General features: G+C 66.0%; 101 protein-coding genes, 2 tRNA genes and 1 pseudogene (2 of these 104 running past the window's edge). 42 read left to right on the plus strand and 62 right to left on the minus strand.

Annotation, left to right across the window (positions count from 1 at the left end; translation table 11 throughout):
- A protein-coding gene (locus U4Z31_RS00265) for an ATP-NAD kinase family protein (RefSeq protein ID WP_257771347.1) crosses the window boundary here: on the minus strand, positions 1 to 744 show its 5' portion. The gene continues 315 nt to the left of window position 1, outside the view; the window shows 744 of its 1,059 coding nt (coding positions 1–744); its start codon is at positions 742 to 744; its stop codon lies off the left edge, out of view.
- A gap of 523 nt (positions 745 to 1,267) precedes the next feature.
- Here U4Z31_RS00265 and U4Z31_RS00270 point away from each other — a divergent pair.
- Positions 1,268 to 3,184, plus strand: a complete 1,917-nt coding sequence (locus U4Z31_RS00270; RefSeq protein WP_321809158.1) for a sigma-54-dependent Fis family transcriptional regulator — start codon at positions 1,268 to 1,270, stop codon at positions 3,182 to 3,184.
- Between the two features lie 46 nt (positions 3,185 to 3,230).
- On the opposite strand, the gene U4Z31_RS00275 is transcribed toward U4Z31_RS00270, so the two are convergent.
- Complete coding sequence (locus U4Z31_RS00275; RefSeq protein WP_321809159.1) at positions 3,231 to 3,665, minus strand: carboxymuconolactone decarboxylase family protein; 435 nt, start codon at positions 3,663 to 3,665, stop codon at positions 3,231 to 3,233.
- The gene (locus U4Z31_RS00280) at positions 3,649 to 4,110 is read right to left on the minus strand and encodes a MerR family transcriptional regulator (RefSeq protein ID WP_321809160.1); all 462 of its coding nucleotides are present in this window, start codon (positions 4,108 to 4,110) and stop codon (positions 3,649 to 3,651) included. The genes U4Z31_RS00275 and U4Z31_RS00280 overlap by 17 nt, the downstream gene beginning before the upstream one ends.
- A 286-nt stretch (positions 4,111 to 4,396) precedes the next feature.
- On the opposite strand from U4Z31_RS00280, the gene U4Z31_RS00285 reads away from it, so the two are divergent.
- Together U4Z31_RS00285 and U4Z31_RS00290 are read left to right on the plus strand one after the other, a co-directional pair.
- A complete protein-coding gene (locus tag U4Z31_RS00285; protein ID WP_321809161.1) occupies positions 4,397 to 5,020 on the plus strand; it encodes a ComEA family DNA-binding protein in 624 nt (207 codons plus the stop codon).
- 88 nt (positions 5,021 to 5,108) lie between these two features.
- Positions 5,109 to 5,540, plus strand: coding sequence for a YidB family protein (locus U4Z31_RS00290; protein ID WP_044847252.1), 432 nt, complete (start codon positions 5,109 to 5,111; stop codon positions 5,538 to 5,540).
- Between the two features lie 122 nt (positions 5,541 to 5,662).
- Here the strand turns inward: U4Z31_RS00290 and clpB are convergent, their stop codons facing one another.
- Together clpB and U4Z31_RS00300 are read right to left on the minus strand one after the other, a co-directional pair.
- Entirely contained in the window at positions 5,663 to 8,260 is a 2,598-nt protein-coding gene (clpB, locus tag U4Z31_RS00295) for an ATP-dependent chaperone ClpB (RefSeq protein WP_321809162.1), read from the minus strand.
- A 156-nt stretch (positions 8,261 to 8,416) separates the two neighbouring features.
- Entirely contained in the window at positions 8,417 to 8,935 is a 519-nt protein-coding gene (locus tag U4Z31_RS00300) for an Rrf2 family transcriptional regulator (protein WP_321809163.1), read from the minus strand.
- A gap of 265 nt (positions 8,936 to 9,200) precedes the next feature.
- Here U4Z31_RS00300 and U4Z31_RS00305 point away from each other — a divergent pair, with 265 nt between their 5' ends.
- Positions 9,201 to 9,761 (plus strand): group III truncated hemoglobin, encoded by a 561-nt coding sequence (locus tag U4Z31_RS00305; protein WP_321809164.1) that lies wholly within the window; start codon positions 9,201 to 9,203, stop codon positions 9,759 to 9,761.
- A 69-nt stretch (positions 9,762 to 9,830) separates the two neighbouring features.
- Here U4Z31_RS00305 and U4Z31_RS00310 read toward each other — a convergent pair whose 3' ends face one another.
- The 6 genes from U4Z31_RS00310 to U4Z31_RS00335 all read right to left on the minus strand — a co-directional run bounded on the left by U4Z31_RS00310 (position 9,831) and on the right by U4Z31_RS00335 (position 16,271).
- Positions 9,831 to 10,307: a molybdenum cofactor biosynthesis protein MoaE gene (locus U4Z31_RS00310; RefSeq protein WP_321809165.1), complete on the minus strand. Its 477-nt coding sequence runs from the start codon at positions 10,305 to 10,307 to the stop codon at positions 9,831 to 9,833.
- Positions 10,308 to 10,366: 59 nt separating this feature from the next.
- Positions 10,367 to 10,624: a molybdopterin converting factor subunit 1 gene (moaD, locus tag U4Z31_RS00315; RefSeq protein ID WP_006758354.1), complete on the minus strand. Its 258-nt coding sequence runs from the start codon at positions 10,622 to 10,624 to the stop codon at positions 10,367 to 10,369.
- Between the two features lie 19 nt (positions 10,625 to 10,643).
- Positions 10,644 to 11,891, minus strand: coding sequence for a gephyrin-like molybdotransferase Glp (gene glp, locus U4Z31_RS00320; RefSeq protein WP_044847247.1), 1,248 nt, complete (start codon positions 11,889 to 11,891; stop codon positions 10,644 to 10,646).
- A 292-nt stretch (positions 11,892 to 12,183) separates the two neighbouring features.
- Positions 12,184 to 13,635, minus strand: coding sequence for a threonine synthase (gene thrC, locus U4Z31_RS00325; protein WP_044847246.1), 1,452 nt, complete (start codon positions 13,633 to 13,635; stop codon positions 12,184 to 12,186).
- A gap of 14 nt (positions 13,636 to 13,649) precedes the next feature.
- Positions 13,650 to 14,978, minus strand: coding sequence for a homoserine dehydrogenase (locus U4Z31_RS00330; protein ID WP_044847245.1), 1,329 nt, complete (start codon positions 14,976 to 14,978; stop codon positions 13,650 to 13,652).
- Between the two features lie 54 nt (positions 14,979 to 15,032).
- Positions 15,033 to 16,271 carry a pyridoxal phosphate-dependent aminotransferase gene (locus tag U4Z31_RS00335; RefSeq protein ID WP_124486277.1) on the minus strand — a complete coding sequence of 413 codons (1,239 nt, stop codon included), beginning with the start codon at positions 16,269 to 16,271 and terminating at the stop codon, positions 15,033 to 15,035.
- A 315-nt stretch (positions 16,272 to 16,586) separates the two neighbouring features.
- On the opposite strand from U4Z31_RS00335, the gene U4Z31_RS00340 reads away from it, so the two are divergent.
- The 9 genes from U4Z31_RS00340 (at position 16,587) to U4Z31_RS00380 (ending at position 24,963) form a co-directional block, all read left to right on the plus strand.
- Positions 16,587 to 16,961, plus strand: a complete 375-nt coding sequence (locus U4Z31_RS00340) for an Mth938-like domain-containing protein (protein ID WP_006754746.1) — start codon at positions 16,587 to 16,589, stop codon at positions 16,959 to 16,961.
- Positions 16,962 to 17,096: 135 nt separating this feature from the next.
- Positions 17,097 to 18,773 carry a glycosyltransferase family 39 protein gene (locus U4Z31_RS00345; protein ID WP_321809166.1) on the plus strand — a complete coding sequence of 559 codons (1,677 nt, stop codon included), beginning with the start codon at positions 17,097 to 17,099 and terminating at the stop codon, positions 18,771 to 18,773.
- A gap of 13 nt (positions 18,774 to 18,786) precedes the next feature.
- Positions 18,787 to 19,158 (plus strand): EamA family transporter, encoded by a 372-nt coding sequence (locus U4Z31_RS00350; RefSeq protein WP_044847242.1) that lies wholly within the window; start codon positions 18,787 to 18,789, stop codon positions 19,156 to 19,158.
- Between the two features lie 139 nt (positions 19,159 to 19,297).
- A complete protein-coding gene (locus tag U4Z31_RS00355) occupies positions 19,298 to 20,449 on the plus strand; it encodes a DegT/DnrJ/EryC1/StrS family aminotransferase (RefSeq protein WP_044847241.1) in 1,152 nt (383 codons plus the stop codon).
- Positions 20,450 to 20,455: 6 nt separating this feature from the next.
- Positions 20,456 to 21,493, plus strand: a complete 1,038-nt coding sequence (locus tag U4Z31_RS00360; RefSeq protein ID WP_321809167.1) for a glycosyltransferase — start codon at positions 20,456 to 20,458, stop codon at positions 21,491 to 21,493.
- Positions 21,490 to 22,437 (plus strand): formyltransferase, encoded by a 948-nt coding sequence (locus U4Z31_RS00365; RefSeq protein ID WP_321809168.1) that lies wholly within the window; start codon positions 21,490 to 21,492, stop codon positions 22,435 to 22,437. Before U4Z31_RS00360 ends, U4Z31_RS00365 begins: the two co-directional genes overlap by 4 nt.
- Positions 22,434 to 23,489 carry a bifunctional UDP-4-keto-pentose/UDP-xylose synthase gene (locus U4Z31_RS00370; RefSeq protein WP_124486274.1) on the plus strand — a complete coding sequence of 352 codons (1,056 nt, stop codon included), beginning with the start codon at positions 22,434 to 22,436 and terminating at the stop codon, positions 23,487 to 23,489. The genes U4Z31_RS00365 and U4Z31_RS00370 overlap by 4 nt, the downstream gene beginning before the upstream one ends.
- A 12-nt stretch (positions 23,490 to 23,501) precedes the next feature.
- On the plus strand, positions 23,502 to 24,398 hold the full coding sequence (locus U4Z31_RS00375; protein ID WP_124486273.1) for a polysaccharide deacetylase family protein: 897 nt from the start codon (positions 23,502 to 23,504) through the stop codon (positions 24,396 to 24,398).
- A 103-nt stretch (positions 24,399 to 24,501) separates the two neighbouring features.
- Positions 24,502 to 24,963, plus strand: coding sequence for a peroxiredoxin (locus tag U4Z31_RS00380; protein ID WP_321809169.1), 462 nt, complete (start codon positions 24,502 to 24,504; stop codon positions 24,961 to 24,963).
- Between the two features lie 193 nt (positions 24,964 to 25,156).
- On the opposite strand, the pseudogene U4Z31_RS00385 reads toward U4Z31_RS00380, so the two are convergent.
- Positions 25,157 to 25,350: pseudogene (locus U4Z31_RS00385) on the minus strand (hypothetical protein).
- Between U4Z31_RS00385 and U4Z31_RS00390 the strand changes: the two are divergent.
- Both U4Z31_RS00390 and U4Z31_RS00395 read left to right on the plus strand, forming a co-directional pair.
- The gene (locus U4Z31_RS00390; RefSeq protein ID WP_044847237.1) at positions 25,300 to 27,120 is read left to right on the plus strand and encodes a PhoH family protein; all 1,821 of its coding nucleotides are present in this window, start codon (positions 25,300 to 25,302) and stop codon (positions 27,118 to 27,120) included. The pseudogene U4Z31_RS00385 and the gene U4Z31_RS00390 sit on opposite strands and share 51 nt — an antisense overlap.
- 239 nt (positions 27,121 to 27,359) lie before the next feature.
- Positions 27,360 to 28,415, plus strand: coding sequence for a C40 family peptidase (locus tag U4Z31_RS00395; RefSeq protein ID WP_321809170.1), 1,056 nt, complete (start codon positions 27,360 to 27,362; stop codon positions 28,413 to 28,415).
- 121 nt (positions 28,416 to 28,536) lie between these two features.
- On the opposite strand, the gene U4Z31_RS00400 is transcribed toward U4Z31_RS00395, so the two are convergent.
- The 10 genes from U4Z31_RS00400 to U4Z31_RS00445 all read right to left on the minus strand — a co-directional run bounded on the left by U4Z31_RS00400 (position 28,537) and on the right by U4Z31_RS00445 (position 36,106).
- Positions 28,537 to 29,547, minus strand: coding sequence for an inorganic phosphate transporter (locus tag U4Z31_RS00400; protein WP_044847235.1), 1,011 nt, complete (start codon positions 29,545 to 29,547; stop codon positions 28,537 to 28,539).
- Positions 29,548 to 29,557: 10 nt separating this feature from the next.
- A complete protein-coding gene (locus U4Z31_RS00405; RefSeq protein ID WP_044847234.1) occupies positions 29,558 to 30,184 on the minus strand; it encodes a DUF47 domain-containing protein in 627 nt (208 codons plus the stop codon).
- Positions 30,185 to 30,330: 146 nt separating this feature from the next.
- Entirely contained in the window at positions 30,331 to 31,713 is a 1,383-nt protein-coding gene (locus U4Z31_RS00410) for a replicative DNA helicase (protein ID WP_044847233.1), read from the minus strand.
- A 135-nt stretch (positions 31,714 to 31,848) separates the two neighbouring features.
- Positions 31,849 to 32,301 carry a 50S ribosomal protein L9 gene (gene rplI / locus U4Z31_RS00415; protein ID WP_059449913.1) on the minus strand — a complete coding sequence of 151 codons (453 nt, stop codon included), beginning with the start codon at positions 32,299 to 32,301 and terminating at the stop codon, positions 31,849 to 31,851.
- Positions 32,302 to 32,328: 27 nt separating this feature from the next.
- Positions 32,329 to 32,604, minus strand: coding sequence for a 30S ribosomal protein S18 (gene rpsR / locus U4Z31_RS00420; RefSeq protein ID WP_004193360.1), 276 nt, complete (start codon positions 32,602 to 32,604; stop codon positions 32,329 to 32,331).
- Between the two features lie 4 nt (positions 32,605 to 32,608).
- A complete protein-coding gene (gene priB, locus U4Z31_RS00425; RefSeq protein WP_031399239.1) occupies positions 32,609 to 32,908 on the minus strand; it encodes a primosomal replication protein N in 300 nt (99 codons plus the stop codon).
- Between the two features lie 40 nt (positions 32,909 to 32,948).
- Positions 32,949 to 33,323 (minus strand): 30S ribosomal protein S6, encoded by a 375-nt coding sequence (rpsF, locus tag U4Z31_RS00430; RefSeq protein ID WP_006755436.1) that lies wholly within the window; start codon positions 33,321 to 33,323, stop codon positions 32,949 to 32,951.
- A gap of 241 nt (positions 33,324 to 33,564) precedes the next feature.
- Positions 33,565 to 34,401: an anti-sigma factor gene (locus tag U4Z31_RS00435; protein WP_321809171.1), complete on the minus strand. Its 837-nt coding sequence runs from the start codon at positions 34,399 to 34,401 to the stop codon at positions 33,565 to 33,567.
- Positions 34,391 to 35,032, minus strand: coding sequence for an RNA polymerase sigma factor (locus U4Z31_RS00440; RefSeq protein WP_044843634.1), 642 nt, complete (start codon positions 35,030 to 35,032; stop codon positions 34,391 to 34,393). Before U4Z31_RS00440 ends, U4Z31_RS00435 begins: the two co-directional genes overlap by 11 nt.
- 162 nt (positions 35,033 to 35,194) lie before the next feature.
- Positions 35,195 to 36,106 (minus strand): LysR substrate-binding domain-containing protein, encoded by a 912-nt coding sequence (locus U4Z31_RS00445; RefSeq protein WP_321809172.1) that lies wholly within the window; start codon positions 36,104 to 36,106, stop codon positions 35,195 to 35,197.
- A gap of 171 nt (positions 36,107 to 36,277) precedes the next feature.
- Between U4Z31_RS00445 and gcl the strand changes: the two genes are divergently transcribed.
- The 4 genes from gcl (at position 36,278) to lysM (ending at position 40,773) form a co-directional block, all read left to right on the plus strand.
- Positions 36,278 to 38,053 (plus strand): glyoxylate carboligase, encoded by a 1,776-nt coding sequence (gene gcl / locus U4Z31_RS00450; RefSeq protein ID WP_044843636.1) that lies wholly within the window; start codon positions 36,278 to 36,280, stop codon positions 38,051 to 38,053.
- A 44-nt stretch (positions 38,054 to 38,097) separates the two neighbouring features.
- Positions 38,098 to 38,907 carry a hydroxypyruvate isomerase gene (gene hyi, locus U4Z31_RS00455; protein ID WP_124520198.1) on the plus strand — a complete coding sequence of 270 codons (810 nt, stop codon included), beginning with the start codon at positions 38,098 to 38,100 and terminating at the stop codon, positions 38,905 to 38,907.
- A gap of 41 nt (positions 38,908 to 38,948) precedes the next feature.
- A complete protein-coding gene (locus tag U4Z31_RS00460; RefSeq protein WP_044843638.1) occupies positions 38,949 to 39,842 on the plus strand; it encodes a 2-hydroxy-3-oxopropionate reductase in 894 nt (297 codons plus the stop codon).
- 460 nt (positions 39,843 to 40,302) lie between these two features.
- Positions 40,303 to 40,773 carry a peptidoglycan-binding protein LysM gene (gene lysM, locus U4Z31_RS00465; protein WP_044843639.1) on the plus strand — a complete coding sequence of 157 codons (471 nt, stop codon included), beginning with the start codon at positions 40,303 to 40,305 and terminating at the stop codon, positions 40,771 to 40,773.
- Between the two features lie 210 nt (positions 40,774 to 40,983).
- Here lysM and U4Z31_RS00470 read toward each other — a convergent pair whose 3' ends face one another.
- A complete protein-coding gene (locus U4Z31_RS00470) occupies positions 40,984 to 42,006 on the minus strand; it encodes an asparaginase (protein WP_321809173.1) in 1,023 nt (340 codons plus the stop codon).
- A 263-nt stretch (positions 42,007 to 42,269) separates the two neighbouring features.
- Here U4Z31_RS00470 and U4Z31_RS00475 point away from each other — a divergent pair, with 263 nt between their 5' ends.
- The 3 genes from U4Z31_RS00475 (at position 42,270) to U4Z31_RS00485 (ending at position 44,157) form a co-directional block, all read left to right on the plus strand.
- A complete protein-coding gene (locus U4Z31_RS00475) occupies positions 42,270 to 42,560 on the plus strand; it encodes a PsiF family protein (RefSeq protein WP_044843641.1) in 291 nt (96 codons plus the stop codon).
- A 320-nt stretch (positions 42,561 to 42,880) separates the two neighbouring features.
- Positions 42,881 to 43,339 (plus strand): membrane protein, encoded by a 459-nt coding sequence (locus U4Z31_RS00480; protein ID WP_044843642.1) that lies wholly within the window; start codon positions 42,881 to 42,883, stop codon positions 43,337 to 43,339.
- Between the two features lie 230 nt (positions 43,340 to 43,569).
- On the plus strand, positions 43,570 to 44,157 hold the full coding sequence (locus tag U4Z31_RS00485) for a YSC84-related protein (RefSeq protein ID WP_044843643.1): 588 nt from the start codon (positions 43,570 to 43,572) through the stop codon (positions 44,155 to 44,157).
- A 99-nt stretch (positions 44,158 to 44,256) separates the two neighbouring features.
- On the opposite strand, the gene U4Z31_RS00490 is transcribed toward U4Z31_RS00485, so the two are convergent.
- From U4Z31_RS00490 to mltG, 9 genes are all read right to left on the minus strand, one after another.
- Complete coding sequence (locus U4Z31_RS00490; RefSeq protein WP_044843644.1) at positions 44,257 to 45,321, minus strand: glycosyltransferase family 4 protein; 1,065 nt, start codon at positions 45,319 to 45,321, stop codon at positions 44,257 to 44,259.
- A gap of 139 nt (positions 45,322 to 45,460) precedes the next feature.
- Entirely contained in the window at positions 45,461 to 46,681 is a 1,221-nt protein-coding gene (locus tag U4Z31_RS00495) for an AAA family ATPase (protein WP_321809174.1), read from the minus strand.
- A 31-nt stretch (positions 46,682 to 46,712) separates the two neighbouring features.
- Positions 46,713 to 47,885 (minus strand): mechanosensitive ion channel family protein, encoded by a 1,173-nt coding sequence (locus U4Z31_RS00500; protein WP_044843646.1) that lies wholly within the window; start codon positions 47,883 to 47,885, stop codon positions 46,713 to 46,715.
- A gap of 94 nt (positions 47,886 to 47,979) precedes the next feature.
- Positions 47,980 to 48,336 (minus strand): Rap1a/Tai family immunity protein, encoded by a 357-nt coding sequence (locus U4Z31_RS00505; protein WP_044843647.1) that lies wholly within the window; start codon positions 48,334 to 48,336, stop codon positions 47,980 to 47,982.
- 119 nt (positions 48,337 to 48,455) lie between these two features.
- Positions 48,456 to 49,166, minus strand: a complete 711-nt coding sequence (locus U4Z31_RS00510) for an ankyrin repeat domain-containing protein (protein ID WP_321809175.1) — start codon at positions 49,164 to 49,166, stop codon at positions 48,456 to 48,458.
- A gap of 43 nt (positions 49,167 to 49,209) precedes the next feature.
- Positions 49,210 to 49,989, minus strand: a complete 780-nt coding sequence (locus U4Z31_RS00515) for a TatD family hydrolase (protein WP_044843649.1) — start codon at positions 49,987 to 49,989, stop codon at positions 49,210 to 49,212.
- A gap of 79 nt (positions 49,990 to 50,068) precedes the next feature.
- Positions 50,069 to 51,097, minus strand: a complete 1,029-nt coding sequence (locus tag U4Z31_RS00520; protein WP_044843650.1) for a DNA polymerase III subunit delta' — start codon at positions 51,095 to 51,097, stop codon at positions 50,069 to 50,071.
- Positions 51,098 to 51,116: 19 nt separating this feature from the next.
- A complete protein-coding gene (gene tmk, locus U4Z31_RS00525; protein ID WP_044843651.1) occupies positions 51,117 to 51,737 on the minus strand; it encodes a dTMP kinase in 621 nt (206 codons plus the stop codon).
- On the minus strand, positions 51,737 to 52,756 hold the full coding sequence (gene mltG, locus U4Z31_RS00530; protein ID WP_044843652.1) for an endolytic transglycosylase MltG: 1,020 nt from the start codon (positions 52,754 to 52,756) through the stop codon (positions 51,737 to 51,739). The genes tmk and mltG overlap by 1 nt, the downstream gene beginning before the upstream one ends.
- A 77-nt stretch (positions 52,757 to 52,833) precedes the next feature.
- Between mltG and U4Z31_RS00535 the strand changes: the two genes are divergently transcribed.
- Entirely contained in the window at positions 52,834 to 53,868 is a 1,035-nt protein-coding gene (locus U4Z31_RS00535; RefSeq protein ID WP_321809176.1) for a folate-binding protein, read from the plus strand.
- A gap of 76 nt (positions 53,869 to 53,944) precedes the next feature.
- Complete coding sequence (locus U4Z31_RS00540; protein WP_124520189.1) at positions 53,945 to 54,790, plus strand: NRDE family protein; 846 nt, start codon at positions 53,945 to 53,947, stop codon at positions 54,788 to 54,790.
- Between the two features lie 28 nt (positions 54,791 to 54,818).
- Here U4Z31_RS00540 and U4Z31_RS00545 read toward each other — a convergent pair whose 3' ends face one another.
- From U4Z31_RS00545 to U4Z31_RS00560, 4 genes are all read right to left on the minus strand, one after another.
- Entirely contained in the window at positions 54,819 to 55,259 is a 441-nt protein-coding gene (locus tag U4Z31_RS00545; RefSeq protein ID WP_044843655.1) for a GNAT family N-acetyltransferase, read from the minus strand.
- A gap of 34 nt (positions 55,260 to 55,293) precedes the next feature.
- Positions 55,294 to 56,253, minus strand: a complete 960-nt coding sequence (locus U4Z31_RS00550) for an alpha/beta hydrolase (RefSeq protein WP_044843656.1) — start codon at positions 56,251 to 56,253, stop codon at positions 55,294 to 55,296.
- 125 nt (positions 56,254 to 56,378) lie between these two features.
- Positions 56,379 to 56,858 carry a PaaI family thioesterase gene (locus U4Z31_RS00555; RefSeq protein WP_124570151.1) on the minus strand — a complete coding sequence of 160 codons (480 nt, stop codon included), beginning with the start codon at positions 56,856 to 56,858 and terminating at the stop codon, positions 56,379 to 56,381.
- Positions 56,855 to 57,169: a Dabb family protein gene (locus tag U4Z31_RS00560; protein ID WP_121858954.1), complete on the minus strand. Its 315-nt coding sequence runs from the start codon at positions 57,167 to 57,169 to the stop codon at positions 56,855 to 56,857. The genes U4Z31_RS00555 and U4Z31_RS00560 overlap by 4 nt, the downstream gene beginning before the upstream one ends.
- A gap of 178 nt (positions 57,170 to 57,347) precedes the next feature.
- Here U4Z31_RS00560 and U4Z31_RS00565 point away from each other — a divergent pair, with 178 nt between their 5' ends.
- Together U4Z31_RS00565 and U4Z31_RS00570 are read left to right on the plus strand one after the other, a co-directional pair.
- A complete protein-coding gene (locus U4Z31_RS00565) occupies positions 57,348 to 58,577 on the plus strand; it encodes a tyrosine-type recombinase/integrase (protein WP_321809177.1) in 1,230 nt (409 codons plus the stop codon).
- Between the two features lie 36 nt (positions 58,578 to 58,613).
- A complete protein-coding gene (locus U4Z31_RS00570) occupies positions 58,614 to 59,312 on the plus strand; it encodes a hypothetical protein (RefSeq protein WP_321809178.1) in 699 nt (232 codons plus the stop codon).
- 662 nt (positions 59,313 to 59,974) lie between these two features.
- Here U4Z31_RS00570 and U4Z31_RS00575 read toward each other — a convergent pair.
- From U4Z31_RS00575 to U4Z31_RS00610, 8 genes are all read right to left on the minus strand, one after another.
- A complete protein-coding gene (locus U4Z31_RS00575) occupies positions 59,975 to 60,682 on the minus strand; it encodes a hypothetical protein (RefSeq protein WP_321809179.1) in 708 nt (235 codons plus the stop codon).
- A gap of 6 nt (positions 60,683 to 60,688) precedes the next feature.
- Positions 60,689 to 61,189 carry a hypothetical protein gene (locus U4Z31_RS00580; protein WP_321809180.1) on the minus strand — a complete coding sequence of 167 codons (501 nt, stop codon included), beginning with the start codon at positions 61,187 to 61,189 and terminating at the stop codon, positions 60,689 to 60,691.
- The gene (locus tag U4Z31_RS00585; RefSeq protein ID WP_321809181.1) at positions 61,186 to 62,061 is read right to left on the minus strand and encodes a ParA family protein; all 876 of its coding nucleotides are present in this window, start codon (positions 62,059 to 62,061) and stop codon (positions 61,186 to 61,188) included. Before U4Z31_RS00585 ends, U4Z31_RS00580 begins: the two co-directional genes overlap by 4 nt.
- Positions 62,062 to 62,453: 392 nt before the next feature.
- Positions 62,454 to 64,550: a helix-turn-helix transcriptional regulator gene (locus tag U4Z31_RS00590; RefSeq protein ID WP_321809182.1), complete on the minus strand. Its 2,097-nt coding sequence runs from the start codon at positions 64,548 to 64,550 to the stop codon at positions 62,454 to 62,456.
- 165 nt (positions 64,551 to 64,715) lie between these two features.
- On the minus strand, positions 64,716 to 65,363 hold the full coding sequence (locus U4Z31_RS00595; protein WP_321809183.1) for a hypothetical protein: 648 nt from the start codon (positions 65,361 to 65,363) through the stop codon (positions 64,716 to 64,718).
- Between the two features lie 209 nt (positions 65,364 to 65,572).
- Positions 65,573 to 67,339: a GmrSD restriction endonuclease domain-containing protein gene (locus tag U4Z31_RS00600; RefSeq protein ID WP_321809184.1), complete on the minus strand. Its 1,767-nt coding sequence runs from the start codon at positions 67,337 to 67,339 to the stop codon at positions 65,573 to 65,575.
- Positions 67,340 to 68,883: 1,544 nt separating this feature from the next.
- Positions 68,884 to 69,216, minus strand: a complete 333-nt coding sequence (locus U4Z31_RS00605; RefSeq protein ID WP_321809185.1) for a hypothetical protein — start codon at positions 69,214 to 69,216, stop codon at positions 68,884 to 68,886.
- Positions 69,213 to 70,334 carry a sensor histidine kinase gene (locus tag U4Z31_RS00610; protein ID WP_321809186.1) on the minus strand — a complete coding sequence of 374 codons (1,122 nt, stop codon included), beginning with the start codon at positions 70,332 to 70,334 and terminating at the stop codon, positions 69,213 to 69,215. The genes U4Z31_RS00605 and U4Z31_RS00610 overlap by 4 nt, the downstream gene beginning before the upstream one ends.
- A gap of 213 nt (positions 70,335 to 70,547) precedes the next feature.
- On the opposite strand from U4Z31_RS00610, the gene U4Z31_RS00615 reads away from it, so the two are divergent.
- Positions 70,548 to 70,862 carry a hypothetical protein gene (locus U4Z31_RS00615; protein WP_321809187.1) on the plus strand — a complete coding sequence of 105 codons (315 nt, stop codon included), beginning with the start codon at positions 70,548 to 70,550 and terminating at the stop codon, positions 70,860 to 70,862.
- A 329-nt stretch (positions 70,863 to 71,191) separates the two neighbouring features.
- A complete protein-coding gene (locus U4Z31_RS00620) occupies positions 71,192 to 73,351 on the plus strand; it encodes a hypothetical protein (protein WP_321809291.1) in 2,160 nt (719 codons plus the stop codon).
- Positions 73,352 to 73,484: 133 nt separating this feature from the next.
- Here U4Z31_RS00620 and U4Z31_RS00625 read toward each other — a convergent pair whose 3' ends face one another.
- From U4Z31_RS00625 to U4Z31_RS00645, 5 genes are all read right to left on the minus strand, one after another.
- Positions 73,485 to 74,885, minus strand: a complete 1,401-nt coding sequence (locus U4Z31_RS00625; protein ID WP_321809188.1) for a sensor domain-containing diguanylate cyclase — start codon at positions 74,883 to 74,885, stop codon at positions 73,485 to 73,487.
- A 318-nt stretch (positions 74,886 to 75,203) separates the two neighbouring features.
- Entirely contained in the window at positions 75,204 to 76,382 is a 1,179-nt protein-coding gene (locus U4Z31_RS00630; RefSeq protein WP_257771443.1) for an acetyl-CoA C-acyltransferase, read from the minus strand.
- A 49-nt stretch (positions 76,383 to 76,431) separates the two neighbouring features.
- Positions 76,432 to 77,064 (minus strand): bifunctional nicotinamidase/pyrazinamidase, encoded by a 633-nt coding sequence (gene pncA, locus U4Z31_RS00635; protein ID WP_044843660.1) that lies wholly within the window; start codon positions 77,062 to 77,064, stop codon positions 76,432 to 76,434.
- A gap of 43 nt (positions 77,065 to 77,107) precedes the next feature.
- Positions 77,108 to 79,192, minus strand: a complete 2,085-nt coding sequence (locus U4Z31_RS00640) for a 3-hydroxyacyl-CoA dehydrogenase NAD-binding domain-containing protein (protein WP_321809189.1) — start codon at positions 79,190 to 79,192, stop codon at positions 77,108 to 77,110.
- A gap of 183 nt (positions 79,193 to 79,375) precedes the next feature.
- On the minus strand, positions 79,376 to 81,019 hold the full coding sequence (locus U4Z31_RS00645) for a 3-(methylthio)propionyl-CoA ligase (RefSeq protein WP_044843662.1): 1,644 nt from the start codon (positions 81,017 to 81,019) through the stop codon (positions 79,376 to 79,378).
- A gap of 164 nt (positions 81,020 to 81,183) precedes the next feature.
- Between U4Z31_RS00645 and U4Z31_RS00650 the strand changes: the two genes are divergently transcribed.
- From U4Z31_RS00650 to U4Z31_RS00670, 5 genes are all read left to right on the plus strand, one after another.
- Positions 81,184 to 82,752 carry a protein adenylyltransferase SelO gene (locus U4Z31_RS00650; RefSeq protein WP_044843663.1) on the plus strand — a complete coding sequence of 523 codons (1,569 nt, stop codon included), beginning with the start codon at positions 81,184 to 81,186 and terminating at the stop codon, positions 82,750 to 82,752.
- A 38-nt stretch (positions 82,753 to 82,790) separates the two neighbouring features.
- The gene (msrB, locus tag U4Z31_RS00655) at positions 82,791 to 83,222 is read left to right on the plus strand and encodes a peptide-methionine (R)-S-oxide reductase MsrB (RefSeq protein WP_059529717.1); all 432 of its coding nucleotides are present in this window, start codon (positions 82,791 to 82,793) and stop codon (positions 83,220 to 83,222) included.
- Between the two features lie 124 nt (positions 83,223 to 83,346).
- Positions 83,347 to 83,877: a septation protein A gene (locus tag U4Z31_RS00660; protein ID WP_006753406.1), complete on the plus strand. Its 531-nt coding sequence runs from the start codon at positions 83,347 to 83,349 to the stop codon at positions 83,875 to 83,877.
- A 1-nt stretch (position 83,878) separates the two neighbouring features.
- Positions 83,879 to 84,187 (plus strand): BolA family protein, encoded by a 309-nt coding sequence (locus tag U4Z31_RS00665; RefSeq protein ID WP_124486242.1) that lies wholly within the window; start codon positions 83,879 to 83,881, stop codon positions 84,185 to 84,187.
- 18 nt (positions 84,188 to 84,205) lie between these two features.
- Positions 84,206 to 84,988, plus strand: coding sequence for a peptidylprolyl isomerase (locus U4Z31_RS00670; protein WP_044843666.1), 783 nt, complete (start codon positions 84,206 to 84,208; stop codon positions 84,986 to 84,988).
- Positions 84,989 to 85,170: 182 nt separating this feature from the next.
- Here the strand turns inward: U4Z31_RS00670 and U4Z31_RS00675 are convergent, their stop codons facing one another.
- The 3 genes from U4Z31_RS00675 to purL form a co-directional block, all read right to left on the minus strand.
- Entirely contained in the window at positions 85,171 to 86,340 is a 1,170-nt protein-coding gene (locus U4Z31_RS00675) for an acyltransferase (RefSeq protein WP_321809190.1), read from the minus strand.
- A 227-nt stretch (positions 86,341 to 86,567) separates the two neighbouring features.
- Entirely contained in the window at positions 86,568 to 87,110 is a 543-nt protein-coding gene (locus U4Z31_RS00680) for a GNAT family N-acetyltransferase (RefSeq protein WP_044843780.1), read from the minus strand.
- Positions 87,110 to 91,174: a phosphoribosylformylglycinamidine synthase gene (gene purL, locus U4Z31_RS00685; protein ID WP_321809191.1), complete on the minus strand. Its 4,065-nt coding sequence runs from the start codon at positions 91,172 to 91,174 to the stop codon at positions 87,110 to 87,112. The genes U4Z31_RS00680 and purL overlap by 1 nt, the downstream gene beginning before the upstream one ends.
- Before the next feature lie 342 nt (positions 91,175 to 91,516).
- Here purL and U4Z31_RS00690 point away from each other — a divergent pair, with 342 nt between their 5' ends.
- The 3 genes from U4Z31_RS00690 (at position 91,517) to pgi (ending at position 96,148) form a co-directional block, all read left to right on the plus strand.
- The gene (locus U4Z31_RS00690; protein ID WP_321809192.1) at positions 91,517 to 92,818 is read left to right on the plus strand and encodes an FAD-dependent oxidoreductase; all 1,302 of its coding nucleotides are present in this window, start codon (positions 91,517 to 91,519) and stop codon (positions 92,816 to 92,818) included.
- A 50-nt stretch (positions 92,819 to 92,868) separates the two neighbouring features.
- A complete protein-coding gene (locus U4Z31_RS00695; RefSeq protein WP_321809193.1) occupies positions 92,869 to 94,413 on the plus strand; it encodes an NAD(P)H-hydrate dehydratase in 1,545 nt (514 codons plus the stop codon).
- A 112-nt stretch (positions 94,414 to 94,525) separates the two neighbouring features.
- Positions 94,526 to 96,148 (plus strand): glucose-6-phosphate isomerase, encoded by a 1,623-nt coding sequence (pgi, locus tag U4Z31_RS00700; RefSeq protein WP_321809194.1) that lies wholly within the window; start codon positions 94,526 to 94,528, stop codon positions 96,146 to 96,148.
- Positions 96,149 to 96,222: 74 nt separating this feature from the next.
- On the opposite strand, the gene U4Z31_RS00705 is transcribed toward pgi, so the two are convergent.
- Entirely contained in the window at positions 96,223 to 96,924 is a 702-nt protein-coding gene (locus U4Z31_RS00705) for an ABC transporter ATP-binding protein (RefSeq protein WP_044843672.1), read from the minus strand.
- Here U4Z31_RS00705 and U4Z31_RS00710 point away from each other — a divergent pair.
- Positions 96,923 to 97,597 (plus strand): arylesterase, encoded by a 675-nt coding sequence (locus tag U4Z31_RS00710; protein WP_321800873.1) that lies wholly within the window; start codon positions 96,923 to 96,925, stop codon positions 97,595 to 97,597. The two genes, U4Z31_RS00705 and U4Z31_RS00710, sit on opposite strands and share 2 nt — an antisense overlap.
- A 112-nt stretch (positions 97,598 to 97,709) precedes the next feature.
- Here the strand turns inward: U4Z31_RS00710 and U4Z31_RS00715 are convergent, their stop codons facing one another.
- From U4Z31_RS00715 to tig, 7 genes are all read right to left on the minus strand, one after another.
- Positions 97,710 to 99,644, minus strand: a complete 1,935-nt coding sequence (locus U4Z31_RS00715; RefSeq protein WP_321809195.1) for a SurA N-terminal domain-containing protein — start codon at positions 99,642 to 99,644, stop codon at positions 97,710 to 97,712.
- A gap of 320 nt (positions 99,645 to 99,964) precedes the next feature.
- Positions 99,965 to 100,041 (minus strand) — tRNA-Asp (locus U4Z31_RS00720).
- Between the two features lie 23 nt (positions 100,042 to 100,064).
- Positions 100,065 to 100,140 (minus strand) — tRNA-Val (locus U4Z31_RS00725).
- Positions 100,141 to 100,345: 205 nt separating this feature from the next.
- Positions 100,346 to 102,769, minus strand: coding sequence for an endopeptidase La (gene lon, locus U4Z31_RS00730; RefSeq protein WP_044843675.1), 2,424 nt, complete (start codon positions 102,767 to 102,769; stop codon positions 100,346 to 100,348).
- Positions 102,770 to 102,966: 197 nt separating this feature from the next.
- Entirely contained in the window at positions 102,967 to 104,238 is a 1,272-nt protein-coding gene (gene clpX / locus U4Z31_RS00735) for an ATP-dependent Clp protease ATP-binding subunit ClpX (RefSeq protein WP_006754177.1), read from the minus strand.
- 164 nt (positions 104,239 to 104,402) lie between these two features.
- The gene (gene clpP / locus U4Z31_RS00740; protein ID WP_006496351.1) at positions 104,403 to 105,056 is read right to left on the minus strand and encodes an ATP-dependent Clp endopeptidase proteolytic subunit ClpP; all 654 of its coding nucleotides are present in this window, start codon (positions 105,054 to 105,056) and stop codon (positions 104,403 to 104,405) included.
- 140 nt (positions 105,057 to 105,196) lie between these two features.
- The gene (tig, locus tag U4Z31_RS00745; protein ID WP_044843676.1) at positions 105,197 to 106,543 is read right to left on the minus strand and encodes a trigger factor; all 1,347 of its coding nucleotides are present in this window, start codon (positions 106,541 to 106,543) and stop codon (positions 105,197 to 105,199) included.
- Between the two features lie 387 nt (positions 106,544 to 106,930).
- Here tig and U4Z31_RS00750 point away from each other — a divergent pair, with 387 nt between their 5' ends.
- The gene (locus U4Z31_RS00750; protein ID WP_124570165.1) at positions 106,931 to 108,076 is read left to right on the plus strand and encodes a glycerate kinase; all 1,146 of its coding nucleotides are present in this window, start codon (positions 106,931 to 106,933) and stop codon (positions 108,074 to 108,076) included.
- Positions 108,077 to 108,138: 62 nt separating this feature from the next.
- Entirely contained in the window at positions 108,139 to 108,588 is a 450-nt protein-coding gene (locus tag U4Z31_RS00755; protein ID WP_044843678.1) for a MarR family winged helix-turn-helix transcriptional regulator, read from the plus strand.
- Positions 108,589 to 108,817: 229 nt separating this feature from the next.
- Here the strand turns inward: U4Z31_RS00755 and U4Z31_RS00760 are convergent, their stop codons facing one another.
- Together U4Z31_RS00760 and U4Z31_RS00765 are read right to left on the minus strand one after the other, a co-directional pair.
- Positions 108,818 to 109,816: a 2-dehydropantoate 2-reductase gene (locus U4Z31_RS00760; RefSeq protein WP_321809196.1), complete on the minus strand. Its 999-nt coding sequence runs from the start codon at positions 109,814 to 109,816 to the stop codon at positions 108,818 to 108,820.
- Positions 109,817 to 109,917: 101 nt separating this feature from the next.
- Positions 109,918 to 111,063 (minus strand): helix-turn-helix transcriptional regulator, encoded by a 1,146-nt coding sequence (locus tag U4Z31_RS00765; protein ID WP_321809197.1) that lies wholly within the window; start codon positions 111,061 to 111,063, stop codon positions 109,918 to 109,920.
- Positions 111,064 to 111,365: 302 nt separating this feature from the next.
- On the opposite strand from U4Z31_RS00765, the gene U4Z31_RS00770 reads away from it, so the two are divergent.
- The 3 genes in view from U4Z31_RS00770 to U4Z31_RS00780 are tightly spaced (at most 22 nt apart) and all read left to right on the plus strand, a layout consistent with a single transcriptional unit that may run on beyond the window.
- Positions 111,366 to 112,412 (plus strand): porin, encoded by a 1,047-nt coding sequence (locus U4Z31_RS00770; RefSeq protein WP_321809198.1) that lies wholly within the window; start codon positions 111,366 to 111,368, stop codon positions 112,410 to 112,412.
- Positions 112,413 to 112,434: 22 nt separating this feature from the next.
- Complete coding sequence (locus U4Z31_RS00775) at positions 112,435 to 113,655, plus strand: MFS transporter (RefSeq protein WP_321809199.1); 1,221 nt, start codon at positions 112,435 to 112,437, stop codon at positions 113,653 to 113,655.
- A 16-nt stretch (positions 113,656 to 113,671) separates the two neighbouring features.
- A protein-coding gene (locus U4Z31_RS00780; RefSeq protein WP_044843683.1) for a class II histone deacetylase crosses the window boundary here: on the plus strand, positions 113,672 to 114,534 show its 5' portion. Its footprint extends 247 nt past the window's final position; the window shows 863 of its 1,110 coding nt (coding positions 1–863); the start codon lies at positions 113,672 to 113,674; the stop codon falls past the right edge of the window.

Consider the following 114,534-nt stretch of genomic DNA (forward strand, 5'->3'; position numbering starts at 1 on the left):
CGGCGCGCTGCGCTCGAGCGGTGCCCACGCGCCGCCGAGCGCGGACAGGCCGATGCCGTCCGGCTCCGCAAACGTCAGGTAGAGCGTGTCGATGTCGTCGGGCCCCGAGATCGCGCGCGCACCGATGAAGCGCTGGCGGGCCGCGCACACGTCGACGAGCGCGATCTCCTCGCGGCCCGCGTTCGCGCCCGCCGCGCAGCGCACGACGAGCCGCTTGTTGCGCGTGAACGCGACCTCCGCCGGCACGGCGCCGGTCGCGGCGAGTCCTGCCGCGACGCCCGCGACGGTCGCTTCGCGATGTTCGGGAAACGCATTGTTGGTGCCGGTGGACAGCGCGACGAGCGGCGTCGCGCCGCAATGCGCGGCGACCGCGCGATGCGTGCCGTCGCCGCCGAGCACGACGATCAGCGCGACTTCCATCCGGCGCATGTAGGCGGCACCGGCCTGCGTGTCGGCGACGGTGTCCGAGATCGGCAGGTCGACGAATTCGACGTCGGGCCAGCGCTCGTGCGGCGCGACCGCGCGATGCGTATCGAGCGCACGCATCAGCAGCGTCGCGATGCCCGTCTTGTCGCGCAAGGTCAGCACGCGCTCGACGCCCATCGCACCGAGGCCGGCGAGCAGGCGCACGACCATGTTGGCCTTTTCCGCCGTCGGGAATACGGATGCATGCGTCGTCAGGCGGCGAATGTCGCGCCCCGATGCGGGGTTCGCGATCACGCCGACGGTCACGGGCGTCGTCACGGGCTTGTCTCCATCCAGTGGACCGGCGCTCGCGCGCCGGCCCTGCATGTGTCGTCCGCCGTCATCGAGGGCAGCGGATCGTCGTCGCCGACGCGATTGCGCCGGCTTGCCCGTGACATCTGCAAGCGGCGTGCCACCGTGTGTGCAATGACCGCGAAACCCGCGTGCGGACTGGCTCGGCCGGTACGCCAGGCATCGGCATCTGCTGCCGCGAGCGCCCGACGCCCTGCGAAACCGCCCGTGCGTCTCACGCGGTCGATCTCCTGGCGCGCCGGTTTCGGCGCCTTCATCCGGACCGCAATTTCGCCGGCAAGCCACGCGGCTCGCGGCGCGGCGCGCACCGCCGTGCGCCGGCCCACCGTTGCGCGCGGCCTGCCCGCGCGTCTCAGCCGCGCGAGACCGGCTGAGATACCGCTGAGACGAACGTCTCACGCCGCGCGCGTGCTGCGATGCAATGTGATCCGCGCAAGCGGATGTGCTACAAGAACATCGAATTCCCCGCCGTACGGAACCGGAGCCGATCATGCCCTACGCAGTCCCCCAGGCCCAGCACGCCGACCGTGTGCTCGGCGCGCTCGCCGGACGCCTGCCCGCGCCGGCCGATTCCGCGCGTCTCGTGTCGTCGTGGCAGCGCTCGCTCGAGCGCTACGCGCTTGACCCGGCGTCGTCGATCGGCCCGCGCGTGCTGACCGCGGCCGAGCTGCGCGAGGTGCGCGACAAGGAGGAGGCCTTCCTGCGCGCATCAGGCCAGTGCCTGACGCGCCTGCACGACATGATTCGCGTCGCCGACTACTGCGTGATGCTGACCGACGCGCACGGCGTGACGATCGATTACCGGATCGACCGCGAACGCCGCAACGACTTCCGTCATGCGGGGCTGCACATCGGCTCGTGCTGGTCGGAAAGCGAGGAAGGCACCTGCGGCGTCGCGAGCGTGCTGACCGATCTCGCGCCGATCACCGTGCACAAGACCGACCACTTCCGCGCGGCCTTCACCACGCTCACCTGCAGCGCGGCCCCGATCTTCGCGCCGGGCGGCGAACTGATCGGCGTGCTCGATGCGTCGGCCGTCCAGTCGCCGGACGGCCGCGACAGCCAGCGTCTCGTGTACCAGCTCGTGCGGCAGAGCGCGGCGCTGATCGAGGATGGCTACTTCGTGCACAGCACCGCGCAGCACTGGATATTGTTCGGGCATCCGAATCGTCACTACGTCGAGGCGCAGCCCGAATGGCTGATCGCATTCGACGAATGCGGCAATATCGTCGCCGCGAACCGGACGGCGCGCGACGCGCTGCCGGCGCTGCGCGAGCCGCGCCATATCGACGAGATCTTCGATGCGACCGAGATGCCGCTGCGCGACGCCGCGCGGCTCGACGCGATCGTCGCGCTGCGGCTGCGCGCGACCGGCGCCCCGCTCTATGCACGGCTGCGCGCGCCGCTACGGCGCGCCGGCCGCGAAACCGCCCCGGCATCGCGCCGCCCCGGCACCGCGCAGCGCCACGTCGGCGCGCTGACGCCGTTCCTGCACAGCAGCGACGCGCGCGTCGCGCAGCAGGCCGAACTCGCGCTGCGTGTCGCGAGCAAGCGGCTGCCGATTCTCGTGCTCGGCGAAACCGGCGCGGGCAAGGAAGTGTTCGCCCGCGCGATCCACGACGCCGGTGCGCGACGCGCACGGCCGTTCGTCGCGGTCAACTGCGGCGCGCTGCCCGAGGCGCTGATCGAAAGCGAGCTGTTCGGCTATGCGGCCGGCGCGTTCACCGGTGCGCGCAAGCACGGCGCGCGCGGCAAGATCGCGCTCGCCGACGGCGGCACGCTGTTCCTCGACGAAATCGGCGACATGCCGCTCACGCTGCAGACGCGCCTGCTGCGCGTGCTCGCCGACGGCGAGGTCGTCCCGCTCGGCAGCGATACGCCGGTGCGCGTCGATCTCGACGTGATCTGCGCGACGCACCGCGATCTCGCGCGGATGGTGGCCGACGGCACGTTCCGCGAGGATCTGTATTACCGGCTGAGCGGCGCGACGTTCGAACTGCCGCCGCTGCGCGAGCGCGCGGACGTGAGCGACGTGATCGCCGCGGTGTTCGCCGAGGAAGCGCAGGCGACCGGCCATGTGCTCACGCTCGACGCGACGCTCGCCGAGCAGCTCGCCGCGTATCCGTGGCCCGGCAACGTGCGGCAGCTGCGCAACGTGCTGCGCTATGCGTGCGCGGTGTGCGACGCCGCGCGCGTGACGCGGCGCGACTTGCCGGCCGATCTCGCCGCGCAGCTCGGCGCCGGGCCGCCCGGCGCGCTGCCGGACGACGAACGCGGCCGCATCGTCGCGGCGCTCACCGCGCATCGCTGGCGGCCGGACGCGGCCGCGCAGGCACTCGGCATCTCGCGCGCGACGTTGTACCGGCGGATCGCGAAACACCGGATCGTCGCGCCGCACCGCCTCTGAAACATCTGATGCATCCGGTTCATCCGACGCACCGGCACGCGTCGCATCACGCGGCGTGCGCGACCGCTTCGGTCGTGCCGCCGTCCCGGCCGGCCGCTTCATCGCGCCGCGTGAACACCTCGTGCGCGGCGAACAACGCGTTGAGGGCGGCCGGGAAACCCGCGTAGACGGCCATCTGCATGAACACCTCGACGATCTCGTCGCGCGTGCATCCGACGTTCAGCGCCGCCTCGACATGCACCTTCAGTTGCGGCTGCGCGTTGCCGAGCGCGGCCAGCGCGGCGATCGTCGCGATCTCGCGCGCTTTCAGGTCGAGCTGCGGCCGGCTGTAGATGTCGCCGAAACCGAATTCGACGATCAGCCGCCCGAAGTCCGGCGCGATCGGCGCAAGCGACGCGATCACGCGTTCGCCCACTTCGCCGTCGATTTCCTTCAGCTTGTTCCAGCCGCGCGTGTAGCGATCTTCAACGAGTCGTTCCATGGTGTCCGTCCTGTTCCGAGAATGAGTGAGTAGGGTTCGCCCGTCGTTCCGTCTCGCGTTCCTGCGTCTCGTAGTACATGATCTTGTCGCCGATCGCGTCGAGGCTCGCCTGCAGCTCCGCGATATGCGCGCGCACCGCGTCGCGATGCGCGACCAGCAAGTGCCGCCGCGCACCGAACGTCGACTCGCCTTGCGCACGCAGCGCCGCGAACTGCTGCATCTGCGCGATCGGCATGCCGGTCGCCTTCAGGCGCATCACGAAGTCCAGCCAGTCAAGATCGGCCGGCGCGTAGAGCCGGTGCCCGGCCGCCGTGCGCGAAATCGCGCGCAGCAGGCCGGCCTGCTCGTAATACCGCAGCGTATGCGTCGACACGCCGGTCAGTTCGGCGACTTGCCCGATCGTGAGCGGACCGGCGGCGGAAGGTCTGGATACGGTTTTCGACATGGCAGGAACAAGGTTAGGAGTTAGAGTTCACTCTAAGTCAAGCGTTGTCGCACGGCCAAGTACAACAATTTGGAATCCCCGCCGCGGACACCGTAAAGAATGGTCAAAACCGCCGCCCGACGCGGCTTTCCGTCTTTACAGCGACGCAAGCCTTCAGCAAGATTCGGTCAGCCTGTCTCAAAAAGGGCACGCATTTGTCCTATGCTTAACGGCGACGCCCGGCCAGGTCTCGCCCCGCCGTCCGTTGCAACAGCCATTCATCCGTCAGAACCAGGGAGCCTTTGCCATGCTGAAAAAGCTGCTGATGCTGTTCGTCGCGCTATCGCTGTCGCTTGCCGCCGGCCTCGCCGCGGCCGTCGAAGTCAACACGGCCGACCAGGCCGCGCTCGAATCGGTGAAGGGCCTCGGCCCCGTGAAGTCGAAGGCGATCATCGACGAACGCACCAAGAACGGCCCGTTCAAGGACGCGGACGATCTCGCGAACCGCGTGAAGGGTCTCGGCACGAAGTCGGTCGGGCATCTCGAGGAAAACGGCCTGACGATCGGCGGTTCGTCGACGCCGCCGAAGGGCGTGAAGCTGTCGAAGCCGGCCGCGACGACGCCGGCGACGACCCCGTCGACCACGCCGGCCACGACGCCGGCAGGCACCGCTCCGACGTCGACGACCGCGACGGCCGGCACGACGGCGACGGCACCTGCACCGGCCGCGAGCGCGCCGGAAGCGGCGACCAAGCCGGCCAAGGGCAAGCGTGCATCGAAGAAGGAGAAGGCGGCCGCAGCCGCGGCGGCCTCCGCAGACGCGGGCGCGAGCGCGCCGGCCGCAGCGTCGTCCACGAAGGCGACGAAGGGTTCGAAGAAGAAGAGCAAGAAGGACAAGGCAGCCTCCGCCGCCGCGGCGTCGGGCGCCTGATGTGCGCCGCGTGCGCGATGGCGTGCGCGCGGCATTCGATCAACGGGCGCCGTCGTCACGGCGCCCTTTTCAGTAAAGGTGAAGAACCATGGGTCTCCTCGATATCGTTGGCGGTCTGCTCGGCGGCCAGGCCGGCGGCAACTCGCAAAGCGCGCTGATCGCGACCGCGCTCGAATTCATCAACAACCAGCCGGGCGGGCTGAACGGCCTGATCGAGAAGTTCCAGAAAGGCGGCGCCGGCGACGTGATCGGCTCGTGGGTCGGCACCGGCGAAAACCAGCCGATCTCGCCCGACACGTTGCAGAACGTGCTCGGCTCGGACGTCGTCGGTTCGCTCGCCAGCAAGATCGGCATCGATCCGGGCCAGGCCTCGTCGATCCTCGCGCAGGTGCTGCCGCACGTCGTCAACAGCGCGACGCCGAACGGCGAAGTGCCGGCCGGCGGCCAGATCGACACGTCGAACGTGCTCGGCACGCTCACGCAGCTCGCCGGCATGTTCGGCGGCAACAAGCAAGGCTGAGCCGCGCCGGCTGACGGCCTCGGCAGCGGTTTCGGCCGCCCCATATGCAAACACCCCGCCTGAGCGGGGTGTTTGTTTTTGCGTGCCCGGCGCGAACCGGACACGCGGCCGATGGCCGGCGATCAGTGCACGACGCGGTCGAACACGAACTGGCCGTCGTTGACGTCGACCGGGATCACGTCCTTCGGACCGAAGCGGCCCGCGAGGATCAGCTTCGCGACCGGGTTCTCGATCTCCTGCTGGATCGTGCGCTTCAGCGGCCGCGCGCCGAACACCGGATCGTAGCCGACCTTCGCGATCTGTTCGAGCGCCGCCGGCGACACGTCGAGCGCCATGTCGAGCTTCGCGAGCCGGTCGTGCAGGCGCGCGAGCTGGATCTTCGCGATCGACTCGATGTTGCTGCGATCGAGCGCGTGGAACACGACGACGTCGTCGATCCGGTTCAGGAACTCCGGACGGAAGTGCTGCTTCACTTCGAGCCACACGGCGTCCTTGATCTCTTCCTGCGGCGAACCCGTCATCGCCTGGATCACCTGCGAGCCGAGGTTCGACGTCATCACGATCACCGTGTTCTTGAAGTCGACCGTACGCCCCTGCCCGTCGGTCATGCGGCCGTCGTCGAGCACCTGCAGCAGCACGTTGAACACGTCCGGATGCGCCTTCTCGATCTCGTCGAGCAGGATCACGCTGTACGGCTTGCGGCGCACGGCTTCCGTCAGGTAGCCGCCTTCCTCGTAGCCGACGTAGCCCGGCGGCGCGCCGATCAGCCGCGCGACGCTGTGCTTCTCCATGAACTCGCTCATGTCGATGCGGATCAGGTGCTCTTCGGAATCGAACAGGAACGACGCCAGCGCCTTGCACAGCTCGGTCTTGCCGACCCCCGTCGGGCCGAGGAACAGGAACGAGCCGTACGGACGGTTCGGATCGGCGAGACCCGCGCGCGAACGACGGATCGCATCCGCGACCGCGCTGATCGCCTCGTCCTGGCCGACCACGCGCTCGTGCAGCTTTTCCTCGATGTGCAGCAGCTTCTCGCGTTCGCCCTGCATCATCCGCGACACCGGAATCCCGGTTGCGCGCGACACGACTTCCGCGATTTCTTCGGCGCCGACCTGCGTGCGGAGCAGCCGCGGACGCGTCGGGTTGTGCTGCTCCTGCTCTTCGGCCTGCGTGACCTGCTTCAGTCGCGACTCGAGTTGCGGCAGCTTGCCGTACTGCAGCTCGGCGACCTTCTCCAGCTTGCCTTCCCGCTGCAGACGCGCGATGTCGGCGCGCACCTTCTCGATCTCTTCCTTGAGCTGCGCGCTGCCCTGCACCGCGGCCTTCTCGGCGGTCCAGATCTCTTCCAGGTCCGCATATTCGCGGCCGAGGCGCTCGATCTCTTCCTCGATCAGCTGCAGGCGCTTCTGCGACGCTTCGTCCTGCTCCTTCTTCACGGCCTCGCGCTCGATCTTCAGCTGGATCAGCCGGCGATCGAGCTTGTCCATCTCTTCGGGCTTCGAATCGATTTCCATCTTGATCTTCGACGCAGCCTCGTCGATCAGGTCGATCGCCTTGTCCGGCAGGAAACGATCGGTGATGTAGCGATGCGACAGCTCGGCCGCGGCGACGATCGCCGGGTCGGTGATGTCGACGCCGTGGTGCAGTTCGTACTTCTCCTGCAGCCCGCGCAGGATCGCGATCGTCGCCTCGACGCTCGGCTCGTCGACGAGCACCTTCTGGAAGCGACGCTCGAGCGCGGCATCCTTCTCGATGTACTTGCGGTATTCGTCGAGCGTGGTCGCGCCGATGCAGTGCAGCTCGCCGCGCGACAGCGCCGGCTTCAGCATGTTGCCCGCGTCCATCGCGCCTTCGGCCTTGCCGGCACCGACCATCGTGTGGATCTCGTCGATGAACACGATCGTCTGGCCTTCGTCCTTCGCGATGTCGTTGAGCACGGCCTTCAGGCGCTCCTCGAACTCGCCGCGGTACTTCGCGCCGGCGAGCAGCGCGGCCATGTCGAGCGACAGCACGCGCTTGCCCTTCAGCGTCTCGGGCACTTCGCCGTTGACGATCCGCTGCGCGAGCCCTTCGACGATCGCGGTCTTGCCGACGCCCGGCTCGCCGATCAGCACCGGGTTGTTCTTGGTGCGGCGCTGCAGGATCTGGATCGAACGGCGGATTTCGTCGTCGCGGCCGATCACCGGATCGAGCTTGCCCGCGCGGGCGCGCTCGGTCAGGTCGACCGTGTATTTCTTCAGCGCCTCGCGCTGGCTTTCCGCGTCCTGGCTGTGCACCTGCGAGCCGCCGCGCACCGCGGCGATCGCAGCTTCGAGCGCCTTGCGCGTGAGGCCGTGCTGGCGGGCCAGCTTGCCGGCTTCGCCCTTGTCGTCGGACACGGCGAGCAGGAACATCTCGCTCGCGATGAACGTGTCGTTGAGCTTCTGCGCTTCCTTGTCGGCCTGGTTCAACAGCCCGGTCAGCTCCCGGCCGATCTGGATGTCGCCGCCCGTGCCCGTCACTTGCGGCAGGCGCGAAATGGCTTCGTTCAGCGCGCCTTGCAGCGCCTGCACGTGAACGCCCGCGCGCGACATCAGCGAGCGGGCGGAGCCGTCCTGCTGCGCGACCAGCGCCGCCAGCACGTGAACGGGTTCGATGTATTGATTGTCGCGGCCTGCCGCGAGGCTTTGCGCGTCAGAGAGTGCTTCCTGGAACTTGGTGGTGAGCTTGTCGATTCTCATTTGGTGAGACCTCCAATTTTCGATTAACACCAAGATGAGGATGGTTATACGGGTTTCAAGCGAAATTCGGGTTGATTCAACGCAAAAATCGCCGGGCGGCGACGCGGCGGCCTGTGGGCGGGCCGCAGCGCGGACGGCGGGGATGGCGCCGGCGTATCAGTCGCCCCTCGACGACGATTCGGCGGCCGCCGGCGCGTCATCCCCGGACGGTTCGGCGCGCACCAGCGCGATCGGACGAATGCCCAGCAGCGCGGCGAGCGGCGACGCGGGCACGCTCAGCTCGCCGAGCGTGTGGCGGTCGAGCTCGGCGAAGAATGCGTCGCGCGCGGCCGCCAGCACACCCTTCAGGCGGCATTGCGGCTCGATCACGCAGCCGCGCGCCTCGTCGCCGTCGGCCACGAAGCAGCCGACCAGCGCGAAATCGTTCTCGGTCGCGCGCACCACCTGGCCGACCGTCAGCTTCAGCGATTCGGGGAACAGCCGCAGCCCGCCGTTGCGGCCGCGCACGGTGTCGACCCAGCCGAGCTCGCCGAGCTGCTGCACGACTTTCATCAGATGGTTCTTCGAGATGCCATAGGCGTCCGAGATCTCCTGGATCGTCGCGAGCCCCTCGCCGCGCACGGCGAGATACAGCATGACGCGCAGCGAGTAGTCGGTGTAGTCGGTGAGTCTCATGAGCAGGTACGGAAAATCGTCGATCGTGCCCCGCTCGGGCGAAGCGGGTCGATCGGAACGCGCGCCGGGGCGGCTGTCGAGGCCACCGACGACGCCGGGTTGCCGGGACGGCCTGCGCGCAATAAGATGCATGACATCTGCGCATTTTTCAGGCAGGGGTGGACGCTATTTTGCGTCAAAATTCCGTCGGCGTCCTGCGCGTTGCCCACGCCGCCGTTCCGCCGACACGTCACCGATGCCCTGAATTTCCCGGCCCTTTTTTGCCATGACCGCCCTGCCCGCCACGCCCGATACCGCTCCGGCCCGCCTGCGCGACGCCGAACCGACCGAAAACAACATCCGCGACCTCGTGTACGCGTTCTACGACCGCGTGCGCGCCGATCCGCTGCTCGGCCCCGTGTTCGACGCGAAGCTGGACGGCCGCTGGGACGACCATCTGCCGAAGATGGTGAGCTTCTGGTCGAGCCTCGTGCTCGGCACCAAGGGCTATCGCGGCAACGTGCAGCAGGCGCACCAGCCGCTCGACGGGATCGAGCCCGCGCATTTCAGCCGCTGGCTGTCGCTGTTCCTGAAGACCGTCGAGGGGCGCTACACACCGCCCGCGGCCATCCGCTTCATGGAGCCCGCGCTGCGGATCGCGCAGAGCCTGCAGTTGAGCCGCTTCGGCTGGGATTACCCGATTCCGCCCGAGCAGCAGGCGCTGCTCGACGCGATCGCGCCGCGCCGCCGCGACACGGGCGACGATCCGCATGCGCTGCCGTCACGCGCCCGCGGCGAGCCGTTTCCGACGAGGATCATCGGACGCGGCACGGATCCGGACGCCTGACACGACGATTCGCGGCGCTCGAACCCTCGAGCGCCTGCGGCACATCGCCGCACAATGCGAACGCCGCGCTCAACGCGGCGTGTTGCCCGATTCGACGCCCCAGCGTGCGAGCGCCGCATCGTCGGTACTGCGGGCATCGACCCAGCGCTCGCCGTCCGGCGTCGTTTCCTTCTTCCAGAACGGCGCCTCGGTCTTCAGGTAGTCCATCACGAATTCGCACGACGCGAACGCGTCGCCGCGATGCGACGCGACCGTCGCGACCATCACGATCTGGTCGAGCGGCAGCAACCGGCCGACGCGATGCACGATCGCGACGTCGATCCCGGGCCAGCGCCGGCCGGCCTCGGCGGCGATCTTCTCGAGCGCCTTCTCGGTCATCCCCGGATAGTGCTCGAGCTCCATCGCGGCGACCGAATCGCCTTCGTTCAGGTCGCGCACGGTGCCGACGAAGCATGCGACCGCGCCGATCTTCGGGTTGCGCGCGCGCAGTGCCGCGACTTCGGTGTTCAGGTCGAAGTCGTTGGTCTGGATTCGTATCGTTGCCATCATCTGCCTCTGTCGACCAGAGTTAGCGCTTTAGCACCTACTCCGGTCCCATCCCAAGCTCAACCGCCCGTCACCGGCGGAAAGAACGCGACCTCGCAACCGTCGGTGAGCCGCGTATCGGGATCGGTCATCTCGTGATTGCATGCCATGCGCAACGCGCGCCCTTCGGCGAGCGTTTCGGCCCACGCGCCGCCGCGCAGGCGCAGCCAGGCGCGCACGTCGCCGACGGTCGTCACGCCGTCCGGCACGTCGGCCTGCTCGTCGGACACGCCCAGCGCCTCGCGCACGCTTGCAAAGAATTTCAGCTGAATCTTCATAAGTCGGGAAGCCGTCGTATTACGACAGCAGTTCGGAAAACGGAATGAAACGCACGGTCTCGCCCGCGCTGATCGCGTGCTGCGGCGGATTGTCGATCAGTCCGTCGCCCCAGACCGTCGACGTCAGCACCGCCGAGCTCTGGTTCGGGAACAGGTCGAGGCCGCCGGCCGCGTTGACGCGCGCGCGCAGGAATTCGTTGCGCCGGTCGCCCTTGCCTTGCGAGAAGTCCGCGCGCAGCGACAGCGCGCGCGGCGCGACGTCGCGCACGCCGGACAGGCGCAGCAGGAACGGCCGCACGAACAGCAGGAACGTGACGAAGCTCGACACGGGGTTGCCCGGCAGCCCGATGAAATGCGCGTCGGGACGCGCGTCGCCGCGACGCACCGCGCCGAACGCGAGCGGCTTGCCCGGCTTCATCGCGATCTGCCACAGCGCGAGCCGCCCTTCGGCCTCGACGGCCGGCTTCACGTGATCCTCGTCGCCGACCGATACGCCGCCGCTCGTCAGGATCACGTCGTGATCGCGCGCGGCCTCGCGCAGCGTGTCGCGGGTCGCGGCGAGCGAGTCGGGCACGATCCCGTAATCGGTCACGTGGCAACCGAGCCGCTCGAGCAGCCCGCGCAGCGTGAAGCGGTTCGAATTGTAGATCGCGCCGGGCTTCAGCGGCTCGCCCGGCATCGTCAGTTCGTCGCCGGTGAAGAACACCGCGACGCGAATCCGCCGCGCGACCGACAGCTGCGCGCAGCCGACCGACGCGGCCAGCCCGAGCGCCTGCGGCGTGAGCCGCGTGCCGGACGGCAGGATCACCGAACCCTGGCGGATGTCCGCGCCCTGCGCGGTGATCCATTCGCCGGCTTTCGGCGTGTGCAGGATCTCGACCGCATCACCGTCAGCCGACGTCTGTTCCTGCATCACGACGGCGTCGGCGCCGGCCGGCACCGTCGCGCCGGTGAAGATCCGCGCGGCCGTGCCCGCCGCGAGCGGCGCGGCCGGATGGCCGGCCGGAATCCGCTGCGACACCGGCAGGCGCCGCTCGCCGTGCAGCAGGTCGGCGACGCGCACCGCGTAGCCGTCCATCGCGCTCGTATGCATCGGCGGCACGTCGAGCGGCGAACTCACGTCGGCCGCCAGCACGCGGCCGAGCGCGTCGAGCGTGGCGACGGTTTCGGCGCCGGGCAACGGCTTCGCGGCTTCGAGCAGCGCGGCCAGCGCCTCGGCGGTCGACAGCATCGGCGCGCGCGGCGCCGCGGGATTCGGATTCGACATCGATGGAATCGGGGAAACGTTGGAGTCAATACGTCATTGTAGCGACGCCGTCGCGCCCACGCGCGATATGCCGGACATGCGGCAACTGTGATCGGCGCGAACACGCGGCACTGGCACTCGTTTCGATTTACTTGTTTCGATTCGCGCGCCGTCGGACGGCGCGCCCGTGCGCGGCCGCGGCCCAACCCAAACAAAACGGCCGGAACCCCGATCCGTGCGACGAATCGGCATTCCGGCCGTGCTGCGCCGCCGGGCTTGCGACCCCGCGGCACGGTGCTGCCCCAGTGCTACGTCATGCGCCCGTATGCGCGACGATGAAGTCCTTCACCTGCTGCGCGTCGGCCTTCACGACCTCGAAACGCTGCGGCAGCGCCTCGAGCCCGTCGAATGCGGCCGGCCGCTCGGCCTCGCGATCGAGCGCTTCGCGGATCGTCTCGCCGAACTTGATCGGCTGGGCCGTCTCGAGCACGACCATCGGTACGCCCGCGTCGAGATGCTCGCGCGCGACCTTCACGCCGTCGGCCGTGTGCGTATCAATCATCGTGTCGTAGCGCGAGAACACGTCGCGGATCGTCGCGATACGGTCCGTGTGGCTGCTGCGGCCCGACACGAAGCCGAACTCGGCGACGCGCGCGAAATCGCCGCTCGCCGCGAGATCGAAACCGCCCTTCTCCTCGACGTCGCGGAACAGCTGCATCACGCGGGCCGGATCGCGGCCGAGCAGGTCGAACACGAAGCGCTCGAAGTTCGACGCCTTCGAGATATCCATGCTCGGGCTGCTCGTGTGATAGGTGTTTTCCGCGCTGCGCACACGGTATGCGCCGGTGCGGAAGAACTCGTCGAGCACGTCGTTCTCGTTGGTGGCGACCACGAGCTTCGCGATCGGCAGGCCCATCATCCGCGCGATGTGACCCGCGCAGACGTTGCCGAAGTTGCCCGACGGCACCGTAAACGACACGCGCTCGTCGTTCGACGTCGTCGCCGCGAAATAGCCCTTGAAGTAGTACACGACCTGCGCGACGACGCGCGCCCAGTTGATCGAGTTGACCGTGCCGATCTTCTGCTGCGCCTTGAACGCGTGATCGTTCGAGACGGCCTTCACGATGTCCTGGCAGTCGTCGAACACGCCTTCGACCGCGAGGTTGAAGATGTTCGGATCCTGCAGGCTGAACATCTGGGCGGTCTGGAACGCGCTCATCTTCTTGTGCGGCGACAGCATGAACACGCGCACACCTGCCTTGCCGCGCATCGCGTACTCGGCCGCGCTGCCGGTGTCGCCCGACGTCGCGCCGAGGATGTTCAACGCTTCGCCGTGCTTCGCGAGCGTGTACTCGAACAGGTTGCCGAGCAGCTGCATCGCCATGTCCTTGAACGCGAGCGTCGGGCCGTTCGACAGTTCGAGCAGCGACAGCGCCGCGCCGTTCTCGGTGCCGAGCGTCTTCAGCGGCGTGATGTCGGACGCGTTCTCGCCGTGGCGCGTGTTGCTGTATACGGCGGCCGTATAGGTGCGGCGCGTGATCGCGCGCAGGTCGTCGGCCGGCACGTCGTCGCAGAACTTCGACAGGATCTCGAACGCGAGATCCGCGTACGGCAGCGTGCGCCAGCGCGCGAGTTCGTCGGCCGACACCTGCGGGTACTCGGCCGGCAGGTACAGCCCGCCGTCCTTCGCAAGGCCGCCGAGCAGGATGTCGGAGAACGTGTGGCGCTCGCCGATGCCGGCACCGCGCGTGGAGATGTAGTTCATGTCGTTCCTGGTCCTCAGTTCAGCGCTTCCATGCGCAGCTTCGTCACCTTCGAGACCACTGTCGCGAGGCTCTCGATCTGCGCGATCGCCGCGTTCACGTGCTTCTCGAGCGTCTCGTGCGTGATCAGGATGATGTCGGTTTCGCCGTTCGCGTCGTCGACCTGCTCCGATTCCTTCTGCAGCAGCGCGTCGATCGAGATGCCCGTGGCGGCGAGGATGCGCGTGATGTCCGCGAGCACGCCGGTCTGGTCGGCCACGCGCAGGCGCAGGTAGTAGCCGCTCGTCACTTCCTCGATCGGCAGGATCGGCGTGTTCGACAGGCTGTCCGGCTGGAACGCGAGATGCGGCACGCGATGCTCGGGGTCGGCCGTGTGCAGGCGCGTGACGTCGACGAGATCCGCGACGACCGCCGACGCGGTCGGTTCCGCGCCCGCGCCCTTGCCGTAGTACAGCGTCGTGCCGACCGCGTCGCCGTGCACGACGACCGCGTTCATCGCGCCCTCGACGTTCGCGAGCAGGCGCTTCTCCGGAATCAGCGTCGGGTGCACGCGCAGCTCGATGCCCTTTTCGGCGCGGCGCGCGATGCCGAGCAGCTTGATCCGGTAGCCGAGCTCTTCCGCGTAGCGGATGTCGGTCGCGTCGAGCTTGCTGATGCCTTCGACGTAGGCGCGGTCGAACTGGACCGGCACGCCGAACGCGATCGCGCTCATGATGGTCGCCTTGTGCGCGGCGTCGACGCCTTCGATGTCGAAGGTCGGATCGGCTTCCGCATAGCCGAGCTCCTGCGCGGCCTTCAGCGCGGTCGCGAAGTCGAGGCCGCGGTCGCGCATTTCCGACAGGATGTAGTTCGTCGTGCCGTTGATGATGCCGGCGATGTACTGGATGCGGTTCGCGGTCAGGCCTTCGCGCAGCGCCTTGATGATCGGGATGCCGCCGGCGACGGCCGCCTCGAACGCGACCATCACGCCCTTCTCGCGCGCGGCCTCGAAGATCTCGGTGCCGTGCACCGCGAGCAGCGCCTTGTTCGCCGTCACGACGTGCTTGCCGTTCGCGATCGCGCGCAGCACGAGCTCGCGTGCGATGCCCGTACCGCCGATCATCTCGGCGATGATCGAGATCGACGGATCGTCGACGACCGCGTTGAAATCGTCGGTGATCTGCGCGGCGCCGGCGTTACCGCCGAGTGCGGCCTGCGCCTTGGCCGGATTGCGCACGGCAATGCGCGCGATCTCGATGCCGCGCCCCGCGCGTCGCTTGATTTCTTCCTGGTTGCGGTGCAGCACCGTGAAGGTGCCGCTGCCGACGGTGCCGAAGCCCAACAGGCCAACTTTGATCGGTTCCATGCTGCGTGTGATCGATGAGTAAGAATTGAATGAATGCCGGGGGACGCTGTCCGCTCAGACCGAATGACGCTTGCGGTAGCCGTCGAGGAAGCGCGCGATCCGGTTGATCGAATCGGTCAGGTCGTCGAGGTTCGGCAGGAAGACCACGCGGAAGTGATCCGGCGCCGCCCAGTTGAAGCCCGTCCCCTGCACGAGCAGCACGCGTTCCTCGAGCAACAGGTCGAGGATGAACTGCTGGTCGTTCTGGATCGGATAAAGCTTCGGATCGAGGCGCGGGAACATGTACAGCGCGGCCTGCGGCTTCACGCAGGTCACGCCGGGAATCGACGTGAGCATGTCGTATGCGAGTTCGCGCTGCTTGAAGAGGCGGCCGCTCGGCACGATCAGCTCGTTGATGCTCTGGTAGCCGCCGAGCGCGGTCTGAATCGCGAACTGCCCGGGCACGTTCGCGCACAGGCGCATCGACGACAGGATCCCGAGGCCTTCCAGGTAATCCTTCGCGCGCCGGCGGTTGTCGCCGCCGAGGCCCGACACGGCCATCCAGCCCGCGCGGTAGCCGCACGAGCGATAGCTTTTCGACAGGCTGTTGAACGTGACGGTGATCACGTCTTCCGACAGCGAGCCCAGCGCCGTGTGCTCGAGCCCGTCGTAGACGATCTTGTCGTAGACCTCGTCGGCGAACACGATCAGCCCGTGCTGACGCGCGATCTCGAGCAGCTCGAGCAGCAATTCGTCGGAATAAAGCGCGCCGGTCGGGTTGTTCGGGTTGATCACGACGATCGCCTTGGTGTTCGGCGTGATCTTGCGGCGGATGTCGTCGAGGTCGGGCATCCACGCGTTCTGCTCGTCGCACACGTAGTGCACGGGCGTGCCGCCCGACAGGCTCACGGCGGCCGTCCACAGCGGGTAGTCGGGCGCCGGCAGCAGCACTTCGTCGCCGTCGTTCAGCAGCGCCTGGGTCGCCATCACGATCAGCTCGGACGCGCCGTTGCCGATGTAGATGTCGTCGAGGCCGACACCGACGACGCCCTTTTGCTGCGTGTAGTGCATCACGGCCTTGCGCGCCGAGAACACGCCCTTCGAATCCGAATAGCCGGACGACGCCGGCAGGTTGCGGATCATGTCCTGGATGATTTCGTCCGGCGCGTCGAAACCGAACGGCGCGAGGTTGCCGATGTTCAGCTTGATGATGCGGTGGCCTTCTTCCTCGAGGCGCTTCGCGTGCTCGAGCACCGGGCCACGGATGTCGTAGCAGACGTTGAGCAGCTTGTTCGACTTCTGAATCGGTTTCACGACGACACGGTTCCTGGGTTGGCCTTGCGGCCGGGGGACGGGATCAAAACTGGAGAGCGGCTGGTCTATGCGCGCTGTCTAGACTGGGGAAAATGCGGGCAGTCGGACGCGGCTTGTGGCGACGCACGATGCAAGTGGCGCCCGGGGGCGACCAAAAAGTTATAATTTAGCGGATTTTGGCCAACTTTCGCAATGCACCATGGCCGCTCCGGGCCCGCGCCGTCAGGCGTCCCGCGTGCGCCGGTCGCGAAACGGCCGCCCGGGCCCGTGCGGCCCTTGCCAGACCTTCCCTCCACGGAACCGCGGAATACCGATTTGAAACTGCACCAGGACACGAGCGGCGCGCTCAACACCGTCACCGGCTACGGCCCCGATTATGTCGACGTCAACCTCCAACGCCACGAAGGGAGCGTCATCGTGCTGCCCGGCGCACCGGTGCGGGACTGGCCCGTGTCGTCGTTCGACGCGCTCGCGCCCGAGCATTTCGCGATGCTGCTCGACCCGGCCCCCGAACTCGTGATCTTCGGCAGCGGCGCGCGGCTGCGCTTCCCGCATCCGCGCCTCGTGGCCGCGCTGACGGCCAAGCGGATCGGCGTCGAGACGATGGATTTCCAGGCCGCCTGCCGGACCTACAACATCCTGATGGCCGAGGGCCGCAAAGTGGCCGCCGCGCTCTTAATTGAACGTTAATCCCCGATGCGGTAAAACTCGGGCCGGCACACCGGGTCGATCCCCGGATCATCACGCGGATCGGCAACCGGCAAGCCGGCCGCCGCCGGCGCGACCCGCCGGCGGCGCTTACAACAACCAACAGGCTGAAAATTCATGAACGATACGCCGTCGAGGCTACCGCTCAATCGCATCACGCTCGTCCTCCTGCTCGTCGCGCTCGCGATCGTCTGGTTCGCGCCGCTCGGGCTGCGCCACCTGATCCCGAGCGACGAAGGCCGCTACGCGGAAATGGCGCGGGAAATGTTCGTCACCGGCGACTGGATCACGCCGCGCTACAACGGCTACAAGTATTTCGAGAAGCCGCCGCTGCAGACCTGGCTGAACGCGCTGACGTTCGCCTGGTTCGGCATCGGCGAATGGCAGGCGCGCCTGTACACGGGCCTCGCCAGCTTCGCCGGCGTGCTGCTGGTCGGCTTCACGGGCGCGCGCCTGTTCAACCCGCTGTCCGGCTTGCTCGCGGCCGTCGTGCTCGCGTGCTCGCCGTACTGGAACCTGATGGGCCATTTCAACGCGCTCGACATGGGGCTCGCGTTCTGGATGGCGCTGTCGCTCTGCTCGCTGCTGCTCGCGCAGCGGCCCGGGCTGCCGGCGGGCGCGGTGCGCGGCTGGATGTGGGCGTGCTGGGCCGCGATGGCGTTCGCCGTGCTGTCCAAGGGCCTCGTCGGCCTGATCCTGCCCGGCGCCGTACTGGTGCTCTATACGCTGATCGCCCGCGACTGGGCACTGTGGAAGCGGCTCTACCTGGTCAGCGGCCTCGTGATCTTCTTCGCGATCGTCACGCCGTGGTTCGTGCTCGTCCAGCAGCGCAACCCCGAGTTCTTCAACTTCTTCTTCATCGTCCAGCAGTTCCGCCGCTACCTGACCCCGGAGCAGAACCGCCCGGGCCCGTTCTACTATTTCGTGCCGGTGCTGCTGGTCGGCTTCCTGCCGTGGCTGTCGGTCGCGTGGCAGAGCATCCGCCATGCGCTGCGGATGCCGCGCCAGCCGAACGGCTTCTCGCCGATGCTCGTGCTGCTGATCTGGAGCGCGTTCATCTTCCTGTTCTTCAGCACGTCGCACTCGAAGCTGATCTCGTACGTGCTGCCGGTCGCGCCGGCGCTCGCGCTGATCATCGGCGCGTACCTGCCGCTGATGAGCGCCGACCGGTTCCGCCGCCACCTGCTCGGCTACCTCGTGTTCTTCGTCGTCGCGGCGTTCGGGATCATCTTCCTCGCGTATCAGGGCGACGCCCGCACGCCGAACGCGCTGTACCGCGCGTTCCAGGTGTGGCTGTACGCGGGCCTCGCGGTCGCGGGCGCGCTGACGCTCGCGGCCGCCTGGCTGAACCGCCGCGTGGGCGTCGCGGCCGCGATCACCGCGTTCGGCGCCGCGTGGCTCGCGTTCGGCACGATCGGCGGCACCGGTCACGACGAATTCGGCCGCTACAGCTCGGGCGCGCTGCTCGCGCCCGCCGTGCGCGCCGAACTGGCGAAGCTGCCGCCCGACACGCCGTTCTACTCGATCGAGATGCTCGATCACACGTTCCCGTTCTATATGGGCCACACGACGATCATGGTCCAGCGCCAGGACGAGCTCGCATTCGGCATCTCGGTCGAGCCGGACAAGTGGATCCCGACCGTCGACCAATGGATGGAACGCTGGAAGCAGGACACCCATGCGCTCGCGATCATGCCGCCCGGCCAGTACGACACGCTGGTCAGGCAAGGCGTGCCGATGCGCGTGATCGCGCGCGACAACCGCCGCGTGATCGTCGAGAAACCGCAATCGTAAGGACGCCCGCCGCATGAATCCCGTTTCGTTCGTCTGCATCATCACCGGCGTGATGCTCAACGCCTGTGCGCAACTTCTGCTGAAAGCCGGCGTCAACGCCGTTGGACACTTCGAATTCAGCCGTGCGAACATCCTGCCGGTCGGCCTGAAGATCGCGACCCAGCTGCCGATCATCGGCGGCCTCGGCTGCTACGTGCTGAGCGTCGTCGTCTGGATTGTCGGGCTGTCGCGGGTCGACGTGTCGATCGCCTACCCGATGCTGTCGCTCGGCTACGTGGTCAACGCGTTCGCCGCCTGGTACCTGTTCGGCGAGGTGCTGTCGGTCCAGCGGCTGGTCGGCATCGGCATCATCCTGATCGGCGTGCTCGTGCTCGCGCGCAGTTGAGCGCGCCCGGCCGGCCCGGCGGGCATTAAGCGTCCGCCTACAAAAAATCACGGTACGAATCCGGCAACCGGTGTTTAATGCCGGTTTCGGGCCGGATCGCCCGACCCCTTTATTACACGCCATTACAGGCAAAGTGTTCATGAGCCAGACTACCGCTCCGTTCCTGCCGTTCACCCGCCCCGAAATCGACGAGGAAACCATCCAGGGCGTCGTCGACGTGCTGCGCTCGGGCTGGATCACCACCGGCCCGCAGAGCCAGAAGTTCGAAGCCGCGCTGTCCGAGTACTGCGGCGGCCGTCCGGTACGCGCGTTCAATTCGGGCACCTGCACGCTCGAGATCGGCCTGCGCATCGCGGGCGTCGGCCCCGGCGACGAGGTGATCACGACGCCGGCGTCGTGGGTATCGACCAGCAACGTGATCCTCGAGACGGGCGCGACGCCCGTGTTCGCCGACATCGACCCCGTCACGCGCAACATCGACCTCGACAAGCTCGAGCAGGCGATCACGCCGCGCACGAAGGCGCTCATCCCGGTCTACCTGGCCGGCCTGCCGGTCGACATGGACCGCCTGTACGCGATTGCGCGCGCACACAACCTGCGCGTGATCGAGGACGCCGCGCAGGCGCTCGGCTCGACGTGGCAAGGCAAGCGCATCGGCGCGATCGGCGACATCGTGTCGTTCAGCTTCCACGCGAACAAGAACCTGACGACGATCGAAGGCGGCGCGCTCGTGCTGAACAACGAGGACGAGGCAACGCTCGCGCAGAAGTACCGGCTGCAGGGCATCACGCGCACCGGCTTCGACGGGATGGACTGCGACGTGCTCGGCGGCAAGTACAACCTGACCGACGTCGCCGCGCGCGTCGGCCTCGGCCAGCTGCCGCACCTCGAGCGCTTCACCGCGCAGCGCCGCGCACTCGCGCGCGCGTATTTCGCCGCGCTCGACGGCGGTGCGGCCGTGCAGCTCGGGCTCGGCCTGCCCGTCGCCGATTTCGAGAACAGCAACTGGCACATGTTCCAGGTCACGCTGCCGCTCGACCGGCTGTCGATCTCGCGCGCCGATTTCATGGCGCAGATGAAGGAGCGCGGCATCGGCACGGGCGTCCACTACCCGGCCATCCATCTTTTCACGCTGTATCGTGCGCGCGGCTTCAAGGAGGGCATGTTCCCCCACGCCGAACGATACGGCGCATCGACCGTCACGCTGCCGCTCTTCACGCAGATGACGGAAGACGACGTGCGTCGCGTGGCCGACGCCATCAACCAGATTTGCGAACAATACGGAAAATAAGCGTACATGAATCACCTTGAAGCACGCGCCGGGCATCCGGGGGCCGGCCATCCGGGCGCCGCGAACCCGGAGGTATCGGTCATCATCCCCGTGTACAACGAGGAAGACGGCCTGGCCGCGCTGTTCGCGCGGCTCTACCCGGCACTCGACGCACTCGGCACGTCGTACGAAGTGATCCTGATCAACGACGGCAGCCGCGACCGCTCGGCCGCGATGCTGGCGGACCAGTTCCACGTGCGCCCCGACACGACGCGTGTCGTGCTGCTCAACGGCAACTACGGCCAGCACATGGCGATCCTCGCCGGCTTCGCGCAGTCGCGCGGCGAAATCGTCATCACGCTCGACGCCGACCTGCAGAACCCGCCCGAGGAAATCGGCAAGCTGATCGCGAAGATGCGCGAAGGCTACGACTACGTCGGCTCGATCCGCAAGCAGCGCCAGGACAGCCTATGGCGCCGCAAGGCGTCGCAGATGATGAACCGGCTGCGCGAGCGCATCACCCGGATCAAGATGACCGACCAGGGCTGCATGCTGCGCGCGTACAGCCGCCGCATCATCGACACGATCAACGTGTGCGGCGAAGTCAACACGTTCATCCCCGCGCTGGCCTACACGTTCGCGCAAAAACCGACCGAAATCGAGGTCGCGCACGAGGAACGCTTCGCGGGCGAGTCGAAGTACTCGCTGTACAGCCTGATCCGGCTGAACTTCGACCTCGTGACGGGCTTCTCGGTCGTGCCGCTGCAGTGGCTGTCGTTCATCGGCGTGATCCTGTCGCTCGGCTCCGCCGCGCTGTTCGTGCTGCTGCTCGTGCGCCGCTTCATCGTCGGCGCGGAAGTGCAAGGCGTGTTCACGCTGTTCGCGATCACGTTCTTCCTGCTCGGCGTGATCATCTTCGCGCTCGGCCTGCTCGGCGAATACGTCGGCCGCATCTACCAGCAAGTGCGTGCACGGCCGCGCTACCTGATCCAGGCCGTGCTCGAACAGCACGACGGGATGCCGGCGGTGCCGGCCCCCGCGAGCCGCACGGGGACGTCGCAATGAAGCCGCGCGCCGTCGTCTTCGCGTATCACAACGTCGGCGTGCGCTGCCTGCAGGTGCTGCTGGCACGCGGCGTCGACGTCGCGCTCGTCGTCACGCACGAGGACAACCCGAACGAGAACATCTGGTTCGGCAGCGTCGCATCGGTGGCCGCCGAGCACGGGATCCCGGTCGTCACGCCGACCGACCTCGCCGATCCGGCACTGCGCCGCGCCGTATCCGACGCGCGGCCCGAGTTCATCTTCTCGTTCTACTACCGCCACATGCTGCCGGTGGACCTGCTCGCGATCGCGCCGCGCGGCGCGTACAACATGCACGGTTCGCTGCTGCCGAAATACCGGGGTCGGGTTCCGACCAACTGGGCCGTGCTGAACGGCGAAACGGAAACCGGCGCGACGCTGCACGAGATGGCCGCGAAGCCCGATGCGGGCGCGATCATCGGCCAGACCGCCGTGCCGATCCTGCCGGACGACACGGCCGCGCAGGTGTTCGACAAGGTGACGGTCGCCGCCGAGCAGACGCTCTGGCGCGTGCTGCCCGCGCTGCTCGCGGGCGAGGCGCCGCACCTGCCGAACGATCTCGCGAACGGCAGCTACTACGGCGGGCGCAAGCCGGAGGACGGCCGCGTCGACTGGTCGAAGCCGGCCGCGCAGGTCTACAACCTGGTACGCGCGGTCGCGCCCCCGTATCCGGGCGCGTTCACCGACGTCGCCGGCACGCGTTTCGTGATCGCCCGCGCGCGCCTCGGGGCGCCCGGCAGCGCCGCCGCCGCGGCCGCAGCGGATTTGCCGCCCGGCCTGCACGTAAGCGATAATGCGCTATTCGGCGTCTGCGGCGACAGCCGCGCCCTATCCATTCTCGAGCTGTGGCAGCAGCGCGACGGCAGCGAAACCGTCGTGACGCCCGCGGAATTCGCGCAGTTCATTCATTCTTCCCGTCATTCATGAAAGCAAAAAAAGTCCTGATCCTGGGTGTGAACGGCTTCATCGGCCATCACCTGTCGAAGCGCATTCTTGAAACCACCGATTGGGAAGTGTTCGGCATGGACATGCAGACCGATCGGCTGGGCGACCTCGTCAACCACGAGCGGATGCACTTCTTCGAAGGCGACATCACGATCAACAAGGAGTGGGTCGAGTATCACGTGAAGAAGTGCGACGTGATCCTGCCGCTCGTCGCGATCGCGACGCCCGCGACCTACGTCCAGCAGCCGCTGCGCGTGTTCGAGCTCGACTTCGAGGCGAACCTGCCGATCGTGCGTTCGGCCGTCAAGTACGGCAAGCACCTCGTGTTCCCGTCGACCTCCGAGGTCTACGGCATGTGCTCGGACGAGCAGTTCGACCCGGATGCATCGGCGCTCACCTACGGCCCGATCAACAAGCCGCGCTGGATCTACGCCTGCTCGAAGCAGCTGATGGACCGCGTGATCTGGGGCTACGGGATGGAAGGCCTGAACTTCACGCTGTTCCGTCCGTTCAACTGGATCGGCCCGGGCCTCGACTCGATCTACACGCCGAAGGAAGGCAGCTCGCGCGTCGTCACGCAGTTCCTCGGCCACATCGTGCGCGGCGAGAACATCAGCCTCGTCGACGGCGGCTCGCAGAAGCGCGCGTTCACCGACATCGACGACGGCATCAGCGCGCTGATGAAGATCATCGACAACAAGAACGGCGTCGCGTCGGGCAAGATCTACAACATCGGGAATCCGAAGAATAATTTCTCGGTTCGCGAACTCGCGCACAAGATGCTCGAACTGGCCGCCGAATACCCGGAATACGCCGGCTCCGCGAAGCAGGTGCAACTCGTCGAAACGACGTCGGGCGCCTACTACGGCAATGGCTACCAGGACGTGCAGAACCGCGTGCCGAAGATCGACAACACGATGCAGGAGCTCGCCTGGGCGCCGCAATCGACGTTCGACGACGCGCTGCGCAAGATCTTCGAAGCGTATCGCGGCCATGTCGCCGATGCGCGCGCGCTGGTCGAGCAGCAGAACTGACGGGACGCTCGCTTGGCTCGTATCGTCCTCAAGATCGACGTCGACACGCTGCGCGGCACGCGCGAAGGCGTGCCGAACCTCGCGCGCATCTTCGACCGCTTCAGCGCGCGCGCGACCTTCCTCTTCAGCCTCGGGCCCGATCACACGGGCTGGGCGCTGCGGCGCGTGTTCCGCCCCGGCTTCCTGAAGAAGGTGTCGCGCACGTCGGTGGTCGAGCACTACGGCGTGAAGCAGCTGATGTACGGCGTGCTGCTGCCGGGCCCCGACATCGGCCGCCGCGCGATCGCCGACATGCGCGCGATCCACGAGGCCGGCTTCGAATGCGGGATCCATACGTGGGATCACGTGTACTGGCAGGACAACGTGCGCGTGCGCGATCGCGACTGGACCGCGCGTGAAATGCAGAAGAGCCACGCGCGCTTCGTCGACGTCTTCGGCGCGCCGCCCGCAACGCACGGCGCGGCCGGCTGGCAGATGAACGACGCGGCGTTCGAGCAGATCGACGCATGGGGGATGCGCTACGCATCCGACGGCCGCGGCCATTCGCCGTATCTGCCCGTGGTCGGCGGCCGCACGCTGTCGCACGTGCAGATGCCGACCACGTTGCCGACCCTCGACGAAGTGCTCGGCATCGACGGCATCGACACGCACAACGTCGCCGCGCACATCCTGAAGTTCACGGAAACCAATCCGCACGACCAGGTGTTCACGCTGCATGCGGAACTGGAAGGCCAGAAGCTCGCACCGGTATTCGAGCAGCTGCTCGCCGGCTGGCGCGCACAGGGCCATACGTTTGCGACGATGGGCGACTACCACGCGACGCTGGACCGCGACTCGCTGCCATCGTACCCTGTCACGTGGGGCGAGATTCCCGGCCGCTCCGGCGAGCTGATCGTCCAGCCCGACTGAGTTCGCGCGCGCCCGCGCCGCCTGCCCTTGCGGCGTGCCGCCGCGACGCCCCGCAGAACCGCGCCGCCCGAGCGGCGCCTTTCCATAACAACAGGAGAAACACGTGTCCGTCGAAGTTGACCGTCAAGTTCCCGATTTCACCGCACCGGCGACGGGCGGCGACATTTCGCTGTCCAACCTCAAGGGCAAGAAGCTCGTCCTGTATTTCTATCCGAAGGACAACACGCCGGGCTGCACCACCGAAGGCCTGCAGTTCCGCGATCTCTATCCGAAGTTCAAGAAGGCCGGCGCCGAAGTGATCGGCGTGTCGCGCGACAGCCTGCGCTCGCATGACAATTTCAAGGCGAAGCTCGAACTGCCGTTCCCGCTGATTTCCGATGCCGACGAGGCGCTGTGCGCGCTGTTCGATGTCATCAAGATGAAGAAAATGTATGGCAAGGAAGTGCGCGGAATCGAGCGTTCGACGTTCCTGATCGACGCCGACGGCGTGCTTCGCCAGGCATGGCGCGGCATCAAGGTACCCGGTCACGTGGACGACGTGCTAAGTGCTGTACAAGCGCTTTGAGGCGCGTTATATTGGGCCGCAATGAATGCCAGTTCGCTCCATATTTCTCGTAGCTGCGCCGGTGCCCGTTGCGATGCTTTCCGGCACCTGACGCGCATCACGACGGTATCAGCCGAGCCGCATGTCCCGGTCCACGGGGCAGCGGCTTTTTTTATGGACTGCGCGCCGGCTCTCGGTCCGGCCCCTCACCCCGTCAAGGAGCTGATCGACACTTAGGCGAACCGGCTAGACGAAATTCCTGTGCGCCACCGCGCGCAAACTGCATGCACCTTCCACGTCACGCAGGATGCGATCAGCGGCGCACGCCATGCGACACGATTCCTCCCGAGGGACACCATGCCTTTGCCTACTGCCCCCAGCAAGCTCGGCAGCCTGCTGCCGCCCGATGAATACAAGGCGAAAGCGCGGCCCGCGAAAGCCGCGAAGAAATCCGCCGAAGGGGACGCCTCCACAGCCGGAGAATATGGCCCGGCCAGCGTGGCCCAACCGATGACCGAAGCCGCGAACACGGCCGCGCCGCTGCGCGCCGTCGCGGCGTCGACGCAAGAAGCCGCGGGCACGCCCGCCCGCGGTCGCAAGACCAGACAGACGGCCGCGCTGCTGCAGCCGATGCCGGCACCGGTCGAACCGGCGGCCCCCGCCGCCCCCGCCGCGCCGGTCGTCGCACGCAACGACAAGCCCGCGGCCGGCAAGCCGACCACCGCGAGCGCACGCGATGCCGGCGCCGCGACGAAGTCGCGCAGCCGCAAGCCGGCCGAAGCCGAACTACAGAAGCTGTTCGTGCTCGACACGAACGTGCTGATGCACGACCCGAGCAGCCTCTTCCGCTTCGAGGAACACGACGTCTATCTGCCGATGATGACGCTCGAGGAACTCGACAACCACAAGAAGGGGATGTCCGAAGTCGCGCGCAACGCGCGCCAGGTGAGCCGCACGCTCGACGCGCTGGTCGCCGACGGCGGCCCGATCTCCGACGGCATTCCGCTGTCGCGTCTCGGCAGCCGCGAGGCGCTCGGCCGCCTCTATTTCCAGACCAGGCTCGCGGACATCGCGCCGGTCGAAGGCCTGCCCGCAGGCAAGGCCGACAACCAGATCCTCGGCGTCGTGCGCGCGCTGCAGCGCGACCGGCCGGACCGCCAGGTCGTGCTGGTGTCGAAAGACATCAACATGCGGATCAAGGCGCATGCGCTCGGCCTGCCCGCGGAAGACTACTTCAACGACCAGGTCCTCGAGGACAAGGATCTCCTCTATAGCGGCGTGCGCGAATTGCCGCAGGACTTCTGGACGAAACACGCGAAGGGGATGGAGAGCTGGCAGGACACGAAGACGGGCACCACGTACTACCGCGTGACCGGCCCGCTCTGCGGGTCGATGCTCGTCAACGAGTTCGTCTATCTCGAGCCGCAGAACGGCGAGCCGACGTTCCACGCGATCGTGCGCGAGCTGAACGGCAAGACGGCGCTGCTGCAGACGCTGCGCGACTACAGCCATCACAAGAACAATGTGTGGGGCATCACCGCGCGCAACCGCGAGCAGAACTTCGCGCTGAACCTGCTGATGAACCCCGAGATCGACTTCGTCACGCTGCTCGGCCAGGCCGGCACCGGCAAGACGCTCGTCGCGCTCGCGGCCGGCCTCGCGCAGGTGCTCGACGACAAGCGCTACAACGAGATCATCGTGACGCGCGCGACCGTGCCCGTCGGCGAGGACATCGGTTTCCTGCCCGGCACCGAGGAAGAGAAGATGCAGCCGTGGATGGGTGCATTCGACGACAACCTCGAAGTGCTGCAGAAAACCGACGACGCAGCCGGCGAATGGGGCCGTGCGGCGACGCAGGAGCTGATCCGTTCGCGCCTGAAAGTGAAGAGCATGAACTTCATGCGCGGCCGCACGTTCGTCGACAAGTACCTGATCATCGACGAAGCGCAGAACCTGACGCCGAAGCAGATGAAGACGCTCGTGACGCGCGCGGGCCCGGGCACGAAGATCGTGTGCCTCGGCAACATCGCGCAGATCGACACGCCTTACCTGACCGAAGGCAGCTCGGGCCTGACCTACGTCGTCGACCGCTTCAAGGGCTGGGGCCACAGCGGCCACGTGACGCTCGCACGCGGCGAACGCTCGCGACTCGCCGACTACGCGTCGGACATCCTGTAACGCGATACGCCGGCTGCCCGCCGGCCTCCGACGCCACGCGGCGCTCCGGTTTCCGGAGCGCCGTTTTCATTTTTGGGGTCGAAAACGTTGGTCATGTTTCGTTACGCAACCACCTCACTTACACGCGAAACTTCAAGTAAATTCTCAGGAATGGTTGCCTAAGCCCCGCCGGAACGTCTACCATCGGGTCTGTCTGTTGTCATACGATTCGCGAGCGCGCTGCGCTCGTCCACCTTGTCATGCTTCGAATCTGGGTTCCCGTCGCCGTCGTTTCACTGCTCTCGGCCTGCTCCAGCGTGCCGCCGCAGTCGGCCTCGCGCACCTCCGGCATGAACATCACGACGCCGCGCGCCTTCCCGGCACCCGCCAATTTCCCGAAATTCGTCGACCACAGCGTCGGCCAGGAAGAGATCTCGATCCAGGCAATGAGCCTCGTCGGCGTGCCGTACCGCTGGGGCGGCAACACGCCGACGAGCGGCTTCGACTGCAGCGGCCTGGTGCGTTACGTGATCGGCCGCGCGGCCGACGTGGACCTGCCGCGCACGACCGCCGACATGAGCAGCCGCGGCGTGTCGATCGACCCCGACCAGGTCGCGCCGGGCGACCTGATCTTCTTCAATACGACCGGACGCCCGCATTCGCACGTCGGCATCTATGTCGGCAAGCTGCGTTTCGTCAACGCGCCGTCGACCGGCGGCACCGTGCGGCTCGACTACCTGACGAACCCGTACTGGGCCAAGCGCTTCGACGGCATTCGCCGCGTCGCGCCGCCGCGCGGTGCGCCCGGGCCGTTCGATGCGCCGACCTACGAGGCGCGGCGCGATGCGCCGGCGGCGGCGCCTGTCGTCGCGGCAGCCGCGTCGCGGCGGCCTGCCTCTGCGTATGCCGCGTCTCAGGCGGGCGTCGCGCCGTCGCCCGCGGCGGTCGTCTCGACCGCGGCGGTTGCCCCGACGGCCGCGGCAACCGCCCCCGCCGCCGATCCGTACGAACCGCCGCCGCGCGTGCTGACCGCGCAGCAGCAGGCAACGTCCGTGAATGGCGACATGACCGCCACGACGGCGAATCCGGGGCCGACTGGCCCCACCGAGACCGGCACGCAGATTCCGACCACCGCGCTGACGGCCGCCCAGGCTGCCGCGTTCGACGCGGAACCGCCGCCCGCGGCCGCCGCGCCGTCGCTGCGCGACACCGAGCCCGTTCAAGTGTTGCGCGCTTCGACGCAATCCGCGCCGGTCAGCCCGCGCACCGCCACCGCCGACGATCCGATCGCCCGCTTCGCGAACGGCAGTTACTGATCCGGCGCATCCCCGGCGGTGGCCCCGCCGTGCGCCGCCCCTTTCCCGACCGCGCAAAGAAAATGCGCCGCAACCTTTCGGTGTGCGGCGCATTGCGCGTGTCGACCCGACAGCGTCGATATCAGAAGATCTGGTGCCCGAGCCACCATCCGCCGGCCGCGAACAGCGCGGCCGCCGGCAGCGTCAGCACCCACGCCCAGACGATGTTGCCGGCGACGCCCCAGCGGACGGCCGACAGCTTCTGCGTGGCGCCGACGCCGACGATCGCACCGGTGATCGTGTGCGTGGTCGACACCGGAATGCCGAGGAACGACGCGATGAACAGCGTGATCGCCCCGCCGCTTTCGGCACAGAAACCGCCGACCGGCTTGAGCTTCGTGATCTTCTGGCCCATCGTGCGCACGATGCGCCAGCCGCCGAACAGCGTGCCGAGCCCCATCGACAGGTAGCACGCGCCGATCACCCACGCGGGCGGCGCATCGGACGTCGCCGACGCATAGCCCGACGCGATCAGCAGCATCCAGATGATGCCGATCGTCTTCTGTGCGTCGTTGCCGCCGTGGCCCAGGCTGTACAGGCCGGCCGACAGCAGCTGGAGCCGCCGGAAGCGCCGGTCGACCTTGCTGGGTGCGGTGCGGAAATACAGCCACGACACGCCGAGCATGAACAGCGAGCCGAGGATGAAACCGAGCAGCGGCGAAATGAAGATGAACGCAATCGTCTTCAGCAGACCGTCGATGTTCAGCGAGCTCCAGCCCGACTTCGCGAGCGCCGCGCCGACGAGGCCGCCGATCAGCGCGTGCGACGAGCTCGACGGAATCCCGTAGTACCACGTGATCACGTTCCAGCCGATCGCACCGACCAGCGCGCCGAACACGACATAGTGGTCGACGATCTCGGGATCGATCGTGCCTTTACCGACAGTCTGGGCGACTTTCAGGTGAAAGATGAAATACGCGATGACGTTGAACGCGGCCGCGAACACCACGGCTTGCTGGGGCTTCAGCACCCCGGTCGACACGACGGTGGCGATCGAGTTCGCCGCGTCGTGGAAGCCGTTCATGAAGTCGAATACGAGCGCGACGAGCACCAGCGTCGCGACCATCCATAGGGCGAGTTGTATCGAATGCATCGTGGTCCGCTCAGGCGTTTTCCAGCACGATGCCTTCGATGATGTTCGCGACGTCCTCGCACTTGTCGGTGATCTCTTCGAGCAGTTCGTAGATCGCCTTCAGCTTGATGAGCGTCTTCACGTCGTCTTCCTCGCGGAACAGCTTCGACATCGCCGCGCGCAGCACGCGATCGGCCTCCGACTCCCAGCGGTCGATCTCCTCGCACTGCTTGAGGATCTGCGCCGACTGCTTCATGTCGGACAGCAATCCGACGGCCTGCTGCACGTGCTGCGCCGACTGCGTGACGATGTGCGCGAGCTGGCTCGCCTCGGACGTGACGGACTGCACGTCGTACAGCGACACGGCCGTCGCGACGTCTTCCATCAGGTCGAGGATGTCGTCCATCGTCGTGATCAGCTTGTGGATCTCGTCGCGATCGAGCGGCGTGATGAAGGTCTTGTGCAGCAGATCGATCGCTTCATGCGTCAGCTTGTCAGCGGCCTTCTCGGCGGTCTGCACGTTTTGCTTGTGAATCTCGGCGTCGGCGAGATTGTCGATCAGCAGTTCGAGCTCGCGGCCACCGGAAACGATGTGCTTCGCGTGCGCGTTGAAGAGTTCAAAGAACTTGCCCTCGGTGGGCATGAATCGACCGAACATGGGATTCCTGAGAGATTGTCAAACGACTGTCACGAAAACGGGCGATATTGTACCGTTTTCGGTTGCGCCGCGACGCGCGCATATGCGCGCGCCGGGATTGGATACAACGCTTGGCGAAATAAGGGTTTACAACCGGCGTAGAAGTGTTACTCGCCGTAGAAGTTCTGCGCCCCCGCAAAGTTGTCGAACTTCGTGTATTGACCCAGAAACGTGAGCCGAACGGGTCCGATCGGGCCGTTACGCTGCTTGCCGATGATGATTTCGGCCGTGCCCTTGTCCGGGCTGTCCGGGTTGTAGACCTCGTCACGGTAGATGAACAGGATCACGTCCGCATCCTGTTCGATTGCGCCCGATTCACGCAAATCCGACATCACCGGACGCTTGTTCGGACGCTGCTCCAGCCCGCGGTTCAGCTGCGACAGCGCGATCACCGGCACGTCCAGCTCCTTTGCCAGGCTCTTCAGCGATCGCGAGATTTCGGAAATTTCGGTCGCACGGTTCTCGCCCTGCGACGAACCCGACATCAGCTGCAGGTAGTCGACGATGATCAGGCCGAGCTTGCCGCACTGACGTGCGAGACGCCGCGCGCGCGAGCGCAATTCCATCGGGTTCAGGCCGCCCGTCTCGTCGATGAAGAGCTGCGCCTCGCTCATCTTCTGCACCGCGTGCGTCAGCTTCGGCCAGTCCTCGTCCGTCAGGCGGCCGGTACGCATCCGGTGCTGGTCGAGCCGCCCGATCGAGCCGAGCATACGCATCACGAGCTGGGTGCCCGGCATTTCCATCGAGAACACCGCGACCGGCAGCCCGTACTCGACAGCGACGTATTCGCCGATGTTCATGGAAAAGGCCGTTTTTCCCATTGACGGTCTTCCGGCAACGATGATCAGTTCGCCGCCGTGCATCCCGGACGTCATCCGGTCGAGGTCGACGAAGCCCGTCGGCGTGCCCGTGACGTCACTCGGGTTCGCGGTGTGATACAGCGTGTCGATGCGCTCGACGACCTGCGTGAGCAGCGGCCCGATCTCGAGGAAGCCCTGGTTGCCGCGCGCGCCCTCTTCGGCGATCGAGAACACCTTCGACTCGGCCTCGTCGAGCAGCTGGCGAACTTCCTTGCCCTGCGGATTGAACGCGTCGGCCGAGATTTCGTCGGCGACCGACACGAGCCGGCGCAGCACCGCGCGGTCGCGCACGATTTCCGCGTAGCGGCGGATGTTCGCGGCGCTCGGCGTGTTCTGCGCGAGGGCGTTCAGGTACGCGAGGCCGCCGACGTCGTCGGCCTTGCCGGACGTGGTCAGCGCTTCGTACACGGTCACGACGTCGGCCGGGCGCGTCGACGCGATCAGCCGGCCGATGTGCTCGTAGATGATCCGGTGGTCGTAGCGATAGAAGTCGCCCTGCGACAGGAAATCGGCAATCCGGTCCCATGCCGCGTTGTCGAGCAACAGGCCGCCGAGCACCGACTGCTCGGCTTCGACCGAATGCGGCGGGACTTTCAGCGATTCGATTTGAGGATCTTGCGGCGCGTTCATGGGTTGGGATTATCGCGAATAGATCGCAGCAGCGCTACCGCTCCGGCGATCGGGCAATAAAAAAGGCAGGCCCCGGTTGCCCGGGCGCCTGCCCTTGTCCGGACGGCGGAAGCCGCCCGGAAAGCTTGCATACGCTTACGCGTGGTCGCCGATCACGTTGATCGTGACGTCGACGACGACGTCCGTGTGCAGCGCGATCTGAACGACGTGCTCGCCGATCATCTTCAGCGGGCCTTCCGGCATGCGAACTTGCAGCTTCTCGACTTCGAAACCTGCCTTCTTCAGCAGTTCCGCGACGTCGCCGTTCGTGACCGAGCCGAACAGACGGCCGTCGACGCCCGACTTCTGCGTGATTTCGAACGACTGGCCGTTCAGCTTCTCGCCGACTGCCTGCGATGCTGCCAGCTTTTCAGCGGCGATCTTTTCGAGTTCAGCGCGGCGAACTTCGAATTCGGCGATCGCTTCCTTCGTTGCACGGCGAGCCTTGCGGTTCGGGATCAGGAAGTTGCGAGCGTAACCGTCCTTGACCTTGACGATATCGCCGAGGTTGCCCAGATTGGCGACTTTTTCCAACAGAATGATTTGCATTCGAATTCTCCTTATGGCGTCGCCGAGTTACGCCTTGTGCTGATCGGTGTACGGCAGCAGCGCGAGGAAACGCGCACGCTTGATTGCCGTGTCGAGCTGACGCTGATAGTGCGCCTTCGTACCCGTCAGACGCGCCGGCGTGATCTTGCCGTTTTCGCCGATGAAGTCCTTCAGCGTTTCCGTGTCCTTGTAGTCGATCTGCTCGACGCCGGCAGCCGTGAAACGGCAGAACTTCTTGCGCTTGAAGAGCGGGTTTTGTTGCTGACGACGCTTGTCGAATTTCTTACCAGTCGGGCGGGCCATGATTTCAGTCCTTTCCTATGTCCTGCAATGCAGTGATGTGAAACACCAAGGTTCTCGCGTTGCGGCTTTTCTTTGCCAGGAAGCCCGTGAACAGCGTTTCGACGCCCATTTCACGACGCTCCAGCTTGCCGCTCGCCTCACCGGCCGCCACCGCCTCGATCGTCATTTCGACCTGACGGGGAATGCCTGCTTCGACGACTTCCGTGCGGTGATGCAACGTGGCGCTTGCGATCGGAACACCCGCCGGCGTATATCGCACCGGTGCGCGTTCGACGACGCTCGCCGTCAATTGCAACCTGTTCACGTGAGTGACGCGCTCCTTGATGGCTTAATGAGTGACGAACTTAAGCCTGCGCTTCGGTCGGCTGAGCTGCAGCCGCCTTCTTGGCTTCTTCGCGCTGAACTTCCTTCATCATCGGCGACGGGCCGGTCTCGGCCTTCTTCATCTTGACGATGAGGTGGCGCAGCACGGCGTCGTTGAACTTGAACGCGTGTTCGAGTTCGTCGAGCGTCGTCTGGTCGCACTCGATGTTCATGCAGACGTAGTGAGCCTTCGCGAGTTTCTCGATCATGTAGGCCAGCTGGCGACGGCCCCAGTCTTCGACACGGTGGATCTGGCCGCCGTGCGTCGTGATCGTGGTCTTGTAACGCTCGATCATCGCGGGCACTTGCTCGCTCTGATCGGGGTGCACGATGAATACGATTTCGTAATGACGCATTACACACTCCTTGTGGATTAAAGCCACCCGGGCGTCTGAACCGGTGTGGCAAGTGAGAAGCCGAAAATTCTAACCCGGATACGGGGCGCGTGCAATACCGATCGACGATTCCCGACCGGATTCGGCCATGTTTTCAACGACTTGAATGGCGCCGGCAGCTGAAGCCGCCGTCGGCGCGACCGTTCGGAAATGGGGGCGGAGTGTCGGGCGCGCGCCTGCGGGCCGGCGACGCGGCCCGCCGTCACTCGACGCGCGCCCCGCCCAGCCGCGCGTCGAGCGCCGTCCTGAACGCGGCCAGCGCCGACGGCTCGGCGTCGGTCACGGCCCACCACGTCATCCCGGCCGCCTCCCAGCGGTCGAGCGCGTAGCCCTGCGACACGGTCGCGTACGGCGCGGCCTTCCGCCCGACGCCTGCCGGCTGCACGTACACGTCGATCACGTGCTGACGATAGCGGTACACGAGCACCGCGACGCGGCGCCGCCCGACGTAGTCGAGCCGGCCGCCTGCGAGCGGGAAGCCGCTCGCCGACAGGTCCTCGACCGGCGGCGCATAGTCGAGCCGGCCGTTGAACCACGGCTTGACCGTATGCCGGTCGGTCGAGATCACGTCGATGTCGCGCGCCGACAGGCCGGCGCGCACGTGGCTCGCGACCAGTTCGTCGACCGTCTGGTCGGTTGCGGCGTGGCGGGCGGACAGCGCCATCCCGGCCGCCGCCGCGAGCGCGACCAGCAGCGCGACGCCCCAGCCGAGCCCGGGCAGCGCGGCGACGCCCGCCCCCGGTCCGGCCGACGCCGGGCGAGCCGCCGCGCCGCGCCCGCCCAGCCACGCGAACCAGCGGCGACCGGTCGGCCGAGGCTGGGCCCGCGGCAGCGCCGCGAGGATGCTCGCGCGCAGCGCCTCCGGCGCGCGGTGATAATCGGCCTGCCGCACGGCGCGCCCGAGCGCGACGATCCGCTCGCGTTCGCGGCGGCACGCGTCGCACCCTTCGACATGCCGCTGGACGCGCAACGCATCGGGCGCCGACAGCTCGCGGTCGACGTCCGCGTCCAGCAATGCGCGCGCTTCGTTACAGTCCATCGATCGCCTCCGATGCGGTTCCGCTTGCCGACGCACGTCCCGGCGCGGGTTCGGGTGCCGGCGCCTGCGTGCCGGCCAGCAGCGCGGCGAGCCGACGCCGGCCGCGCGCGAGTCGCGACATCACGGTGCCGACCGGTACGTCGGCGATCGCCGCGATCTCGCGATAGCTCAGATCCTCCATCTCGCGCAGCACCAGCACCTCGCGGTATTCGGGCGGCAGCTTCGCGAGCGCCGCGTTCACCAGCCGAACGTTCTCGCCGCGCAACAGGTGCGTGAGCGGATCCTCCGTCGCCGGCTGCCAGTCGTCCGGCACCTCCGTGTCGTCGAGCGTGTCGGGCAGCGCGACCTCGTGTGCGTGGGCGCGGCGGCGCCACTCGGTGTACCAGGTGTGGCGCACGATCGTCAGCAGCCACGGCCGCGCGTTGTCGCCGCGGCACGAGTCGACGAAACGCAGCGCGCGCATGCACGCGTCCTGGACGACATCGTCCGCGTCGCCCGCATTGCCGCTCAGCCAGCGCGCGAGGTTGTACGCGGCGTCGAGATGCGGCAGCACGAGCACGCGAAACCGTTCGCCGCGCGCGACCGCGTCGTCCTCCGCCCGTTCGTCGACCGCCTGTCCGGCTTGCCCCACATGACCTCCCTGGTCCCGGCGGCCGAAGCCGCGCCCGTTCCGCGTCCGGTGCCCGGACAGACCGGCAGCGGGCGCTCTCGATGACCTTACCGCCGCTGCGTCGAGTTTATTCCCGCACGAAGCCGATGATGCGCAAAAAAATGCCGGAAACCGCCGCGCCCGTTACGGCGTGCTGTTCCAGTAGCCGGGGCGCGCATACGCTTCGCGCAGGTAGTCGATGAAGTAGCGCACGCGCGCGGGCACGTAGCGCTGCTGCGGATAGACCGCGAGGATGTCGTAGTCCGGCAGCGCGAATTCGTCGAGCACGGTTTCGAGTTCGCCCGTTTCGAGCTGCGCGGCGATTTCCCAAGTCGAGCGCCAGCCGAGCCCGAGGCTTTCCGCGACCCAGCGATGCAGCAGCTCGCCGTCGTTGCAGTCGAGATTGCCGGCCACCCGCATCGTCACGATCTTGCCGTGGCGCTGGAAATACCAGCCGCGGTTCTGGCCGCCCTGCAGGTTGAACGCGAGACAGTTGTGCTTCAGCAGGTCGTCGAGCGACTTCGGCCGGCCGTGCTTGCGGAAATAGTCGGGCGTACCGCACACGACGCGCCGGTTCGACGCGAGCTTCACCGCGACGAAGTTCGGATCGACCGAGCCGCCGATCCGGATCGACAGGTCGTAGCCTTCGCGCACGAGATCGACGACGCGGTCGGTCAGGTTGAACGATAGCTGCATTTCCGGCTTGTCGACGAGGAAACCGGGCGCGTGCGGCGCGACGTGCTTGCGGCCGAACGCGGCCGGCGCCGACACGATCAGATGCCCGCTGACCGCGCGCCGCCCGGCGGCCAGCTCGTTCTCGGCCTGGTCCCATTCGGACAGCAGCCCGCGGCAGCGCTCGAGGAACGCGGCGCCCTCCTCGCTGACCACCAGCCGGCGCGTCGAGCGGTACATCAGCTTCACGCCGAGGCGCTTCTCGAGCGCGTCGATGCGCCGCCCGAGCACCACCGGCGACACGCCCTCCTCGAGCGCGGCCGCCGCGAGGCTGCCCGCGTCCGCGACCCGCACGAACGTCTCGATCTGCTTGAAACGATCCATTTCCCGTCTCCGTCCCGGCTCCGACACCGGCGGGAAGCCCCGTCCGGCCGTCATTCCATACTTTTAGTTTCGAAATAAGCGACTTCGGCTGATCTTATCAAACCTTTCTTGCGTCCCTAAAGTGTTCCCAACAGACCGATTCGCAAGATCCAACTATCCAAGGAGACATTCATGGCCAAGATGAGAGCCGTCGACGCAGCCGTACTCGTGCTCGAGAAGGAAGGCATCCAGACCGCGTTCGGCGTGCCGGGCGCAGCAATCAACCCGTTCTATTCCGCGATGCGCAAGTCGGGCGGCATCAGCCACGTGCTGGCGCGCCACGTCGAAGGCGCGTCGCACATGGCCGAAGGCTTCACGCGTGCCGCACCGGGCAACATCGGCGTGTGCATCGGCACGTCGGGCCCCGCCGGCACCGACATGATCACCGGCCTCTACTCGGCATCGGCCGACTCGATTCCGATCCTCGCGATCACGGGCCAGGCGCCGCGTGCGCGCCTGTACAAGGAAGACTTCCAGGCCGTCGACATCGAGTCGATCGCGAAGCCCGTCACCAAGTGGGCCGTCACCGTGCGCGAGCCGGCGCTCGTGCCGCGCGTGTTCCAGCAGGCGTTCCACCTGATGCGCTCGGGCCGTCCGGGCCCGGTGCTGGTCGACCTGCCGATCGACGTGCAGCTCGCCGAAATCGAGTTCGACATCGACACGTACGAACCGCTGCCGGTCTACAAGCCCGCGGCGACCCGCGCGCAGATCGAGAAGGCGCTCGCGATGCTCAACGACGCGGACAAGCCGCTGATCGTGTCGGGCGGCGGCGTGCTCAACGCAGCGGCCGAAGACCTGCTCGTGCAATTCGCCGAAACGATCGGCGTGCCGGTGATCCCGACGCTGATGTCGTGGGGCGCGATTCCGGACGACCACCCGCTGATGGCCGGCATGGTCGGCCTGCAGACGTCGCATCGCTACGGCAACGCGACGATGCTCGCGTCCGACTTCGTGCTCGGCATCGGCAACCGCTGGGCGAACCGCCACACGGGCAGCGTCGAGGTCTACACGAAGGGCCGCAAGTTCGTGCACGTCGACATCGAGCCGACCCAGATCGGCCGCGTGTTCGGCCCGGATCTCGGCATCGTGTCCGACGCGAAGGCCGCACTCGAGCTGTTCGTCGCGGTCGCGCAGGAATGGAAGGCCGCCGGCAAGCTGAAGGACCGCAGCGCGTGGGTGTCCGAGTGCCAGGAACGCAAGCGCACGCTGCAGCGCAAGACCCACTTCGACAACGTGCCGGTCAAGCCGCAGCGCGTGTACGAAGAGATGAACAAGGTGTTCGGCCGCGATACCTGCTACGTCAGCACGATCGGCCTGTCGCAGATCGCCGCCGCGCAGTTCCTGCACGTGTTCAAGGCACGCAACTGGATCAACTGCGGCCAGGCCGGCCCGCTCGGCTGGACGATCCCCGCCGCGCTCGGTGTGCGTGCGGCCGACCCGCGCCGTCCGATCGTCGCGCTGTCCGGCGACTACGACTTCCAGTTCATGATCGAGGAGCTGGCCGCCGGCGCGCAATTCAAGCTGCCGTACGTGCACGTCGTCGTGAACAACTCGTACCTCGGCCTGATCCGCCAGGCCCAGCGCGCGTTCGACATGGACTACTGCGTGCAGCTCGCGTTCGACAACGTCAACGCACCGGAGCTGAACGGCTATGGCGTCGATCACGTGGCGGTGGCCGAAGGCCTCGGCTGCAAGGCGCTGCGCGTGTTCAAGCCGGAAGAGATCGAGCCGGCGCTGCGCCAGGCGCAAACGCTCGCGGAAGAATTCAGCGTGCCGGTCGTCGTCGAAGTGATCCTCGAGCGCGTGACGAACATCTCGATGGGCACCGAAATCGACGCGATCAACGAATTCGAAGAGCTCGCCGAAAAGGCCGAGCACGCACCGACCGCGATCTCGATGCTCGACTGATCCGCACGCCATTTTTTGACTGACCGACCGAAGAGGCTTAGCTCATGCCGAAGTTTGCTGCAAACCTGACCATGCTGTTCAACGAAGTGCCGTTCCTCGACCGCTTCAAGGCGGCCGCGGACGCGGGCTTCGACGCCGTCGAGTTCCTGTTCCCGTACCCGTACGCGAAAGAGGAACTCGCCGAGCGGCTCGAGACACACCGCCTGCGCCTCGTGCTGCACAACCTGCCGGCCGGCAACTGGGACCAGGGCGAGCGCGGCATCGCGTGCCTGCCCGATCGTGTCGGCGAGTTCCAGGAAGGTGTCGGCCGTGCGATCGAGTACGCAAAGGCGCTCAAGGTGCCGCAACTGAACTGCCTCGTCGGCATCCCGTCGGCGAGCACCGCGCGCGACAAGACCTTCGTCACGATCGTCGACAACCTGCGCTTCGCCGCCGACGCACTGAAGCGCGAAGGCATCCGCCTGCTGGTCGAGCCGTGCAACGGCTTCGACATCCCGGGCTTCGCGCTGAACCGCTCGTCCGAAGGGCTCGACGTGATCCGCGCGGTCGGCTCGGACAACCTGTTCCTGCAGTACGACATCTATCACATGCAGCGCATGGAAGGCGAACTGGCCGCGACGATCGAACGCAACCTCGCCTCGATCGGCCACGTCCAGCTCGCGGACAACCCGGGCCGCAACGAGCCGGGTACGGGCGAGATCAACTACGCGTTCCTGTTCGCGCTGCTCGACCGGCTCGGCTATGCCGGCTACGTCGGCTGCGAATACAAGCCCCGCACCACCACGACGGAAGGGCTCGGCTGGCTGCAAAGCGTCGCCGGCTGCGCACCGGGCTCGGCGCGTCGCGCCGCCTGAGATCCGCTCTTCCCGTTTTCAGCCCTATAGGAGACTTTCACATGGCAACCATCGGTTTCATCGGCCTCGGCATCATGGGCGCGCACATGGCGCGCAACCTGCTCAAGGGCGATCATCAGCTCGTCGTGAACGGTGCGTTCCCGATTCCCGACGACCTGCGCGCGAGTGCGAAGGTCGTCGCGAACTCGACCGAAGTCGCGCAGAACGCCGACATCATCATCGCGATGGTGCCGGACACGCCGGACGTGCGTAACGTGCTGTTCGCCGACGACGGCGTCGCGAAGGGCCTGAGCGCCGGCAAGCTCGTGATCGACATGAGCTCGATCTCGCCGCTCGACACGCAGGAATTCGCGAAGCAGATCAACGCGCTCGGCTGCGACTACCTCGACGCGCCGGTGTCCGGCGGCGAAGTCGGCGCGCGCGAAGCGACGCTGACGATCATGGTCGGCGGCCCGGAGAAGGCGTTCGAACGCGCGAAGCCGCTGTTCGAGAAGATGGGCAAGAACATCACGCTCGTCGGCGAGAACGGCGCGGGCCAGACCTGCAAGGTCGCGAACCAGATCATCGTCGCGCTGAACATCGAGGCGGTCGGCGAAGCGCTGCTGTTCGCCGCACGCTCGGGCGCCGATCCGGAGCGCGTGCGCCAGGCGCTGATGGGCGGCTTCGCCGCGTCGCGCATCCTCGAAGTACACGGCGCGCGCATGACCAAGCGCACGTTCGATCCGGGCTTCCGCATCGAGCTGCACCAGAAGGACCTGAACCTCGCGCTCGACGGCGCACGCAAGCTCGGCCTCGCGCTGCCGCATACGGCGAGCGCGCAGCAGCTGTTCAGCGTGTGCGCATCGCACGGCGGCAAGGCATGGGATCACTCGGCACTCGTGCGTGCGCTCGAGATCATGTCGAACTTCGAGATCGGCCAGACGCCGGCCGCGTAACGCGGACGCAACGACGCGCGTTTCGCTGCAACGGCGGAACGCGCGCGACGAATACAAGCGATCCGGTCACGGCCGGTCGCATTGATGCGCGACGATGCGCGCATCACGGTGGGGCGCCCCGCCGCGTATCGCCGAAACGCGTGCGCGACGGGGCGAAAAACGCCGCTCTGGGCTGAGAGCGGCGTGGTGGGGTCCGCAGCGGCACCCGGCGGCGCCGGGGAAGCCTTGGTCGGTCAGACGTCGTCGTCGGGTGTCCGCCTGTCGGATTTCGCGTATTACATTTCTTTACGTTCAAGCGTGCGATTTTTCATGCAATCGTCGCGCTGAACGCCTACACTTTCGCCACGCCTTTCGAGAAAACCGCCGCGCTTGGCGCTCGCTCCGGTGAGCGCGCCCAGCGCGGTGTTTTTTTCGCCACTTCACGGCGCGTTTTCTTTTCAACCACCTAGGGAGTGCAGCGATGGGTCTTCTTTCGTTTATCAAAGAGGCGGGTGAAAAACTGCTGGGTCACGCCGATGCGCAAGCAGCGGAAGATCCGAATGCCGCGAACCAGACCGCGGCCGACGCGATCAAGAACTACATCGGCACGCAAGGTCTCGACACGTCGAACCTGAGCGTCGCGTTCGACGGCGCGTCGCGCACCGTCACGCTGTCGGGCAGCGTTGCCGATCTCGACACGAAGGCGAAGGTCAAGGTCGCGGCCGGCAACGTGCAAGGCGTCGCGGGCGTCAACGACGACGACCTGCAGCCGGACGATCAGGAAGTTCAGTACCACGACGTGAAGCCGGGCGACACGCTGTCGGCGATCGCGAAGGAAGTGTACGGCGACGCGAACAAGTACCCGGCGATCTTCGAGGCGAACAAGCCGATGCTGTCGAGCCCGGACCGGATCTATCCGGGCCAGAAGCTCGTGATTCCGCCGCAGTCCTGAGCATTCGCGCGGCACTGACGCAAAAAAGGCAGGCCAATGGCCTGCCCGGACTGCTGACGAACCCCACGTTTTTCGGAGCGTGGGGTTTCGTCTTTTTGGCATCAGGGTGGCAGGCTCGCCGCGGGCGAGCAGTCGAATCTGCTGCGCAAACCGTTCACGAGGCGCTGTTTTTTCATGCACGCCGCGCGCCGCCCGATCGGCGGCCAGCGGTCACAGCGTGTCGAATGCGCGTTGCAGCGCGTCGCGCTCGTGAATCCCGTTCGCGAGCGCGAGCATCAGCAGCACGCGTGCCTTGAACGGGCTCAGCGACCCGGCGCTCACGAAACCGAGCGCGTCGTCGTTCGCGGCGCCGTTGCGCATCACGTGCCCCGAGCCAACGCGCGACGCACGCACCACGGCGACGCCCGCCTTCACCGCATCGGCGAGCGCCGCCTGCAGCGTCGCATGGATCGACCCGTTGCCGGTGCCCGCGACGACGAGGCCGCGCACGCCGGCCGCGACGAGCGCATCGACGGCCGTGCGCGTCACGCCCGCATAGCTCGCGACGACTTCGACCGGCGGCCACGCCGCGGCGATCGCCAGTCGCGCATCGCGCGCGCGCGTCACGCGGCGCGCGAATTCGACGCGGCCGTCCTGCACCCAGCCGAGCGCGCCCAGTTCCGGCGACTGGAACGCATCGACCGCGTAGGTGCTCGTCTTCACGACGTCGCGTGCGCCGTGGATCCGGTTGTTGAACGCGACGAGCACGCCCTGCCCGCGCGCGGCCGGGTGAGCGGCGACGGTCACCGCGTTCAGCAGGTTCAGCGGGCCGTCGGACGACAGCGCGGTGGCCGGCCGCATCGCGGCCGTCAGCACGACCGGCTTGTCGCCGGTCACGACCAGATGCAGCGCGTAGGCGGTTTCCTCGAGCGTGTCCGTGCCGTGGGTGATCACGATGCCGTCGATCGCCGGATCGGCCATCAGCGCGTCGATTCGCGCGGCGAGCGTATTCCACAGCGGCAGCGCGAGATCCTTGCTGTCGATGCTGGCGACCTGCTCGGCATCGATGCGCGCGACCGACGCGAGCGCCGGCACCGCGTCGAGCAGGAAATTGACGCCGAGCGCGCCGGCCTGATAGCCGGCCGTGCTGGCGGCGTCGGGCGCGGCGCCGGCGATCGTGCCGCCGGTGGCGAGTACGGCGATGCGCGGCAGGGCCGGCGCGGACGAAGGGGATGCGGGGTTCGGAGTATTCATGGCCGCGATTGTAATGGCTCGCGGCCGGCATCCGGTAGATACGGCCGGCACCGGACGCCGCGCATCATGGTTAGTCCCGATCGCCGCGGGACGCACGCCGTCAACGGCCACGTCGCCCGCCGCGTTATAGGAATGCCGTTTTGGTGTTTTCACATTGATTTGCCATAATCGGAGCGCGCGGCGTGATGTGGCCCTGTTCCCGTTGCGCCGGGCTTCGTGACGGCGTCGATATAAAACGCAATTCACCCCATGGGAGTGTCGAAATGAAAATCCAATCGCTCGTAGCCGCAGTGCTTCTCGGCGGCATGCTGGCTTCCCCCGCTTTCGCGGCGAACAGCCAGCAGGACAAGATGAAGGCCTGTAACACGCAGGCCGCCGGCAAGACGGGCGATGAACGCAAGGCGTTCATGAAGGACTGCCTGTCGGCCAAGCCCGCGAAGAAGATGTCGCAGCAGGAAAAGATGAAGGCGTGCAACACCCAGGCCGCCGACAAGAAGGGCGACGACCGCAAGGCGTTCATGAAGAGCTGCCTGAGCAGCCAGCCGGCCGCCTGAGTTCCGGCGCTCCCGCACGAATGCCGCGTACCGCTTCGGCGGGCGCGGCATTTTTGTTTTCGTTGCACGCGCATCGACGCACGCGATGACGTGGAATGCGTCGCCGCGCCGGCCGGCGGCACCGTCGCTGCCGTCGTCGCGACCTGCTGCGCCGCCTGCCCGCCCCGCTTCCCCAGCACGCCGTACAAATGCCGCCATATGGTGCGGCAATTCGCCGCGATTTCTTCTATGATGGCTGCAACGCGGCCCATCCAAGTACAAGAAGCGCCATCGGGCCGCCCTCGAGACGGACGCGCACACCGCGTCAAACGGAGGCATGGATGGCATGGAGACAACACCGCTGGTTCCGCCGCTGGCTGATCGTGATCGTGTTCTGGGCCGTGCCCGTCGCGATCGTCGCCGTGCGCGAGATCCGCGAGGAAATGGCGTACAACAAGGCCGACCTGCAACTCGCGCTGACCACCTGGCAGCTCACCGATGCGCAGCAGGCGGCCGGCGCCGCCACGAAGTGCCACGGCGATCCTGACGCGGCGCGCGCGGCCGGCTGCCCGGCCGACGTGCTGGCCGCCAACGCGGCACGCCAGCAGGCGGCCCGCGACGAATACGTCGTGCGCCGCAACACGCTCGCCGGTTATCTGTGGCACGCGTTCGTCGGCTACTGGGTCGTGCCGGCCGCGTTCCTGTTCGCGTGCGGGGTCGTGATCGCGCTGATCCGCCGCGCGTTGCGGCGCCCGCCGATCAAGCCGCCGACCCCGCCGGCGCCGCCCGTCACGCACTGACCTGCACCTGCCCTCACCGCCTTTCCGCCGACCCCGGCCGTCGCGCGATGTAGCGACATATCGCCGTGCGCGCGCCGGTCCGTCCGTTGGTGCGCCGCGACACCGCAAAACGATTCGGCGCCTTTTCATGCGCGCACGAAATGGGGTTGTAATCCGTTGTGATATAACTGCCGACGTGATCCGCTCCGTGAGCGAGACTCACTCCGAACGTCATCCGATGGAGAAGAACGATGCAAAAACGGAACCTTGTGCTGAAAGCCGCCGCTGCGCTCGTCGTCGGCAGCCTTGCGCTCACCGGTTGCACCACTACCCCCGACAAGCCCGACAACGCCGCGACCAACGCGTCGAAGCGTCAGGCGATCGATTCGAGCGTCGACGCCACGCTGTCGCGCATGTATTCCACGGTCAAGGGTTCGCGTGAACTCGTCGCGAAGTCGCGCGGCGTGCTCGTGTTCCCGGACGTGCTGCAGGCCGGCTTCATCGTCGGCGGCCAGTCGGGCAACGGCGCGCTGCGCGTCGGCGGCAGCACGGTCGGCTACTACAACACGTCGTCGCTGTCGGTCGGCCTGCAGGCCGGTGCGCAGTCGAAGGCGATCGTGTTCCTGTTCATGACGCAGGAAGCGCTCGACGAATTCCGCGGCTCGGACGGCTGGGCTGCCGGCGCCGGCGCATCGGTCGCGCTCGTGAAGATGGGCGCGAACGGCGCGGTCGACTCCAACACGGCCACCGCGCCGGTCCAGGTCATCGTGCTGACCAACGCCGGCCTGATGGGCGACGTGTCGATCAACGGCACGAAGGTCACGAAGCTGAAGATCTGACGCCGCGGCGTCCTCGTCCGTGCGCGCCGCGCGCGGGCGATGTGCAAACGGCGATGTCCTCGCGGACATCGCCGTTCTTTTATCCGCACGCGCCGCGCGTCAGGTCGTCGAATCGATCACCTTGAAGCGCGAGCGCTTTTGCGCACGAATCAGCGACTGGTACACGTCGACGTACTGCTGCGCCATCCGCCGCGACGTGAAGCGCTCCTCGAAGCGCCGCCGCACGCGTGCGCGCGGCAGCAGGTGCAGCCGGTTCACGGCGGCCACCGCGCTGATCTCGTCCTCGACGATGAAGCCCGACACGCCCTCGTCCACCACCTCCGGCACCGCGCCGCGATTGAACGCGATCACCGGCGTGCCGCACGACATCGCCTCGATCATCACCAGCCCGAACGGCTCAGGCCAGTCGATCGGAAACAGCAGCGCATGCGCGCCCGACAGGAATTCGGCCTTCTCGTGGTCGGCGATCTCGCCGATGTATTCGACGTGCGGCAGCGCGAACAGCGGCTTGATCTCCCGTTCGAAGTACTCCTGGTCCGCCGCGTCGATCTTCGCGGCGATCCGGATCGGCAGCCCGCACTGGTGCGCGATGCGGATCGCGGTGTCGACCCGCTTCTCCGGCGAGATGCGGCCGAGGAACGCGAGATAGCGCGGCTCGACGGGTTGCGGCAGGTACAGCGTGTCGGGCAGCCCGTGGTACACGGTCGTCTGCCATTTCGCCTGCGGCAGCGGCTGGCGCTGCGAATTCGAGATCGAGATCACCGGCGCGGTGTTGAACGTGTCGAACACCGGCTGCTGCTCGGGCAGGTCGAGCCGGCCGTGCAGCGTCGTCACGAACGGCGTGTCCTGCCGGTTGAAGACCGAAAACGAGTAGTAGTCCATGTGGAAATGGAGCACGTCGAAGTCCTTCGCGCGGCGCGCGACCGTCTCCATCAGCAGCATGTGCGGTGCGACGCGGTCGCGGATCGACGCATCGAGCCGCAGCGCGCGCGGCCATACCGGTTCGAGCCTGGCCCGGGTCGTCGAATCGCCGCTGGCGAACAGCGTCACGTCATGGCCGAGGTCGACGAGCGCCTCGGTGATGTAGGACACGACGCGCTCCGTGCCGCCGTACAGCTTCGGCGGCACGGATTCGGTCAGCGGGGCGATCTGGGCAATTCTCATGGTCCACGTCTCCTGTGTCCTCGGTCGGCCGGCACGGGGGCTGGCGCACACCCCCCCTCCGTGCAGCGCACGGCCGGCATCGCGCCGGCCGGATATCGCATTATTATTCGCGATCCCGATGCCCGGAAGCACCGGGCTTTCATTTTATGGGTGTTGTTACAGACAGGATACATTCGCGCCGCAGGCCCGACGGCCACTTCCACGGCGGCAGGTCGCGCGTGTCCGCATCGACGAGCACGGTCGCGCCGAGCTGCTTGTCGAGCACCAGCGACTCACAGCCGGCCTCGCGTTCGAGCGTCGCGATGAGCCGCGCCGCGTGCGACACGACCAGCACCTGCGAACGCTGCGCAGCCTGCGCGATCAGGCGGCCGAGCGCCGGCAGCAGATCGGGGTGCAGGCTCGTCTCCGGTTCGTTCAGCACCATCAGCGCGGGCGGGCGCGGCGTCAGCAGCGCGGCCGCGAGCAGCAGGTAGCGCAGCGTGCCGTCCGACAGTTCGGCGGCCGACAGCGGCCGCAGCAGCCCCGGCTGGCGCATCAGCACGTCGAAGCGGCCGCGCCCGCCCGGATTGTCGATGTCGATCGATGCGCCGGGGAACGCGTCGTCGATCGCGGCATCGAGCGCGGCGGCATCCCCGATTTCGCGGATCGTCTGCAGCGCGGCGGCCAGGTCGGCGCCGTCGTCCGCCAGCACCGGCGTGTGGGTGCCGATCTGCGACTGCCGGGCCGGCGCCTGCGCATCGGTCCGGAAATGATCGTAGAAGCGCCACGACCGGATCCGCTCGCGCACCGCGATCATCTCCGGCGCGCCGACCGGATCGGCGAACTCGGTCATCATGCTGTCGAAGCTCGCGACCGGCTGCGGCACCGTGTGCCAGTCGCCCGACCCGCCGCGCGCGCGAATCTGCGCGCCCTGGCGGTCGACCAGCAGCGTCGACGGCCGCAGCAGCGCGCCGCCCCAGATGCATTCGCGCTTCACGACCGGATCGAGACGAAACATCGACGCATCGTTCTTCACCGGCAGGCCGAGATCAATCGCGTAACCGAAATCGTCGCCGGCGAAACCGAGCTTGAGGCTCACCGGTCCGTTGCGCACCGTGCCGGTCACCGGCGTGTCGCCGCTCAGCATCGCGCGCGAAAAGCGCTCGGGGCCGGCCCACAGCGTCGACGGCAGCCCGCCTTCGCGCGCGAGCGACGGAATCACGCGGCCCTGCGCGGTGTCGGCAAGCAGCCGCAGCGCGCGGTACACGCTCGACTTGCCGCTGCCGTTCGGCCCGGTGACGACGGTGAGCGCCGCGAGCGGCACGATCAGCTCGCGCAGCGAGCGGTAGTTGGCGATGGCAAGCGTCTTCAGCGCGGTCATGGAGGTGATGGCAGCAGGTACCGGCGCGCGTTCAGCGGCCTTCGGTGGCCTTCGGATCGGCCGCGGTGTTGGCCGCCGTGCTGGCGGCGGGCGGCCGCGCGTGCGGCCGTTCGGGGCTCGGCTCGCCCGGCGCCGAATCGTGCGGATACAGTTCCATCCGGCTGCGCGGCAGGCATTGCGGGAAACGCGCCTGCAGGTACGCGATCAAGCCCTCGCGCACGCGGCAACGCAGATCCCAGCACGCCGACGAGTCGGCCGCACTGACGAGCGCGCGCAACTGCATCGTGCGCTCGGTGGCATCGGTCACCTGCAGCACCTGCACGCGGCCGTCCCACTCGGGCGCCGCATGGACGAGCCGCGCGAGCTCCTCGCGCAGCGGCGCGAGCGGCGTGCGGTAGTCGACCGACAGGTAGACCGTGCCGATGATCTCCGAGCTGTGGCGCGTCCAGTTCGTGAACGGGTTTTCGATGATCCACTGCAACGGGACGACCAGCCTGCGCTGGTCCCACAGCCGCACCGACACGAACGAGCCGGTGATTTCCTCGATGCGGCCCCACTCGCCCTGGATCACGACGACGTCGTCGAGCCGGATCGGCTGCGTGAGCGCGATCTGCAGCCCGGCGATCAGGTTGCCGAGCACCGGCCGCGCGGCGATACCGGCGACGAGGCCGGCGACGCCGGCCGACGCCAGCAGGCTCGCACCGACCTGGCGCACGTTCGGGAACGTCATCAGCGCGGCGCCCGTGCCGATGACCACGATCAGCACCATGACGGTCCGCACGAGCACCTTGGCCTGCGTGTGGACGCGCCGCGCGTGGAGGTTGTCGGCCGCATCCATCGGATGGGCCTGGATGATCGCGTCGCCGACGCCGGCCGCGAGCCGCACCAGCAGCCAGGTCAGCGATACGATGGAGCCGACCGCGGCCGCGGCGCGCATCCCACCCACGAACGACATGCCTTCGTCCGTCTGGATCCACAGGAATTCGAGCGCAAGCAGCGCGAGCGTGACGAGCGAAGGTTTGTCGATGTAGCGCAGGATCACGCTCATCAGCGGATACGGCTGCGCGATGCGCTTGACGATGCGTGCGCCGAGACGGTGCACGATCACGACGACCAGCACGACCATGACCGACACGATCAGCGTGCCGGACCACGAATGCAACGGCGCATCGGCGATGCGCTGCAATTCCTCGATTGAATTCATCGGCGCCCGGGATGCTTCGGTTATGAGGCGCGGCGGCCTCGTCCTGGATGCGTCGGCGACGTCCGGGCAGCGCGCGCCCGGACCCGGTGTCAGATCAACTGCCGCCCTTGCAGGGGAATGCCTTGCCGAGACCGAGCGACACCGCGGTGCTCGCGTTGTAGTCGGCCAGCTTCGGGTTCTCCGCGATGTACTTGCGCACCGCGTCGGTCATCTGCTGCGCCCGGATGTCGGGCGGCAGGCAGAAATACTGCCCGACGCGCGGCCCGGTGGTGCCGCCGATCGCGTCGATCGTGTTGTAGACGCCATCGGCGGCGCCTTCGATGTAGGCCGCGCACGACGCCCGCGACTTGACGTCCGTCTTCGCGCACAGCCGGTCGAGATCCGCGCCCGTGAAAGCCGCCGCCGACAACGGCACGGCAAACGCCGCGGCACAAAACATAGCCCGCAACATGGTGTTCCTTATGTCAATGCGGCCTCGGGCCGCTTGCTGCGCTGACCGGCGCGGCGGCCGGACGCCCGCTGCCGGCCGGGTTGCGGCCGGCCGGGCGCTGCACCACCGCGCCGAAACCGTCATTTTGCACTCTTTTGCGCATCTGCCGGCGCCGATGCACCGACGCGCACCGTCCGCTTGCTCAGGATGTCGATCGCATCCGGCGCCTTGTAGTGCTGCGCGAACTCGAGCGCGGTGATGCCGAGCTGGTTCTTCACCTGCGGATCGGCGCCCTGGTCGAGCAGCAGGTTGACCGTCGACGCGTGGTTGCCGCGCGCGGCCATCATCAGCGGCGTCGTGCCGTTCGGCGACGCGGTGTCGATATACGCGTCATGGTCGAGCAGGACCTTGACGACCTCGTCCTGGCCGTTGGTGGCCGCGTAGTGCAGCGGCGCCCAGCCCTTCTTGCTGACTTCCGCACCCTTGTCGATCAGCAGCTTGACGAGCCCGACGTCGCCGTTCAGCGACGCGAGCATCAGCGCGTTCTCGCCGGCCTTGTCTTCCTTCTCGAGGTCGACGTTCGGCGTCGTGGCGAGCGCCGCGGCGACCTTGTCGGACTTCTCGCGCGCGGCGATCACGAGCAGCGGGTCGCCGTTCGGTGCGATCGTGTTCGGATCGAGCTTGCCGCTCTTGAGCTGCTTGCCGATGTCGGCGATGTCGTCGAACTTGACCGCCTTGACGATCGCGTCGAGCGACTCGGCATGCGCGCCGGCGGCGGCAAACAGGCCGCTCGCGACGAGCGCGGCGGCGACGAGGGCGCGCTTGGGCAGGTATGTGGTCGGCTTCGTCATTGTTGTGGGCTCCTTCCCTGGGTTGTCGGCTGGGCGCGCGTCGTTAGCGGGCGATCTTGAACAGCCGGAAAAAGTTCTGGGTCGTCGCATCGGCCAGCGCCTCGACGGGGATGCCGCGCTCGGATGCGATAAAGCGTCCGACATGGCTGACGTACGCAGGTTCATTCGGCTTGCCGCGATACGGCACCGGCGCGAGGTACGGCGAGTCGGTCTCGATCAGCAGCCGCTCGAGCGGCACCCGCCGCGCGACGTCCTGCACGTCGGTCGCGTTCTTGAACGTGACGATCCCCGACAGCGAGATATGGAAGTTCTGCGCGAGCGCCTGCTCGGCGACGGGCCAAGGCTCGGTGAAGCAGTGCATCACGCCGCCCGGCACGTCCGCGCGTTCCTCGGCCATGATCCGCAGCGTGTCTTCCGACGACGAGCGCGTATGGATGATCAGCGGCTTCATCGTCGCGGTCGCCGCGCGGATATGCGTGCGAAAGCGCTCGCGCTGCCATTCCATGTCGGCGATCGAGCGGCCTTCGAGGCGGTAGTAGTCGAGGCCCGTCTCGCCGATCGCGACGACTTTCGGGTGCGCGGCCAGCTCGACCAGCTCCGCGAGCGTCGGCTCGCGTGCGTCCTCGTGGTCCGGATGCACGCCGACCGACGCGTACACGTTGTCGTGCGCCTGCGCGATCGCGAGCACGTCGGGCAGCGTCTCGAAGTCGACCGACACGCACAGCGCATGCGTGACGTCGTGCTCGCGCATGTTCTCCAGCACGGCCGGCAGGCGGTCGGCGAGACCCTTGAAATTGATGTGGCAGTGAGAATCGACGAACATCGTGTTTCCTGAATACGTAAGGCGGGCGCTCATGCGCTCGCCGGCAGCCGTTTCCCCTCTTCAAGGAAACAATACGCGCTCACGCGAACATTTCCCGATAACCGAGAAACAGTTCCTCGAAGACGAGCCGGGCGTTGAGCGGATGGTTCTCGACCGTCCGCTGGCGCGTCACGGCCTTCATGAAGCGTGCGAACGCATTCGCGTCGACGGCTTCCGCGCAACGCGCGAGCGCGGCCGCCTGCATCGGGAAGTAGCGCGGCGCGCCCGCCATCCGCTGCGCGAGCAGATCGTACAGCCAGCGCTGCAGCCAGCCGAGCACCAGCGGCACCGGCAGCTTCTGCAGCGTCTCGCCGCACGCGAACGGATCGCACGCGGCGCCGGCGGCGAGCTGGCCGAGCGTGAAATCGCGCAGCGGGCGGTTCTCGTCGCTCGCGAGCGCCAGCGCGGCGAGCGGCGCGCCGCCGGCTTCGGCGAGCAACGCGCGCGCATCGTCGACGCCCTGCGCCGCAAGCCACGCCGCGGCCGCGTCGGGCGCCGGCACGGTCATCGGCCACTGCCGGCAGCGGCTGATGATGGTCGGCAGCAGCCGGTCGATGCGCGCCGACACCAGCAGGAACACGACGCCTGACGGCGGCTCCTCCAGCGTCTTCAGCAGCGCGTTCGACGCGGCGACGTTCAGCGCCTCGGCCGGGTACAGCACGACGACGCGCGCGCCGCCGCGGTGCGAACCGACCCCGCAGAAGTCGAGCAGCGCACGCACCTGCTCGATCTTGATTTCCTTGCTCGGCGCGCGCGTCTTCTTGCCGCCGTCGTCCGCGTCGGCCGGCTTCGCGTCGTCGGCCGCGCCCGGCGCTTCGCCCGCGAGCGCCTCGGGCAGCACGATCCGGTAGTCCGGATGGTTGCCCTGCGCGAACCACGTGCAGGCCGCGCAGGTGCCGCACGGCTCGCCGTTCGGCTGCGGCGCCTCGCACAGGAAGCCCTGCGCGAGATGCTGCGCGAACTGCAGCTTGCCGATCCCGGCCTGGCCGTGCAGCAGCAGCGCATGCGGCCACTGCGCGCGCAGTTGCTGCAGGCGGTTCCAGTCGTCGGTCTGCCACGGATAGATCATGTGGTGCGTTCCTTGCGGGTTACAGCGCGGCGAGCACGCGTTCGAGCTGCTGGCGGATCTCGGGAATCGTCTGCGTCGCGTCGACGATCGCGAAGCGGTGCGGCGCCTCTTCCGCGCGCCGCAGGTATTCGCCGCGGGTACGCGAGAAAAACGCGTCCGATTCGCTTTCGAACTTGTCGGGCATGCGCGCGGCGCCGCGGCGCTCGCTCGCCACCTGCGGCGCGACGTCGAACAGCACCGTCAGGTCGGGCTGGAAACCGCCCTGCACCCAGCGCTCGAGCGTCTCGAGCTTGTCGCGCGGCAGCCCGCGGCCGCCGCCCTGGTAGGCGAAGGTCGCGTCGGTGAAGCGGTCGGACACGACCCAGTCGCCGCGCGCGAGCGCCGGCTCGATCACGAGCGCGAGATGCTCGCGACGCGCGGCGAACATCAGCAGCGCCTCCGTCTCGAGATCCATCGGCTGGTTCAGCAGGATCTCGCGCAGCTTCTCGCCGAGCTGCGTGCCGCCCGGCTCGCGGGTGACGACGACCTGCCGGCCGCTCGCGGCCAGCCTCGCCTGGAGGCGTTCGCAGAACCATTGCAGGTGGGTGGTCTTCCCCGCCCCGTCGATGCCTTCGAAGGTGATGAATTTACCGCTCGGCATTATTGACCTCGTATGTACTTGTCCACGGCCTTGTTGTGATCGCCGAGCGTGTCCGAGAACACGCTCGTGCCATCGCCCTTCGCGACGAAATAGAGCGCGCTCGTCGGCGCCGGATTGATCGCCGCCTGCAGCGAGGCGACGCCCGGCAGCGCGATCGGTGTCGGCGGCAGGCCGCGGCGCGTATAGGTATTGTAAGGAGTGTCGGCCTGCAGGTCGCGCTTGCGCAGGCGGCCGTCGTACGCGTCGCCGAGGCCGTAGATCACCGATGGATCGGTCTGCAGCGGCATCCCGATGCGCAGCCGGTTCGCGAACACCGCCGCGACGAACGCGCGATCGGCCGCATGGCCCGTTTCCTTTTCGACGATCGACGCGATCGTCAGCGCTTCGTAAGGCGTCTTGTACGGCAGCCCCGGCGCGCGCGCGGCCCATGCTTCGTCGAGGCGCGTCTGCATCAGGTGGTACGCACGCCGGTAGATGTTCAGGTCGCTCGTGCCCTTGTCGAACAGGTAGGTGTCGGGGAAGAACAGCCCCTCGCCGCTGCCGCGCTGGATCGCGTTGTCGGGGGCGCCGATCGCGCGCAGCAGCTCGGCGTCGCTCATGCCGGCCGTCGCGTGCGCGAGATCGGGATTGCCGTCGAGTTCCGCGCGCATCCGCTTGAAGGTCCAGCCCTCGATCACCGTCGCGACGTACTCGTTCACATCGCCGCGCGCGATCTTCTGCAGCACGTCGTACGGCGTGATGCCGGTCTTGAATTCGTAGTTGCCGGACTTCAGCCGGCTCGACAGCCCGAGCAGGCGCGTCATCGCGACGAAGCCGAACGGCTCGACCGGCACGCCGCCGTGCTTGAGCTGCAGCGCGACGCTCTTCACGCTGCTGCGCGGCTTGATCGTGACGTCGAGCGTTGCGGCGCCCAGCAGCAGCGGCCGGGTCGCCCAGTAATACCCGCCGCCCGCGCCGGCAGCGGCCACAACGACGGCCAGCGCCACGACCGTCGCGGCGCATTTCTTCAGTAGGGACATGGAAACGAGACTCAGGTAAGACCCATATAATACTTGCTCGCCTCCGTCAAAGTCAGGGTTGACTGTTCCCTCATTCCATGAGCACACCATTCGCTTCACCGGCTGCCCAGCCCGCACCCGTCTCGCTCCCCGTTTTCCCCCGCCCGCCCGCCGCCGATTTCGACGCGCCGGGCGCCTGCATGCCGCTTGCGCAGCTCGGCGTGATCGACGTGGCCGGCGACGACGCCGCGACGTTCCTGCACAGCCAGCTCACCAACGACATCGAGCATCTCGATGCCGCGAGCGCGCGCCTGTCCGGTTATTGCTCGGCGAAGGGCCGCCTGCTCGCGTCGTTCCTCGCCTGGCGCGCCGGTCACGGCGTGCGCCTGCTCGTCTCGAAGGACGTCCAGGCCGCCGTGCAGAAACGGCTGTCGATGTTCGTGCTGCGCGCGAAGGCGAAACTGACGGACGCGAGCGACACGCTCGCGGTGGTCGGCTTCGCGGGCGACGTGCGTGAAGCGCTGTCGGGCATCTTCGACGCGCTGCCGGACGGCGTGCACGTGAAGGTCGACGGCCCGGCCGGGGCGCTGATCCGCGTCCCGGACGCGGCCGGCCGCAAGCGCTACCTGTGGATCGGGCCGCGCGCGGAAGTCGACGCGCGTCTCGCCGCGCTCGCCGTCACGCTACCGGTCGTGTCGCCAGCCGTTTGGGACTGGCTCGACGTGCGCGCGGGCGAGCCGCGCATCACGCAGCCGGCCGTCGAACAGTTCGTGCCGCAAATGGTCAACTTCGACGTGATCGGCGCCGTTAACTTCAGGAAGGGGTGCTACCCGGGCCAGGAAATCGTCGCGCGCAGCCAGTACCGCGGCACGATCAAGCGCCGTACCGCGCTCGCGCACGTCGCCGGCGAGACCGACACCGTGCATGCCGGCGTCGAGCTGTTCCACAGCGACGACCCGGGCCAGCCGTGCGGGATGATCGTCAATGCGGCGGCCGCGCCCGCGGGCGGCGTCGACGCGCTGGTCGAGATCAAGCTGGCCGCGCTCGACAGCGGCACCGTGCACCTCGGTTCGGCCGACGGTCCGGCACTCGCGTTCGACGCGCTGCCGTACCCGTGGCCGACGGAAGCGTGACGCACTGACAACCCGGTCGCACGCCGGCTCGCACGATGCAGCCGGCGCCCGATGTTTCCTGCGAGAGATTCGCCCGATGTGTCTGATTGCCTTCGACTGGCAGCCCGATGCCGCCGCCGGTCCCGTCTTTACCCTGACCGCCAACCGCGATGAGTTCTTTCGCCGTACGAGTGCGCCGCTTTCGTGGTGGGAGGATGTGCCGGGCGTGCTGGCCGGCCGCGATCTCGAAGCGGGCGGCACGTGGCTCGGCGTATCGCGCGACGGCCGCTTCGCGGCGCTGACCAATTACCGCGCGCCGTTCGACATTCGCGCGGGCGCGCCGACCCGCGGCAAGCTCGTGTCCGATTTCCTCCGCGGCCCGTCCGTCGCGCCGCTCGACTATCTCGGCGAGCTGGCCGAGCACGCGGCCGTGTACAACGGCTTCAACCTGCTGGTCGGCGACTGGAAGCGGCGCGAGCTCGCGTGGTTCTGCAACCGCGCGGCCGAAGGCGAAACCCGCGTCGCCGCGCCGGTCGCGATCGCCGCCGGCGTGCATGCGCTGTCGAATGCCCGGCTCGATACGCCCTGGCCCAAAGTCGTGCGCAAGCGTGCGGAACTCGGCACGCTGCTGACCGACAACCCGGCCCCGTCGCTCGACGAGCTGATCGAGCTGATGCGCGATCCGCATGTCGCGGACGACGACGCGCTGCCGCACACCGGCATTCCGATCGAGCGCGAGCGTGCACTGTCGGCCGCGTTCATCGAGACACCCGAATACGGCACGCGCGGCACGACCGCGCTGCGCGTGACGATGAAGGAAGGTGTACGGCTGACGGTCGACATCAAGGAACGCTGCGACGACGACGGCTCGCACCGCACCGTTCGCCCGGGCAGTTTCGAGCGTGCGTTCACGTTCGACATCGACGCGACGCCGCCGCGCTGAGCCTGCGGCGCGGGCGGCGCGGGCGGCGCTACGGCGCGCGCGCCATCTCGACGTGCGGCACGCCGATTTCGACGAACGGCTCGCCGATTGCCGCGAAGCCGTGCCGCACGTAGAACGACACCGCGGCATCCTGCGCGTAAAGCCGCACGACCGGCTCGCCGCGATGCCGCGCCGCATCCAGCAGCGCATGCAGCACGGCCGATCCGGCGCCCTGCCCGCGCGCGTCGGCCAGCACCGCGACGCGGCCGATCGTGCCGGTGCGCAGCAGCCGTCCCGTCGCGACCGCGCGGCGTGCGCCGGTCGCCGCATCGACCCGGTAGGCAACCGCGTGCAACGACAGCGGATCCTCGTCGTCCAGTTCCCATTCCGGCGGAATCCGCTGCTCGCGCACGAACACCGCATCGCGAATCCGGGCGGCATCGCCGCCCAGCACGGCCCAGTCGCCCGTTTCCACCCAGCCGTCGGTCATCGCTTCCTCCGCGCGGCGCCGGGCGCCGCCGCCGTCAAACGTCGTCGAATGCGGCCCTGAGCGCCGCCACCGCGTCGGCATGCGCAGCCCGCACCTCCGGCACGTAGCCGCCCATCTTGAAGAACTCGTGGATCATCCCCGGATAGCAGACCAGCGTAACCGTATTGCCGGCCGCGCGCAGCTTGTCCGCGTACGCGGCGCCCTCGTCGCTCAGCGGATCGTATTCGGCCGTCGCGATCCAGGCCGGCGCGACACCGGCGAACGACGGCGCGTCGCGCGTGCCGTCGAGCGGCGCGAAGCGCCAGTCGTCGCGGTCGGACCGATCGCGCAAGTATTGCGTGAAGAACCACTGGATCGTGTCCTGCGTCAGCAGGTAGCCGTTCGCGAGCCGTCCGTGGGATTCGGTGTCCTGGTGACCCGTCACGCCCGGATAGATCAGCAGTTGCAGCGCAAGCCCGATGCCCGCGTCGCGCGCGAGCACCGCGCAGACCGTCGCGAGCGTGCCGCCCGCGCTGTCGCCGCCGACCGCGAGCCGCGTCGCATCGATGCCGAATGCGGCGGCCTCGCGATGCAGCCAGCGCAATGCATCGTCGGCGTCGTTCACCGCGGTCGGGAACCGGTGTTCGGGCGCAAGCCGGTAGTCGACCGACAGCACCGCGCATTGCGCGTCGCGCGCGAACATCCGGCACAGCGCGTCGTGCGTATCGACGCTGCCGACCGTGAAGCCGCCGCCGTGGTAATAGACGAGCGCCGGCAGCGGTTCGGCGAGGCTCGGCTCGACCGGAAGGTACAGCCGCGCGCCGATCGAGCGGCCGTCGCGTGTCGGCACGACGCAGGCCTCGACCGAATGCATCGGCGCCGGCGCGACGTCGAGGATCGGCGCGCTCTTCTCGTACGCGGCGCGCGCCTGCTGCGCCGTCTGGTGGTGATAGGACGGACGTTTCGCGCGCTCGACCATGTCGAGCACCTGGGCAATCTTCGGATTCAGCGGCATCGGTGAGGACGGCGCGGGCGGCGCCGTGAGCGGACAAGCGTCACATGATGCCACGCCGCGCGGTGCCGGGCCGCCACGCAAAACGGCCCTGCCGGTGAAAAGGCAGGGCCGTTCGTCGAGGGCGCTTACGCGTCACTCGGGCCGGGCTGCGCATCCGGCGCGGTGCGGGTGCGTTGCCGCTTGATGTCGCGGCCCACCGCGAGCCGCCGCATGTACTTGAACGTGCCGAGCGCCTTCGCGACGAAGTTGCCGTCGCTGTCGCGCACTTCGCCTTCGCAATACGCCATCGTCGTCGAACGATGCATCACGCGTCCGTATGCGCGCAACTCGCCGCGTCCGGGCTGCATGAAGTTCACCTTCATCTCGACCGTGACGACGCCGACGCCGTCGTCGGTCAGGCTGCGCGCGGCCATCGCGAGCGCGATGTCCGACAGCGTCATCGTCACGCCGCCGTGCGCGATGCTCCACGTGTTCATGTGCCGCTCGTCGAGCGGCAGCACGATCTCGCTCGCACCGTCCTTCGCGGACACGAGCCGCACGCCGAGCAGGTCGACGAACGGGCTTTCGATCGACGGGCCGGCCGCCGGGGATGTTGCGTCGCTCATCGTGCGCTGTCGGACAGGTAGTCGACGCACTGGCGCGATTCGGCCACCGCCACGATGAACTTCTTCACTTCCTGGTGAACCGGGTGCACCTGATACGCATCGAGCGCGGCCTGGTCCGTGAAATCGGACACGAGCACGACGTCGGACGTCGCTTCGAGGCCCGGCGTCGCGATGCCGACGTCGAGTTGCAGGATGCCCGGCACGAGGTCGCGGCAGCCTTCGAGCTTTTCCTTCAGCTTCAGCGCGTTCTGCGCGCGCGTGCCGCCTTCGGCCGATTCCTTCAGCTTCCACATGACGATGTGTCTGATCACTTCGTTCGCTCCAGTTCGTGTTGGTTCGGGAATTTGCCCCCAATCCCTTACCAGTTGGGCGTTCTACGCCCTTCCATTGTTCGCTTACGTTCGCCGGAAATCGTGTCCAGCCAAGAAAAAAGGGGGTACAAAAAGGGAATCATTTCGACGATCCAGAGACGATACCCCCTTTTTCACCGTGCCACTTACCGACATCAAGATCCGACAAGCGAAGGCAGGGAACAAGCCTACCAAACTTACCGACGGCAATGGACTGTATCTGTTGGTGAAGCCGTCCGGCTCCAAGCTTTGGCGATACAAGTACCGAATTGCGGGGAAGGAGAATCTCTTCGCGATCGGCGAGTATCCAACGGTCAGCCTTCAAGACGCACGCGCGGCGCGTGACGATGCCCGCGAACTCGTCAAGAAGGGACTGCACCCGTCGCATATGCGACAGGAAGTGCTGTCGGCGCGTATCGACGAAGGCAAAGCAACTTTTCGCGCAGTCAGCGACGAGTGGCTTGAGAAGAAGCGGAAGACTTGGACCGAGCGGCACTTTGGCGAGATTCTGCGCATGCTCGAAGCCGATGCGTACCCGTTCATCGGGAACCGCCCCATGCGCTCTGTTACCGCCCATGACGTGCTTGCTTTGATGCGTCGCGTCGAAGAGCGCGGCTCGCCTTCCGTAGCGATCAAACTGCGCCAGTACGTATCCAACGTGTTCCAGTATGCGGTGATCACACTGCGAGCTGATACAGATCCCGCATCGGTGCTGCGTGGCTCGGTCCTGAAACCCCCGACAGAGAATGCTCGGGCGTTGAGCCGTGAAGAACTCAAGAAGCTCTTTCGCCAGCTTCCGACCTACAAGAGCAGACGAACCGCGATTGCGATTCGATTGCTGATGATGCTGTTTCCGCGAACGATCGAGCTTTGCCGTGCGCGATGGGAAGAAATCGACCTGGGAACCGCCGAATGGAAGGTGCCTCCGGAGAAAATCAAATCACGACGCCTGCACATCGTTCCCCTTCCCTCGCAAGCGGTGAAACTGCTGCGCGAGTTGCAGGAGATGTACGGAAATCGCGGGTATATCCTGCCGATTCTGCATAGCAATCGAAAGCGCCCACACATGAGTCGCGCAACGATCAACAGGGCGATCGACTACATGGTCCCGGACAACCCCGAACCAATAACTGGCCACGACTTTCGTGCAACAGCGTCGACCAACCTCCATGAAATGGGGTGGAAGGACGAAGTCATTGAAATGCAGTTGTCGCACAAAGATAAGGACAGGACTCGCTCGACATACAATCATGCTAAGTATTTGCCGGAGCGTCGGGGAATGATGCAAGCTTGGACAGACTGGCTTGGCGAAGTCGAAAGAGAGGCGCTGGCCAACGTCGCACCTGCGAGCGCCACCGTCAATGATTGATAATTGAAAAACAAAAGATATACATGGGGTAGCGACATGACCGGAATTATCAGAAAAACAAAAAATTGGCTTCAAGATAACAAAATTATCTTTGAAATAGGCTCAGCCTTGTGTATCGGCCTGGCATCTCTGTGTGTATCTTTTTTTTCGTGGCGCACAAGCGAGGCGCAATTGAAGGTTGCGCAGGCGGGCCTCACACCGAATATCTATACCAAGAGAGAGCTTAAGTTTGACCCCACAGATCAGAAATATAACAACGATATTCTCGAAGTGATAAATTCCGGAGGAGCCATACACAACACAGAGATTAACGTGGCGACGTTTATTCGGGTTCGAATTTACGACGACGGAAAATCGCGATCTGTTTACGTTCCTGTAAACGGATACTATTTCCCCCAATACAGGACCGGAGAACCAACCGGCGTCCTAGCGACGTTTACCGGATACGATAATAACAAAAAATTTTCTAATTTATTCCGATCATCAATTGGAAATGGAGATGGATCATCCGAAGTCGAAATTGATTTAGTCAGGGTCGTTAAAGTCAAATATATTGACCATTTGGACCGCAAGAATACCATGTATTTCATTAACTCAGAATTAACAGATGGACCCGACGCTGAGGCGATGTTAAAGACCAGCCATATAATGCCAATGCTCGATATTGACACCGTATCATTACAAGACATTGTGTCCAAGGCAAAAAATGATAAGCGCCTTTACCAGCGCGATTGACTTCCACTCGCAGCTGCGGTCGAGTCGCAGAACGTTAGCTTCGGGACTTGCCGACGATGGCAGGTATGCGCCCTCGTAGTTCAGGGGATGTAATGAGAAGCGTAACGCTTACCCAGTATGGATCCCGCCCCTTGCTGTAGCAGATTCGTAGCATGCAAAAAAGCCCGCTTGCAGCGGGCTTTCGTGTTTCTGGGCAACGATCCCGCCGCTTGGGTGCAAAGCAACTTGCAGTGCCCGATGATGCAGCAGTACCTGCGCCTTATCTGACAAGACTCGGTGCACAAACCTGCGCCAAGACCTACTCCGCCCTTATTTGGGATCGACCGTTACCGACCCACAACAGCCTTTCGATCTCGTGCGAGGACTACGGCAGGTGGCAAACCGGAGCGGCCATTCGTCGTCCGTCTCCACTGGCTTGCTGGCCGTAGCCGACGCTTGGGGGCAGGTGGCAGTGCGCCGGCCCCGGGTTGGTTTGCTGACGCTCGCAAGCCGGTCTCCGGATGGTAGGTCACGGTGGCGCGCGCAGTCCCCAAAACACTACGTACATCACCCGCACTGGCATCAAGCTCGACCCCAACGCGCATTCGGTGCAAAAGTTACAATTCTCACTTGGCCCAACGAGTCTTCCAGATCTCGGCGTCACCAATCACGGCGCAATTCAGTTAGTGTCCGTCTAGCTTCAATATCAGCTTAGCCTTGCCGTCCAATCCCGATAGCAACTTACCCTTCGAAGTTTGTGAAAAATGGTCCCATAGTTCGCGTGCGACCGTGCATAAAAATAGGCGATGCACAATAGTTTCGCCTTTGCAGAATATATCGACCGCAGATTCTGTAATTTTTACATCGTATGCGGTTTTAGATAACTCAGTCTGATTGTTCCAAATTCCTGGCAACTGGCCGTGGACGATCGACGAGATGAGGCTATACCACGTTTCAAGGTCGCCGATGAGCGACAAGTGTTGCTGCGACTGCGTAAAATCAACTGTATGGTTTTTATGGAAATCAATTATTTCATTTTTATCTATAAAATATTTTGGATTTCTTACAAGCGTCTCCAATTCTTTCGAATGACATCGAAAAAACGTATAGTAGAGCGCGTTTTCCAGCATGCTTCTTATCGAACCGGCCGCGGCTCTATAGAGCGCTAACGACAGACTAGCGGCAACCAGTTGCCCCGCCGTTTGCATTTCTCGAACGAAGCTCAAGGCTGGATTTCCTTGATCGGCGGCCTCTAATTGCTTAGACCATATAGCCATTCTCAGGCTCGCGTTTGAAATTTTTTCGACAGCCATGTCATTGGAAATGAATGTTTTTACATTCTCATTCCAGTCAACAGTCGTGAGCGCATTCTTTAAATATTTGGATGGCATATTGTGTTAGCGATTATGTCTTTCCGATATACCTTTCAGATACTCGTCATCGCGCTTTTCGCCAGCCAATAGATTAAATAGCTCGTATCTTTGCTCCTGCGATGAATGAAGGAAGAATGTCTCAACTATTCTAGTTATACTGCTCTCCGTGGATAGATTATTGGCCACGTTGCTGTCAACCTTGTTTAGAATATTCAGCAATGCTGCCTTGCTGAGCCGCTTGCGCTTAGCGATCTGCATTATCTCGTCAAGCAGCTCCTCGGGCGAATTGCTCCTATTTTCCCGCTCTGACTCGGATTTTTCTGCGCTCAAAATTACTTGTGACCATGCTCCGTGGCCTTCTATTGCTGAGTAAACAGTACCCACTATCTCAGAAAAATCAAAGCCAAAGTCAGGGCTACGCAATATATTGACAACCGCGCGGCGTTCATTTTGAGAAAACTCCTCTTTTAAGAGAGAGGAAATGAAAATCCTAATTAGGCGGTCGCGAACATCTTTTTTACTCATTTCGATGTGCCCATTTTGGAAATAAACTCGGCAGTAACTGCGCGAAGGTTCTGAAATGCTTCGGTACTATAAGAGGCGCTGCTGTGCCAAACGAAGCCCTTCCCACCCTCCGGATCAGAGAAAGCCTTGTACTTTTTCAGAGTTCTGTCGAGGCAATATTTACCATATCGGGGATTGCTGCGGATCTCGGATTCTTGTTTCGATATGCCTGTTCGCGGAGCAAGATTAAATAAAATGTGAGGAGTTACCGCTGGCCCAACACCGCCCTTTGCCCTAATAAACTCCATCATCAATCCAATGCCACGAGTCGAAAATTTTTGAGGGCTTACCGGTATTAAAACATGTTGCGAATTTTGCAACGCTGTTTTTGTAAATAATGAACCGGCAGGATGGCAGTCGATGAATATATAATCATACTGCTCACGGCATTCATTTATGAATTTCTGAAACCGCTCTTCGATGGGTTTCGTGTTCGCGTTTGCTTGCCCCAAGGCGACGTACATCAAATCCAATGTTGATGGAATGATGTCGAAAATGTTTCCTCCGTGCATCGTCATGACTCGAGTTGCAAGCGTTGATACAGGAGGCGGTTTGTGATTACCCGGAACCTGCAATTGATACGGGTTCAGATCGGAATCATCTTCCAACAGAATCGAGATGGATGTCTTCCGTTGCTTTTCCAAATCAAAATACGTTTTAGCAGGCAGATAAGCTTGCGAAAGATTAAACTGCGGATCGTAGTCGATCGCAAGAACCTTCACTGGAGGCGCGCCCGTTCGCACCATGCGCGTTAGCATGCCGGCGACGTGAATCGCAACGGTGGTCTTGCCAACGCCGCCTTTCATATTCATGACAGTTACTACTTGCCCCATAGGTCCGCTCCGATATTTGTTTTCTTAGTGGTCAAGCCAGCCGTAGCGCGCGGTGAACCATGACGCCCAAATTTTCGCAAATTCTGGGCTCATCGGGGCCGAATATGTGAAAAAAAACGGTCGTTCATTGCGCGCTACGCTTATTTTTCAGTGTTCGCTTCCCGATGATCGTCTGTTTCCTGTGCGGAGCGGTCGCTCGCATGACGCCATGAGCGCCGCGGCGAGTAGCTGAACGTGGCCGGCAGCCGTCTCCCGCCATCCCCAGCGACAAACCGGCCGGATGGCGAACTTCGAGCGGTTCCGTCCGGCCCACTGGCAAACTCAGACTGCCAAAGCAACTTTTTTTCGGGTCATACGAGCACGCAAACCGCAGCAATACCTGCTACCGTCAACTATGCCGCCGTCGTCCCGTCATCCGGCGAAAGTTCGATAATTCGACTCCCCGGATGGATCATGATGCGGACGACGTCACCAGAGTCGTACCCCTGCGCAAGCATCGCTTGAACCAGACGATTCAGGACTGTCGCCCCCGACGAGCGGTTGACGCAGTCAACGGTCGACGCAGAATCTCGCACACTATATTCCCCCTCCGGAACGTGCGGCACAGCGGACGCCGGTATGAGACATACCTTACTCTCTACGGCAAACTCGGTAATGACGTAAGCAAAACTCACGCTTCCGTCGGAGTGACGACGTACCTCAATCCGGTTGGGCGCTCCCTCACGTGGCGACGTAGCGCGTGCAAAAGCGGTGGGGTCGACGGGTCGTCCAATGATGGCGTAAACGCCGTGGCTGACGAGGCGTACGACTGGCGTCGTCATAAGGGCCGCCGAGAACGTGATTAACTTGATATCGTGAAGCGCTGACCTCAGCTCAAAACGACTAGCCACGCCGTCCCTCGCCTCCAACGCTGCAACCAAGCGCAATTCCGTCTCCGATAGTTCCATGGCGGGGTTCAGCGTAGTGTTCGCCCGATAATCGTCATGCTGGACAACATGAAGCCATGAAACTCGCTCAAGAACTGCGCGCGCTATATGGATCGGCGGAATGAGCATGAGGGTGCGATCACGATCGAACTCCACCGTCGCTGTGCGACTCCGGAATCGCATAATCGCGGCCAGCAGGTCATCGATGTCGACTCGTCCACGCGCAACAGCGAAGATCTTCCGGGCGACGCTCAGAATAACATTGTGGCTGGGTTTTTCTGATCCAAACCAGAACCAAGACCGGTCGGCATCGAGCCACTCAAAGCCATCTACCGACTGGAGCATATTGACGAGACTCGTATAGTTGCGTCCATGCGCGAGTGACACGGTGCCAGCGACCGTAGGGAGAAGAGCCACGCCGCAGGAGCGGATCATCGCATACGCAATGCTACGCACTGCCTTAATGTCGTCGGCAAGCGCGACGTCATCCTCGCCTGGACCATACGCCCATAAGTCGATGCGCGAGCCGCCAGGTTGAGAGATGGGCTCACTTATTCGAACGATGCGTTTTCCAAGCAGATCATTGGCAAAGGTGCTTGCGCCCTCCAGCGTCAGATATTCACCCAGTTGAGCACGGAGTTGGCTGTTCAGCACGGACACTGGACAGGGCAAATGAGGAGCACACTGAAGTGCCAAGGCGTCGAGCACCGGAATATCAAATTCAAACTGCGAAGATCTCTCGATCAATTTCTCGATAATCTGACGCACGCGCTCTCTGGTGATTCCGAGCGGAGCAGCAAGTTCGTTTAGCGTATTGCCTTCCGCGCCACCTACCCCATAGCGACATGCAAAAAGGTCCGCGTCGCGCTGTGCCCCCGCATCTATCCGCCGATCGGGAAAGGCGAGATTCCGTCCTCGCGTAGCGAGACAGATCGCAACCTTGCGGATCGCATCGCTTATCGTATCGGCATTAATGGTCACCCGTTGTCGTTTGCTCGGAGGAGTCATCGGCTCTTCGCCGTCGGGCGCAAGGAGCCACCCGGCAGGTAACGCAAGAGCCGTCTCCCATGCGTACAGACGATCGATGTGAATCGTACGGGGAAGTTCTCCTTTTTCCCATTTCAGCAAAGTCTGGATGGATATGCCGGCCCACTCGCTAACCTGCGCCCGCGTCAGCCCGAGCTTGCGCCGACGTGCGTAAGCCCGTAGACCCAATGCATGGCCAGCGACCGTCGGAATTAACACTCGATCAGATTGAACTGAAGCCGCAATGGAGATGGGCTCGGGCTGCGCAATAACAATGTCGGAGACGAGCTTTCCATCTGGTGACAACAGCCATCCGACGGGTACCTGAAGTGCAGCTTCCCACGCCTCGATTCGAGTCGGTGTCATGCTGGCGGGCAAATCGCCCGATTCCCATCGAGCAATTGTCTGCGGCGTCACATCGACAAGCGCCGCCATTTCCGAGACCGACTTTCCCAATGCCTCACGGCGAATGCGGGCGCGAGCCGCGAGATCGGGCGCTAGTGATCGCTGGATATATTTCCGGAATTCGGTTTTCACAGATCAGCGTAGCCGGCGGTGCCATGCTCTCTTTTGATTGGCACCAGAAAAATTCGAACCCGCGCCTCCGGTGCGTAAGCGCTCTATCACACAATAATAAATGAATGTGATAGAGGGCCTAAAGGCAGCAGATATAGGCGATGCCCGGTACAGCGAGACTGGTGATTAGTGTGAGGACGTTCGCTTCGCGGGCCAGAGATCGAGGAACGCATCGGACAGGCGTCGACGTTCCAGCCAGCGCTCAGAGAGATCTACGCCGTCGATCGTGTGCCACATCACCGCGCCGCGATCGGAAAAACCGGTCGGCAGGATATGAGCGCGTGTAGGATCGTCTTTCACTTTCGCATAAATATACGGCTCGTCTCCATCACGCGGCGGAACCCGCTGAAATTCCAAAGGTGCTTTCAGCTTTCTGTCTCGAGCGATTTCATGCTTCTCGACCGGTACGCGGACAGTACGCAGCTCATCATGCAACTTTGTGTAGTTCGTGCTGGCCGGGGCCAACTTACGCTCATCCAACAGCCGGATGATCTCGTACGCGGATCCTACCCAGAGCTCAGAAAACATAACGATACGTGACGTCGAATCCAGCAAAAGATCGGCCCGCGCATCCCGATGTGGTGCCGCTCGCTCATCCTCTAACGCGCGAACGAGAACATCGAGTTCGCCACACCGCTGAACCGAAACAGTCAGCAGTGACGCAGGAAGTAGACGGCCGATCGCAGACGAAACTTCAATCCACCGCGTCCGCACTTCGTGAAATTGTTGGTGCGCAAGAAGGAAAGCATTGGCCAACTGACGTGTCACGTCCATCGAGTCCCCCGGCGGCGTTGTTTACCACGGCAATAATATCGCGCGGCACGTGTCATTAACCTCGGACTCTAACTGCAGTTCGGACTAAAACCGGGGGCAGGTCACAGCTTCTCGACCAGTGGATAGCTTCTGTTCGGATGCCGGATGGGACCCAATAAAAAACAGGGGGCGTTGCCCCCTGTATTGCCCCTACCTTCGATTGCGACTAACTAGAAGCGCTGTGCGAGCCCGGCTACTTGCTTGGCGGTCGTCGCGATCTCCGTCGAGTCGCCGTTGCGCCAATACACATCCTCTCCGTAGTACGAAAGCTCTTTTTGCGGTGGCACTGTGAATACGATCACCCCCAGTCCGTAGAACGAGTTGTAGTCGATGTGCGAAAGAATTGAGTCGCGAAGTGCTGGGGACAACAACGATTTCTTGATCGCGTCCTTCCACTTCGTATAGTAGTCTTCGACCGAGAGTCCAAGCACTTTCGCTTCTCGAACTACACCGACAACATAACGTTTTCCGACTTTCTTTGGTTCAATACCGTCCAATTGCTTGACCCTTGCCGCGTCGGCATCTTTGTCGGTTACTCCGATTAGCACCTTCCCATCGCGTTGTGGGCCGTTATTCGCTATGGCACACAACGTCTTGACCACTTTTTCTATCAGAGCGTCATCTACTTTGCGGTCATTGCTGAGCATCAACATGCCCTGCTTCAATTCATAGTCAGAAAGCTCGATTTCTGATCGGCGGATAGTCGACTCAATATCGACCGTCGCGTGGTTGCCGTAAATCAGTTTTACTACGTCGGCCTTGACGAAGCCTCCAACAATCAGACCCTTGACCGTGTCGATGTTTTTGCGCCGTTCGGCAGGCGAGGTGGCACCTCGACTTGTGTCGATGCGATTGTATAATCCTGTAAGCCCCTTCTTTACAGCCGAGTAATCGGAAATGACCATTCCACCCTTTACGGTCAACTCATGAAAAGCAATGAGGATTATCGCAAACACCGCTGGGAACGCGTTGGTTGTTCCCTTCGTGAAAATGATGTTTCGGAGCTTTGCCTGGCCATCCGTATTACAAACGGTGAGTATTTGATCGAGGCAGAATTTAAATTCTTGAGAAAATTTGTCGGCGCCGTACACCTCAAGCGCATTGTTCACCCTCTCGCTCTCGGCGGTTGTCGAGTCATAAACCGCGTCGAGCGCATCCTTTGAGCGCTCAATCAGTTGACCACCAACAATGCACGTAGCGATATCGGCAATGCATTGCTCATCCATGCTATCCCGCAGGTCTGTTGAGCGAAGCACCCCTTGCTCGACCCACACCACTTCGTCCGCTTTGACCTCGTAACCGTGCTTTACCATGGGTAGGTCAATGCTGATACTAGGCATCGACTTAAGAGGGAGTATGTCCGCCGAGGCGTCTCCTCGCACGCCGCAAGCTATCAGTCGAACCATTTGTGAGAACTCATTTTCGACGCCTGCTTGGCGGCGTTCTTGGTCGCTCAAACGATGTCCGTAAGTATTAATTCGTCCGAAGACATCATTCACCTCGTCGTCCGTAGCATTTCTCATGACCGAAAGTGCAAGCGTGTAGTCGAGAACCGCGCTTACATCCTTTTGACCAATCCAGTTCTGAGTGTCTGCGATGGAAAATAGACCAGAATCAGCATTGGCCTTCGCGGTCGGAAAATGCTTGACGTCAAAATAATTTCCATCCAACGTCGAAAATCCGGTCTCAATAAAGGAAACAATTGCGTGTAACCGCTGGAGACCGTCGATAATTTCATAGCCATCTCCAGATTTCCTCTCGGCGATTAAGATCGCCGGAATCGGATACCGGTTTACAATTGACTCGATGAGGCGCTGCTTTTCTTCCAGCGTCCAAACTAGTTTTCGCTGATAGCGACGATTCACGAACAGCTTGTCCTCGCGATACATTGCGTACACGGACTGGATCGACGTCGGTTGGGATGCGAGCTCTGACATGGCGCCTCGACGAGTAAAAATAGGCATCATAAACCATCTCAAGGTATCAACGCGCTAGAACCACGATGCGTGGATGGGGACCGTTCAGCCGCCTATATCGGCCACCGCATGAGGTCCATGAGCGACCCGCAGTTCCGGCCGACGGCGCGACCCCACACCCTAGGCATGCGAACGTCAGTTATCTGAGGAAAGCCGCCGTTTAAGCTCTTTCATTGGGCACCGGCGAACGGCGGGAAATGGCCGGTAGGCAACACATGATCTGAGTACCACGCTTGTACCTACCCCCTCCGAACGGAGCAGGCTAGTTAAGCTTTTGCATAGTTTCAAGCGCGAACCTATCTTGAAGAGCGATTGCGAATTCGACAATTCGCCACCGCTCCACACGCTGTCGGCCTGTTACCCGACCGGTCCATATAACATTAAGGTGAAAAAATGAATAAGCTAGCTACATCACTGGAATCGCAAGATCTTCTCGATGCACTTGAAAAAATTCACCCTTTGAACGGCACATGCCAAATTACAATTTTGAACGGAACCCCACCCGACTGGAGAGTATCAATTGCGGCCGCGGGAATAAAGTTCTTTTACTCTGATGGAACCGACTATACGGACGGCCCTCGCCCAATCAATTTAGGACCCAACCAAACGGCGACCTTTCAAAGCAACAAGTCTAACGGTTGCGTGGTCGGCTATTTTGCTGCGGTCACTATAGTGGTTGATGGGCAATCCGACACGAAGACAGATAACTATACGGAGGAACCGAATAAGTGTTTAGCACACGCAACCATCAGGCTCGGCCCCGCTACAAGCTCAGTCTCGGAGGTTGATCTCGGCAAGCCGCTCACTAAGAGTTTGTCAATGACAACCTCTTAGTCTCGCGAGTACACGTTCAGCGACTACCCCACAGCGAAAGATGCTCTATTAACGATGTATTAAACGGGGCCCCGTAACCAGATTTTTGGAAGCCCCGTTTTCAGTGCTCGCTGACAATCTCGACCTCCGGAAAACAAACAAAGTTGACAATCCTCATTGGAAGCGCGCAGTTCGCCATCATCTTTGCAACCAATCCTTGGCAACCATTCGAGAACACCCGCGAGGCCGAGCGATGAGGAATACCAGGCCAGCGCGCAAAGCAACATTTGTCGTCACCGGAAACGGACAGGTCACTCTCTGCAGCGATACTCCACGCGACTACGGTGCACATCCAAGCAGTAGTACAGTTTGTGAGGCAGTTACGTCGTCTTCGTCCCAACGCGCACAAGCAGTCGAGTCTGTTCGCGGGGCAGAAACACGCGAAGTGTTATTGTCGATCAATTGACAGACAACCGCTTCCGCGAGTCGCTTCCATCAATTCAAAAAGGGGGTACCTAAGGGGGTATCAACGATCAGTTTTTTGACACACTTCTTTATTGATCAGCGACTTATTGTCGAGTATGTCAATGCAGCTTCCACATGACGATGTGTCTAATCACTTCCGTTGCTCCTGTTCGTGTTGGTTCGGCGGTTCGCCCAGAACCTTGTCAGCCGGGTATCACACAGCCTGTTCATCGTTCGCTCACGTTCGTCGAAATCGCGCCCTGCCGGGAAAAAAGCGGGTATCCAAGCCGGTACAAGTTCAAGACTCCAACCACGATACCCGCTTTTTCACCGTGCCACTTGCGGACGTCACGATCCGGCTGGCGAAAGCAGCCGACAAGCGTACCAAACTTGCCGGCGCGAATGGACGGCATCTTGAGATGCGCCCATCTGGCTAGAAGCGCTGACGGTATCGATACGGGATTGCCGGAAAGGAAATCGTATTCGCGATCGGCGAATCGCCCTCCGCATTCCGGTTGTAAGCCCCGCATGGCTGGCCGCCATCGCGAACCACGGTTCACGCGCCTCTCGGCAGGCGCACCTCGAATACTGTTTCCGTCGGATCGGACCGCGCGTCAATTCGGCCGTGATGTGCCTTTGCGATTTCGCTGGCGATGTACAAGCCGAGCCCCAACCCGACATCGTCACTCGCACTTGCCGATTGGTCGGCTCCGCGCTGAAGGGGGTCGAAAATGCGCTCCAGCGTGAGTCGGTCCATCGCCGGCCCTCTATTCCCAACCTCGATGAGCACTTCCTTGTCAGCCGATACCGCCGTCACCCGCACCGGCGTTTTGGACGCGCCATACTTGATCGCGTTGCTCACCAAATTACTCAGCAATTGCTGCATGCGCTGATCGTCCCAGTCCCCCCGGAGGTCGCCGCTTACGTCGACCTCGATTTCCCGATCCGGATGAGCCGCCCGCAGTTCGTCGACCACATTGGCGAGCACACGTGCGAGATCGACATTGCGCGGAACAACGTTGATGCCCAGCCCGAGCTGGGTTCGATTGAAATCGCAGAGATCGTCAAGGAGGCCTTGCATGCGCCCCCCGCTTCTGATCAGCCGGGCTGCGGCCTCCGATACTTCCTCTCCCGCATTGAGCGCCGCCAGATAAGTCGCCGTGATCTGAATGGTCTGCAGCGGCGTGCGCATGTCGTGACCCAGCATGCCCAACAACAAGTTGCGAGCCTGCTCGACCTGCTCGGTAAAGAAAGCGACGGATTCCGCGAGCGCCTGATCGATCGCCTCGTTGAAACGAATCATGTCGTCCATGTGAGGCAGCCCCGGCTGGCACTCGTCGATCCACAGGCGCAACACACTGGCACGCAGCGCCCGATACTCGGCCGCCAACTGATTGATGTTGAAGCCTCTTCGGGCGCGCAGCACGGCATGCGTCTGCGCGGCGGTCTCCGTGGCGTTCATCGGCTCGGGCGCGCGCCCGAGCGATTTTTCGTGTTGCTCGTCCCGCGTTTGCGGGGTGCCGATGTCCTTGGCCACGGCCTCGAGGATCTGCCGTGAATGGTCGCGTAGCGCGAACGAGTCCATGCCCTTTGCGGCCGGTAACAGCGTGGCGGCAAACGCTTCCCACTGCACCAGGATCGACTCCATGTTCCGCACGATGAAATCAGCTAGTCGCATGTCGCCCCACATAACGAAATGAACGGTGGATGCTCCTGTGATACCGCACGAGATCACGCGAATACCAACGATCGAAGACGCTTACATGGCAAGCCGCGCGCAAACCCGTTGTCAGGTGCCCTCTATCGTATGGTGATTTGCCCGACCCCAAGACGGGCCAGCGCGCGAAGCCGCAACCGCTAATGTGCAACAACTCGTGGTAACGCGAACTTCGTGGTTACCCGTCAAAGGCGCGGCTACGCCTGGCCATCAAGGCAACTTTCACGACCTGCGCTTCGCGTTTTTCGAATCGGCCATTGCCGCGCCCGCCACCGATCCCTCCGCACAACGGTCATGGCGGACGACACTGCAGTCGCCATGCGTTTCATGCATTGCCGATTAATCTTCGATTTGAAGCGCCATTTCGGATCAATCGACCGGTCGTTATCCGGATTCATTATTCATTTCGACGAAATTGCATCTTTTACCGGCTCGCCGGGTAATAATTACAGAAATCAAATAAAACACATCGAAATTGATCGAGCATGATTGACTTTGGCTTTCATGAAAATCTAGAATCCCCTACAACATCTTTCATCTGATCTTTTTCAGCACCGACAGAGCCTCATCCTTCGCCCGCCGAAAGCGCTCTCCATCGACTTCACCCGTTTCGTGACGGGTGGTATGGGCTATCGTTTTCCATATTCATCCTTTATCGCCTCCCGATTAAAAAACGGTTCAATTCGTCCCGCAAGCATCACACCACGATTAATCCGGCATTTTCCGAATGCCTGCGACGCAGAACGAAGCGGATCGCCGTCCGCTCATCCGGGCATTTCGATAAAAAAATCGCAGTCGTCAGGAGGGTCGTCATGAACGTGCATCGCTTCACGAAATCGCTGTATCTGGGATTCGTCTGCGCCGCCCTGCTGGCCGCCTGCAACGACGACGACGTCCATTCAAACGACCCGCCACCCTCTTCCAGCGCCGCGCTGTCGTTCCGCATGGACGCCGGCGGGCAGATCAACGCGTTCTACCGGCAGGACAAGGTCGCCGCCCATCTGCTGGTGCGCTCGTCGACGAAGCCGCGTCTGCTTGTCGTGTTTCCGGCCGGCAACAGCGGCACCGGGCTGTGGTTCGACGACACCGCGCAGCCGGTGAACTGGAGCCTCGACACGCCACCGTCCGCACTGTCGGCACCCGACCCGCAGGGCCGCCCGCTGTACGGCATCGGCGCCGACGTGTCGGTCGACACCGACACGCTGACGATCCGCCAGGGCGTGCTCAGCAACGTGCGCTTCCTGCGCGACTTCAACGGCGGCGCGACGATTCCGCCGGAGATCGTCACCGCCCCGACGATCCAGGGCAGCGCCGCGCAATGGCAGCGCGACCGGCTCGACGGCGCCCCCGGCTACGCACTGCGCATCACGCTGCGTGACGGCGGCAGCATCGCGACGGCCGCGGACGGCAAGCTGGTGCTGCGCGCGGCGGCCGGTACGCGCACGCTGAAGCTGCATGTCGACGCGCTGTCGGGCGAGACGCCGATGTCGCCGATCACGCGCGCCGACCTGCTCGCCCCGTCCGCGAATCCCGACCCGGTCAGCCAGAACGTGCTCGAATTCCTGAGCTTCCACGACAAGCTGCTGGCCGGCTCGTGGCAGTACGACACCTACTTCGGCCGCGACACGCTGATTTCGGTGCGCATGCTGATGCCGGTGCTCGAACCGGCGGCGATCGAGGCCGGCCTGACGTCGGTACTGAGCCGCCTGTCGAACGACGGCAAGGTCGCGCACGAGGAAGGCATCGGCGAATTCGCACTGGTCGACAACGCGAAGCACGGCCGGCCGAACGATGCGACGCCGACCTACGACTACAAGATGATCGACAGCGACTACCTGCTCGCGCCGATCGCGGCGGCGTGGCTGATCGACGACACGCGCGGCCAGGCGCGCGCGACCGCCTATCTCGCGCAACGCGGCGGCGACGGTCAGACCAATGGCAGCCGGCTCGTCGTCAACCTGCTGCACGTCGCGGCGACCGCGCAGCCGTTCGCGCAGCAGCCGTCGGTTGCGAACCTGATCCACCTGCGGCCCGGCGAGATCGTCGGCAACTGGCGCGACAGCACCGACGGGCTCGGCGGCGGCGTCTATCCGTACGACGTGAACGCGGTGCTCGTGCCGGCCGCGCTGCGCGCGGCGAACGCGTTCCTCACGCGCGGCCTGCTCGATCCGTACCTGGACGCCGGGCAACGCGCGGCACTCGCGAGCACGGCGGCCGAAGCGGCCACGTGGGAACGGCAGGCGCCGCCGCTGTTCCAGGTGAGCGTGCCGGCCGCACAGGCGGCGACCGACGTGTCGGCGTATGCGCCGTCGGCCGGCGTACCGGCCGGCACCGCGCCGGGCGCGCCGCTCACGTTCTACGCGTTGTCGCTCGACCAGCAGGGCACGCCGGTTCCGGTGATGAATTCCGACGGCGGCTTCGCGCTGCTGTTCGGCACGCCGCCGGACGACGAACTCCAGCGCATCGTCGCCGACGTCACGCGGCCCTTCCCGACCGGGCTCGTCACCGATGTCGGGATGGTGATCGCGAATCCCGCGTATGCGAGCCAGGCACTGTGGCCGAAGTTCACGAGTTCCGCGTATCACGGCACCGTGATCTGGTCGTGGCAGCAGGCGATGTGGGTCGCCGGGCTCGATCGGCAACTCGCGCGCCAGGATCTGTCGGACACGACACGCGCGCTGCTGACGCAGGCACGGCAGACGATCTGGCAAGTGATCTCGAACGGGCGCGACATGCGCACGTCGGAGATGTGGACGTGGTCGTACGTGAACGGCCGGTATCAGACCGACGCGTTCGGCACGCGCAGCGCGGACGCGACCGAGGCCAATGCGGCGCAGCTGTGGAGTACGACGTATCTCGCGATTCGTGATCCGCAACTGCGGACCGGCAAGTACTGGTGGCAGGCGATGGAGCGGATGAAGGATGCGCAGCCACAGCAGGCGGCGGCCATCGCGGCGCGCCGGACGATGCACCAATGAAACGAAAGCCCCGCGCGCATATTCGCGTACGGGGCTTCATTCAGGCCGGACTCGAACCGCGCGGACATCGCATCGCGCCGCCATTGCGCTGCATCCGCGCCCACCACGCCGCCGGATGCGCGGCGCTCGTCCGTCAGTGCGCGACCACGCGATTGCGCCCGTCCCGCTTCGCCTGATACAAGCGTTCATCGACCGCGCGCAACAACGCATCGACCGTCCCGCCGTCGACCCCATACTGCGCGACGCCGACACTGACCGTCACCTGCACGCGCTTGAAATCCAGCCCGAACGGCGAACTCGCGATCGACGAACGCACGCGCTCGGCCGTCATGCGAGCGCCCTCGAGCGGCATCTCGGGCAACAGCGCCATGAACTCCTCGCCGCCGACTCGCGCGAGCGCACCGGCCGGACGTATCGCCTCGAGACACTGGCGCACGACGCCGCGCAGCACCTCGTCGCCGATCTGGTGCCCGTATGCATCGTTGATGTTCTTGAAGTTGTCGAGATCGAGCGCGAGCAGGCAAAACGGCGTGCCGTCGCGTTCCGCGCGCACGATCTCGCGCTCGACCTGTGCGATGAACTGGCGACGGTTGGACGCGCCCGTCATCGGATCGGTCGCGGCCATGTATTCGAGCTTCTGGTTCGTGCGGCGCAGTTCCTGCAACGCACTCTCGGTGCGCGCCATCGATTCCGACAGCCGGCTCATCAGGTCTTCCTGGCTGTAGATCGCCGAGAACGAGCGCGTCGTCTGCAGCGCCTGCACGACGCCGTAGCTGAGCAGGAAGAACCCGCCCGCGAAGATCGCATGCGCGAGCCACCACATGTGATTCCACGGCTTGCCGAGGATGAACGCGAGCGACGACAGCGCGAACGCCATGATCGACACGCCGTAGATCACCATCAGCGGCGAGCGGATGCGCCGCGCGAGCAGCACGCCGACGTTCAGCAGCGAAAACACCAGCGCGCCGCCTTCCATCGACAGCCGCGTACCCGGCGCGCCGGCGACCGGCGAATAGGCGATGTACGCAACCGCCACGTTGATGGTCACGAACAACACGACCCACGGCAGCCACGTGCGCGCGCGCGTACGCTTCTCCACCCGATCGGGCGGCTGCGAATACGACAGCAGGCCCGTGAGCAGCAGGATCGACATCACGAGGCGCGAGGCGGGCCCGTACAGCAGGAACAGCCAGATGTTGTGGTGCGCCATCCCGGTGAACAGACCGTGCAGCGCGTAGATCATCGCGAAGCCGAGAAAGCCGAGCGTCAGCCAGCGCAGCAGCGGCTCGCCGGACGATCGGTAGCACACCCACGTCACGTAGGTGACGAACGCGCCTTCGAGGGTCGCGGCCGCGATCGCAATTTCATGGAATGCGTGGTTCTCGAACACGACGTGCGGGTCGCTGAAGAACCACAGATAGGCAATCAGATAGGCCGGCAGCAATGCAAAACCGACCAGCAGGCATTTCGCGTAGAGCCTCGCGGCCGCGCTGACGACGCGCGGCGGTTCCCCGGCTGCATAGGTCGTGCTCAATTTGGTCCCCGTTTCGGTCTGCTGCGTGGTTCGAACGCCCACGGTGCCGGAAACGCGCGATGCATCGTCTTCGCCGGCTACCGGAAACGCGTCACGTGCGCCGGTACGACGCACGCGCTGGCCCATCCCGCCGAAAGGCAAATGTCAGAGCAAGTATAGGTGCGGCAAATCGTTTGACAAGTAAGGGGAAACGGCAGCATCGAATGCACGGTGTTTGCTTCCTGTCCCTTACGAATCGCCCACGGATTTCGCCGATTCGCATCGCGGCCGCGGTTTCGGTCCCCCGAAAGCCGCGGCCGCCCCTCCTGCGGACAAATATCAGACGATTTCGAACAGGCCGGCAGCCCCCTGCCCGCCGCCGATGCACATCGTGACGACCGCGTATTTCACGCCGCGCCGCTTGCCTTCGATCAGCGCATGGCCGGTCAGGCGCGCACCCGACACGCCGTACGGATGGCCGACCGCGATCGCGCCGCCGTTCACGTTCAAGCGGTCGTCAGGAATCCCGAGCGTGTCGCGGCAGTACAGCACTTGCACCGCGAACGCTTCGTTGAGCTCCCACAGGCCGATGTCGTCGACCTTCAGCCCCGCCTGCTTCAGCAGCTTCGGCACCGCGAACACCGGGCCGATGCCCATCTCGTCCGGCTCGCAACCGGCGACCGCAAAACCGCGGAACACGCCGAGCGGCTGCAGCCCTTCGCGCTGCGCGACATCCGCGTTCATCACCACGCACGCCGACGCGCCGTCCGAGAACTGGCTCGCGTTGCCCGCGGTGATCACGCCGCCCGGCACGGCCGAACGGATCTTCGCGACGCCCTCGAGCGTCGTGTCGGGCCGGATGCCCTCGTCGGCCGACACCGTCACGTCCTGCGTGAACAGTCGGCCCGTCGCCTTGTCGGCGATGCCTGCCCGCACGGTGATCGGCACGATCTCGTCGTTGAAGCGCCCGGCTTCCTGCGCGGCCGCGGCGCGCAGTTGCGAGCGCACGCCGTACTCGTCCTGCCGCTCCTTCGCGATCCCGTAGCGCTTTGCGACGTTCTCGGCCGTCTGGAGCATGTTCCAGTAGATCTCCGGCTTGTGCTCGACGAGCCAGCCCTCCTGGATCATGTGCCGGTTCATCTCGTTCTGCACGCACGAGATCGATTCGACGCCGCCCGCGACATACACGTCGCCCTCGCCCGCGATGATCCGCTGTGCGGCGAGCGCGATGGTCTGCAGCCCGGACGAGCAGAAACGGTTCACCGTCATCCCCGGCACGCTCACCGGCAGTCCGGCGCGCAGCGCGATCTGCCGCGCGATGTTCGCGCCGGTCGCGCCTTCGGGGTTCGCGCAGCCCATGATCACGTCCTCGATGCGCGCGGGGTCCAGCTTCGCGCGCTCGAGCGCGGCCGCGACCACGTGGCCGCCGAGCGTCGCGCCGTGCGTCATGTTGAATGCGCCACGCCACGATTTCGCGAGCGGCGTGCGTGCGGTCGATACGATTACGGCTTCGGTCATGCGAGTCTCCTTCGGTCCTGCTTGATGTTCTGCGTCGGATAGGAATGCGCTACGCCGTCGGACGTGCGCCCGCGGACGTCACGTGTGCGACGCCCGCCGCCTGCATCTGTTGCCATGCGTGCGCGAGCGACCCGTTCAGGTCGATCGCACGGCATGCGTCGTTGATCACGGCCGCCTCGAAGCCGGCCGCGCGCGCATCGAGCGCGGACCACGCGACGCAATAGTCGGTCGCGAGCCCGCAGCACCACACGCGCTTCGCGCCGAGCTCGCGCAGATAGCCGGCGAGCCCCGTGCGGGTCGTGCGATCGGCTTCGACGAACGCGGAATAACTGTCGACCTGCGCGTCGCCGCCCTTGCGGATCACGAGCCGCGCGTGCGGAATGTCGAGGTCGCGATGCAGCGCCGCGCCCTCGGTGTCCTGCACGCAGTGCACGGGCCACAGCACCTGCTCGCCGTACGGCAGCGCGAGCGTGGAAAACGGCTCGCGGCCGGGATGGTTCGCCGCGAACGACACGTGTTCGCGCGGGTGCCAGTCCTGCGTCAGCACGACCTGGTCGAAACGTTGCGCGAGCGCGTTGATCACCGGCACGACCGCGTCGCCGTCCGGCACCGCGAGTGCGCCGCCCGGCATGAAGTCGTACTGCACGTCGATCACGAGCAACACGTCGTCAGTGCGTTTCATTGCGTTTCTCCTTGCAAGCCTGGCCGCGCGGTCACGCGGGCCGTCAGCCGTTGAACCCGCGCCCGGCCCTGGCGAGCTCGACGATCGACGGCGCGAGCTGCCACGCGTCGCCGTTCGGCGCGGCCGCATAGCGGCGGATCGCGCGCTCGACGTTGTAGAGGCCGACCATGTCCGCATACAGCATCGGGCCGCCCCGCCACAGCGGGAACCCGTAGCCGGTCAGATAGACCATGTCGATGTCGGACGCCTTCGACGCGATCTTCTCCTCGAGGATCTTCGCGCCTTCGTTGACGAGCGCGAACACGAGCCGCTCGACGATCTCGTCGTCGCCGATCTTGCGCCGCTCGACGCCGCGCTCCTTCGAATACGCGACGACCATCTCGTCGACGAGCGCCGACGGCTTCGCCTTGCGCTCGCCCGGCACGTAGTCGTACCAGCCGCCGCCCGTCTTCTGGCCGAAACGGCCCTGCTCGCACAGGCGGTCGGCGATCTTCGAGTAGTGCAGATCGGGTTTCTCGACGTAGCGGCGCTTGCGGATCGCCCAGCCGATGTCGTTGCCGGCGAGGTCGCTCATCCGGAACGGGCCCATCGCGAAACCGAACTTCTCGATCGCGCGATCGACCTGCGCGGGCAGCGCGCCTTCCTCGAGCATGAAGAGCGCCTGGCGGATGTACTGCTCGATCATCCGGTTGCCGATGAAGCCGTCGCACACGCCCGACACCACCGCCGTCTTGCGGATCTTCTTGGCGACCGCCATCACGGTCGCGAGCACGTCCTTCGCGGTCTGCGCGCCGCGCACGACCTCGAGCAGCTTCATCACGTTGGCCGGGCTGAAGAAGTGCATGCCGACCACGTCCTGCGGACGCTTCGTGAACGCGGCGATCTTGTCGACATCAAGCGTCGACGTGTTCGACGCGAGGATCGCACCGGGCTTCGCCACCGCATCGAGCCGGCCGAACACCTGCTCCTTCACGCCGAGTTCCTCGAACACGGCCTCGACGATCAGGTCCGCGTCCTTCAGGTCGTCGTAGGACAGCGTCGGCGTGATCAGCGCCATGCGCGCGTCGAGCTTCTGCTGCGTGAGCTTGCCCTTCTTCACCTGCGCGTCGTAGTTCTTGCGGATCGTGGCGAGGCCGCGGTCGAGCGCGTCCTGCTTCGTCTCGAGCAGCGTGACGGGCAGGCCCGCGTTGACGAAGTTCATCGCGATCCCGCCACCCATCGTGCCCGCGCCGATCACGCCGACGCGGCGGATCTCGCGCACCGGCGTATCGGCCGGCACGTCGGGAATCTTGCTCGCCGCGCGCTCGCCGAAGAACGCGTGCCGCAGCGCGCGGCTTTCCGGCGTCATCATCAGCGCGACGAAACCGTCGCGTTCGGCGACGCTGCCCTTGTCGAAGCCGTTCAGCACGCCGGCCTCGATCGCGTCGATGCACTTGTGCGGCGCGGGGAAATTCGGCGCGGCGGCCCGCGCGGAATTGCGCGCGAACTGGATGAAGCCCGCGGCATTCTCGTGGACGATCTTGCGATCGCGCACGCGCGGATGCGGCCCCTGCTGCGCGCCGACCTTGCGCGCGAACGCGACGGCCGCATCGAGCAGGTCGCCGTCGGCCATTTCGTCGAACAATCCGCTCGTCGCAAGCTGCTCCGACGGCACCGGCGCACCCGACACGATCATGTTCAGCGCGGTTTCGAGGCCCACCGCGCGCGGCAGCCGCTGCGTGCCGCCCGCGCCCGGCAACAGGCCGAGCTTCACTTCGGGCAGCGCGACCTGCGCGCCGGGCGCCGCGACGCGATAGTGCGCGCCGAGCGCGAGCTCGAGACCGCCGCCCATCACGACGCTGTGCAGCGCCGCGACGACCGGCTTCGCGCTCGCCTCCACCGCGCGGATCACGGTGTGCAGCGTCGGCTCCTGCAAGGCCTTCGGGGTATTGAATTCGGTGATGTCGGCACCGCCCGAGAACGCGCGGCCCGCGCCGGTCAGCACGATCGCCGTGACCGACGGATCCTGCGCGGCACGATCGAGCGCGTCCATGACGCCCTGGCGCGTCGACAGGCCGAGCCCGTTGACCGGCGGATTGTTGAGCGTGATGACGGCCACGCCGTCGCGAGTCGAGTAATCCACTGCCATCTGCCTGCCTCCATGCATCGCGCGCCGGGGTGGCTGCGCTTCATTGTGCGCGGTCGAACGGCCGCATGTCCGGATCGAACGGAGGCAGCATACAACGAAAAAGCACGGTCGTTCAATTTGAATTTGTTCCCGATCCGGGGGCCGGATCGGGCGACCGCGCGGCGGGCCGTCGGCGGCTGCGGCTTACGGTGCGCAGCGCGCCGTCGGCAGCACGTAGTCGCGGAACGTCTCGCGCAGCTTCAGCTTCTGCAGCTTGCCGGTCGCGGTGTGCGGCAGCGATTCGACGAACACGACATCGTCGGGCACCCACCACTTCGCGACCTTGCCTTCGTAGAACGCGAGCAGCGCGTCGCGGGTCAGGTTCGCCCCCTCGCGCGGCACCACGACGAGCAGCGGACGCTCGGTCCATTTCGGGTGCGCGCACGCGATGCACGCGGCTTCGGCGACGCCCGGGTGCGCGATCGCGACGTTCTCGATGTCGATCGAGCTGATCCACTCGCCGCCGGACTTGATCACGTCCTTGCTGCGGTCGGTGATCTGCAGGAAGCCGTCGGGGTCGATCGTCGCGACGTCGCCGGTCGGGAACCAGCCGTCCGACAGCGGCGACGTATCGCCCTTGAAGTAGTGATCGATCACCCAGGGCCCGCGCACCTGCAGCTCGCCGAACGCGACGCCGTCCCACGGCAGTTCGCGGCCGTCGTCGCCGACGATCCGCATGTCGACACCGCAGATCACGCGCCCCTGCTTCTCCAGCAACCGGCGCTGCACGTCGAGCGGCCGCTGCGACTGCGCCCAGTTGAGCTTCGCGAGCGTGCCGAGCGGCGACAGCTCGGTCATTCCCCACGCGTGGATCACGCGCACGCCGTATTCGTCCTCGAACGTGCGCAGCATCGCGGGCGGGCAAGCCGAACCGCCGATCACCGTGCGGTTCAGCGTCGAGAAGCGCACGCCGGCCTCGCGCATGTAGTTCAGCAGCCCGAGCCACACGGTCGGCACGCCCGCGGAGAACGTCACGCGTTCGGCCTCCATCAGTTCGTACAGCGACTTGCCGTCGAGGTCCTTGCCGGGCAGCACGAGCTTGCCGCCGGTGAGCGGCACCGCGTACGGCAGCCCCCAAGCGTTCACATGGAACATCGGCACGACGGGCAACACCGCGTCCAGCGCCGACAGGTTCATCGCGTCGGGCAGCGCGGCGCCGTAGGCGTGCAGCACCGTCGAGCGATGTGAATACAGCACGCCCTTCGGATTGCCGGTCGTGCCCGACGTGTAGCACAGGCCGGACGCCTGTAGTTCGTCGAGGCGCGGCCAGTCGTAGCGGCCGTCCTCGGCGTCGACGAGCGTTTCGTAGCACAGGTACGGCGTCGCGCCGGACGGCAGGTGCGCGGCATCCGTCATCGCGATCCAGCCCTTCACGTGCGGGCACTGCGGCGCGATCGCGTCGACGAGCGGCGCGAAATTGATGTCGAAGAAGACGTAGCGGTCTTCCGCGTGGTTGACGATGTAGGCGATCTGCTCGGGAAAGAGCCGCGGGTTGATCGTGTGGCACACGGCGCCCATCCCGCCGATTCCGTAGTACGCCTCCAGATGCCGGTAGCCGTTCCAGGCCAGCGTGCCGACACGATCGCCAGCTTCGACGCCGAGCCGTGCGAGCGCCTGCGCGAGGCGCTTCGCGCGCTGCTCGCAGTCGCGGTACGTGTAGCGATGCAGGTCGCCTTCCACGCGCCGCGACACGATCTCCGTGTCGCCCGCATAACGCGCGGCATGCGCGATCAGCGACGACACCAGCAACGGCATGTCCATCATCTGGCCCAGCAACGGCTTACCCATCGTCTTGTTCTCCCGGAAGGACGCGAATCGGTGACCAGCCTCGAAGCGATGCGCCAGCCTGCAACCCGTCCACGGCCCGGACCGGCCTGGCGCAAGGCGCGCGGGCCGCCATGCGGGCGGCGCGGCGCCGCCTTACAATATCGGCTTACCCAGAGGCGCTCAACATGTCGTTTTCCCGAAGCGCAGCCGCTACGGCTGACACTCTCCCCGACCTCGCCGCCACGCTCGGCGCGCCGGCCGTCGGCGCGTTCGTCGCACTCGGCGACGCGTTTCATACGCGGCTGCCGGCAGCACCGCTGCCCGCGCCGTACGTCGTCGGCTTTTCCGACGAAGTCGCGCGCCTGCTCGGCCTGCCGGCGTCGCTCGCCGCCCAACCCGGATTCGCCGAGCTGTTCGCCGGCAACCCGACGCGCGACTGGCCCGCGAGCGCGATGCCGTACGCGTCGGTGTATTCCGGCCACCAATTCGGCGTGTGGGCCGGCCAGCTCGGCGACGGCCGCGCGCTGACGATCGGCGAACTCGCCGGCACCGACGGCCGGCGCTACGAACTGCAGATCAAGGGCGGCGGCCGCACGCCGTATTCACGGATGGGCGACGGCCGCGCGGTGCTGCGTTCGTCGATCCGCGAATTCCTGTGCTCGGAAGCGATGCATCACCTCGGCATTCCGACCACCCGCGCGCTCACGGTGATCGGCTCCGACCAGCCGGTGGTGCGCGAGGAGATCGAGACGTCGGCCGTCGTCACGCGCGTGTCGGAGAGCTTCGTGCGCTTCGGCCACTTCGAGCACTTCTTCTCGAACGATCGCCCGGACCTGCTGCGCCAGCTCGCCGATCACGTGATCGAGCGCTTCTATCCCGCATGCCGCGACGCCGACGATCCGTACCTCGCGCTGCTCGAAGCCGCGACGCTGCGCACGGCCGACCTCGTCGCGCAGTGGCAGGCGGTCGGCTTCTGTCACGGCGTGATGAACACCGACAACATGTCGATCCTCGGCGTGACGATCGACTACGGCCCGTTCGGCTTCGTCGACGCGTTCGACGCGAACCACATCTGCAACCACTCCGACACGAGCGGCCGCTACGCGTACCGGATGCAGCCGCGCATCGCGCACTGGAACTGCTACTGCCTCGCGCAGGCGCTGCTGCCGCTGATCGGGCTGCAGCACGGCATCGCCGACGACGATGCGCGCGCCGAGCGAGCGGTCGACGACGCGCAGGCCGTGCTCGCGAAGTTTCCGGAACGCTTCGGCCCCGCGCTCGAGCGCGCGATGCGCGCGAAGCTCGGCCTCGAGCTCGAACGCGAGAACGACGCCGAGCTCGCGAACAAGCTGCTCGAAACGATGCACGCGAGCCATGCGGACTTCACGCTGACGTTCCGCCGCCTCGCGCAGATCTCGAAGCACGACGCGAGCCGCGACGCGCCGGTGCGCGACCTGTTCATCGATCGCGACGCGTTCGACGCGTGGGCGAACCTCTACCGCGCGCGGCTGTCCGAGGAAACGCGCGACGACGCGGCCCGCGCGGCCGCGATGAATCGCGTGAACCCGAAATACGTGCTGCGCAACCATCTGGCCGAAGTCGCGATCCGGCGCGCGAAGGAAAAGGATTTTTCCGAAGTCGAACGACTCGCGCAGGTGCTGCGCCGCCCGTTCGACGAACAACCGGAACATGAAGCGTATGCGGCATTGCCGCCCGACTGGGCCGGGTCGCTCGAAGTGAGCTGCTCGTCGTGACCCGACCGACCCGACCGACCGATCAGGAGAACTCCCCCATGTCACACGATTCCGACGACAAGACCTTCCCGTACCAGAAGGACGACGCCGAACTGCGCCGCCGGCTCACGCCGATGCAGTACGAGGTCACGCAGCATGCGGCGACCGAGCGCGCGTTCACCGGCGAATACACCGACACCGAGGACGCCGGCATCTACAAGTGCGTCGTCTGCAGCACACCGCTGTTCGAATCCGGCGCCAAGTTCCATTCGGGCTGCGGCTGGCCCAGCTACTTCAAGCCGCTCAACGGCGAGGTGATCGACGAGAAGATCGACCGCTCGCACGGAATGGTGCGCGTCGAGGTCCGCTGCAACCATTGCGGCGCGCATCTCGGCCACGTGTTCGAGGACGGCCCGCGCGACAAGACCGGTTTGCGGTACTGCATCAATTCGGCTGCGTTAAACTTCGAGTCCCGACCCGAAAACGAATGAGCGGCACCGGACGGATCGGTCGGACAGCCTTGCCGGCTGCCCCGATCCCGGACGGTGGCGCCCGGCGGGTCCCCACAACGGTGAAAGGCCGCGCGATGCGGCCTTTCACGCAGCTGCGAGCGCCATGAAATTCCTGTTCGATCTGTTTCCGATCATCCTGTTTTTCGCCGCCTTCAAGGTCTGGGGCATCTTCACCGCCACCGCCGTCGCGATCGTCGCGACGCTGGCCCAGGTCGCGTGGGTCGCCTTCCGGCACCGGAAGGTCGACACGATGCTGTGGGTCAGTCTCGGCGTGATCGTCGTGTTCGGCGGCGCTACCCTCGTCCTGCATGACGAGAAATTCATTCAATGGAAACCGACTGTGCTGTACTGGCTGTTTGCGATCGGGCTGCTCGCCGCGCGCTATGCGTTCGGCAACAACCTGATCGAGAAGATGATGGGCAAGCAGCTGACGCTGCCGCACCCCGTGTGGGACAAGCTGAACGTCGCGTGGGCGCTGTTCTTCGCGGTGCTCGGCGTCGCGAACCTGTACGTGGTGCACAACTACACCGAATCGCAGTGGGTGAACTTCAAGCTGTTCGGCACGACGGGCGCGATGGTCGTGTTCATCATCCTGCAGAGCCTGTGGCTCACGAAGTACCTGAAGGACGAATGACATGACCGACGCTTTCCTCGACGCCTCGCCCGACGAACGTATCGCGCTGATCGAAGCGCGCCTCACCGCCGCGCTCGCGCCGCTGTCGCTCGCGGTGCGCGACGACAGCGCGCAGCACGCGGGCCACGCCGGCGCCGCTGCCGGCGGCCACTTCACGGTCACGATCGTGTCGGCCGCGTTCGCGGGCAAGCCGCGCGTCGCGCGCCACCGGCTGGTGTATGATGCGCTCGCTGATGCGATGCAGCGCGGCATTCACGCGCTCGCGATCGTGGCTTACACGCCCGAAGAATTCAACGAATCTTCAATCTAGTCTCAACAGGAATTCCCGATGATCCTGAAATCCCCCCGCCTGTGGGTCGCGGCGGCTGCTTTTGCAGCGGCACCGGCATTCGCCCAGAACATCGCCGTCGTCAACGGCACGCCGATTCCGAAGTCGCGCGCCGATGCGATGGTCGCGCAGCTCGTCCAGCAAGGCCAGACCGACAGCCCGCAACTGCAGCAGGCCGTGCGCCAGGAACTCGTGAACCGCGAAATCCTGATGCAGGAAGCGATCCGCGAAGGCATCCCGAACCGCCCGGACGTGAAGGCGCAGGTCGCCGTCGCGCAGCAGACGGTCGTGCTGCGCTCGATGATCGAGAGCTTCCTGAAGAAGAACCAGCCGACCGACGCGGAAGTGAAGGCGCGTTATGACGACCTCGTGAAGGGTGCCGGCGGCAACCGCGAGTATCACCTGCACCACATCCTCGTCGACAGCGAGCAGCAGGCGAAGGACCTGATCGCGAAGATCAAGGGCGGCGCGAAGTTCGAGGACCTGGCGAAGCAATACTCGAAGGATCCGGGCTCGGGCAAGAACGGCGGCGACCTCGACTGGTCCGACCCGAAGGCGTACGTGCCGGAATTCGCGGCCGCGGCGCAGAAGCTGCAGAAAGGCCAGATGACCGACGCGCCGGTGAAGACGCAGTTCGGCTGGCACATCATCCGTGTCGACGACGTCCGCGACATCGCCCCGCCGCCGTTCGACCAGGTGAAGGCGCAGATCGCGCAGCAGCTCGTGCAGCAGAAGCTGCAGGCGTTCGAGGAAGGCCTGCGCCAGCAGGCGAAAATCCAGTAACGTCGGCGACGATCGCCCACGCGAAGGCCGCTCCCTGGAGCGGCCTTTTTCATGTGCGCTTGCGGTGCGCGCCGACGCGCAACCAACGCGTCGCCATCGTCGCTCGTGTCGCGAGTGCCGGCCCGTGCCGGCACTCGCACTCGCGCCGATCCCGACGTCAGCGCCAGCGCATGCACATCGCGCTACGCCTTCGCCGGCGCTGCCGATCGCGCACGCGCCCGGTCGGTTGCGAACGTCCTCGCGAGCACGCCGAGTACCGGCTGTTCGATCAGCCGATACGCACCTGCTCCAACCACGGCGACGAGCGCGAGACCGCCAGCGACGATCCAGTCCGCACCGACCTGCTGCCCCGCGCCGTGCTTGAGCGCCGTCGCGACGGCCGCCACGACGAAGTTGTGCGTCAGGTAGATCGAATACGACGCGTTGCCCAGCAACACCAGCGCGCTGTCCGCGACCGGTCGCACGTGGTCGATCAGCACCGCGCCCAGCACCAGCAGGAACGCCGGACCGCCGTAGACGAGCGCACGCGGCGCATGACCGACGAACAGCGCCATCGGCGGATTGCCCACACCGTCCGCGCCGGCCAGTGCCGCGCCGAGCAGCCCGAGCACACCCGCGACGACCAGCATCCGGCCGACGGCCAGCATCGCGGCGGGCGTCCAGCGATCGCGCACGGCTGCATACACCATCGCCGCGACGATGCCGAGCAGGAATTCGCCGATCAGTTGCGCGCCGGTCAGCATCGTGACCGACGTCGGCGCACCGAGCAGGTGGCAGGCCACGCCGACCGTCAGGAAGGCGGACGCGAGAAACGGCAGCAGCAGGCGGCGCAAGCCGAGCGCGATCGCAACGGCGAATGCGAAATAGAAGTAGATCTCGTAGCCGAGCGTCCAGCCCTGCTCCAGAAACGGCCGCCAGATACCGTCCGGATTCGCCGCCGGCCACAACAGGTACGAGCAGATCAGGTAATGGAGCGTCGCGTGATGACTCTTCAGCACGAGATGCGCGCTCCACATCGCCACGAGCACGGTGGTCCACATCCAGTACAGCGGATAGATCCGCAGCACCCGCCGCTTCAGGAACCGGCCGGCCGCGGCCCACCCGGCCGCATCGCGGCGATGCGTATGCAAGATGATGAAGCCGCTGATCACGAAGAACAGGTCGACGCCCGCATTGCCGATCGCCGCGAAATTGCGCGTGTTGATCCATGCGGGCGCAGGGTGATAGAGCGGCATCGCGGCGGCGAAATGCCAGAACGCCACCAGCAGCGCCGCAACGGCCCGCAGGATCTGGATCGAGTGCAGTTGCGCGCGCGCCTCGCCTGCACGGCCGCTGTAGCTGTCCGAATTCATTTCGATGACTCCCGTTGACGCGGACACCGTAGCAAGGGCGGACGATCCGCTGCGTGTGCCGGATCACTGAAACGCGATTGGCCGGCGCGATTGCGCCGGTCGGCGGGCGGGACAGGAAAAATGGATGACGAAAACGGCGCTACGCAAAGAAAAAGCCGCGTCGAAGCGGCTTTTCAGTTCATTCGGTCGAGTCCGGCGAGATCGCACACGGCCGGCGCACCGAACCGTTACACCGGATGGAACACGTCGTGATAGCGGACGTCGCCCGATGGCCGCGGCGCGGCGTCGTCGAATGCCAAGGCGAGGAAGTGCTCGGGCGGCGCATCCGCGAACACGAGATCGCCGGACGGCACGAAACCGAAACGCGCGTAGTACCCGGGATCACCGAGCACGACGCAGCCGCGCGCGCCGAGCCGGCGCAACGCGTCGAGCCCCGCACGCACGAGCCCCGCGCCGATGCTCTGGCGCCGGCATTCGGGCAGTACCGCGAGCGGCGCGAGCCCGTACCACTGCTGGCTGCCTGCCGGCTCGCCGCCGATCGAGACCGGCGAGAACGCGACATGGCCGATCACGCGCTCGTCGCGCTCCGCGACGAGCGACACGCCGAGCGCGCCATCCGCGCGCAACGCGTCGACGATCCGCCGCTCGAACGCGCCGTGCTGCGGCGCGTCCGCGAACGCGGCCACGATCACGCGACCGATCGCCTCGACGTCGCTCGCGCGCTCATCGCGCAGCGTGACGATCTCGACCGGCGCGTGCGGATCGAACATCAGCCGATCCAGCGGCGTGCGTTGCGGAACACGCGCATCCACGGGCTTGCTTCGCCCCAGCCTTCCGGATGCCAGCTCATCGTGACCGTGCGGTGCACGCGCTCCATGTGCGGCATCAGCACCGAGAAGCGGCCGTCGGCCGTCGTGACCGACGTGATGCCGGCCGGCGACCCGTTCGGGTTGAACGGATAACGCTCGGTCGCTTCGCCGCGGTGGTCGACGTAGCGCATCGCGACCGCGACGCGGTCGATGTCGCCTTGCTGCGAGAAGTCCGCATAGCCTTCGCCGTGCGCGACCGCCACCGGAATCCGCGAGCCTTCCATCCCCGCGAAGAAGATCGACGGCGACTTCTCCACTTCGACGAACGAGAAGCGCGCCTCGAACTGCTCGGACTTGTTGCGCGTGAACTTCGGCCACGCTTCGGCGCCCGGGATCATCGACGCGAGGCTCGACAGCATCTGGCAGCCGTTGCAGATGCCGAGCGCGAACGTGTCGGGGCGCGCGAAGAAGGCCGAGAACATGTCGGCGAGATTCGCGTTGAAGCGGATCGTCTTCGCCCAGCCTTCGCCCGCGCCCAGCACGTCGCCGTACGAGAAGCCGCCGCATGCCACCGCGCCCGCGAAATCGGCGAGCGTCGCGCGGCCGGCCAGCAGGTCGCTCATGTGCACGTCGTGCGCATCGAAGCCCGCACGGTCGAATGCGTATGCCGTTTCGAGGTGCGAGTTCACGCCCTGCTCGCGCAGGATCGCGACGCGCGGGCGCGCGCCCGTCGCGATGAACGGTGCTGCGATGTCGTCGGCCGGATCGAACGTGAGCACCGGCGAGATGCCCGGGTCGGCCGCATCGAGCAGCGCGTCGTATTCGGCGTCCGCGCAGGCGGGGTTGTCGCGCAGGCGCGCGATGCGCCAGCTCACTTCGCCCCATGCGCGATGGAGTTCCGCGCGCGGCGCGTCGAACACCTTCTTCGCGTCGCGGTACACCTCGATCACGTCGCGATCGTTGACCGTGCCGATCACGTGCGAGCACGCCGACAGGCCGAACTCGCGCAGCGCACCGAGCACCGCGTCGCGATCGGCCGCGCGCACCTGCACGACGGCACCGAGTTCTTCCGAGAACAGCGCGCGCAGCGTGCGATCCTCGCGACGGCCGCTCGTCTGCTTCGCCCAGTCCTTCGCGTCGCCGTAGTCGGATTCGTGATTCGGGTCGAGCGTCAGCATGTCGACGTTCAGCGACACGCCCGCGTGACCCGCGAACGCCATTTCGCACACCGTCGCCCACAGGCCGCCGTCCGAGCGGTCGTGGTACGCGAGCAGCTTGCCTTGCGCGTTGAGCGACTGGATCGCGTTGAAGAAGCGCTTCAGGTCTTCCGGATCGTCGACGTCCGGCGTCGTGTCACCGACCTGCTGCGTGACCTGCGCGAAGATGCTGCCGCCCATGCGGTTCTTGCCGCGGCCGAGATCGATCGCGATCAGCACGCTGTCGCCTGCGTCGGCGATGCGGCGCAGTTGCGGCGTCAGGTGACGGCGCACGTCTTCGACCGGCGCGAACGCGGAGATGATCAGCGACACCGGCGACACGACTTCCTTCGCGACGCCCTGCTCGTCCCACTTCGTCTTCATCGACAACGAGTCCTTGCCGACCGGGATGCCGATCCCGAGCGCCGGGCACAGCTCCATGCCGATCGCCTTGACCGTGTCGAACAGCGCGGCGTCCTCGCCGGCCGTGCCGCACGCGGCCATCCAGTTCGCCGACAGCTTCAGCTTGTCGAGCGACGCGATCGGCGCGCTCGCGATGTTCGTGATCGCCTCGCCGACCGCCATGCGGCCCGACGCCGGCGCGTCGATCACCGCGAGCGGCGTGCGCTCGGCCATCGTCATCGCCTCGCCCTTGAAGCCCGCGTAGTCGAGCGCGGTCACCGCGCAGTCGGCCACCGGCACCTGCCACGGGCCGACCATCTGGTCGCGCACCGACGTGCCGCCGACCGAACGGTCGCCGATCGTGATCAGGAACGACTTGCTGCCGACCGTCGGGTGCTTCAGCACGTCGACCGCGATTTCCGACAGCGCGACGCCCGTCACGTCGACCGGCGCGCGCTCGGTCGCGACACGCGTGACGTCGCGATGCATGCGCGGCGGCTTGCCGAGCAGCACTTCCATCGGCATGTCGACCGGGTATTCTTCGGTGCCCTTCGCTTCGTCGTCGACGAGCTTCAGCTGGCGTTCGTCGGTCGCGATACCGACCACCGCGAACGGGCAGCGCTCGCGTGCGCAGATCGCCTCGAAGCGCGGCAGATCAGCCGGCGCGATCGCCAGCACGTAGCGCTCCTGCGCCTCGTTCGACCAGATTTCGCGCGGCGACAGGCCCGATTCCTCGAGCGCGACCTTGCGCAGTTCGAAGCGTGCGCCCTTGCCCGCGCCGTCGACGATCTCGGGGAACGCGTTCGACAGGCCGCCCGCGCCGACGTCGTGGATGCTCAGGATCGGGTTTTCCGCGCCGAGCTGCCAGCAGCCGTTGATCACTTCCTGCGCGCGCCGCTCGATTTCCGGGTTGCCGCGCTGCACCGAGTCGAAGTCGAGTTCGGCCGTGTTCGCGCCGGTCGCCATCGAGCTCGCCGCGCCGCCGCCCATGCCGATCCGCATGCCGGGGCCGCCGATCTGGATCAGCAGCGAGCCGGCCGGCACGTCGTGCTTGTGCGTGTGCTGATCCGCGATGTTGCCGAGGCCGCCCGCGATCATGATCGGCTTGTGATAGCCGTGCACCTTCCCGCCGACGTTCTGCTCGTACACGCGGAAATAGCCGCCGAGGTTCGGCCGGCCGAATTCGTTGTTGAACGCGGCGCCGCCGAGCGGGCCGTCGATCATGATCTGCAGCGGCGACGCGATGCGGTCCGGACGGCCATACGGGCCGTGCTGCTCGTTCGGGTTGCGCTCGGCGACCGGCTGCGCCGCGTCGCGTGCGTTCTCCCACGACTGGCGTGCGTCCGGCAGGTCGAGGTTCGACACCGTGAAGCCCGTGAGGCCGGCCTTCGGACGCGCACCGCGGCCCGTCGCGCCTTCGTCGCGGATCTCGCCGCCCGCGCCGGTCGCCGCGCCCGGGAACGGCGAGATCGCCGTCGGGTGGTTGTGCGTCTCGACCTTCATCAGCGTGTGTGTGAGCTCGGTGTGGCGCCCGTAGCGCTCGCCCGGCTCGCCGGCCGCGCCCGCGTTGCGCGGGAACCAGCGCTCGGCTTCGGCGCCGACCATGATCGACGAGTTGTCCGAATACGCGACGATCGTGCCTTGCGGGCTCAGCTTCTCGGTGTTGCGGATCATCGCGAACAGCGACATGTCCTGCGCTTCGCCGTCGATCGTCCAGTTCGCGTTGAAGATCTTGTGACGGCAGTGCTCGCTGTTCGCCTGCGCGAACATCATCAGCTCGACGTCGGTCGGGTTGCGTTCGAGCTTGCGGAACGCGTCGACCAGGTAGTCGATCTCGTCGTCGGCGAGCGCGAGGCCCAGCTCGACGTTCGCGCGCTCGAGCGCGGCACGGCCGACGCCCAGCACGTCGACGGTCGCGAGCGGCTTGGCCGGCAGCTCGTCGAACAGGTGCTTCGCGTCGTCGCGCGCGGCGACCACGCTTTCGGTCATCCGGTCATGCAGCGCGGCTGCCACCGCGGCGCGCGCGTCGTCGGACAGCGCCTTCTTGCCGCCGAGCAGGCCCGACTTCAGCGTGACCGTGAATTCGACGCCGCGCTCGATGCGGCGCACCTGCGTGAGGCCGCAGTGCTGCGCGATGTCGGTCGCCTTGCTCGCCCACGGCGAAACGGTGCCGAAGCGCGGCAGCACGACGAAGGTCTCGGTCGTGCCCTTCTCGGCCGCCGGCTCGAACGGCGCGCCGTAGTGCATCAGCGCGTCGATGCGCGCGCTGTCGTCGGCCGACAGCGGCTCGGCCGCATTGACGAAGTGCAGGAACTGGCCGCGTACCGCGACGATGTTGGCGTCGATTTGCCTGAGCGTGTCGAGCAGACGGGTTTGACGGAAATCGGAGAGGGCCGAAGCGCCGGGAAAACACGAGAAGTGAGCCATGGGCTGGACTGACGTCGATGAGTCGCGCGAGGTGGCGACGTGGGGCGAAAGGAAGGCCGTAATTATACCCGGAAGTCGGTCATCCCAGACCGGCTGATCGGCACCCTGATCGGCACCCATCACGCACCGCAACGGTGCACCGGCATCCGCCGCGCCCGGCCGGCCGCCGGGCCAGCGTGCGCGGCCGCGGTGGCCTGTGACGGCAAGACGGCGGAATCGGATGGGGTTGCGTGGCACCGGTTCGCGCGATTTTGGCGCTATCATTCCCGGTTCACCGGGCCGGGGGCCCGTCAGCGAATTCTCACCGGGCGGCGTGCGCGCCGCCCGTCATCGAAGCAATCCATGGATGTCATCGTCATCGGCGGCGGAATCAGCGGCGTCGCCACCGCCTACCAGCTGCGCGCGGCCGGCCATCGCGTGTGCGTGGTCGAACGCCACGCGACCGTCGCGCAGGGCGCGACCTACGGCGACGGCGGCACGCTGCTGCCGAGCCCGCTCGACGTCTGGTTCGGCCCGACCTTCATGCGCCAGCGCCAGCCGCGCGACACCGGCATCGTCTACAAGCCGGGCTTCAACGGCGGCGTGCGCCGCTTCGTCAAGCAGCTCGCCGCGCTGCGCGAACCCGATGCATTCACCGCGCAGTATGCACGGCTGCGCCCGCTGATCGACGCGTCGCGCGAGTCGCTCGCCGACATCGAGGCGCGCTTCCAGCTCGAATTCGAGCAGAAAGCCGGGATCCTGCACGTCGTGCGCGACCCGCGCGACTGGGAAGCGCTGCAGCCGGCGCTCGACCTGCTGCGCGCGCTCGACCAGCCGTACCGCGTGCTCACCGCCGACGAATGCGCGGCGCTCGAGCCGTCGGTGCCGGCCGAGCCCGGCTTCGCCGGCGGCGTGCTGCTCGAGAGCGAGCGCACCGGAAACTGCCCGCTGTTCGCGAAACTGGTCAAGCAGACGCTCGACGAGCACGGCGTGCAGTTCCGCTTCGGCGCGGACGTCGCGGCGATCCGCGTCGACACCGGCCGCGCCGCGATCGAGCTCGCACCGGCCCGCGGACGGCACGCGAAGAAGGCGCACGAGGTCGACGTGATGGCGGCCGACGCGATCGTGGTCGCTGCCGGCGCCGGCAGCCTGCCGCTGCTGGAGCGGCTCGGCTGGCGGCTGCCGCTGCACCCGGTCCGCGCGCATACGCTGACCGCGCCGGTCGCGTACGAAGAACATGCGCCGCACCTGAGCGTCGTCGATTCGATCAAGCGGATCTCGATCACGCGCACCCACCAGCGGCTGCGCATCGGCGGCGGCGCCGTGCTGCAAAGTCTCGCCGACACCGCGAAGCCGCTCCCCGAGCCACTGTCCGAAGCCGCGCTCGCGCTGCTCGGCCAGGCCGTCCACGACTGGGTGCCGGGCGCCGCGAAGATTTCCGCCGCGCTGTCGTGGCAAGGCACGCAACTGCTGTCGCCGGACGGCCTGCCGGTCGTCGGTCCGACCCCGCATCCGCGCGTGTTCGCCAATTTCGGTCACGGCCCGGCCGGTTGGGGCCTCGCGTGCGGGTCTGCTAAAGTGGTGACGGACTGTCTGGCCGGCGACACGCAGCAGTGGCCCGCCGACACGCTCGCCGCGCTCAGCGCCGCGCGCTTCACGACCTGACCGCCGCGGGCCCGTCCCGGGGCGCTTCCTCCCGCCGCCATGACCCCGCGATGACGAATACCCGCCCGCTTCCCGATTCCGTCCCGCTCGCGCTGCTGCGCGTCGCCGACCTGCGCGCGGCCGAGGCCGCCGCGACCGCCGAACTGCCGCCGCACACGCTGATGGGCCGCGCGGGCGCCGCCGCCGCGCGCTGGCTGTCCGAACGGGTCGCCGGCGACGACCGCCCGGTCTGGTTCGCGGTCGGCCCCGGCAACAACGGCGGCGACGCGCTGGTGGCCGCCGCGCAGCTGCAGCAGCTCGGTGTCGCGACGCAGGCCTGGATGCCCGTACCGGTCAAGCCGGACGATGCGCAATGGGCGCTCGGCCTCGCGCGCGCGGCCGGCGTGCCGCTGTCGACCGAACCGCCCGCCTCGCTCGACGATTACGCCTGGGTCGTCGACGGACTGTTCGGCATCGGCCTCGGTCGCGCGCTCGACGGTCCGTTCGCCACCCAGGCCGCGCGCATCGCCGCGCATGCCCGAAGCGGCGGCCGCGTGCTCGCGCTCGACGCGCCGAGCGGACTGGACAGCGACACGGGCCGGATCGTCGGCGCGGGCGTCGCGGTCGCCGCGACCCACACGCTCACCTTCATCGGCGCGAAACCGGGCCTTTACACCGGTGACGGCCGCGACCTCGCCGGCCAGATCGACATCGCGTCGCTCGACGTCGCCCCACCCGCCGCGCCGGCCATCGTGCTGAATGCACCGGCACGATTCGCCGCCGCATTGCCCGCCCGCGCGTTCGCGTCGCACAAGGGCACGTTCGGCAGCCTCGCGGTGCTCGGCGGCGACACGGGCATGTGCGGCGCGCCGATCCTCGCCGCGCGCGCCGCGCTGTTCGCGGGCGCCGGCAAGGTGCATGTCGGTTTTCTCGGCGCCGGCGCGCCGCCGTACGACCCGCCGTTTCCCGAACTGATGCTGCATCCCGCGGACGGCCTCGACCTCGACGCGATGTCCGCGATCGCAGCAGGCTGCGGCCTCGGCACGCGCGAGGCCGCAGCCACCCTCGTGCGCGACGTGCTCGCGCACGATGCCGTGACGCTGCTCGACGCCGACGCGCTGAACCTCGTCGCGACGCACGCCGACCTCGCGGCCGCCGTGGCCGCCCGCGGCACGCGCGGCAATGCGTGCGTGCTGACGCCGCATCCGCTCGAGGCAGCGCGGCTACTCGGCAGCGACACGGCGTCGGTACAGCACGATCGACTGGCCGCGGCCCAGGCGCTCGCCACGCGCTACGCGAGCGTCGTCGTCCTGAAGGGTTCGGGCACGGTGATCGCCGCGCCCGACGGCCGCCTGACGATCAACCCGACCGGCAATGCGGCGCTCGCCACCGGCGGCACCGGCGACGTGCTCGGCGGCCTGATCGGCGCGTTGCTCGCGCAGCGCGTCGCGCCGTACGAGGCCGCACTCGCGGGCGTCTACCTGCACGGCCTCGCGGCCGATACGCTGACCGCGCACGGCACCGGGCCGGCCGGCCTCACCGCGGGCGAACTCGCGCCGATGGTGCGCACGCTGATCAATCGCCTTTTTTACCCGTCGCCGCGCGCCGACATGTAACGCCGCTATACTGAGTGCCCCCGCCGCACGGCGGGCCCGCTCGTCCGCCGGCCTTCCGATCCCGAGGCGCCGGCGCGGCATTCCTCCCGATTCACGCTTCACTCGAACCGCCATGACGCTGAATTCGCTCCCCGCCTGGACTGCCCTTCAATCCCACTTCGAACAAATCCGCCATGCACGGCTGCGCGACTGGTTCGCGCCGGAAAACGACCGCGCGCCGACCCGCGCCGAACGCTTCACGGTCCCGGGCGGCGGCCTTGCGGCCGACTTCTCGAAGAACCGCATCAACGACGACACGCTGCGCCTGCTCGTGCAGCTGGCCCGCGAAGCGGGCGTCGAAGCGCGCCGCGACGCGATGTTCGCCGGCGAGATCGTCAACCCGACCGAAGGCCGCGCCGCATTGCACACCGCGCTGCGCGCGACGGACCCGCACGCGCCGTTCCATGCGCAGGTCAGCGCCGAGCGCGCGAAGATGGCGACCTTCGCGCGCGCCGTGCGCAGCGGCGCGTGGACCGGCTATACCGGCAAGCGCATCCGCCACGTGATCAACATCGGCATCGGCGGCTCGGATCTCGGGCCGAAGATGGTCGTGCACGCGCTGCACCATGTCGCGACGCCCGACATCTCGACGCACTTCGTGTCGAACGTCGACGGCGCCGATCTCGCGCGCGTGCTCGAACAGGTCGACCCGGAAGAAACGCTCGCGATCATCGTGTCGAAGACCTTCACGACGCTCGAGACGATGACGAACGCACGCTCGCTGCGCGACTGGTTCGTCGCGCGCGGCTGCCCCGAGGACGCGCTCGCGAAGCACTTCGTCGGCGTGTCGGCGAACCCGGCCGAAGTCGTGAAGTTCGGCATCGCCGCGGACAACGTGTTCGAAATGTGGGACTGGGTCGGTGGCCGCTATTCGCTGTGGTCGGCGGTCGGCCTGTCGATCATGATCGCGGTCGGGCCCGAGCAGTTCGACGAACTGCTCGCCGGCGCGAACGACATGGATCGCCATTTCCGTGAAGCGCCGCTCGAGCGCAACCTGCCGGTGCTGCTCGGCCTGATCGGCATCTGGTATCGCAACTTCTTCGGCTCGCAGAGCTACCTCGTCGCGCCGTATTCGGAAGCGCTGCACTACCTGCCGTCGTATCTCCAGCAGCTCGAGATGGAAAGCAACGGCAAGTCCGCGCGTCTCGACGGCACGTTCGTCGATTACCCGACGTCGGCCGTCACGTGGGGCGAGCCGGGCACCAACGGCCAGCACGCGTTTTTCCAGATGCTGCACCAGGGCCCGACGATCGTGCCGATCGACTTCATCGCGGTGCTGACGCCCGAGCATCCGCTCGCGAGCCATCATCCGAAGCTGCTCGCGAACTGCTTCGCGCAAAGCGAAGCACTGATGCTCGGCCGCACGCTCGACGAAGCGCGCCAGGTCGCCGGCCCCGGCAAGGAAGCGCTCGCGCCGCACCTGACGTTCCCCGGCAACCGTCCGACGACGACGCTGCTGGTGGACGCGCTGACGCCGCGCACGCTCGGCGCGCTGATCGCGCTCTACGAGCACAAGGTGCTGGTGCAGGCGACGGTGTGGGACATCAATCCGTTCGACCAGTGGGGCGTGGAGCTCGGCAAGATTCTCGGCAAGGTCGTCGAAGCCGACCTGTCGGCCGAGTCGGTCGATCCCGCGAAGCACGATTCGTCGACGACCGCGCTGATCGAACGCGCGCGGGCAGCGCTCGAGCGCTGACGCGACGGCGTCGCACGCATGCCGGCCGCACCGGGCGATCCGCTCTGTGCGGCCGGCAAGAATTCAGTCCCGCGCTATGCCGCGTGCGGTGCGACGATGCGTCCGGCGTCGATGGTAACCATCGTCGCGCAGCGCCGCGCGAGCTCGGGATCGTGCGTGACGAGCACGAGCGTCGCACCGTGCGTGCGATTCAGCTCGAACATCAGGTCGATGACCGCGTGGCCCGTGGCCGCATCGAGGCTGCCGGTCGGTTCGTCGGCGAACAGGATCGCCGGATGCGTGACGAACGCGCGCGCGAGCGCGACGCGCTGCTGCTCGCCGCCCGACAGCAGTTTCGGATAATGCGCGGTACGCTCGCCGAGACCGACCTGCACGAGCAGCGCGCGGGCACGATCGGCCGCGTCGCGCGCACTGATGCCGCCCTGCAGTTCGAGCGGCAGCATCACGTTCTCGAGCGCCGTCAGGTGCGGCATCAACTGGAACGACTGGAACACGAACCCGACCGCGCCGTTGCGCAGCGCGGCACGCTCGTCCTCGTCGAGCTGGTCGAGCGCGCGGCCGAGCAGGCGAACCGTGCCGCTCGTCGCGCTGTCCAACCCGGCAAGCAGGCCGAGCAGCGTCGATTTGCCCGACCCCGATGCGCCGACGATCGCGAGGCTGCTGCCGGGCCGCACGGCGAGCGTGATGCCGTCGAGGATCGTCAGCTCGCCCGTTGCATCGGCAACCCGCTTGCACACGTCATGGACTTCGATGATCGGATCGGTAATCTTGAACATGGACACGACATTCCGCTGGAAAAGGCGCGCGGCACTCGCCGCACTGCTGGGGACCCTGGCCGCAACAACCATGCCCGCACGCGCCGCGACGGCGGCGGCCCCGACCTCGGGCCAGCCCGCGCTCGTCGTGCTCGGCGACAGCCTGTCGGCCGAATACGGGCTGCCGCGCGACACCGGCTGGGTTGCGCTGCTGCGGCAGCGGCTTGCGACCGAGCGAATCGATTATAGCGTCGCGAATGCAAGCGTCAGCGGCGACACCACGAGCGGCGGCCGCGCACGACTGCCCGCGGTGCTGCAACGGCTCAAACCGTCGATCGTGGTCGTCGAGCTCGGCTCGAACGATGCGCTGCGCGGCGTGCCGCTCGCGACGACCGAGCAGAACCTGCGCGACATCATCGCCGATGCGCGGCAGGCGCGCGCGAAGGTCGTGCTGGTCGGCATGTACGTGCCGCCCAACTACGGGCCCGACTACACGCAGAAGTTCCATGCGGTCTATACGCGCCTGTCGAAGGAACTCGGCGTACCGCTCGTGCCGTTCCTGCTGGCCGGCATCGAGAACAAGCCCGAGATGTTCCAGCCGGACCAGATGCATCCCGCGCAGCAGGCGCAGGGCATCCTGCTCGACAACGTCTGGCCGGCGTTGAAACCGCTGCTCGGCAAGCCGCGCGGCTGACCTCGCGACTCGCCACCACCGGAAAGCAAAAAGCCCCGCTCGAAGCGGGGCTTTCTGTTGCTGCATGCGAAACCGTGAACGGCGCTTCGCTTGGTTGGCGCCGGGTCGTGGCTTAGTTGCCGCCGTCCTGCGACTGGCTCTGCGTGGTGCCGTACACCTTCACCTTCGAGCGGTCGCGCAGCGCGGCGAGATATGCTTCGCCTTCGCTTTGCGCTTCGACCTGCGCCATCTGCTGCTGCGCGGCCGCGAGCTGCTGCGGATCGACGGCCGTACCCACGATCACCGTGTTCACGCGATAGATCGCATAGCCGTCCGCACCGAGGTCGACACCGACATACGCCGGCAGCGTCTTCGCATCGACCTTGTAGACGGCGCTCAGCGCGGCCGGCGTCAGGCCCTGCGACTGCGTGCGCGACACCTTCTGCGCGGCCGCGAAGCCGTCGGCCGACTTCGACTTCTGCAGCTCGGCCAGCTTCGCCGCCCCGTCCTTCTTCGCGAGTTCCGCAGCCTGCTCGGCAACGACCTTCTGACGCACGACGTCCTTGATCGCGTCGAGCGCGGGCACGGCAGCCGGCTTGTAGTCGGTCACGCGCGCCGAGATCAGCGTGTTGTTGCCCACGTCGATCGCCTGCGTGTTGTTCTGGCTCTTCACCGAATCGTTCGCGAACACGGCAGCGAGGAACTTCGGATTGTTCAGCGGGCTCGTCGGCGGCAATTGCGGATTCGGCGTCGGCGTGACGGTGGCCGTCTGGATCGTCAGCTTGTACTTGTCGGCGGCCGGCTGCAGCGTCTTCGCCTTTTCATACACGGTCGACGTGAAGCCTTCCGCGTTGTCCGTGAATGCCTTCGCTGCGTACTGCTGCTTCAGGTCGATTGCGATCTGGTCCTTCACGTCCGCGAACGGCTTGACCACCGACGGCTTCACTTCCGTCGCCTTCAGGATGTGGAAGCCGAGATCCGATTGCACGACACCGCTCACGTCGCCCTGCTTCAGCGCGAACGCCGCATCGTCGAACGCCTTGCCGCCCGCCGTCGAGCCGCGCGTGATGAAGCCGAGATCGCCGCCCTTCGCTGCCGACGGCGCATCCTGCGAGCTCTTCTGCGCGATCGGCGCGAACTGGTCCGGATGCGCCTTCACGTCCGCCAGCAACTGCTCGGCCTTCGCCTTCGCGGCTGCCTTGTCGGCCGCGCTCGCGCTGCTCGCCGCGGCGATGAAAATGTGGCTCACGCGCACCTGCGCTTCCGAGCGGAAGTGCGTCGGGTTGTCGTCATAGAACTTCTTGATGTCCGCCTCGGTCGGCTGCGCGCTCGCGGCAGCGGCGGCCGGCGAATAGACGAGATACTGGATCGTCGCGGTTTCCGGCGTCGCGAAGCTTTGCTTGTGCGCGTCGTAGTACGCGGCGAGCTGTGCGTCGGTCGGCTGCACCTTCGCCGCGTAGTCGCTCGTCTTCAGCACCAGCGCCTGCACTTCGCGCTGCTGCGCGGCCAGCTCCGACAGGCGTTGCGCCGGGCCCTTCGGCGTGAACGCGCTCGCGATGATGCTCGCCGGAATCTGCTGCAGCGCGAGGCTGTAGCGCACGCGCTCCTGATACTGCTCGGGCGTCATCCCCTGGAACGACAGCAGTTGCGCATAGCGTTCGACGTCGATCGAACCGTCGGGCTTCTTCAGCGACGCGATCATCGGGTCGCTCATCAGCGCATCGCGCACGGCGTTGTCGGATGCGGTCAGGTGCAGGCGTTGCGTCTCGTCGGCCAGCACGCGTTGCTGGATCAGGCCGTCGAGTACTTGCTTGCGATGTTCGGGCGTGTCGAACGCCTTGATGTCGAACTGCCCGCCGAGCGCCTGGCGCGCCTGGTCGACCTGCTGACGGAACGCGCCGTCGAATTCGACCCGCGTGATCTTGTGCCCGTTGATCGCCGCGACGTTCGCGCTGTCGTCGAAGAAGCCGCGGAAACCTTGGATCCCGACGAAACCCAGCCCCGGCAACACGATCAGGAGCAGGAGCGCCATCATCAGGCGCTGGTGATTACGGAAGAAATCGAGCATGCGTGACGGGAAAATTGGACAAAACGTCCGATATTACAACATACGGGGTGGCACGGGAGAAAAGCAGGTGCGCAACGCGCGGGCGTGAGCGACGATGCAAATGAAAAAGCCCGCACGAGGCGGGCTTCTTCATTTTCTGGCGGAGCGGACGGGACTCGCCTACATCCTGCAGGCCGCGGCTGCGCGTGCACGCGCAGCCCTTCGCGTCCCGCCGGAAGCCGCGCAGGCGGCTTCCTCCACTCCGCAGTCACGCGCCCGCGAGCGGGCGCGATCAACGACGCAAATGAAAAAGCCCGCACGAGGCGGGCTTCTTCATTTTCTGGCGGAGCGGACGGGACTCGAACCCGCGACCCCCGGCGTGACAGGCCGGTATTCTAACCGACTGAACTACCGCTCCTTGGTCTGGCTGAATCGTGAAACTGGTGGGTGCTGAGGGGTTCGAACCCCCGACCTACGCCTTGTAAGGGCGCCGCTCTACCAGCTGAGCTAAGCACCCGTTTCCGATTCGTTCTGGCTGCGATCTGCGTTTCGGCATCAACAACCAGCGAGCCCGCAAGTTTAATTCATCCCCGATCATTTTGCCAAGCCCATGCGCAAAAATTTTTAACGCACGACGCTACACACGATCCCGACGCGCATAAAAAAACCCGCGGACTCGCCGCGGGTTTCGCGAACCACCGTCAGCGACGGCGTTCAGGTTCTCAGTGCTTCACGACTTCCGTCGAGCCGGCATCCTTCGCCGCCTCGCCGACCGGTGCCGCAGCCTTCGCCTCTTCTTCCGGCGGCAGCGGGGTCGGCGTACGTTCGAGCGCGAGCTCGAGCACCTTGTCGATCCAGCGGACCGGCACGATCTCGATCGCGTTCTTCACGTTGTCCGGAATGTCCGCGAGATCCTTCACGTTCTCTTCCGGGATCAGCACGAGCTTGATGCCGCCGCGATGCGCAGCCAGCAGCTTTTCCTTCAGCCCGCCGATCGGCAGCACTTCGCCACGCAGCGTGATCTCGCCCGTCATCGCGACATCGGCACGCACGGGAATGCCCGTCAGCACCGACACCAGCGCGGTCGTCATCGCACCGCCGGCGGACGGACCGTCCTTCGGCGTCGCGCCTTCCGGCACGTGGATGTGGATGTCCTGCTTCTCGAACGCTTCGTCCTTGATGCCCAGACGCCGCGAACGCGAGCGCACGACCGAACGTGCGGCCTCGACCGACTCCTTCATCACGTCGCCGAGCGAACCCGTGCGAATCACGTTGCCCTTGCCCGGCATCACCGCGGCTTCGATCGTCAGCAGGTCGCCGCCGACTTCCGTCCACGCGAGGCCCGTCACCTGACCGACCTGGTTTTCCTTCGCCGCGAGGCCGAAGTCGTACTTGCGCACGCCGAGGAACGTATCGAGGTTCTCGCCGTCGACCTTGATCGCGCCCGATGCCTTCTTCAGCAGCAGCATCTTCACGACCTTGCGGCAGATCTTCGACACTTCCCGCTCGAGCGAACGCACACCGGCTTCGCGCGTGTAGTAGCGGATGATGTCGCGGATCGCCTGCTCGGTGACCTCGATCTCGCCGTCCTTCAGACCGTTGTTCTTCTTCTGCTTCGGCAGCAGGTAACGCTGCGCGATGCTGACCTTCTCGTCTTCCGTATAGCCCGACAGACGAATCACTTCCATCCGGTCGAGCAGCGGCGGCGGGATGTTCAGCGAGTTCGACGTCGCGACGAACATCACGTCCGACAGGTCGAAGTCGACCTCGATGTAGTGGTCGGCGAACGTGTGGTTCTGTTCCGGATCGAGCACTTCGAGCAGCGCCGACGACGGATCGCCGCGGAAATCCATGCCCATCTTGTCGACTTCGTCGAGCAGGAAGAGCGGATTGCGCACGCCGACCTTCGCGAGGCTTTGCAGGATCTTGCCCGGCATCGAGCCGATGTACGTGCGGCGGTGACCGCGGATCTCGGCTTCGTCACGCACGCCGCCGAGCGCCATCCGGACGAACTTGCGGTTCGTCGCGCGAGCGATCGACTGGCCGAGCGAGGTCTTGCCGACGCCCGGAGGCCCGACGAGGCACAGGATCGGCGCCTTGACCTTGTCCACGCGCTGTTGCACCGCGAGGTACTCGAGAATGCGTTCCTTCACCTTCTCGAGGCCGAAGTGATCCTCGTCGAGCACCTGCTCGGCGTTCGACAGATCGTTGTTGACCTTGCTCTTCTTGCGCCACGGCAGGCCGATCAGCGTGTCGATGTAGTTGCGCACGACGGTCGCTTCCGCCGACATCGGCGACATCAGCTTCAGCTTCTTGAGCTCGGCGTCGGCCTTCTTCTTCGCTTCCTTCGGCATGCGCGCGGCGTTGATGCGCTTCTCGAGTTCCTCGAGATCCGCGCCCTCTTCGCCTTCGCCCAGTTCCTTCTGGATCGCCTTGACCTGTTCGTTCAGGTAGTACTCGCGCTGGCTCTTTTCCATCTGGCGCTTCACGCGCCCGCGGATGCGCTTTTCGACCTGCAGGATGTCGATCTCGGCTTCGAGCTGCGCGAGCAGGTGCTCGAGGCGCTCGATGACCGGGAACATCTCGAGGATGTGCTGCTTCTGGTCGAGCTTCAGCGGCAGACGCTCGGCGATCATGTCCGCGAGACGGCCGGCTTCGTCGATGCCCGACAGCGACGTGAGAATCTCCGGCGGGATCTTCTTGTTCAGCTTCACGTACTGGTCGAACTGCGACACGATCGCGCGGCGCAGCGCTTCCGTTTCAGCGCTGTCGGCGTGATCGGGCTCGAGCGGCATCACTTCGCAGGAGAACTGCGTCTCCTGTTCTTCGATCGACAACGCCTTCGCGCGCTGCAGGCCCTCGACGAGCACCTTCACGGTGCCGTCCGGCAGCTTCAGCATCTGCAGGATGTTGGCGATACAGCCGACCTCGTACATGTCCTTTTCGGTCGGTTCGTCCTTGGCCGCGGTTTTCTGGGCGACGAGCATGATGTGCTTGCCGCCTTCCATCGCTGCTTCGAGGGCCTTGATCGATTTCGGCCGGCCCACGAAGAGCGGAATGACCATGTGCGGGAAAACGACGACGTCCCGCAGCGGCAGCAGCGGGAGCGTGATGCGTTCCGGCGGGAGAAGTTGGGTGCCTGACATTTCATTTCCCCATGAGTGGAATCAATTGTTCGGTAATTGAGGCCGCCACAACGAATTGCAAGCCTTCAAGTGCGGGAAATATTCGGTAAGAAAGTAACCACCGCGTGTCGAGTCAGAGTTACCCACAAGATAAACGAAAAAAAGCCGCCCACGGTCTCATGAACGGCCTTTTTCGCAGAACATCGTCGGCAAGCCGGTCAGTTCGAACCCGCCACCTTCGGCGTGTCCTCATAGATCAGCAGGGGTTTGCCGTCGCCATCGATCACGTTCTCGTCGATGATGACCTTGCTGACCCCTTTCATCGCCGGCAGCTCGTACATCACGTCGAGCAATGCCTGTTCGATGATCGAACGCAAGCCGCGCGCGCCGGTCTTGCGGCGGATCGCCTTGCGGGCGACTGCCTGCAGCGCGCCCGGCCGGATTTCCAGCTCGACGCGCTCCATCGCGAACAGCTTGTGATACTGCTTGACGAGCGCGTTCTTCGGCTCGACCAGGATCTTCATCAGCGCGGCTTCATCGAGCTTGCCGAGCGTCGCGACCACCGGCAGGCGGCCGATCAATTCGGGGATCAGACCGAATTTGATCAGGTCTTCCGGTTCCGTTTCGCGCAGCACTTCGCCCGCGTCGCGTTCCTGCTTGCTCTTGACCGTCGCGCCGAAGCCGATGCCGGTTTTCTCGGTGCGATCGGTGATCACCTTCTCGAGGCCGTCGAACGCGCCGCCGCAGATGAACAGGATGTTGGTCGTATCGACCTGGATGAAATCCTGGTTCGGATGCTTGCGGCCGCCCTGCGGCGGCACCGACGCCATCGTGCCCTCGACGAGCTTCAGCAGCGCCTGCTGGACGCCCTCGCCCGACACGTCGCGCGTGATCGACGGGTTGTCCGACTTGCGGCTGATCTTGTCGATTTCGTCGATGTAGACGATCCCGCGCTGGGCCTTGTCGACCTCGTAGTTGCAGTTCTGCAACAGCTTCTGGATGATGTTCTCGACGTCCTCGCCGACGTAGCCGGCCTCGGTCAGCGTCGTCGCATCGGCGATCACGAACGGCACGTTCAGCAACCGCGCGAGCGTCTGCGCGAGCAGCGTCTTGCCGGAGCCCGTCGGGCCGATCAGCAGGATGTTGCTCTTCGACAGCTCGACGTCGTCCTTCTTGTCGAGATGCTTCAGGCGCTTGTAGTGGTTGTACACGGCCACCGCGAGGATTTTCTTCGCACGCTCCTGGCCGATCACGTACTGATCGAGGATGTCGCGAATTTCCTGCGGGCTCGGCAGATCCGACCGGGACAGGCTGGCCTCGACGCCGGCGGCAGCCGCCTCGTCGCGAATGATCTCGTTGCAGAGGTCGATGCACTCATCGCAGATGAATACCGACGGGCCCGCGATGAGTTTCTTCACCTCATGCTGGCTCTTCCCGCAAAACGAGCAATACAACAGCTTCTCGCTGTTCGAACCTTTTTTGTCCGCCATGAATGTAGAGCCTCCGGACAGGTAGATGACATGATACGCCGAATGCTCCGAACGCCGCGCCTAGGGCGCGACCGGAGTCGGCTGGATGCGCTTGCCGCAGATGCTCAGGGCACTCGGGACGTTGCAGGGGCGCCGCGCAAATCGGGGCGGCACCCCACTTAAGCTCACGGGCGCTTCAGCAGCACCTGATCGATCAGCCCGTATGCCTTCGCGTCCTCGCTCGACATGAAGTTATCACGGTCGGTGTCGCGCGCGATGCGCTCCACGTCCTGGCCCGTATGCTGCGCGAGCAGGTTGTTCAGCCGTTCCTTCAGGTAGAGGATCTCGCGTGCCTGGATCTCGATGTCGGACGCCTGGCCGCGTGCGCCGCCGAGCGGCTGGTGAATCATCACGCGCGAGTTCGGCAGCGCGAAGCGCTTGCCCTTCGCGCCCGACGCGAGCAGGAACGCGCCCATGCTGGCCGCGAGACCCATGCACAGCGTCGACACGTCCGGCTTGATGAACTGCATCGTGTCGTAGATCGCCATGCCGGCCGACACCGAGCCGCCCGGGCTGTTGATGTAGAGGCTGATGTCCTTGTCGGGATTCTCGCTCTCGAGGAACAGCAATTGCGCGACCACGAGGTTGGCGGTCTGGTCGTTCACTTCGCCAACCATGAACACCAGGCGCTCCTTCAGGAGACGCGAATAGATATCGTACGAACGCTCGCCGCGGCCGCTCGTTTCGACGACGATCGGCACCAGCCCCAGCGCTTGCGCCTCGAAACCCTGCGGCGCGTTCGAAGCAAGCATGTCCAGCAATTCAGCGCGAGTGATCATTCAATGAACCTTGTTCGAATGGAAAATTGAACGGAGGGAAGCCGCCCGCTCAATCGCCATATTAATGGCAACCGTGCGCTTGACGTAAAAACGGCGTGCGGGCCGTCGCTCCGACAGCCGGCACGCCGCTAGAGCAACACTTACGCTTGCGCCGATGCGCTCGCGAGTGCCTCGAAGCTCACTTCCTTGTCCGTCACCTTTGCCTTGCCCAGCACGAAGTCGACGACGTTGCTTTCAACGACGAACGCTTCCATCTCGGCGAGGCGCTGCTGGTTCGAATAATACCAGCGGACCACTTCCTTCGGGTCTTCGTAGCTCTTCGCGAACTCGTCGACTTCCGCGCGGATCTGTTCCGGCTTCGCTTCGAGGCCGTTCGACTTCACGAGCTCCGCCAGCACGAGGCCCAGCTTCACGCGACGCTCCGCCTGCTCGGCGAACATCTCGGCCGGGATCGGTGCGTCCTTCGCGTTCGGCACGCCGCGCTGCGCCAGATCCTGGCGAGCCATTTCGACGAGACGTTGCTGGTCTTGTTCGATCAGCGCCTTCGGCACGTCGAGTTCGGAAATCTTCAGCAGCGCGTCCATCACCTGGTTCTTGACGATGGCTTGCGTGCGACGCTTCGCTTCGCGCTCGAGGTTTTCCTTGATTTCGGCGCGCATCTTCGTCAGGTCGCCGTCTTCGATGCCGAGCGACTTCGCGAATTCGGCGTCGATTTCCGGCAGGTGCGGCCATTCGATCTTCTTCATCGTGACCGTGAATTGCGCCGTCTTGCCCGCCACGTCCTTGCCGTGGTAGTCGTCCGGGAACTTCAGCTCGAACGTGCGCTGTTCGCCGGCCTTCAGGCCGAGCGCCGCCGTTTCGAATTCCGGCAGCATGCGGCCTTCGCCGAGCACGAACGGGAAGTCTTCGGCCGTGCCGCCCTGGAACGCGACGTCGTCGATCTTGCCGACGAAGTCGACCGTCACGCGGTCGCCGTTCTTCGCTGCGGTGTCCTCACCGCCGTCGCCGTGCTCGCCGGCTTCGCCGCGAGCGTGGTAGTGCACGCGCTGCTTGCGCAGGATGTCCAGCGTGCGGTCGATTTCGGCGTCGCCGATCGACGTCGTCGAGCGCTCGACTTCAGCCGTCGCCAGATCGCCGATCTTCACTTCCGGGTAGACCTCGAACGTCGCGTCGAACGCGTACGCATCTTCAGCCTGCTCCTGCTTCGGCTCGAAGCTCGGCTGGCCGGCGACGCGCAGGTTTTCCGCGCGGCTGATCGTGAAGAATTCCTGGCCGATCTTGTCGCTCAGCACTTCCGCCTCGACCTGACCCGAGTATTGCTGGGCGACCATCTTCAGCGGCACCTTGCCCGGGCGGAAACCCGGCATGCGAACGTTCTTCGCGAGTTTCTGGATACGGGCGTCGATTTCCTTCTGCACGGTGTCCTTCGGCAGGGAAATCGTCACGCGGCGTTCAAGCTTGCCGAGGTTCTCAACAACGTTAGCCATGGCTTCAATCATCCTAAAATTATTCGAGCGAATCGGGTTTTCCTTGCCGTGCCTGCCTGCGGCGTGAGGTGCGTCTCACGCACACGCCGCGCCGGAGCGCCACGCCATCCCTGCACGCGCCGGATGGCTAGCGCAAGCGGCTCGGAGCACGGCTTTGGCCGGAAGAATCGACTATTCTAGCAAACAATCTTCCTCATACCGCCAGATCGGCACGACAACCGTGCGCACCCGCATTGCCGCCCGCTCCCGCGCGCGGCAATGCGCGCGGATCGCCGCTATGCCGAACGCCGTATCCACCGCGGGCCCGCCATCCTGTAAGCTCCGATTGAAGGTGCGCCGCGGCCGCGGCCGCCATTCTTCACACCAATCACGCCTTCCGGAGACACCATGCCGCAACACCCGTCCGCGCCTGTCGTCGTCATCGCGCCCGATTCGTTCAAAGGCTCGCTTTCCGCCGAGCAGGTCGCGGACGCGATCGCCACCGGCATCCGCCGCGCCCGGCCCGACGCGGTCGTGCGCTGCTGCCCGATGGCCGACGGCGGCGAAGGCACGCTCGACGCGATGCTGGCGGGCGGCGGCACGCGGCGCACGCTGCAGGTGGCCGGCGCGTCGCTCGCCGCACGCGATGCGGCGGTCGGCGTGATCGACGCGCGCACCGCGATCGTCGAGACGGCCGAGATCGTCGGCATTACCGATGCGGTCGGCATGAGCGTGCCGGTCGACGCACGCAGCACGCGCGGCATGGGCGAAGCGATCCGCACGCTGCTCGACGAGGGTGTGCGCCGCTTCTTCGTCGCGCTCGGCGGCAGCAGCACCAACGACGCGGGCGCAGGGTTGCTCGCGGGCCTCGGCCTGCAATGCTTCGACGCGGCCGGCCAGCCGGTCGAACCCGTCCCGGCACGACTCGCCGACATCGCGCGGATCGACGCGGCGGGGCTCGATCCGCGCCTGCAGGACGCGGAATTCATCGGCATGTCCGACGTCGACAACCCGCTGACGGGCGCGCATGGCGCGACCGCGGTATTCGGTCCGCAAAAGGGCGTGACGCCCGCGCAGGTCGCGACCCTCGACGCCGCGCTCGGCCATTTCGCCGACCTGCTCGAGACCGCGCTCGACCGGCGCTGCCGCGACCTGGCCGGTGCCGGCGCCGCGGGCGGCCTCGGCTTCGCGCTGCACATGCTCGGCGCGCAGTTCGAAGCCGGCGCGGAAGTCGTCGCGCGGCAGGTCGGGCTCGATGCGGCACTGGCCGGCGCCGACTGGCTGATCACCGGCGAAGGCCGCTCCGACGTGCAGACGCTGCACGGCAAGGCGCCGTTCATCGCGTGCCGCCATGCGCGGGTCGCGGGCGTGCCCGCGTCGCTGCTGTCGGGCGCGGTCGACCCGGCCGCGCTGCCGCGCCTGTCCGAACACTTTTCCGGCTGCTTCTCGCCGGCGCCCGGCCCGATCACGCTCGACGTCGCGATCCGCGACGCGGCGAACCTGCTCGCGAACGAAGCGGAACAGTTGACACGGCTGAAGTACGGCGCACACTGACCGTTGACCCGAGCGCGCGATACAGGAACAATCGGGCCCGCCCTTTTTCTTCAGGATTCGACATGAAAGGCCGACAAGCCGGGCTCGACCAGTTTCTGACCTATCGCCTCCATGCGCTCGCGAAGCGATCCGACCGCGGGATCGCCGACGTGTACCGGCACAAGCTGGACATCTCGCTGCCCGAGGCGCGCGTGATCGCCGCCGTCGGCGCCTTCGGTCCGTTTTCGATCATGGATCTCGCGCGCCACACCAATCTCGACAAGAGCCAGGCGAGCCGCGCGGCGGAAGCGCTGCTGCGCCAGGGGCTGCTCGAGCGCAGCGCGAGCGAGGAGGATGGCCGGATCGTGCTGATCGCGCTGACCACCGACGGCCGAGCGCTGCATCGCAAGATCATGCCGATCGTGCGCAAGTGGAATGAAGGCTTGCTCGCGTGCCTGTCCGACAGCGAGCGCCAGACGTTCGAGCGGCTGCTCGACAAGGTGGTCGCGAACGCGATCGAACGCGACGACTGAACCGCTTGGCGGGCGTAGTCGGCGCCGCCCCTATCGCGAAGGTGCGGCATGGGCTGCAATCGTTGCGGCCGCGCACATGTTTCAGGCGCCTGCCGCTTTACCCGGATTTATTCGGATGAATCCCGCGGGCCACCCGAGTCGCGCAAGCGTGGGCGGCGGCCCGGGCGACCGCTCGCCGTTTCGTCATTCTTCCCTGCATGCCGGCCATCGCCGCCGCGCTCTCCCTCCGCTACAGCCCGCTGTTCGCCGCACGCTGACGCAGCAACCCCAGCACCGCGTCGCAATACGGCGTCGGCACGCCGAGCTTGCGCCCCAGTTCCGGAAACACACCGAGGATCGGCCCGATTTCCAGCGGCCGCCCGGCCTCGAAATCCTGCAGCATCGATGTCTTGAACGCGCCGAGCTTGCGCGTCACGGCAATCCGCTCCGGCCCGCTCATCCCCGCATCGAGGCCGAGCTGCGCGCCGATCGCGGCCGCCTCCTCCATCATCCGCAACGCGAGATCCCGCGTGAACGGATCGTCGAGCAGCTGCTCGGCCGTCGAACCCGTCAGCGCGCTCAACGGATTCATGTTCATGTTGCCCCACAGCTTCGCCCAGATCTCGGTGCGGATCGCCGGCGTCGACTCGACGTCGAAGCCGCCCGCGGCGAGCGCCGCCGCGAACCGCGCGGTCGGCGCGGCGAGCCGGTGATCGGGCGAGCCGACGATCAGGCGGTTGCCGCGGCCGCGGCGCACGACCCCCGGCGCATCGGTGCTCGACGACAGGTGCACGACGCAGCCGATCGCCTGTGCGGGCGGCAACGCCGCCGAGACTGCACCCGCCGGGTCGATCGCGTCGAGCGGCACGCCGTCGAGCGGGCCCGCGAGCCCGTGCGTGAACCACCACGGCAGCCCGTTCATCGCGGCGACGATCACCGTGCCGGGCCCGACCAGCGGCGCGATGCGCGCGGCCAGCGCCGGCAGCGCCTGAGCCTTCAGCGCGATCACCACGTAGTCCTGCACGCCGAGCGCGGCCGCGTCGTCTCTCGCGCGCACCGGGACCGACGACATGACGCCCGCCTCGTCGATCACGCGCACGCCGTGCGTGTCCAGTGCATCGAGCGTCGCACCGCGCGCGAATGCGCTCACCGTCATGCCGGCCCGCGACAGCGCGGCCGCGAGCAACCCGCCGATCGCGCCGACACCGACCACCGCCGCGCGCACCGACCCTGAATTCGTGTCGTTCATGATGGAAATCCGTCTACCGGGAGCTGACGAGCATAACGCCCAATGGTTGCGGATACAACCATTCGCGCCGGCACCCGCATGCCTGTGCCGGAACGAGCGATTCAGCGCGCCGCGCCACCCGCCTCCACCGGCTCGTCGTCGGTCGGGCCGCCCGTCGCGCCGAGCACGCCGGCGATCTGGCTCTTGTCGTGCATGCCGAGCTTGCGGTACGCGCAGCGCAGGTAGTGACGCACGGTCGTCGGCGAAATCGCCATTTGCTGCGCGACCTCCTTGTGCGAACGGCCGGCACCGTAATAGCGGATCGCCGCCAGCTCGCGCGGACTCAGCCGGTCGAGCAGCGAGCGCGGCCGCGCCTCGATCTGGAACAGTCCCGCGACGGGCACGCACTGGATGCGCAACGCATCGCCGATGAACGGCTGGCCCGACTGGCGCCGCACGTGCGCGACCAGCGGCTCCGGTACGCGCGGGCCCGTCCACGCCGGCCATTCGGTGCGCAGCACGTCGTCGAAGCCGTGATCGGCGTGATGCAGCACGCCGAAGTTGTCGCACAGCGCGCGCGCCGCCGGCGCCACCGCGTCGCCGCGCTCGCGCGTGAGTTGCGCCGCGCGATTGATCGTCAGCGCGGCCGCCAGATGCGGGATCACTTCCTCGAAGCGGCTCGCGTCGTCGTCGCTGAACGGACGGTTCAGGCCCTGGCGATAGATCGACATGAACGTCGTCAGCCCGAAGCGGCGGTCGAGCGTACACACGCACATCAGTTGCGCCAGCCCGTACTTCACGCACCAGTCGCGAAACCGCGCGTCGAACCCGGGCTCGACGACCGACAATCGCACCGCGCGACCGTGCGCGCCGAGCAGCGTGCGCTGCGCGAGCGGATCGCAGTCGCGCACGCGTTTCCAGTCGCTGAAGAACGCATGCGGCAGACGGTACAGGAAACTGTTGTGCATCACGGGGCCGGTCGGCACGTGCGTCGCGACGCCGGTCCACGCGGCGTCGAACGGGATGAGCCCCTGCAGCAGCGAAAAGAAGCGGCACTCGAATTCGCCGATGCCCGACTGCGCGGCGAGCGCGTACAAATCGAGCAGCATCAGGCCGAGTTCGCGCCGCGCCGCGTCGCCGCGCGTCACGCCGTCGAAATCGGCGCGGCGCGGCGGCAGCGGCGGCCAGGTGGATTCGTCGAGCACGATCGCGGCCGGCACGTCGCGCAACGCGTCGAGATCCTGCCCGATATCCGTCGTGATCCTCACCTTCCGCTCCCCTGCCCGATCGGGCCGCTGATGCGCGCAACGCAGACCGGCCGATTATAGCGACCGGCATTTTTGGCGGGCGCCGCCGCCGGAGTACACGACAGCCCCATCCATTTGAACGGGACGCCGCCCGTTGCTGCCGCGCAGCACGCCGCGCCGCGGCGTCGCGGCGCGTCCATGCCGTGCACCGCGGGTTTTCCATACCGTTCATCTGCACGACTGTTCGCCGGTTTTCCCGCTGCGGACACTGCGTCGCGACAACACCAACGACAAACGATGCAGGACGGTATGGAGAACCCCACGTGATGACACCCTGCTTCATCCGCACGGCGACGGCCGCCGTTGCGCTCGCCGCGTGCAGCCTCGCCGCGCACGCGCAATCGACCCTCACGCTGTACGGCGCGCTCGACGCCGGCGTGCAGTACCTGACGCATGCCGACGGACGGCACGCGGCCGTGCAGTTGCAGAACTACGGCATCCTGCCGTCGCAGGTCGGGCTCAAGGGCAGCGAGGATCTCGGCGGCGGCTGGCGCGCGCTGTTCAAGCTCGAACAGGGTCTCAACCTCAACGACGGCACCGCGACCGTCCCCGGCTACGCGTTCTTCCGCGGCGCGTACGTCGGCATCGCGGGGCCCGTCGGCACCGTCACGCTCGGCCGGCAGTTCAGCGTGCTGTTCGACAAGACGCTGTTCTACGACCCGCTGTGGTACGCGTCGTACAGCGGCCAGGGCGTGCTCGTGCCGATGAACGCGAACTTCATCGACCACGCGATCAAGTACCAGTCGCCGGCGTTCGCCGGCTTCGATGTCGAGGCCCTCGCCGCGACGGCCGGCGTCGCGGGCAATACGCGCGCCGGGCGCGTGCTCGAACTCGGCGGCCAGTACACGAGCAACGGGCTGTCGGTCAGCGCGGTGCTGCATCAGGCGCACGGCGACGCGTCGGCGGCGGGCGACGCGTCCGCGCGCCGCCGCGAGCTCGGCACGCTCGCCGCGCGTTATGCGTTCGCGACACTGCCGCTCACCATCTACGCGGGCGTCGAACGCCTGACCGGCGACCTCGACGCGGCGCGCACGATCGTCTGGGGCGGCGCGCGCTACCTGACGTCGGGCGGAATCGGGCTGAACGCGGGCGTCTACCACACCGATTCGCATACGCCGGCGATCGGCCACCCCACGCTGTTCATCGCGAGCACCACCTACGCGCTGTCGAAACGCACCGTCGCCTACCTGAACCTCGGTTATGCGCGCAACAGCGGCCAGAGTTCGCAGACCGTCTACGAATACGACCCGACGCCGCTCGCCGGCGCATCGCAGTTCGGCGCGATGGTCGGCATGTACCACCTGTTCTGATTCCGTCCAGCGAGATCCCGCCATGAAAACCCTTTGCTCCACCGATGCCGCACTGCCGTCCGACGGCCGCGCGTCGCCGTTCGCGCGCTCGACGCTCGTCGCCCTCGTCGTGTTCGCGGCCATCACGCCGCTGCTGCTGCTCGTTGCGCCGGCCGTCGCCGGTCAGTTGGCGACACAGCTCGGGCTGTCCGCGTCGCAGATCGGCACCTACTTCTTCGTCGAACTCGGTGCGTTCAGCCTCGCGACCGTGCCGTCGTACCTGTGGCTCGGCCGCGTCGATGCGCGCCGCGTTGCCGCCTGCGCGATCGCGCTGTTCGGCGCGGGCAATCTCCTGACCGCGCTGTGGATGCCCGGCTTCGTCACGCTGCTCGCGCTGCGTGCCGTCACTGCGCTCGGCGGCGGCTCGCTGATGGTGCTCTGCATGACCAGTGCGGCCACGAGCGAGAACAGCGATCGCGTGTACGGCCTCTGGGTCGTCGGCCAGTTGATCGCCGGCGCGATCGGCCTGTTCGTGCTGCCGCACGTGTTCGCCGGGTTCGGGCTGCGCGCGCTGTACGTCGCGCTGGCCGTGCTCGCGCTGCTTGCCGCGCCGCTGTCGCGCGGCTTTCCGGCGACGCTCGGTGCGCGGCGCGCGTCGGCGCGGGCAGCGCGCGGCGCCGCGACGAATACGCCGCAGCGCTTCGTCGCGCTCGCGATCGGTGCGGTGCTGACGTTCTATCTCGCGATCGGCAGCGTGTGGACCTTCGCGAGCCGCGCGGCGGCGGAAGCCGGACTCGATCCGCAAGCGACCGGCAACGTGCTCGCGATCGCGAGCGTGATGGGGATTGCCGGCGCGGCGCTCGCATCCTGCGCGGGCGGCCGGCTTGCGCGGCGCACGATGCTGGCCACCGGTTACGCGCTGCTCGCGGCGTCGCTCGTCGCACTCGCCGCGTTGCCGCATGCGCGCGGCTACAGCGCCGCGATCTTCGCGTTCAAGTTCGCGTGGACGTTCGTACTGCCGTTCATTCTCGCGACCGTCGCGCAGATCGATACGTCCGGGCGCCTCGTCGCGACGCTCAATTTCGTGATCGGTGCGGGCCTCGCGGCCGGCCCGCTGCTCGCCGGGCTGTTGCTCGATGCCGGCGGCACGATGCACGCGCTGTTCGCGGCCGCCACTGCCGTCGCGATCGCGTCGTTCGCCGCGCTGCGCCATATCGATCGCCGCGCGCGGATTGCCGCGGCTGCCGTTTCCTCCCAACCGTGACAGGTCAAGCACATCCATGAATCGCACTGCCTTCTTCACCGACGAACGTACGTTCTGGCACACCGGCGGCACGCACGCGCTGTTCTTCCCGGTCGGCGGCTGGGTCCAGCCGCCATCGAGCGCCGGCTACGCGGAATCGCCCGATTCGAAGCGGCGCTTCCTGTCGCTCGTGCAGGCGTCGGGCCTCGCCGCTCATCTCGACCTGCGCGGTGCCGCGCCGGCCACCACCGGCGATCTGCTGCGGATTCATCCGGCGAGCTATCTCGACGCGTTCCGCGCGCTCAGCGATGCGAACGGCGGCGACCTCGGCGATCTCGCGCCGTTCGGCAAAGGGAGCTACGAGATCGCCGCGCTGTCCGCCGGCCTCGCGATCGCGGCAGTCGACACAGTCGTCGGCGGGCATGCGGCCAACGCGTTCTCGCTGTCGCGCCCGCCCGGCCATCACTGCCTGCGCGATCGCCCGATGGGCTTCTGCCTGCTCGCGAACATCCCGATCGCGATCGAGGCCGCGCGCGCGAAGCATGCGATCGAGCGCGTCGCGGTGATCGACTGGGACGTGCATCACGGCAACGGCACGCAGTCGATCTACTACGACGATCCGGACACGCTGACGATCTCGCTGCACCAGGACCGCTGCTTTCCGCCCGGCTACAGCGGTGGCGACGAGCGCGGCGAAGGCGCGGGCGTCGGCGCGAACCTGAACGTGCCGCTGCTCGCGGGCAGCGGCGACGACGCGTATCGCCATGCGTTCGAGCGGATCGTGCTGCCGGCGCTGGAACGGTTCCGGCCGGAGCTGATCGTCGTCGCGAGCGGTCTCGATGCCAGCGCGGTCGACCCGCTCGCGCGCATGCAGTTGCATACCGACAGTTACCGGTACAT

This window comes from Burkholderia sp. BCC1985, from assembly GCF_905339915.1.
Lineage (GTDB): Bacteria > Pseudomonadota > Gammaproteobacteria > Burkholderiales > Burkholderiaceae > Burkholderia.

Excerpts from the sequence above, each read along its gene's own strand:
- pgi (WP_321809194.1), top strand. The coding sequence starts at position 94,526 with ATGACGCTGAATTCGCTCCCCGCCTGGACTGCCCTTCAATCCCACTTC.
- U4Z31_RS00495 (WP_321809174.1), bottom strand. The coding sequence starts at position 46,681 with ATGACCGCGCTGAAGACGCTTGCCATCGCCAACTACCGCTCGCTGCGC.
- U4Z31_RS00470 (WP_321809173.1), bottom strand. The coding sequence starts at position 42,006 with ATGAATACTCCGAACCCCGCATCCCCTTCGTCCGCGCCGGCCCTGCCG.
- U4Z31_RS00660 (WP_006753406.1), top strand. The coding sequence starts at position 83,347 with ATGAAATTCCTGTTCGATCTGTTTCCGATCATCCTGTTTTTCGCCGCC.
- U4Z31_RS00300 (WP_321809163.1), bottom strand. The coding sequence starts at position 8,935 with ATGAGACTCACCGACTACACCGACTACTCGCTGCGCGTCATGCTGTAT.
- U4Z31_RS00610 (WP_321809186.1), bottom strand. The coding sequence starts at position 70,334 with ATGCGACTAGCTGATTTCATCGTGCGGAACATGGAGTCGATCCTGGTG.
- rpsF (WP_006755436.1), bottom strand. The coding sequence starts at position 33,323 with ATGCGTCATTACGAAATCGTATTCATCGTGCACCCCGATCAGAGCGAG.
- U4Z31_RS00305 (WP_321809164.1), top strand. The coding sequence starts at position 9,201 with ATGACCGCCCTGCCCGCCACGCCCGATACCGCTCCGGCCCGCCTGCGC.
- thrC (WP_044847246.1), bottom strand. The coding sequence starts at position 13,635 with ATGAACTACATCTCCACGCGCGGTGCCGGCATCGGCGAGCGCCACACG.
- U4Z31_RS00460 (WP_044843638.1), top strand. The coding sequence starts at position 38,949 with ATGGCAACCATCGGTTTCATCGGCCTCGGCATCATGGGCGCGCACATG.
- U4Z31_RS00570 (WP_321809178.1), top strand. The coding sequence starts at position 58,614 with ATGACCGGAATTATCAGAAAAACAAAAAATTGGCTTCAAGATAACAAA.
- U4Z31_RS00505 (WP_044843647.1), bottom strand. The coding sequence starts at position 48,336 with ATGTTGCGGGCTATGTTTTGTGCCGCGGCGTTTGCCGTGCCGTTGTCG.
- U4Z31_RS00360 (WP_321809167.1), top strand. The coding sequence starts at position 20,456 with ATGAATCACCTTGAAGCACGCGCCGGGCATCCGGGGGCCGGCCATCCG.
- U4Z31_RS00645 (WP_044843662.1), bottom strand. The coding sequence starts at position 81,019 with ATGGGTAAGCCGTTGCTGGGCCAGATGATGGACATGCCGTTGCTGGTG.
- U4Z31_RS00355 (WP_044847241.1), top strand. The coding sequence starts at position 19,298 with ATGAGCCAGACTACCGCTCCGTTCCTGCCGTTCACCCGCCCCGAAATC.
- U4Z31_RS00595 (WP_321809183.1), bottom strand. The coding sequence starts at position 65,363 with ATGGACGTGACACGTCAGTTGGCCAATGCTTTCCTTCTTGCGCACCAA.
- U4Z31_RS00350 (WP_044847242.1), top strand. The coding sequence starts at position 18,787 with ATGAATCCCGTTTCGTTCGTCTGCATCATCACCGGCGTGATGCTCAAC.
- U4Z31_RS00345 (WP_321809166.1), top strand. The coding sequence starts at position 17,097 with ATGAACGATACGCCGTCGAGGCTACCGCTCAATCGCATCACGCTCGTC.
- U4Z31_RS00395 (WP_321809170.1), top strand. The coding sequence starts at position 27,360 with ATGCTTCGAATCTGGGTTCCCGTCGCCGTCGTTTCACTGCTCTCGGCC.
- U4Z31_RS00500 (WP_044843646.1), bottom strand. The coding sequence starts at position 47,885 with ATGAATTCAATCGAGGAATTGCAGCGCATCGCCGATGCGCCGTTGCAT.
- U4Z31_RS00675 (WP_321809190.1), bottom strand. The coding sequence starts at position 86,340 with ATGAATTCGGACAGCTACAGCGGCCGTGCAGGCGAGGCGCGCGCGCAA.
- purL (WP_321809191.1), bottom strand. The coding sequence starts at position 91,174 with ATGGCTCACTTCTCGTGTTTTCCCGGCGCTTCGGCCCTCTCCGATTTC.
- U4Z31_RS00410 (WP_044847233.1), bottom strand. The coding sequence starts at position 31,713 with ATGAACGCGCCGCAAGATCCTCAAATCGAATCGCTGAAAGTCCCGCCG.
- U4Z31_RS00370 (WP_124486274.1), top strand. The coding sequence starts at position 22,434 with ATGAAAGCAAAAAAAGTCCTGATCCTGGGTGTGAACGGCTTCATCGGC.
- hyi (WP_124520198.1), top strand. The coding sequence starts at position 38,098 with ATGCCGAAGTTTGCTGCAAACCTGACCATGCTGTTCAACGAAGTGCCG.
- U4Z31_RS00390 (WP_044847237.1), top strand. The coding sequence starts at position 25,300 with ATGCCTTTGCCTACTGCCCCCAGCAAGCTCGGCAGCCTGCTGCCGCCC.
- U4Z31_RS00270 (WP_321809158.1), top strand. The coding sequence starts at position 1,268 with ATGCCCTACGCAGTCCCCCAGGCCCAGCACGCCGACCGTGTGCTCGGC.
- U4Z31_RS00520 (WP_044843650.1), bottom strand. The coding sequence starts at position 51,097 with ATGATCTATCCGTGGCAGACCGACGACTGGAACCGCCTGCAGCAACTG.
- U4Z31_RS00280 (WP_321809160.1), bottom strand. The coding sequence starts at position 4,110 with ATGTCGAAAACCGTATCCAGACCTTCCGCCGCCGGTCCGCTCACGATC.
- U4Z31_RS00365 (WP_321809168.1), top strand. The coding sequence starts at position 21,490 with ATGAAGCCGCGCGCCGTCGTCTTCGCGTATCACAACGTCGGCGTGCGC.
- msrB (WP_059529717.1), top strand. The coding sequence starts at position 82,791 with ATGTCACACGATTCCGACGACAAGACCTTCCCGTACCAGAAGGACGAC.
- U4Z31_RS00435 (WP_321809171.1), bottom strand. The coding sequence starts at position 34,401 with ATGGACTGTAACGAAGCGCGCGCATTGCTGGACGCGGACGTCGACCGC.
- U4Z31_RS00510 (WP_321809175.1), bottom strand. The coding sequence starts at position 49,166 with ATGACGAAGCCGACCACATACCTGCCCAAGCGCGCCCTCGTCGCCGCC.
- tig (WP_044843676.1), bottom strand. The coding sequence starts at position 106,543 with ATGGCTAACGTTGTTGAGAACCTCGGCAAGCTTGAACGCCGCGTGACG.
- U4Z31_RS00290 (WP_044847252.1), top strand. The coding sequence starts at position 5,109 with ATGGGTCTCCTCGATATCGTTGGCGGTCTGCTCGGCGGCCAGGCCGGC.
- U4Z31_RS00550 (WP_044843656.1), bottom strand. The coding sequence starts at position 56,253 with ATGCCGCTGAATCCGAAGATTGCCCAGGTGCTCGACATGGTCGAGCGC.
- pncA (WP_044843660.1), bottom strand. The coding sequence starts at position 77,064 with ATGAAACGCACTGACGACGTGTTGCTCGTGATCGACGTGCAGTACGAC.
- glp (WP_044847247.1), bottom strand. The coding sequence starts at position 11,891 with ATGTCGAATCCGAATCCCGCGGCGCCGCGCGCGCCGATGCTGTCGACC.
- U4Z31_RS00690 (WP_321809192.1), top strand. The coding sequence starts at position 91,517 with ATGGATGTCATCGTCATCGGCGGCGGAATCAGCGGCGTCGCCACCGCC.
- U4Z31_RS00775 (WP_321809199.1), top strand. The coding sequence starts at position 112,435 with ATGAAAACCCTTTGCTCCACCGATGCCGCACTGCCGTCCGACGGCCGC.
- lon (WP_044843675.1), bottom strand. The coding sequence starts at position 102,769 with ATGTCAGGCACCCAACTTCTCCCGCCGGAACGCATCACGCTCCCGCTG.
- U4Z31_RS00545 (WP_044843655.1), bottom strand. The coding sequence starts at position 55,259 with ATGACCGACGGCTGGGTGGAAACGGGCGACTGGGCCGTGCTGGGCGGC.
- U4Z31_RS00585 (WP_321809181.1), bottom strand. The coding sequence starts at position 62,061 with ATGGGGCAAGTAGTAACTGTCATGAATATGAAAGGCGGCGTTGGCAAG.
- U4Z31_RS00445 (WP_321809172.1), bottom strand. The coding sequence starts at position 36,106 with ATGGATCGTTTCAAGCAGATCGAGACGTTCGTGCGGGTCGCGGACGCG.
- mltG (WP_044843652.1), bottom strand. The coding sequence starts at position 52,756 with ATGTCCCTACTGAAGAAATGCGCCGCGACGGTCGTGGCGCTGGCCGTC.
- U4Z31_RS00555 (WP_124570151.1), bottom strand. The coding sequence starts at position 56,858 with ATGAGCGACGCAACATCCCCGGCGGCCGGCCCGTCGATCGAAAGCCCG.
- rpsR (WP_004193360.1), bottom strand. The coding sequence starts at position 32,604 with ATGGCCCGCCCGACTGGTAAGAAATTCGACAAGCGTCGTCAGCAACAA.
- clpB (WP_321809162.1), bottom strand. The coding sequence starts at position 8,260 with ATGAGAATCGACAAGCTCACCACCAAGTTCCAGGAAGCACTCTCTGAC.
- U4Z31_RS00755 (WP_044843678.1), top strand. The coding sequence starts at position 108,139 with ATGAAAGGCCGACAAGCCGGGCTCGACCAGTTTCTGACCTATCGCCTC.
- U4Z31_RS00480 (WP_044843642.1), top strand. The coding sequence starts at position 42,881 with ATGGCATGGAGACAACACCGCTGGTTCCGCCGCTGGCTGATCGTGATC.
- U4Z31_RS00640 (WP_321809189.1), bottom strand. The coding sequence starts at position 79,192 with ATGGCAGTGGATTACTCGACTCGCGACGGCGTGGCCGTCATCACGCTC.
- gcl (WP_044843636.1), top strand. The coding sequence starts at position 36,278 with ATGGCCAAGATGAGAGCCGTCGACGCAGCCGTACTCGTGCTCGAGAAG.
- U4Z31_RS00630 (WP_257771443.1), bottom strand. The coding sequence starts at position 76,382 with ATGACCGAAGCCGTAATCGTATCGACCGCACGCACGCCGCTCGCGAAA.
- U4Z31_RS00760 (WP_321809196.1), bottom strand. The coding sequence starts at position 109,816 with ATGAACGACACGAATTCAGGGTCGGTGCGCGCGGCGGTGGTCGGTGTC.
- tmk (WP_044843651.1), bottom strand. The coding sequence starts at position 51,737 with ATGCCGAGCGGTAAATTCATCACCTTCGAAGGCATCGACGGGGCGGGG.
- U4Z31_RS00490 (WP_044843644.1), bottom strand. The coding sequence starts at position 45,321 with ATGAGAATTGCCCAGATCGCCCCGCTGACCGAATCCGTGCCGCCGAAG.
- U4Z31_RS00715 (WP_321809195.1), bottom strand. The coding sequence starts at position 99,644 with ATGCTCGATTTCTTCCGTAATCACCAGCGCCTGATGATGGCGCTCCTG.
- U4Z31_RS00695 (WP_321809193.1), top strand. The coding sequence starts at position 92,869 with ATGACGAATACCCGCCCGCTTCCCGATTCCGTCCCGCTCGCGCTGCTG.
- U4Z31_RS00575 (WP_321809179.1), bottom strand. The coding sequence starts at position 60,682 with ATGCCATCCAAATATTTAAAGAATGCGCTCACGACTGTTGACTGGAAT.
- U4Z31_RS00750 (WP_124570165.1), top strand. The coding sequence starts at position 106,931 with ATGCCGCAACACCCGTCCGCGCCTGTCGTCGTCATCGCGCCCGATTCG.
- rplI (WP_059449913.1), bottom strand. The coding sequence starts at position 32,301 with ATGCAAATCATTCTGTTGGAAAAAGTCGCCAATCTGGGCAACCTCGGC.
- U4Z31_RS00705 (WP_044843672.1), bottom strand. The coding sequence starts at position 96,924 with ATGTTCAAGATTACCGATCCGATCATCGAAGTCCATGACGTGTGCAAG.
- U4Z31_RS00285 (WP_321809161.1), top strand. The coding sequence starts at position 4,397 with ATGCTGAAAAAGCTGCTGATGCTGTTCGTCGCGCTATCGCTGTCGCTT.
- U4Z31_RS00580 (WP_321809180.1), bottom strand. The coding sequence starts at position 61,189 with ATGAGTAAAAAAGATGTTCGCGACCGCCTAATTAGGATTTTCATTTCC.
- U4Z31_RS00665 (WP_124486242.1), top strand. The coding sequence starts at position 83,879 with ATGACCGACGCTTTCCTCGACGCCTCGCCCGACGAACGTATCGCGCTG.
- U4Z31_RS00680 (WP_044843780.1), bottom strand. The coding sequence starts at position 87,110 with ATGTTCGATCCGCACGCGCCGGTCGAGATCGTCACGCTGCGCGATGAG.
- U4Z31_RS00535 (WP_321809176.1), top strand. The coding sequence starts at position 52,834 with ATGAGCACACCATTCGCTTCACCGGCTGCCCAGCCCGCACCCGTCTCG.
- clpP (WP_006496351.1), bottom strand. The coding sequence starts at position 105,056 with ATGATCACTCGCGCTGAATTGCTGGACATGCTTGCTTCGAACGCGCCG.
- U4Z31_RS00275 (WP_321809159.1), bottom strand. The coding sequence starts at position 3,665 with ATGGAACGACTCGTTGAAGATCGCTACACGCGCGGCTGGAACAAGCTG.
- U4Z31_RS00475 (WP_044843641.1), top strand. The coding sequence starts at position 42,270 with ATGAAAATCCAATCGCTCGTAGCCGCAGTGCTTCTCGGCGGCATGCTG.
- moaD (WP_006758354.1), bottom strand. The coding sequence starts at position 10,624 with ATGAAGATTCAGCTGAAATTCTTTGCAAGCGTGCGCGAGGCGCTGGGC.
- U4Z31_RS00670 (WP_044843666.1), top strand. The coding sequence starts at position 84,206 with ATGATCCTGAAATCCCCCCGCCTGTGGGTCGCGGCGGCTGCTTTTGCA.
- U4Z31_RS00310 (WP_321809165.1), bottom strand. The coding sequence starts at position 10,307 with ATGGCAACGATACGAATCCAGACCAACGACTTCGACCTGAACACCGAA.
- U4Z31_RS00650 (WP_044843663.1), top strand. The coding sequence starts at position 81,184 with ATGTCGTTTTCCCGAAGCGCAGCCGCTACGGCTGACACTCTCCCCGAC.
- U4Z31_RS00405 (WP_044847234.1), bottom strand. The coding sequence starts at position 30,184 with ATGTTCGGTCGATTCATGCCCACCGAGGGCAAGTTCTTTGAACTCTTC.
- U4Z31_RS00485 (WP_044843643.1), top strand. The coding sequence starts at position 43,570 with ATGCAAAAACGGAACCTTGTGCTGAAAGCCGCCGCTGCGCTCGTCGTC.
- U4Z31_RS00330 (WP_044847245.1), bottom strand. The coding sequence starts at position 14,978 with ATGGAACCGATCAAAGTTGGCCTGTTGGGCTTCGGCACCGTCGGCAGC.
- U4Z31_RS00710 (WP_321800873.1), top strand. The coding sequence starts at position 96,923 with ATGGACACGACATTCCGCTGGAAAAGGCGCGCGGCACTCGCCGCACTG.
- U4Z31_RS00400 (WP_044847235.1), bottom strand. The coding sequence starts at position 29,547 with ATGCATTCGATACAACTCGCCCTATGGATGGTCGCGACGCTGGTGCTC.
- U4Z31_RS00540 (WP_124520189.1), top strand. The coding sequence starts at position 53,945 with ATGTGTCTGATTGCCTTCGACTGGCAGCCCGATGCCGCCGCCGGTCCC.
- U4Z31_RS00515 (WP_044843649.1), bottom strand. The coding sequence starts at position 49,989 with ATGTTCGTCGATTCTCACTGCCACATCAATTTCAAGGGTCTCGCCGAC.
- U4Z31_RS00600 (WP_321809184.1), bottom strand. The coding sequence starts at position 67,339 with ATGTCAGAGCTCGCATCCCAACCGACGTCGATCCAGTCCGTGTACGCA.
- clpX (WP_006754177.1), bottom strand. The coding sequence starts at position 104,238 with ATGGCGGACAAAAAAGGTTCGAACAGCGAGAAGCTGTTGTATTGCTCG.
- lysM (WP_044843639.1), top strand. The coding sequence starts at position 40,303 with ATGGGTCTTCTTTCGTTTATCAAAGAGGCGGGTGAAAAACTGCTGGGT.